This window comes from Mycobacterium sp. IDUB_24, assembly GCF_055419385.1.
This window is the reverse complement of record NZ_JBVAXO010000001.1, coordinates 1,414,753-1,530,095: the sequence shown is the minus strand read 5'-3', so window position 1 is coordinate 1,530,095 and position 115,343 is coordinate 1,414,753. Positions and strand designations below refer to the sequence as shown.

Sequence of the window (115,343 nt, the reverse complement as noted above, 5' to 3'; positions counted from 1 at the left end):
GCCTGCATCGCATCGGGCAACTGCGTGATGGTCTCCGACATCATCTTCGATCAGGACGATGACGGCGTGGTCGAAGTCCTCGTCGATGAGGTGCCCGACGATGAGATCGCGCATGCACGCGAGGCCGTCAAGCTATGCCCGGCATCGGCATTGAAGCTCACCGGGGAGTGACGTCGGGCGTCAGGACGATCACCGGAATCGGCCGCGACGTTCGCTTCTGATATCCGATGTAGCGGTCCTTGTTCCCTGGCATGTCATTGACGATCCCCCACAGCCGCGGATAGTCAGCACCGTCTGGAAACACGGGTTTGGCGGTCGCTTTCAGCCGCTTCGGGCCGATGTTGATCTCCACGCGGGGATTGGCCTTCAAGTTGTGATACCACCCGGGTGCGGCTGGTTCGCCACCCTTTGACGCCACAACCAGATAGTCGTCTCCGTCGCGGGCGTAGGCGAGCGAATTGGCCCGCTGCTGACCGGTCTTGGCTCCGACGGTGTGCAGGATCAGGGTCGGAGGACCTCCGGGGATGTGATGCCCGATCCGTCCGCCTGTGGCCTTGTAGACCTTGTCGTGCAGCATCAGCATCGGCAAGCCGATGTACTTCTCCCACCACGGCATGCTCATGCGCCAATCCTGCTCGGCATTTCGAGGTAACGCCAGTGCTGGCGCTCAGAAGGGTGGTGGCGGTCCGTATTCTTCGGCGATCCAGGCTTGGAAGTCGCGTTCGAATTCGATGTCGCCGTTGAGTTCGGCGCGTAGCCGGCGTTCTTCGGCGATGCGGTCTTGGCGGTCTTGTTCGCGGGTTTGTCGGCGGGTCGGCATCTTCGCGCACCGGTTCGTCTCTGGCGCTTGCGGCTCGGGCTCGGGGAGGTCCAGGTTCCCGGTGAGTTGGCCCAGGGTCGGGAACATCGCGGCGCCGTGGGGTTCGGTGGTGTAGGTGTGTCCGGTGGGTGAGCTGAATTCGATGGTGCCGTCAGGATATTGGCGGTCCGACCAGCCGGGGCAGAACGTTTTGACCAGGTGGTGTGCGCGGCAATAGAGCTTGGTGTTCGACGGGTGGGTCGGGCCCAGGGGGTAGGGCACCGTGTGGTCGATATCGGAAACCACTGCCGGCGCGTCACAGCCGGGGAACCGGCAGGTCAGATCCCGGAACCGAATGAACTCACCCAACGCCGCCGACGGCCGGTACTGCGGCTCAGCCGCGCCGGCGTTCTCGGTGTCGGTGTGCTCGGTGTCGGTGTGCTCGGCGCGTGCCGCGTCATCGACAGGTTCGCAATCGGGCGGATCAGCTGTGTCGGCGGTGTTCTCGGCGTAGGTGTCGGTGCTGGTGTGGGTGCTGGGTACCACCACCGGTTTGTGTTTGGCGTTGGCGGCCAGGTCACGCACCGACTCGGCGGGCAGGATCCCATAGCCGGGCAGATACCCCGGATCATCAGAGGTGCCCTCCAGGGTCGACTCGGTGGCCAACACATGGACCACCGCGGCGGTAGCGGCGGCCCGCTGCTGGCTGGCCGGGCAGTCCGGTAACCCGCACAGGCATTGCAGCTGGGACTGCAGGCGGGCCAGCGGACCGATCGCATCAGCCCGGCGCTGGGCATGGGTGCGCGGATCATGCTCACACACCGTGTCAGCCAAAGCGTCCAGCCGTTGATCCAGTGCGGCGCCGTCGGTGACGTCCACATTGGCCCACACCGTGGCCTTGCCCGGGCTGCCCACCTCGACCTGAACAAACCGCTCCTCAGCCACATTGGGTGGCACCCTCACTCCGTTGGGGTCGAGTTTGGCGATCCACTGATCGATCCGGTCGCGGAGCTGGTTTTCAGACAGTCGCATCCACCGGTGTGCGCGGGTGGCCAGTTCCTCATCCAACCCCGCCCACACCGAGGGGTCCACGGTGCCGGTGCGGGCGATGATCATCTGCACCACCCGATAGTCGATGTCCCCGGCCGCGAACCTGGCTGCGACCAGGGGCAGTTTGTCGCGCAACACCCGGGCGTGGTGGATCTGGGTGCCGGCCCGGTGCCGGCTGATCCGCAGGGCAGCCGAGATTTCAGCGGCCACCTCGGCGAAGGGGTCGGTGGTCCAAAAGATCGATTCGGCCAGTTCGTGTGCGCGGCGGGTGTCGAGTTCCCCGATCGCCGCCAGGCGGCCCGCGATCGCCGCCGATTCGGCCCGCGCCCCGACACTGACCCGGTCGATCAGGTCAGCAGCAGAATCGGTATCGAACACATGTTCGATTATGCCACAGCGGGCAGACAAACGATGGTGTCTCAGGACATCGGTGACAGTTGCGGGCGCTTGGAGCCGGCCGGTGATGAGAGCTACGCGGATTCCTCGCGTTCGCCCGGCAGGTCGATCACCCCGGCCCGGATCAGGATCAGGAGACTGACCGCAAACACCCAGAGTGGGAACGCCAGCACGATCCACATGCTGACATTGCCCGCGACCAGAAGCGCCACGGCAACAAGGTAAGTCGCGTATACGAGCGGGCGCGGCATCAGGCCGGTCTTCAACCAGATCGTCGCCAACGACATCATGAACACCGCCGCCATCCGGACGCCGTAGGTCTTACTCAACGCCATCAACACCATTTGCCCGAACGTGGCGACGTGACTGTAGGCGGTGGTGTCGGCAATGCCCGCCCGGCTGGCGATCAGCCCGGCACCCACGGCCGAGGACACGAACATCGTCGCCAGGAAGAGGATTCCGCTGCCGAGGAACACCGACGAGAAGAACCGGTCCTCATAGCGGCCGAAGCCGTCACGGACTACTCCGATGAACCACAGGAACGCGATACCTGCGAACGGCATCAACACCGACGCGACCCGCAAGCGGGTAGTCGCGCCGTCGACCCATTGCGAGCCCGGCTCCGCGCCCTCGGGCAACGCAGTACGGATCATCACGAGGGCCACCCCGAACAGCACTGCGAACAGTACGCCGGCCAATGCCGCCGCCCGCGGCGTCGACAAGCGGTGCAAATGTTGTTGAACCACGGCGTCATAGTGACACTCCGAGCCCCAAACTGCGATGAGATCGGCCCCTTTAATATGACCAGGTGCCACTCGATGGAAGAACCGCATTGGTCACCGGTGCGACGAGCGGTATCGGCTATGCCACCGCAATACATCTCGCTGAGCGAGGCGCTCATGTCCTGGCGAGCGGTCGGGACGCGGACCGCGGAGCTGCGGTGGTGACCGCGATCCGCAACGCCGGCGGCACCGCCGACTTTCTCGGCGCCACGTTGACCGATGCGGCCAGCGCGCACGAATTGGTGGACAGCGCAACCAATATCACCGGTCAGATCGACATCCTGGTCAACAACGCCGCCATAGCGGTCTTCGGACCTACCGCAGCGATCGCCGAACAGGACTTCGACGCCTGCTTCGACCTCAATGTGAAGGTTCCGTTCTTCCTCGTGGGAGCGGTGGCACCGGCCATGGCTGCGCGCGGAGACGGCGCGATCGTCAACGTCAGCACCATGGTCTCCATGTTCGGCACCGCCGGCTCGGCGGTCTACGCGTCATCGAAGGCCGCGCTGAATCTGCTGACCAAGTCGTGGGCCGCCGAATACGGACCCAAGGGCGTCCGGATCAACGCCGTCGCTCCGGGACCGACACTCACCGAAGGGACCGCGGCTCAGTACGACACTGACCGCCTGGCTGCGCTCGCGGCACAAGCCCCGGCACGCCGCTACGCCGATCCCGCCGAAATCGCCAGAACCATCGGCTTTTTGGTGAGCGACGACGCCAGTTTCATCCACGGTGCGGTGCTGCCTGCAGACGGCGGCCGCACCGCGATCTAAGGCTGTCCCGGCAACAGTCTGATCATCAGACCGTTAGCCTCGGCGAGCAGGTTCTCGTCGGGGTCACGGAGTTCGGCGTTCACAAATGCCTTGCGCCCTTCGGCTTCCCGCACCCAGCCGCGCGCGGTGAGCTTGGTGTCGATGGGAGTCACCTTGCGGTAGTCCACGTGCAGGAAAGCGGTACGGCTGATCGGTCGGCCCGCAGCATGGATCACCATGCCGAACACCGAGTCGAACAGCAGCGGCAGCACACCGCCGTGCACCGCATAGTTGCCGCCGACGTGAAACCGGCTGAACTGCACGTGCAATTCGACGCCTTCGGGCTCGAACTTCGACATGGTCCACGGCGGCATCAGGAGGCTGCCCGCGCCCGGCAACGAGGGCACCCGGTTGGCCGGCCCCACACCCTCGGCAGCTTGGTACGGGTCGAGCAGCTTGATGAGTTCCTCGACGCGGTCGGCCGCGTCATCCCAGGTGTCGCTGTCGGGGTCGGCCGAGACGGCAAGGTCCTGGGCCCGGCGCATGGCCGTCAGAAACCGCTCGAAACCCGGCCCGGGATCGGCCGGCTCGAAAACCGGGAATCCACCGTGCTGATCGACGTAAGGATTCCCGTCACTCATGAAGGCGCCAGGATGTCGCGCCGCACGATCGTCTGTTCGCGGCCCGGACCCACACCGATGCAGGAAACATGAGCGCCCGCAAGCTCTTCCAGGCGCAGCACGTAGTCCTGGGCCTTGGCGGGCAGATCGGAGAACTCACGGGCGGTGGAGATGTCCTCCCACCAGCCAGGCAGCTCCTCATAGATCGGCTCGGCGCGGTGGATGTCGGACTGCGTCATGGGCATCTCGTTGGTGCGCTTGCCGTCGACCTTGTAGCCGACGCACACCGGGACCGTCTCCAGGCTGGACAGCACGTCCAGCTTGGTCAGGAAGTAGTCGGTGATGCCGTTGACCCGGGTGGCGTACCGCGCGATCACGGCGTCGAACCAGCCACAGCGCCGGGCCCGGCCCGTGGTCACGCCGACCTCGCCGCCGGTCTTGGCCAGGTAGGCGCCGTGCTCGTCGAACAGTTCGGTCGGGAACGGGCCCGACCCCACCCGGGTGGTGTAGGCCTTCAGGATTCCGAGCACGGTGGTGATCTGCGTCGGCCCGATCCCGGAACCGACCGCGGCGCCGCCGGCCGTCGGATTCGACGAGGTGACGAACGGGTAGGTGCCGTGGTCGACGTCGAGCAGGGTGCCCTGCGATCCCTCCAGCAGGACGGTCTCGCCCTTTTCCAGCGCCTGGTTGAGCAGCAGCCGGGAATCGGCGATGCGGTGCTTGAAGCCTTCGGCCTGAGTGAGCAGGTTCTCCACCACCTCGGCCGGCTCGAGCGCCTTGCGGTTGTAGATCTTGACCAGCACCTGGTTCTTGAATTCCAGTGCGCCCTCGATCTTTTCGGCCAGCTGCTGCTCGTCGAGCACATCGGCGACCCGAATGCCGATGCGGGCGATCTTGTCCTGATAGCAGGGACCGATGCCGCGGCCGGTGGTGCCGATCTTCTTGCTACCCGCGTAGCGCTCCACCACCTTGTCGATGGCGACGTGATACGGCATCAGCAGATGCGCGTCCGCCGAGATCAGCAGGCCCGAGGTGTCGACACCGCGCTCTTCCAGGCCCTGGAGCTCGGTGAGCAGCACACCGGGATCGACCACCACACCGTTACCGATGACGTTGGTGACCCCCGGCGTCAATATGCCCGAGGGGATGAGGTGCAACGCGAAGTTCTCGCCGGTGGGCAGGACGACGGTATGCCCGGCGTTGTTGCCCCCCTGGTAGCGAACAACCCATTGCACACGACCACCGAGCAGATCGGTGGCTTTACCTTTGCCCTCGTCGCCCCATTGGGCGCCGATGAGGACGATTGCCGGCATGGCGTAGTCTCCCGCTCAATCTTCCGCACTAGTGTGGTGCAGCCGGTAGGTCACCTTATCCCAGCACACGCTGCGAACACATTTTCTTGACCGCGAGGAGCAGTTTTGTCCGCCTCACATGGGGTCGCGGTGGTCGGTACAGGCCGTGTTCCGCGCCCGCTCCAGGGCCTGCCGAGGGTCGGCGTCGATGACCTCGGCACCCACCGCAGAGTGGTCGTGACCGGCGGTGAAGCCGAGCTTTCCGCCGTACTCACCGCGTTGCTGCGCACCGATCGGCTCGATGTCGAGGTCGCTGCGGCAGCCGGTATCTGGTCGGCCCGACGCGCGCTCCGTGCCACCGCCCGGCGTGTCCCGCTGATCCGCGATGAGACGGGAACGGTGCTCGTCAGCGCGGCGCACTGGCAGGGAGTCGACGGCGCGCCGCTACAAGGCGAGGCCATCGTCGACGATTGCGTGCTGTTCGACGGTGAGGCACCCGGTGTCCGCGTCGAGCCGACGGCGAACATGCCCGGGCTGCGCGCGAGCGTGGTCTCCGACCGTGGCCGCACGCGCGGCTGGGTCGTCGGCCGCGCCGCGCAGCTGGGCACCCCGGGCGCCCAGGTGATCCGTGATGGGGTGGCCGCGCCCAGGACGGTCCGGCGCTCGACGTTCTACCGGCACACCGAAGGCTGGCTGAGAGTCGGCTGATCTACCAACACTGCAGGTAGCGTCGAATCGTGAACATCCGCCCGCTGCATCAGTCGGTACGGCCCAGCCCGGTCTTTTTGGCCGTCGTCGCGATCACCGTGGCCGGCGGGGTGCTGGCCTGGCTGTCCGCCGACAACGTGAAGCCCTTGTCATATGTGGGCGTCTTCATCCTGGTGATCGCCGGCTGGCTGGTGTCGCTGTGCCTCCACGAGTTCGGCCACGCCTACACCGCGTGGCGATTCGGTGATCATGACGTCGCGGTCCGCGGCTACCTCACACTCAACCCGTTCAAGTACTCACACCCCCTGTTGTCACTGGGGTTGCCAGTGCTGTTCATCGCCCTCGGCGGCATCGGCCTGCCCGGCGGGGCCGTCTACGTCCGCACCTCGTGGATGACTGCGCGGCAGAAGACCTTGGTCAGCCTCGCCGGCCCGGCCGCCAACCTGGTGTTGGGCGCGCTACTGCTGGGCATCACCCGGATCTTCTTCGACCCGGCCCACGGGGTGTTCTGGTCCGGGCTGGCCTTCCTGGGCTTCCTTCAGGTCACTGCGGTCCTGCTGAACCTGCTGCCGATCCCCGGGCTGGACGGATACGGCGCATTGGAACCACACCTGAGCCCCGACACCCAGCGGGCGCTGGAGCCGGCCAAGCAGTGGGGTTTCTTCATCCTGTTGATCCTGCTGATCACACCCACGCTCAACCGGTGGTTCTTCTCGGTCGTCTTCTGGTTCGTCGACCTCTCCGGAGTGCCGAGTGTGCTGGTCTCGCTCGGCAGCCGGCTGACCCGCTTCTGGTCCGGCTGGCTCTGACACTTGCGACATATGCGTACTTCCGCATATATTTCGGGGCATGGGTGCCGGCCACGATCACAGTCACAGCAGCGATACCCGCGTCAGCAGGATGATCATCGCCGCGGCGATCCTCAGCGCATTCTTCGTCCTTGAACTGGTCACCGCGCTACTGATCAACTCGATCGCCCTGCTCGCCGACGCCGGCCACATGCTCACCGATCTGGTCGCCATGTTCATGGGTTTGACCGCGGTGTTGTTGGCCAAGCGCGGCAGCTCCTCCCCCGCCCGCACCTACGGCTGGCACCGGGCCGAGGTCTTCACCGCCGTGGCCAACGCCGCCCTGCTCCTGGGCGTGGCGGGCTTCATCCTGTACGAGGCCATCGAACGCTTCGGCAATGCGCCCGACGTCCCAGGTGTGCCCATGATCGTCGTGGCCCTGGCCGGACTGGCCGCCAACGCCGTCGTGGTGATGATGCTCCGGTCGCACTCCAAGGACAGCCTGGCCGTCAAAGGCGCCTACATGGAGGTCGTGGCCGACACCGTCGGCAGCATCGGCGTCCTGATTGCCGGCATCGTCACCGTCACCACCGGCTGGCCCTACGCCGACGTCGTGGTCGCAGTCCTCGTCGCCCTGTGGGTGCTCCCGCGGGCCATCGCGTTGGCTCGGGCAGCGCTGCGGATCCTGAGTGAATCCTCCCCGCAGCACATCGACGTCGAGGAGCTGCGTACCGCGCTCGGGGCGGTGGAAGGCGTGACCGGCGTGCACGATCTGCACGTGTGGACGCTGGTCCCCGGGAAAGACATGGTCACCGCGCACCTGACCAGCAATGCCGACACCGTCCGCGTGCTCGACGACGCGCGCGCAGTACTGAACGCCCGAGGTCTGGCCCACGCCACCGTGCAGGTGGAGCCGCCCGAATCAGCGGACGACTGCTCCTGCGAGGCGAAAGACTAGGCCAGGCCGAGTTCGGCCCGGGCCGACGGATCGCAGTCGTCGAGCAGATCGAGGCACCGCTGGAGTTCGTCGGTCTCACCGATGTCGTCGGCCGCCCGGGCCAGCGAGGCCACACACCGCAGGAATCCCTGGTTCGGCTCGTGGGCGAACGGCACCGGGCCGAAACCCTTCCAGCCGTTCCGCCGCAACTGATCCAACCCACGGTGATACCCGGTGCGGGCATACGCATATGCGGTGACGGCCTTGTCGTCGGCGAGCGCCCGCTCGGCCAACACCGCCCATGCGATCGACGCCGACGGGTGGGCGGCCGCCACGACGGCAGCCTTTTCACCCGCAGCCAATTCGTCCTCGGCCTCGGGGTCCCCGGGAAGGAGGACCGGATCCGGCCCCAACAAATCACCCATCCGTGTCATGGGCCTATTGTGCACCGACCGATAAGCTCCACCGGTACCGACGTACGGGAGGACCGCAGCAGGGATGTCTAACCCAACGGGACCTGACGAAAATCGCACCGACCATAGCGACACACCGACCGAGAAGGTGGAGTTGCCTTCCGCTGCCGACCTGTCCGCCCTGTCCGAGCCGGCCACCGAGATCTTCGGCTCGGCCGACGAAGTCACAGGGGAAGTGCACCTCAACGAAGAACGACGCTTCACCGCACCGTCCGGGTTCGACGGATCGACCCAGAAGATCGACACTCCACCCGACCCGGAGACCGAGGTGTTCGCGCCGCCCACCGAGGGCGACACGGTCACCGAGGAAGTACCGAAAGGCGCTGCTCCGCAAGTTATCCCGCCGCGCGAGGAATCGGATCAGCCACCGGCGCCCGCTGCCCGCCGCAGCTGGGGATGGGTGGTCGCAGTCGTACTGGTGATCGCGGCCCTGGTGGCGATCGCAGTGCTCGGGACCGTCCTGCTGACCCGCAAATCGTCGTCGCCGTCCTCCCAGGAAGACGACGTCCGCACGACGATCCAGGACTTCGACTCGGCAATCCAGCGTGGCGACTTGGCCGCCCTGCGATCGATGACCTGCGGCTCCACCCGCGACAACTACGTCAAATACGACCAGAAGGCCTGGGACGAAACTCACGCCCGGGTGGAGGGCGCCAAGCAGTACCCAGTGGTGGCCAGCATCGACCAGGTGGTCGTCAGCGGCGACCACGCCGAGGCCAACGTCACCAGCTTCATGGCTTTTGCCCCGCAAACCCGGTCCACCCGCAGCTTCGACCTCCAGTTCCGCGACAATCAGTGGAAGATCTGCCAGACACCCACCGGCTAATCTGGTCCGGTGACCCTGCGCGGCCCCAAACTGTGGTTGACACTGTGCACATTCGGCGCGGTCATCGTGGTGGGCCTGACCACCCTGTTGGTCCGGCACCCCGGCACCTTCCCCGAGATCGACCGCACCGCACTCGATCCGGCGCAGGCGCGCATCGTCGATGTGCTGCAGTCGCAGTACGACGCTCAGCCCGGTGGCAGCCACTTCTCCGAAGGCGTCGAGGAGCCGTGGTGCGCCGACTTCGTCAGCTGGGTGCTCAACGAGGCGGGCCAACCGCTGGCCAACCCGAACTCGGGGAGCTGGCGCATCCCGGGCGTGTACACGCTGCAGGAGTACTACCAGGCCGCGGGCCGGTTCACCGATCCGGCGGGATACCGACCGCGCACCGGTGACGTAGTGATGTACGCCGATGGCAGCCCGCTCGGGCTGCACACGAATTTCGTTGTCACCGTGGATGACAACGCGATCACCACCATCGGCGGCAACGAGGAGGGCGGCATCCGGGTGCACACCCTCGATGACGCCGAGATCGCGGGGATCATCGGCTACGGCCGGTTGACCGCCTAACCGGCGGTGACGCTGCGTCCCGCGCTGTGCAGGTCGTTGCAGGCCTCGATGACGCGCTCGGTCATCGACGCCTCGGCCTTCTTGAGGTAGCTCCGCGGGTCGTACACCTTCTTGTTGCCGACCTCGCCGTCGATCTTGAGCACACCGTCGTAGTTGGTGAACATGTGCGCGGCCAGCGGACGGGTGAAGGCGTACTGGGTGTCGGTGTCGACGTTCATCTTCACCACGCCGTACTTGAGGGAATCCTCGATCTCGGACTTCAGCGAACCCGACCCGCCGTGGAAGACGAAATCGAAAGGCTTTGCGTCACCGGGCAACCCGAGCTTCGCGGCGGCCACCCGCTGCCCCTCGGCGAGCACCTCGGGCTTGAGCACCACGTTGCCGGGCTTGTAGACGCCGTGCACGTTGCCGAACGTCGCGGCCAGCAGGTAAGCGCCATGTTCGCCGGCGCCCAGCGCGTCGATGGTCTTCTCGAAGTCCTCCGACGAGGTGTAGAGCTTCTCGTTGATCTCGGCCTCGACGCCATCCTCTTCACCGCCGACCACGCCGATCTCGACCTCGAGCACGATCTTGGCCGCGGCCGCGATTTTCAGCAGTTCCTGCGCGACGGCCAGGTTCTCGTCGATCGGGATTGCCGAGCCGTCCCACATGTGCGACTGGAACAGCGGATTGCGGCCCGCGGCAACGCGCTCGCCGGAAATCGCCAGCAGCGGACGCACATAGGTGTCCAGCTTGTCCTTCGGACAGTGGTCGGTGTGCAGGGCCACCGTGATCGGGTACTTCTCGGCGACCACGTGCGCGAACTCGGCCAGCGCGACGGCACCGGTCACCATGTCCTTGACGCCGAGCCCCGAAGCGAACTCGGCCCCGCCGGTCGAGAACTGGATGATGCCGTCGCTTCCCGCGTCGGCGAAACCCTTGATGGCGGCGTTGACGCTCTCGGAGCCGACGCAGTTGATGGCCGGGAACGCGAAGGAATGCTCCTTGGCCCGGGCCAGCATCTCGGCATAGACCTCAGGAGTGGCGATCGGCATGGCATGTCCTTCCATCTGGACGCGAGTTATCGCAGGTGAAGACCGCTGGTGGGGCCCAGGTACCCTAGGGAGTCGTGATCGACATCGCCCTCCCTGAGGCTACGACCAATCTGGCGCTCATGCCGGATTTCATGGATCCGCTGCACCTCATCGGATCCTTCGGCACCTGGGCCCTGGTGGGCATCCTCGTCGTCGTCTTCGTCGAGTCCGGGGTACTGTTCCCGGTCCTGCCCGGTGACTCGTTGTTGTTCGTCGCGGGCATGCTCGCCGCGGGCACCGCCGCGCAGGGAACGTCGGTGGACGCGAACTTCGCACTCTGGCAGCTGCTGGTCTTCATCCCCGTCGCGGCGATTCTCGGCGGCCAGGTCGGCTACCTCATCGGCCGGTTCATCGGTGTCGAGATGTTCAAGCCCGACGCCCGGATCCTCAAGCAGAAGTACCTCGACGAGGCCCACGGATTCTTCGAGCAGCGCGGCCCGTTCGCAATCGTCATCGCCCGCTTCGTGCCGATCGTGCGGACGCTGGCACCGCTCGTCGCCGGCGCCGCGAAGATGCGTTATTCGGTGTTCACGACGTTCAACGTCCTCGGAGCGGTGGTGTGGGGTGTCGGCCTCGTGCTCCTGGGCTACTGGCTGGGTCAGTTCGAGATCATCCAGAAGCTGCTCGAGCCGATCTTCATCCTGATCGTCGTGGCGTCGGTGGCACCGATGTTCATCGAGTGGCTCAGGCGCCGCCGCGCCGCCAAGAAGGCCGCCGAGCAGGTCTAGCCGCCCCGGCTACGTAAGATTCAGCGCGGCCGCGAGCTCGCGCAGCGCCGGGCGCGGGTCGGCCGTCGGGTTCTCTCCCAGTGCCTGCACGACGACGTGATCGGCGCCGGCATCCAGGTGCGCGGTGATCGCCGCTGCCGCCTGACCGACCGAACCCATGCCGACGAGCTTGCGGGCCAGTCGGTCCGATCCGCCGCGAACCAGGTCGGTGTCGTCGAAACCCTGCCGTAGCCACGAGTTCCGGTAGTTGGGCAGACCGCTGTAGACGTCAAGGTGCTTGTGCGCCCGTGCCAGTTGGTCGGCGTCGTCTCCGCCGATGGCGACGGCTTGTTCAGACACCACCCAGGGATCGGTGCCCAGGATCTCGCGCGTCGTCGCGGTGTGCTCCGGTGTGACCAGGTAGGGGTGTGCGCCATCGGCGTGGGTGCCGGACAGCTCGATCATCTTCGGGCCGAGCGCGGCCACCAGCCGCGGTGGACGTCCGACCCCGGGTTCGATCTGTTCGGGCACCGCCGCCATGCGCTCCAGGTAGGTGCGCATCGTGGCCAGCGGCTTCGCATAGGTGCCGCCCAGGCCGTGCTCGACGAGCGGTCCGTGGCTGACACCCAGCCCGAGCACGAACCGGCCCGGGTAGAGCGCCGTGAGGGTGCGGGCTCCAGATTCAGCGGCCGACGGCACCCGCACGTGAATGTTGGCGATACCGGTCCCCACTACGAGCCGTTCGGTGGCAGCCAGGAACGCTGCCGACTGGGTGAGCGCCTCCTTTCCGACCACCTCGGGCAGGAACAACGAGCCGAAGCCCAGAGCTTCGATCTCCCGCGCAACCTGCTGCGCCTCGGGCATGGCCCAGGTGTCACTGGCCCACCACACGCCGATCCGGCTGGGGAAATCGATCCTGGCTCGGGTCACTGACCACTCCTCAATTCACTCGGGTCGTTGTGTTCATGATGACTGTGCTCGTGATGAATGCGGCCGCCGGTGCCGGTCAGCGGCGTGCCGGTGCCGCCCCAACGTTGCGCGATGATCTCGGCCGCGATCGAGACCGCGGTCTCTTCGGGCGTTCTGGCACCGAGGTCCAGCCCGATGGGGCTGGACAGCCTCGCGAGTTCTTCGCCGGTCAGGCCGGCCTCGCGTAGCCGGACCATGCGGTCATCGTGCGTGCGCCGCGAACCCATCGCACCGATGTAGCCGATCTCGGGCAACCGCAGCGCCACCTCGAGCAGTGGCACGTCGAACTTCGGATCGTGGGTGAGCAGGCAGATGACGGTGCGGCCGTCGATCGCGCCGGCAGCGGCCTGCGCGGCCAGGTATCGGTTGGGCCAGTCGACGACAACCTCGTCAGCGGTCGGGAAGCGGGCTGGGGTGGCGAAGACCGGGCGCGCATCGCACACCGTGACGCGATAGCCGAGCAGCGAGCCCTGACGGGCGACGGCGGCCGCGAAGTCGATCGCTCCGAACACCAGCATCCGCGGAGGTGGCGCGAAGCTCGCGACGAACACCTCCATGCCTTCACCCCGGCGTTCACCGTCGGGTCCGAATGTCAGGACCGCGCTGCGGCCGGTGTCGAGCAGACCGCGGGCGTCATCGGTGACCGCGCTGTCGGCACGGGCCGAACCGAGTGTGCCGGTCACCTCATCGGTGCGGATGACCAGTCGCCGGCCCACCCAGGCGGGGTCAGGGTGGGCGATGACGGTGGCGGTCGCGGCAGACCGGTGCCCTTCGATGTCGTCGACCAGAGCTTCCAGTTCCGGGAACGTCCGCTTCGACACGGGCTCGACGAACACATCGAGGATGCCGCCGCAGGTCAGCCCCACGGCGAAGGCGTCGTCGTCGCTCACCCCGTACCGCTGCAGCGCCGGCGTGCCCCCGGCGACCACCTCGCCGGCCAGCTCGTACACCGCTCCTTCGACGCAGCCTCCGGATACCGAACCCGTCACGGTGCCGTCGGGCGCGACCACCATCGAGGCCCCGGCAGCCCGCGGTGCGGAACGGAACGTCCGTACCACTGTGGCCAGGCCCGCGGTTCCGCCGGCACGCCAGACTGCCAGCAGTCCGGCGAGCACATCTCTCACGATGCTTAACCTAGTCCCAGCTGAGCGCACGCTCAGTTTCGGGCCGCCCCAAGTGACGACGCGGGGACTACTCGGACAGGGTGTGCGCTGCTTCCATCAACATCCAGCCGGAAACCTGAACTGACAGATCACGTTCGGGGATCGCCGACGCGTTGACCGCGCCGTCGACGAACTCGGCTTGTTTACCTTCGGCAACCGGCACCTCGGCGGTCCGGTCCCAAAATGCCGCGAACAACGGCAACCCGTCCACGGTCTGGCGGCCGTTCCACGCCGCCTCGGCGGACTTGAGCACGATCGACCGGGCCGCCTCGCGAGCGGCCTCATCTTGCGCGCTGTCCCCCGGCAACGTGGTGGCCACCAGCGCCAGGTACCGCGCCAGGATGCCGTTGAACAACCCGCCGTCGCCGCCGCCGGCCCCCTTGATGACACCGTCGGTGGTCATCTCCTTGTCCACCGCGGTCACCAGACGGCGGACCCGTTCGGCGTGCCGGGCGTCACCGGTCCGCACCGCGAGTTCGACCTCAAGACCGAGCACCACGCCCTGGCAGTAGGTGTACTGCGCCCGCACCATCGAGCCGGCCTTGATGCCGTCGAACACCAGGTGGGTTTCCGGATCGATGAGGGTGTCGTCGATCCAGTCGGACATCTGCTGGGCGCGGCGCAACCGGTCGTCGTAGCGGGCCAGGAAGATCCCGGCGGGACCGTTGGCCGGGGCGTTGAAGAACTGGTCTTGTTTGCGCCACGGTATGCCGCCACCGTCCTCGGGCACCCAGGCGTCGACGAACTGCGAACACAGCTTTCTGAGCGCATGGGCTTTTTCCACCCCGACCAGGCGTCCGGCCCGCTCGAGGGACAGTGCCAGCCAGGCCATGTCGTCGTAGTAGTTGTTGGTCCAGGACAGGTTGTTGCGCAGCCAGTGTCCACGGATCTGGCGCTCGATCTGGGTTCTGCGCTCCGGCTGCGGATTACGCACCTGCGCGTCGACCAGACAGTCGAGCAGGTGTGCCTGCCACCAGTAGTGCCAGGTTCCGAACTTGCGGTACTTCTTGGTCGCCGGCCAAGCCACCACACCGAGCTGAGTACCCGGCAGACCCCAGAGTTTTGTCAGGTGCCGTTGGGTTATCGCAGCTTCGGCGCTGGCCGCACGGTTAGCCCATAGCTGATCCATACTCACGATCCTGCCCTACCGGGCCGCCGAATTGGCGGCATGTGGGGCAGTTTTCCGCATGTATCGCGCGTGAGGGTGGGCGCTACCAGGCCGCAGAAAAATCCGCGTGGCGAGTGATCCACGCGTGCATGGCAATTCCGGCGGCGACTCCGGCGTTGATGCTGCGGGTCGATCCGAACTGCGCGATGGACACGGTGACGGCTGCCCCGGCCTGCGCCTCCGGGGTGATGCCCGGGCCTTCCTGACCGAAGATCAGCAGGCAGTCGCGGGGTAGTTCGGTCTGCTCCAGCCGCACGGCGCCGGGCACGTTGTCCACCGCGACGACGGTCAGCCCCGCGTCGGCGGCGAACGACAGCAGTTCGGCGGTGGTGTCGTGGTGGCACAACCGCTGATACCGGTCGGTCACCATGGCGCCGCGCCGGTTCCAGCGGCGCTTGCCCACGATGTGCACGGTGTCTACTGCGAAGGCGTTGGCGGTGCGTACCACCGCACCGATATTGGCGTCGTTGCCGAAGTTCTCGATCGCGATGTGCAGCCGGTGCCGCCGCCGGTCGATGTCGGCGATGATCGCCTCCCGGGTCCAATACCGGTAGGCGTCAACGACATTGCGGGTATCCCCGTCGCGCAACAGCTCAGGATCGTAGCGCGCGTCCCCGACGGGTAGCGGCCCCTCCCACGGGCCCACCCCCGGGGCCTCGCCCCACTCCGTCGGGCCGGCGCTCTCAGCCACCGGTGGTCCACAGGGCGGCGTGGGTGCCGATCACCGACACCGACGCGTACAGCAGCGCGGCGTTGATCTCTCCCTGCGTGCACAGCGACGCCCGGACGTTGACCGCCTCACGCGAGGCCTCCGGCAGGAGCAGCACCGACGAGCCGTACACCGAGCAGAGGTGGCTGAGCCCCGGCGGCGGCAGCGTCGGGCCGGTCACCACCATCAACGGCCCGCCGCGGGCGGCCGCGTCTTCTCCGTAACGCTTTGCGGCACCGTCGATTTCGAGTCCGAGCAGCATGTACCCCTGGCCGGCGAAGGCGGTGGGATCGCCGATCGCCGTCGGCGCCAGTTGACCGCCGTCGGCACTGAACGCATCGACGCTGGAGGTCTTGACGGTGACGCCGGTGTCATTGACGCTGGTGGGCATCATCCCCACCGGAAACGCCGCCGGGTAGGCCACCGTGGTTCCCGGGATGCGCTCGCGTGGCGAGTACACATAGACTCCGCGCACCTGGTTCTGTTCACGTTGCGGCCCCAAACATACTGTGCCGCTGAGCTTGTCAGGCGACGGCGCCGACAGCGGCCGGATCCCCAGGTTGGTCATCGCATCGCAGCCATGGAGTGCATCGGCCTCGATCGGATGCGCCAGCGCGCCGTACAGACCGAACCGGATGTCCTCTGGTTTGGCACGGGCATCGCCCGAGGCCGAGCCCTCGACATCGACCAGTACGTGTTCGGCGTCGAACCGCAGATTCGACACCGTCAGATGCCAGCCGAGAATGTCGAGGGAGTCCCCGATCGCTGCGGTGGACGCTTCATACGTGCGTTGCGGCTGATCGGATGTGCAGCCCGCGGTGACGACGAGAAATACCGCCATCACCGCCGCGATCAGCGCCCGCACTGCCACGTCAGTTCTGTCCTAAGTTCAGCGCGAGGGGGCGAGACACGACCTAGAGGGTACTCAACTGCTCTGGCTGTGCCGCCTACCGCTGGTAGTGCGGTGCGTGACGTCCGTTGCGGGCCGGCGGCGGGGTGCGACGAATCACATCCGGGCGGCCCGGCTCCTGGCGCGGCTGGGTGTAACGACTGACATCACCACGTCCGGGTGCCGCATCGGCCCGGCCCGGCGGCAGCTCCCGACGCCCGGCGGGGGTCGGCGCCAACGGGCGACTGGGCGAGCTTGCGCGACGGGCCAGCGCAGCCTGGCTGCCCTGACCGGACTGCGGTGCCACGCCGTTCTGCGGAAGCGGGGGCAGTACCCGCAGCAGGTCGTTGAACTGGCGAACGGTGCGCAGTCCCTCGTCCCACTGGGCGCGAGTGCTCGTGACCGGCATGCTGACGAGCGTCCAGTTCTGCTCGTTCCACATGATCTCGGCGCAGTCGGGAGCGGTGTGGGCGAACGTGACCATCCGGCGGTCGCACGCGCGGCGAGCGGCGTCGAGGTTGGTGGAGTACACCATCCGCGGACCGATCGCGCCGAGCAGCCAGATGTCGCTCTCCCGGGGCTCCTTGATGCCTTTGAGCCGCAGATCGACGACGACGTTCGTGCCGACCTTGCGGTGCAGCGCGATCACTGTCGCGACCTCTTCGATGTCAAAGATGAACACCGCCTCGCCACGAATCTGGCCGAGGACGACGTTCTTGGCCGTGACGTCACCGACGGTCGACATCACCCCGCGCTTCCAGCGCTTGAGGATCTCGTGCGACTCATGCTCGTAATCGAAGCCATGCGACTTCGCCCACGACTTACGGCGCCGTCCCAACCCACGCCGACGGTCGATGTCGACGTACAGCAATACGGCCGCACCCACGAAACAGAGTGCGGACAGCGTGAACCAGAGCGGGACCATCGGGCCTAGCCTACTTGTTGACGGCGGAAATGCCCCCACCTTGTGAGGTCACAACCCGGTTACTGGTGATCAGAGCGCTGTAACCGAGACTCTTCGAGGTAGGTGACGATCGCGTTCGTGAGGCCCTGCCGGGCCACATCGAGGTCGGTATAGGTGCCGAGCTGACGCTCGGAGGTGATGCCGCGCATCGCGCCGGGGATGAACGAGGCGACCTCGCGGACCCGCTCGGGGTCCACGTCGAGATCGGCGAAGGCCTGCTGACAGGTTTGCAGCCAACCCTGCCCCCACGACGAGAGTTCGGCCGCCGTCTTCGGGTAGAGCCGTTCCAGTTCGGCGCGGTCCCGTGGCAGTGCGGCACGCAGATTCTCGATCGCGCGCGAATCGCTGGCCGTCAGCCCGTCATAGAGCAGGTCGATGATGCCGGCGACGCGCTGGCGTAGCGGCGCACCATCGTCCCGGTGGCTCAGCATGCCCGCGCGGCGTTCGGCGGTGCACTGCAGGACCGCCGCCCAGAATCCGTCGATGTCGCCGAACTGGTATTTCACCGCGCCCCAGGTGGCACCGATCTCTTTGGCGATCCGGTTGGCCGACACCGCTCCGGGATCACCGGTGGCCAGCGCCTTGCGCGCGGCTTCCAGCATGCTCTCCCGCGTGGCTTCACCGCGCCGGTTGGTGCGGCGCGCACCCGCCTCGGTCTCGGCCATCTCGAGAGATTACCCCGTTTTCACAGAACCCTCTTCCAAAGTTTCACAGAAGCTCCTACGATTCCCGTCATGGCCAAACCACCGTTGTCGATGAAACCGACAGGATGGTTCCAGGTCGCCTGGTCGGACCAGGTCGACGTCGGGGCCGTACACGCCATGAAGTACTTCGGCGAGGAGATGGTGGCCTGGCGCTCGGAGTCCGGGCAGGTGACCGTGATGAACGCCTTCTGCGAGCACCTGGGCGCCCACCTGGGATTCGGTGGCCATGTCGTCGGCGAGGCCATCCAGTGCCCATTTCACGGCTGGCAGTGGAACACCGAGGGCCGCAACGTCTGTATCCCCTACCAGGACCGGCCCAACCGCGGCCGCCGGATACGCACCTACCCCGTCGTCGAACGCAACGAGATCATCTACATCTGGCACGACATCGAAGGGCGTGAGCCGTTTTTCGACGCGCCGGACGTATTCGCGTCCTTCGCCGACGGCAGCAGCGCGGCCGACTACTACCCCCAGCAGCGGCTGTTTCGCGAGGGGCTCGAACTCCATCCGCAGTACGTCCTGGAGAACGGCGTCGACTTCGCGCATTTCAAGTACGTCCACCAGACCCCGATCGTGCCGGTGTTCACCCGCCACGACTTCGCCGCACCGGTCTCCTACGTCGACTTCACGATCACGTTCGAGGGTGACGATCAACAGTCGATCGACGACGTGCGCAGCGGTGTCGAGGCGATCAACGGCGGTCTGGGCATCGCGGTGACCAAGAGCTGGGGCATGATCGACAACCGCACCATCTCGGCGGTCACCCCCGTCGACGAGTCCACCTCCGACGTGCGGTTCATGGTCTACATCGGCCGCACACCCGGAAAAGATTCCGAGCGAGCGGCGACCAAGGCCGCCGAGTTCGGCGACGAGGTGATCCGCCAGTTCACCCAGGACATCCACATCTGGTCACACCAGCGCTACTCCGATCCCCCGGCGCTGGCCACCGCTGAGTACGAGGGCTTCACCGCAATCCGCAAGTGGGCCATGCAGTTCTATCCCGACGGTCGCGGTGGCAGTGCCGCAGACCTGGCGCGCATACGAAAGGTAGACACCCTATGACCGAGAAGATCCGCGTATTCCAGGTGGCGACCGGCAACGTCGGCACCGAGATGATCAAGCGCATCGGCAAGCGCCCGGACCTCGAGCTGGTCGGATTGCATTGCTACACACCGGAAAAGGTCGGCCGCGATGCGGGTGAGATCGCCGGGATCGATCCCATCGGGGTGACCGCGACAGGTTCGATCGATGAGATCATCGCCGCGCGTCCCGACGTACTCACCTTTCACGGCGTCTTCCCCGACGAGGATCTGTACGTGAAAGTCCTTGAGGCCGGCATCAATATCGTCACCACCGCCGACTGGATCACCGGCTGGCACCGCGACACCAACCACCCGCATCCCTCCGGGAGACCGGTCACCCAGGTCCTGGCGGAAGCGGCCGCACGTGGTAGTTCTACGTTCTACGGCACCGGCATGAACCCCGGCGTGAATCAGATCCTGGGCGTGGTGTGTTCGGCCGATGTCGCCGAGATCGAGAACGTCACCACCATCGAATCCGTCGACGTGTCATGCCATCACAGCAAGGACACCTGGATCGAGGTCGGCTACGGCCTGCCGGTCGACGACCCGTCGATCCCCGGCAAGCTGGAGAAATACACCCGGGTCTTCGCCGACAGTGTGCTGATGATGGCCGACTGCTTCGGGCTGGAGCTCGACGAGGTCAAGTTCACCTACGAACTCGGTGCGTGCACAAAGGACGTCGATCTGGGCTGGTACACGCTGCCCAAGGGATCGCTGGGCGGCAACTACATCAAATACCAGGGCATGGTCGACGGCGTGCCGCGGGTGGAGACCCATCTCGAATGGCAGATGACCCCGCACACCGATCCCAGCTGGGACATCAAGGGCTGCTACATCACGCAGATCAAGGGCGACCCATGTGTCTACAACAAGCACATGATCTTCCCGAAACCCGGTGTGGACCTGTCCGATCCGGACTCGTTCGCCTCGATCGGCATGACCGTGACGGGGCTTCCCGCACTCAATGCGATCGCGTCGGTGGTTGCCGCGCCGCCAGGGTTGTTGACGAGTGCCGACGTGCCGCTGCGTGGGTTCGCGGGGAGGTTCAGTCTGTAGCGTTTCCCAGGCGAGCAGACATAAACTGCCCAATTCCACTTGCAAAAGGGCAGGTTTACGTCTGCTCGGCGGAAAAATTCAGCCGGGAAACATCACCGCGGCGAGCTCCAGGATTTCTGAACGATCTTGCGGCAGCAGGAATCCTGCTTCGACAGCCGCGTCCAATGACTCGGTGAACCGGGCCAGATACTCGGCCGGGCCGCCGGGGTACAGCGCCCGCAGCGTGCCGGAGTCGAACGGTTCCCCCGATCCGAAGAGAAACGACATGGGGCTCTCGTTGGCGGCGAGCCCCGACGTGCGGGCCGTCGGCACGTCGACCCATGGCGTGCGAACTCCGCCCTTGGCAAGGCCGTTCGCGTCGAGCACCAGCTGGTCGCCGTCCGATAGTTCTATCGGCGCGGCCACTGGCGCCTGCTCACCTGTGCGCACCCAATTGTCAAGCGCATCAACCGCAGCCTGCAGGACGTAGTGGTGTTGCGGGGCGAAATTGATGAAGTACGACAGCTTCGTTCCCATCAGCTCGTCGATGGGCGCGTAGGCCGCCGCGAGTTGTTCGGCCGGGACGGCTCCGCTGTCGATGAACCCGACACGGATCGTGTAGTTGTCGGCGTGCGCACTGCCGGGCAGCTCCCACGCCCGGAACAGCGCGCCATCCGGCCGTCGAGCTCGGTGATACCCGGGCAGATGCCCATCGACCACATCAGTTTCGGTGAGCACTGTGAGGACCGGGACCCGGAGGTGGTCCCGGAACGGTACGGGGTCCGACGCACGTATCGCGCTGGTTCCGTCGAGGGGAGCGGCCGGGCCGAACCGTGAGTGGACGAGGAAGCCATCGAAGACTGAGACGACGGGATCGACATCGTTGACATAAGTGGTCAGGAACATCGCTGATTGCGACTCCCCGACCGCGAGAACGGTTTCTGGTTCGAGACCGTCGATGGTGCCATCGCGCACAAGGCGCCCGACCTGGGTGAAGATGTCGTAGGCAAATGCGTCACCCGGGTGGTGCAGGATCGAATAACGTTCGGGGTCTTGCGCCTTCAGAGACATGTTGGCGCCGACAAGACTGTCCCCGCCTTCCACGCCGACCTGTTGTGCCGACACCGCCACATATGCGTAACCCGACCGCGCGATTTCACGGTGCGCCATGAACCACACGGCAGGAGCGTCGATACCGCCGCTGACGTTGAGCCACTCCACGAGGATGGTGCCGTTGAACTTGGCTTCGTCAGTCGGTCGAACAACCACGATGCGCGTCGTGTAATCCGCCGAACCCTCCGGCGCATACGACCGAGCCGTCCCCGAGACGAAGAACTCCTCGGCGCGGTAACCCAGGGTGTCCAGGTCGTAGGAGCCGAGGAGCAGTTTGGGCTTGCCGGGGAGCGGCGTGACGGAGGGGATCACCCGTTCATCTCAGCGCGAGCAGACGCAAATGTCCCCCAGAACCGCGATTCTGGGGGACATTCGCGTCTTTTCGGCGGGCTAAATCAGCCCAGGACCAGGCCTTCTCCGTCGGGGGTGACGTTGACCGGCACCACGTCGCCGTCGTGCACCTCGCCGGCCAGCAGCATCTTGGCCAACTGGTCGCCGATGGCCTGCTGCACCAGGCGGCGCAGCGGGCGGGCACCGTAGAGCGGGTCGAAACCACGCTCGGCCAACCATGTCTTGGCGGGCAGCGACACCTCTAGGGTGAGCCTGCGCTGCGACAGCCGCTTCTGCAGCTGCTGCAACTGGATGTCGACGATCGACACGAGCTCCTCGGGATTCAGTGCGTCGAACAGGATCACGTCGTCGAGCCGGTTGATGAACTCCGGCTTGAACGCCGCCCGCACCGCCGCCATCACCTGCTCCTCGGTGCCACCGGCACCCAGGTTGGAAGTCAGGATCAGGATCGTGTTGCGGAAGTCGACCGTCCGGCCCTGACCGTCGGTCAACCGGCCCTCGTCGAGCACCTGCAGCAGCACGTCGAACACGTCCGGGTGTGCCTTTTCGATCTCGTCGAACAGCACCACCGTGTACGGACGCCGCCGTACCGCCTCGGTCAGCTGACCGCCCTGGTCGTAGCCGATGTATCCGGGAGGTGCACCGACCAGCCGAGCCACCGAGTGCTTCTCGCCGTACTCACTCATGTCGATGCGGACCATGGCACGCTCGTCGTCGAACAGGAACTCCGCCAACGCTTTTGCCAGCTCGGTCTTACCGACGCCGGTCGGGCCCAGGAACATGAATGAACCTGTCGGCCGGTTGGGATCGGCCACCCCGGCCCGGGTGCGTCGCACCGCATCCGACACTGCGGTCACCGCGGCTTTCTGACCGATGACGCGCTTGCCGAGCTCCTCCTCCATCCGCAGCAGCTTGGCGCTCTCGCCTTCGAGCATCCGGCCGGCCGGAATACCGGTCCACGCCTCGACCACCTCGGCGATGTCGTCGGGGCCGACCTCTTCTTTGAGCATCACATTCTCGCGAGCCTCGGCCACCGGCAGCGCGGCGTCGAGCTTCTTCTCGACCTCGGGAATGCGGCCGTAGCGCAGCTCGGAAGCCTTGGCCAGGTCACCGTCGCGCTCGGCCCGGTCGGCCTCGCCACGCAGCGTGTCCAACTGCTCCTTGAGCTCGCGGACGATGTCGATGGCGCCCTTCTCGTTCTGCCACCTGGTCGTCAGCTCGGCCAGCTTCTCCTTGTAATCAGCCAACTCGGCGCGCAGCTTCTCCAGCCGTTCCTTGGAGGCGTCGTCTTCCTCCTTCTGCAGCGCCATCTCCTCGATCTCGAGGCGACGGACGAGCCGCTCGACCTCGTCGATTTCGACGGGCCGGGAGTCGATCTCCATACGCAGCCGGGATCCGGCCTCGTCGACCAGGTCGATCGCCTTGTCCGGCAGGAACCGCGAGGTGATGTAGCGATCCGAGAGGGTTGCGGCGGCCACCAGCGCGGAGTCGGTGATGCGGACACCGTGGTGCACCTCGTAGCGGTCCTTGAGTCCGCGCAGGATGCCGACGGTGTCCTCGACGGACGGCTCGCCGACCAGCACCTGCTGGAACCGGCGCTCCAGCGCGGCGTCCTTCTCGATGTACTTGCGGTACTCGTCGAGCGTGGTGGCACCGACCAGACGCAGCTCGCCACGGGCGAGCATGGGCTTGATCATGTTGCCCGCGTCCATCGCGGACTCACCGGTGGCACCGGCGCCGACGATGGTGTGCAGCTCATCGATGAACGTGATGACCTGGCCCGCCGAATTCTTGATGTCGTCGAGGACGGCCTTGAGGCGTTCCTCGAATTCGCCGCGGTACTTCGCGCCGGCCACCATGGACCCGAGGTCCAAGGAGATGACGGTCTTGTCCCGCAGGCTTTCCGGAACGTCGCCGGCCACGATGCGCTGGGCCAGGCCCTCGACGATCGCGGTCTTTCCCACGCCGGGCTCACCGATGAGCACGGGGTTGTTCTTGGTACGACGACTCAGCACCTGTACGACGCGACGAATCTCGTTGTCGCGCCCGATAACCGGGTCGAGCTTGCCTTCGCGGGCGGCGGCGGTCAGGTCGGTGGAGTACTTCTCCAGCGCCTGGTAGCTGCCCTCCGGATCAGGGCTGGTGACGCGGGCACTACCGCGCACCTTGGTGAAGGCCTCGCGAAGCGCCTCGGGTGAGGCACCGTGTCCGGTCAGCAGTTTGGCAACTTCGGAGTCGCCGGTGGCCAGGCCGACCATCAGATGTTCGGTGGAGACGTACTCGTCGTCCATCTCGGTGGCCAGGCCCTGGGCCGTGGTGATCGCAGCGAGCGATTCCCGGCTCAGCTGGGGTTGGCTGCTGGCGCCGCTGGCGCTGGGCAGTTGGTCGAGCAGTCGTTGCGCCCCTGCGCGAATCGTCGCGGGGTCCACGCCGACGGCCTCGAGCAGTGGTGCGGCAATGCCCTCGTTCTGAGTGAGCAGTGCCATCAAAAGATGGGCGGGCCGGATCTCCGGATTGCCGGCGGAACTGGCCGCCTGCAACGCTGAGGTCAGCGCCGCCTGAGTCTTGGTCGTCGGGTTGAACGAGTCCACGACACCTCCCTTTTTCGATAAAGAAAATGCTTGTCGCGATGTACAACGTAGTCAAGGTTGAGTCTGTTCCGCTCAACTTTAGAAATTTTCGGCGGGCAGACTCAGCGACGTGCACATCGCCGTCATCGCCGCATCCGCTCCCAGCCATATGTACCCACATTTGGCGGTCGTCCACGAGTTGGCACGCCGCGGTCATCGGGTGAGTTACCTGGTCGGTGGCCACCTGAGCTGGCTGGTCCGCCCGACCGGCGCCGACGTCGTGGAGTGCACGTCCGTACTCCCGGGGGCACCCGGCGCACCGGAATCGTTCGACGACTCCGACCCGGCGGCCGGCATGCGGATGTTCCTCGACGAGGCCATCCACGTATTGCCCCAGGTTCACGCCGCCCTCGATGACGACCGGCCCGACCTCGTGCTCTACGACATCGGCGGCATGGCCGGTCCGGTGGCGGCGGAGCAATGGGGTGTGCCGTCAGCTCAGCTTTCCCCGAGCGAGGTGGCCTGGGAGGGCTACCACGACGACATGGCCGAGACACTCGGTCCCATCCTCGGCAGCCCCAGCGGGCTGGCCTACCGCCAGGCGTTCGATGACTGGCTGACCGATTCGCGATCAGGGTTGACGTTCGATGACGTGATCGGGGCGCCTCGCCGCTGCCTGGTGCTGATCCCCCGGGCCATGCAACGGAACGCCGACCGGGTCGGTGACCGCTACCGGTTCGTGGGGCCGTGCATCGATCCACGTCGCGAAGATCCCCGCGACTGGACCCCGCCCGACGGCGACGGCCCGCTGGCCCTCCTGGCCTTCGGCACCGCCTACACCGACCGAGCCGACGTGTACCGCAACGTGATCGAAGCACTCGACGGACAGGACTGGCGCCTGGTGCTGGCCACGGGACGCGCCGACGTCGACGGCTTGGGCGCGGTCCCGCCGTGGGTCCAGCTGCGCAAGACCGTCCCCCAGCCCGCGGTGCTGCGGCGGGCCGACTGCTTCATCACCCACGCCGGCATGGGCTCGTGCACCGAGGGTCTGTGGTTCGGGGTGCCGATGGTGGCGATCCCGCAAGCCGTCGATCAGCCCGCCAATGCCGCCCGCCTGGAGACCATCGGCGTCGGCCGACACCTCGTCGACCATCTCCCCGATGCCGCCCAGATCCGCGACGCGGTGCTCGACGTCGCCGCCGATCAGCGGATCCGAGCGAACCTCGACACCATCAGCGACGAGGTCCATACCCACGGCGGCCCGGCACACGCCGCCGATGCGGTCGAGGACGTTGCGACCGGGCGTTGGTGAGCACTTACCTCCAGGGCGACTCGATGCTTGCTAGGTTTTGCTCGGGCACTGCGTCGAGAGGGCGGCCATGACGGAAAGTTGGGGTTCGGTTCTTGCCGAACTCATCCCGTTGGCGTTGGTGGTGGCTCTGTCACCCTTGTCGATCATTCCGGCGGTGCTGGTGCTGCACACCCCGCGCCCCCGGCCGACCGGCCTGGCGTTCCTCGCCGGCTGGTTGCTCGGTCTCGCGGCGCTGACCGCAATATTCGTCGGCGTCTCGGGCCTGCTCGGCGGGCTCGACAAACCCCCGGCGTGGGCGTCGTGGCTGCGCATCGTGGTGGGCGCCGCGCTGATCGTCTTCGGTGCCTACCGTTTTCTCACCCGGGCCAAGTCAGAACACATGCCGGGTTGGATGGCCGGCCTGAGCAAGCTCACCCCCGCCCGGGCGGGCGCCGCCGGGGTAGGGCTCACGGTGGTGAACCCCAAGGTGCTGTTCATCTCCGCGGCAGCCGGATTGGCCATCGGCAGCTCCGGCCTCGGCCAGCCCGGCGTCTGGGCAGCCGGGCTCTACTACGTGCTGGCAGCGGGATCGACCGTGGCGCTGCCGATCCTCGCGTACGCGGCGTCCGGCGACCGTTTGGACCCGGCGCTCACCCGGCTCAAGGAATGGATGGAGCGCAACCATGCCATCTTGGTCGCCGCGATTCTTGTGGTGATCGGCCTGCTCGTGCTCTACAAGGGAATTCACGCGTTATAGGCGACGCATTCGGCGCAGATCGGGCTACGGTGTGCGCATGTCCGAATCCGGTTTCGGTGATTTCGAATTCGAGCGGAAGTTCTTTGTCCGCGAATTGCCCGCAGTGGCAGCATCGGATCCCGCACCAGCCCTGATCGTCCAGGCCTACCTTTTCGCGTCCGACGGATACGCGGTGCGCGTACGCGTGCAGGGGCCGGCACCCGCCGAATTGGATGCGACTCCCGCCGAACTCGTAGCGACACTGGGGGATGAATCGCTCGGGACCATGACCGCCAAAGGTCCCGCCATCGGGGGAACCCGCTACGAAGCCGAACGCGAGCTCGATCCATTGATCGCGGCACAGATCGTCGGTCGGTCCGAACACGTCGTCGCGAAGGTTCGCTATTCGATGTGGCTCGGCGAGGATGGCTGGATCATCGACCAGTTCCTCGGCCGGAACGCACCGCTACTGCTTTCCGAAGTCGAGCGCGGCGGGCCAGTGGTCGATCTCGCCATTCCCTCTTTCTGCGTTTCCGAGGTGTCCGAGGACGACCGGTTCCGCAATGAATACCTGGCACACAAGCCATTTGGTACCTGGGCTGACGAGTACCGGGGCGAACTCGAGCGCCGGGGGCCGTCTTTCGTCGAGACCTTGGGCCAGAATCAGTTCGAAGGCAGCTGAGCGACGGGCCTGCTCCGTCTGCGGCAGATCCTGGCAGACATGAAGGGCACGAATCATCGACAACGAAGTTCCACAAGCCGGGCCGGCCGGCTGGTTTACCGATCCTTGGAGTCCCCAGCAACTGCGCTACTTTGACGGCCAAAAATGGACCAGCCACACCGCTCCTGCCCCGGTGGCCGCCGCCGACTATGCCTGGGACACCGGTTACCCGTTCGGGGAGCGGGTTCTGATCCTTCGCGCCATCGCGACCCCAAATGACGCCAGCATCACGTGCGGGGTAGAGAACGTGCGCGGCGAGCAGATCGGGTTTATTCAACCGCGAGCGAGCATTCCGTGGACTACCCGCGCGACCGCTGACCTGCATTTCGTCATGGTTCGTCCTGACGGAGCACCGTTGCTGTACTTGACGCGTTACGGAGGCTACAGCGGACATGTCATCCAAGTGCATGATGCCGCTGGACACGACTTCGGCTGTTTGCGTCAAGCGGGCTCACGCTGGCGGGTTCTCCGCCTGACAATGGCGTTGGAGTTCAACGGACAGCGTCTTGGGCAGTCCGACATCGCCACCAGCGTTCTGCAGATGAACAAGAAGGTCCACGAACCCATCTACGATGCGGCTGACGCGGTGCTCGGCCACGTCGATCGTCGATGTCTGCCGAACTTCGGATCACGCAACCCGCACTACGACTACACCCTCGACTGCTCGGCGCCAACACCACATCCACTCCCTGCGCTGATGCTGGCTACCGCCTTCGCGCACTACATGTATGACCGAATCCAGATGGGCGGCCCACTCGGCGCTGGGGGCCGCACTGGCCGCAATCAAACAACCAAGCGGCGGACGACTACAGGTGGCCGCGTACCGAAATTGGTGCGACGAGGTGCCTCAGCGCGCTGTTAGGGTCTCCTCCAAGACGGGAGTGAATGCCTGCAGATGTGGCACTGGGACCGCGGTCGCCACCAACTGCGAACACGCACAAGGAGAAAAGCATGTCCGGCGAACTGCGCGTGATTACCTCACACGTGCTCGAACTTGCGCAAATGCAGGCCACCGCCGCGGAACAGATTCTCGCGGCGGCCACAGCGTCGCATGGTGTCAGCACGTCCATGGTGGTAAATCACGGCGTCATCTGCTCAACATCCAACGCGGCCGTCGCAGCGGCAGAAGCAGCACGCGCTGCCGCCTGCGCCGGTTTGAACTCCGTCTCGACCAGCCTGTCGAGCAGGCTGGGGGTGGCAGCGTCACGTTACGACCAGTCCGATGCACAAGGGGCTGGCAAACTCGGTAAAGAGATGCATCCACGCTGAGACCACTACCAGCCGGCAACTTCGTCAGCGGTAACGTACGGATCAAAGCCATTTGTCTCGGCTCGCGCCGGCCGCCGATCAGAATCGGGACTTCAGATACGTGACCACACACGATCCGGACGATGAGTTCTTCCACTCCGACGACACGGGTTTGGACGCGCTCGACTTCGACACACCACCCCAACCCGACGATGGCGGGTCGGGAATTGACGCACTGCCGGACTACTCCGTAGGTGAAATCGACGAGGGAACCAGCCTCGATGGTGTCGATGACTTCACCAGCACTGACGTCGAAGACGATGAGGACGACGTTTTCGGCGCGGTCGAGGCCGACGCGGCTACCGCGGACGAGGCACAGGGCCCCGTGGTCCAGGCGATCAACCCGCCGGGCACCGTCTCGGTGACGGCCTACCTCGGCGGGTCGGTCGCCCAGGTCGATCTGGATCCAAAGGTAACCACCTTGACCGAATCCCAACTGGCTGAAGAGATCCGGTTCGTGGCAGGCGTGGCGGCCAAGAAAGCTACGGCTGCCGTGCACGTCGGCGTGGTGAACATGCTCGTCGAGCAGGGCATGGATCTGCGCGACGCGCGGGATTTCGTGGAGACCAACATGCCGTTCGCCACACCGGAACAGGCCCACGAGGCCGACGTCGCGCTCATCGCACGCCACACCGAGCGCGAAGACTGACCGAGGGGCGACCATCAGCGAAAGCGTGCCACCACCGCCGCAGGCGGGATGGTTTACCGACCCTTGGAACACTCAGCAGATCCGGTACTTCGACGGCAGGCAGTGGTCAGCCCACGTAGCATCTGGTCCGCCGATGCAACCGCCGACCGCGGCCAAGGTCCCTGCCCCGCCGCTGACTTCAGGCGGGTACCCGTTCGGGGAGCCCACTCTGTTCCTCCAACCAATCCGCGGTGGGGCGGGCTCCGATATCCGTTGCTCGATTACGAACCCGCGTGGGCAAATACTCGCGTTGATCCAACTACTGAAAGCACCCCCCTGGGGGGCTGAGGCAATCAGCGAACTCGTATTCGAGGTCGTTCGGCCCGACGGAACACAACTGCTGCAGTTCGTCCGATCCGTTGGATTCCGGGGTCATGGCAAACATGGTCTGCACGTTCACGACCCCGACGGCCGTGAACTCGGTTGCCTTCGGCAGACCAGCTCGTATTGGCAATTCTTCCGAACCCCAAAAATTTCGTTCGAGCTCGAGTATCAGGGCCAATCGCTAGGCGCCACCAAAATACGTTCCTACATCCCCAAGTTCACCAAGTTGGAACTCGACGAACCGATTTACGACACCACTACAGAGATCGGACGGGTACATAGTCAACGGAACCAATCCAAGCTCGAAGCCATGTTCATGTACGCGACTTTCGATTACCGGCTCGACTGTGCGCATCCCACGTCCCCACCAATGCCTACGCTGCTGCTGGCCACCACTTTTGCACACTTTCTGTATGACCATCTCGATTCGCTAGCGCCGTTCTCGCGGTGGGCCCGATGAGAGTGCCGTCAGTCTAGACACCAACCGTCAGTGCATTCAGGGTTGCCCCAGAGAACGCCAAAGCCGCGTTTTGAACACCCAAAATTGGTGCATAGCAACATGTTGGCGTGCTGTTAGGCTCACCCCAGCGAAGGAAGGACCAGACAAGAATGAGCTTTTGGGATGCCGCGGAGAAGGTCAGCAAGACTCTCGGCAAGAGCGACGAGTTGAGCGATCTCGGGGATGCCAACACTCTGTGGTCCACGAAGTCTCATAACGATGCCGGGGACAAGCTCGGGCTGGGTTCCGACGCAATTGGGCTCGTGCAGATGCTCATCGGGAAGTCTGTCGCAACTCCCATCATCAACGTCGGCCTGTTGGGCATCCAGGGTATGACTCTCACTTGCGGAATCGGCAATCCGGATACTGGCGACAGGTTCGGGCAGGGCGCAGAGCAGTTGGGCCAAGTCCATGACACCCTGGAATCGGCGAAGCCGACATCCGGGTGGCAAGGCGACGCCTCGCAGGCCTACACGGGTCAAGACGCTAAACAGCAGGACCGCGCACGCTCGATTGCGGAAGCCGACAAGGCCATGGCAGCAATCGTGAGCAAACAGGCGAGTCAAGTCGATCAGACGCGCTCGTTCCTCGGCACATGCGCGACCGTCCTCGGCTATGCGATCCTGCCCGCCATGATTGCGAAGGTCTCCGGTCCGCAAGGTCCTGCCGTCGCATTGGCAATTGAGGTCGGGGCTGTCGCCGGCTCAGTACCTCTTGCTGCCGGACAGATGTCGGTTATGTCCGCCAAGTCAGCAGCCAATGCTGTCGAGGTAGGGAAGGTCGTCGGACAATACACCAAGGTGGCATCAAGCGCGACGTTCGGCCAGTAGGAACCGACCACCTACAACTCCGGCAATCCCAACTCTGCCGCATCCGCGGTGAGGTAGCGGGTCACCGTCGGCGCGAGCAACCGCACGATGTCTTCGCCGGCGAGCGTCGCCAACGGCGGTACCTCCATCACGTAGCGCAGCATCGCGGTACCGACCAGGCTCGATGCGGCGAGCATCGCCCGGAGCCGGGCCTGCTCGCCGCCACCCAGTACACCTGATACCGCGGCGAGCACGTAATCCTGCATGAACGTCCGAAATGCCACGTGCGCATCGGAATTCGATGTCGCGGACTGCAGCATGACCCGCATACTCGCTGCGGTGTCAGGGGCCTCCCACATCTTCAGATAGACGCGGACCATGCGCTCGCCGATGTCGCCGTCTGGCCCTTCCAGGGCGGCCACCAGCACGTCGGGATCGAGGATCAGCCGAAGGGACTCCCGGAACAGGTCGGCCTTCGACCCGAACAGGTACAGCACCATCGACGCGTCGACGTGCGCATCCGACGCGATCCCGCGCAGCGTCGTCTTTTCGTAGCCCTCGGCCGCGAAGCGCTGCTTGGCTGCAGCCAGCACTGCGTCCCGAGACACCGGGTCACCCTGGCGGCGGCCTCGGCGCGGAGCGGTTTTGCCAGGTGAAGCCATACGTCGACATTATCATTTCAACGTCTATTGAAATATCGCCCCCGCAAGGCTTACCCTCATCTCAACCGATTATTTCAACAGTTGATGAAAAGAGGGAGACGATGCTCTCGCTACCGACACCCACGCCGGTCCATCACGCAGCACCCGAGCACGAGCCGCCCGCAGCATTGCGTGCGGCGGGCATCGTGGCCGTATTGACCATCGCGATCGCGATCGTGGCCATCGCCTTCGCCCTGCCGGCGTCGCGTTCCAAGCCTCACGACATCCCGATCGGCGCCGCCGGCCCCCAGGTCGCCACGAGCCAGATCGCCGAGCGCCTCGAACAGCAGGCACCCGGCGCGTTCAAGGTCACCTACTACCCCGGCGAGAACACCCTGCGTGAGGCGATACTCGACCGAAACGTGTACGGCGGCATCGCATTCGGCCCGCAAGGCCCCACCCTGCTGACCGCCACCGGCGGCAGCCCGGCCGTCGCGCAGCTGCTCACCCAGATCGGTGACGGCATCGCCACACACTCCGGCGTGACCCTGCACACCGAGGACCTCGCCCCGCTCAGCAGTCAGGATCCACGCGGCACCGGAGTGGCTGCCGCTGCCCTGCCGATCACGCTGGCCGGGATGCTGCCCGCCGCCGCGCTGGTGCTTTTGCTGCGGCGTGAGGTGTGGACCCGCCTGACCGCCACCATCGTGTTCTCCGCGGTCGCCGGCGTCACGGTGGCGGCCCTGCTCCAATACGTGCTCGGCTCGATCGACTCGAATCTCTGGGGAGTGGCTGCCGGCCTGACGCTCGGAATCGCGGCGGCCGGCCTGGTCGTACTCGGGCTGGGCTCGTTGTTCGGCAAAGTCGGCCTGGCGGTGGGTGCCGCGCTGGCGCTGCTGTTGGGCAACCCGCTGTCCGGACTGACAGCCGCACCGGAGATGCTGCCGTCAGGCTGGGGCCAGCTCGGCCAACTGCTACCCCAGGGAGCGACCGCCACCCTGCTGCGGTCCGCTGCCTACTTCGGCGGTGCCGGCGCCGACACCGCCATCATCGTGCTCAGTTGCTGGGCGATCGTCGGGCTGATGTTGGTGATCAGCGCCGCTTTGCGGCGGCCCGGGCGTACCGCGCCTAAGATGCAGCTCCGTGGGACTCGATGACCGCGACGCGTTGCAGACACTGCAGAACGCCGTCGACCCGGAGCAGGGCGCGGCGCCACTGATCCGCGATTTCTACACCCGGTGGTTCGCCACCGACCTCTCCGCCCGCGATCTGTTCCCCCCCGACATGGACCACCAGCGCGATGTCTTCGCGCGCGCCCTGACCTGGCTGTTCGGGGAGCTGATCGCCCAGCGCGCCGAGGAGCCGGTGGCGTTCCTGGCCCAGCTCGGCAGAGACCACCGCAAATACGGTGTGACGCAGGGGCATTACGACTCGATGCATGATGCGCTGTACAACGCGCTGCATGACCACCTCGAGTCCGACTGGGATGACAGCCTGGCCGAAGCCACCCGCGATGCCGTGGCCCTGATCATCGGCGTGATGCGCGGCGCAGCCGACGCCGAGGAAGCCCCGGCCTACTGCGACGGCACCGTCATCGAACACCACCGGGTCACCCGCGACGTCTCGGTGATCCGACTGCAGCTCGACGAGGCGCTGTTCTACCACCCCGGTCAGTACGTCACCGTCCAGGTGCCCCAATGGCCGCGACGGTGGCGCTACCTGAGCCCGGCCATTCCCTCCGACCGCTCCGGGGCCATCGAGTTCCACGTCCGGTCCGTCCCCGGCGGCATGGTGAGCACCGCGGTCGTCGCCGAGACCAAGATCGGGGACCGTTGGCGGCTGTCCAGCCCACACGGCGGCCTGCACGTCGACCGCGACGGCGAAGATGTGCTGATGGTGGCCGGCAGCACGGGCCTGGCCCCGCTGCGCAACATCATCATGGACATGACGTTGCACGGTGAGAATCCTCGCGTGCACCTGTTCTTCGGTGGCCGCTATCCGTGCGACCTGTACGACCTGAAAACGCTGTGGCACATCGCCTCGACCAACCCGTGGCTTTCGGTGACCCCGGTGTCGGAGTACAGCACCGATCCCCCGTGGGCCGGCCAGTACCCCGACGTCCGGCCCCCGCGAGGGCTACACGTGCGCCAGACCGGCACGCTCGCAGAAGTGGTGACGAAATTCGGCAATTGGGGCGATCGGCAGATCCTCGTCTGCGGCGGACCCGACATGGTGACCGCCACCAAGGCCGCCCTGGTCGAGCGTGGCGCCCCCGCCGACCGCATTCAGCACGACCCGCTGACGCGCTGAGAGTGCCAGACTGGCGCCATGTCCGAGGTTCAACCAGTCACCCTGTCTGACCCGTCGTCGTCGGTGACGGCCACGTATGTTCCCGACGCGGGGATGATCTGTACGTCATTGGCCGACGGCGGCGTCGAATACCTCGGCCAGCGGCGCGGGTTGCAGGCCTATTTGACCGACGGCAAGACGATGGGCATTCCGATCCTCTACCCGTGGGCAAACCGGTTGGGCGCCAACCAATACCGGGTCGAGGACGCGGTGGTGGATGTGACCCCCGGGGCGAACGGGGTGCGTGGCGACGCGCACGGGGCGCCGATCCACGGTGTGCTCGCCGCCAACCCGGACTGGCAGGTGAGCACACGGTCCGAGAACACGGTCGTGGCATCGCTGGACTGGGATACCGACCGACGGCTGATCGCGACGTTCCCGTTCCCCCACCGCCTCACGATGGCCGTGACGCTCGCCGACCGGACCCTCACTGTGTCCACCACCGTGACGCCAACCGCCCAGCAACACGTCCCGCTGTGCTATGGCTACCACCCCTACGTGACGATTCCCGGTGTGCCGCGCGAGGATTGGCATTTGCAGACCCCATCGATGCGACATCTGCTCGTGGATGACCGGGGCCTTCCCACCGAAGCATCCGAGCGGTGGCCGGCCGGGATGAGACGTCTGGGCAGCACCGAGCTGGATGACGGATTCGACGACGTCGACGAAGGTGCGGTGTTCACCCTGACCGGCGGGGCGCAGCGGGTGGAGGTCAATTTCGACCGGGGCTATCGCGCTGCGCAACTCTTCGCGCCGCTCAGCGACAGCGTGGTGGGCATCGAGCCGATGGCCGCACCGACCGACGCGCTACGCCGCGGAAATTACAAAATGGCCGCCCCCGGAAGTCCGGAGACGGCCACCTTTTCGATCAGGATCGGCTGAAGCCAACCTCGCTACTGCGAATGTCGCCGCCGAGCGGCTCTACGGCCTATGTCGCCGACGAGCGGCTCTACGGCCTATGTCGCCGCCGAGCGGCTCCGGGCTGCCACAGGACCACAGCTTTGGACGCCACCGACACCTCATGGCGCTGGTTGGCACTGAGTTGTTCGACCTGTTGGGTCAACTCGGACAGCCGGGTCCGCAGTGCATCAACCTGATTGGTCAGTTCGATGATGCGCTTGATACCGGCCAGGTTGACGCCCTCGTCCTGCGACAGCCGCTGCACCTCGCGGAGCAGGTCGACGTCGCGCTCGGAGTATCGGCGCCCGCCACCGGAACTGCGCTGCGGGCTGACCAGCCCGAGCCGGTCGTATGTACGCAGAGTCTGCGCGTGCATACCGGCCAGCTCGGCGGCCACCGAGATCAAGAACGTGTGAGCTTCCTCTTTCCGCTGGCTCATATGTTGCCTGCCCATCCGGCCCGCGGATCGAAACCACTGGCCCGTTCGGCTTTCGCATACGTCTCCAGCGCCTCTGCCGCTTCACCTTCCAGGTTCGGCGGCACTGCGACCTTCACCGTGACCAGCAGGTCACCGTGGCCGCCGGAGCGCTTGGGTACCCCGCGCCCGCGCACCCGCAGGATCCGGCCGTCGGAGGTGCCCTTGGGCACCCGAACACCGACCTTGCCGTCCAGGGTGGGTACGGAAAGCGTTGTCCCCAGAGCCAATTCATGGAAGCTGACCGGAACACTGACGGTCAGGTCGTCGCCGTCACGTCCGAACACCTTGTCGGGCCGCACGTGCACGGTGACATAGAGGTCACCCGAGGGTGCACCTCGTAGCCCGGCCTCACCCTGGCCGGCCAGCCGGATGCGCTGACCGTCCTCGACACCCGGAGGGATCCGCACGTTGATCGTGCGGGTCCGGGTGGTGACGCCGGTGCCCTGACATTCGGCACACGGGTGCTCGATGATCGAACCGCTGCCCCGGCATTCGGTGCAGGGCTCGGAGAACCCGAACGCCCCCTGGTTGCGGTTGACCACCCCAGAGCCGTTGCAGTTCGGGCACACCTTGGGGCTGGTTCCCGGTCGCGCACCACTGCCGTGGCAGTTGGTACACGGTGCCGGGCTGGTCAGCCGCAGCGGCATGGCCACGCCCTTGGTGGCTTCCAAGAAGGACAGCTCGGTTTCGGTTTCCAGGTCGTTACCCCGGCGGGGCCGGCTCGGGCGTGGTTGCCCACCGCGCCCGAACAGCCCGCCGAAGAGGTCACCGATGTTGGCGCCGCCACTCTGCCCGGCAGCGTCGAACAGGTCTCCCAGGTTGAATTCGGCCCCATCGGAACCGAATCCACCACTGAAGTTCCCGCCGGTGTTGAACCTACGGCCACCGCCGGCGAACAACCGACGGGTCTCGTCATACTCCTTGCGCTTCGCGGGGTCCGACAGAACACTGTTCGCCTCGGAAACCGCCTTGAACCGCTCGGCCGCTCCCGCATCGGGATTACGGTCGGGATGCAGCTCGGAGGCCAGTTTCCGGTAGGCCTTCTTGATCTCGTCGGCGCTGGCGTCAGAGGAGACGCCGAGTTCCTTATAGAAGTCCTTCTCGACCCACTCGCGTTGGGCCATGCGTCACCTCCTTACCTCTTCTCTCTAGTCGGAATATCTAATTGTCTGATTCTGCGGCCTGATCGCCGGCGGCGTCAGCGTTATCCGCTGTCCCCGACGGGGAATCAGCCCCGGCTTCGTCCTCGGGCACCGTGTCGACCACACCGACGAGGGCGTGTCTGACCACCTGGTCACCGATCCGGTAGCCCCGGCGCATCACGGTCCCCACGACGGGGTGGGTGCCCTCGCCCTCGTGCTGCACGGCTTCGTGCAGTGACGGGTCGAACTCGTCGCCCTCGGCGCCGAACCCGGAAAGACCCTGCCCCTCAAGGGCACCGACGAGCTTGTCGGCAACCGACTTGAGCGGCCCGGATTCCAGGTCACCGTGGCTACGGGCCCGGTCCAAATCGTCGAGCACACCCAGTAACTGGGTGATGACGGTGGTCTTGGCCCGGTCTGCGGTGACCTGCTGATCGCGCAGTGACCGCTTGCGGTAGTTGTCGTATTCGGCCTTCACGCGTTGCAGCGTGGCCTTGAGCTCGGCAACCTCGTCGCTGTCGTTCGCCGGCGCACCGGCATCGGAGGCGGCGGGCGCCGACCCACCAGGGGCCGGCGCCTGCTCACGAACCTCACCGGTGTCGGGATCGATGCGCCGTTTGTCGGTGATGGTCACCGGCTCGTGCGAATCGTTCTCGGTCACTTGGTCTCCTGATCATCGTCGACAACCTCGGCGTCCACCACGTTGTCGTCCGCGGCACTCGAGGAGCCTCCACCGTCAGCACCCGAGGCCTGCTCGGCCTGGGTGGCCTCGTAGATCGCCTGACCCAGCCCCTGCGACTCGACGCCGAGCTTCTCCATGGCGTCCTTGATCGCGGAGATGTCGGAGCCTTCCAGCGCCGACTTCGCCTCGGCGATCGCGCCGTCGACCTTGGTCAGCGTCTCCTCGGGAACCTTGGAGCCACCCTCGGCCTCACGCTGTTCCTTGACGAACTTCTCCGTCTGGTAAACCAGCGACTCGGCCTGGTTGCGGACGTCGGCCTCTTCGCGACGCTTCTTGTCCTCGTCGGCGTGCGCCTCGGCATCCTTGATCATCCGGTCGATCTCTTCCTTGGACAGGCCGGAGCCTTCCTGGATCTTGATCGTGTTTTCCTTGCCGGTGCCCTTGTCCTTGGCCGTGACGTGCACGATGCCGTTGGCGTCGATGTCGAAGGTGACCTCGATCTGCGGCACGCCGCGGGGGGCCGGCGGGATACCGGTCAGCTCGAAGGAGCCGAGCAGCTTGTTGTGCGCAGCGATTTCACGCTCACCCTGGAAGACCTGGATTTGCACCGACGGCTGGTTGTCGTCAGCGGTGGTGAAGGTCTCCGACCGCTTGGTCGGGATGGTGGTGTTGCGCTCGATCAGCTTGGTCATCACGCCACCCTTGGTTTCGATACCGAGGGACAGCGGGGTGACGTCAAGCAGCAGAACGTCTTTCACCTCGCCCTTGAGCACGCCGGCCTGCAGCGCAGCGCCCACTGCGACGACCTCGTCGGGGTTGACGCCCTTGTTGGGCTCCTTGCCGCCGGTCATTTCCTTGACCAGGTCGGTGACGGCGGGCATACGAGTCGAGCCACCCACCAGCACCACGTGGTCGATCTCGCCGACCGAGATGCCGGCGTCCTTGATCACGGACTGGAACGGCTGACGGGTGCGGTCCAGCAGATCCTGCGTGATCTTCTGGAACTCGGCGCGGGTCAGCTGCTCGTCGAGGAACAGCGGGTTCTTGTCGGCGTCGACGGTGATGTAGGGCAGGTTGATCGAGGTGCTCTGCGAGGAGCTGAGTTCGATCTTGGCCTTCTCGGCGGCTTCACGCAGCCGCTGCATGGCCATCTTGTCCTTGGTCAGGTCGATGCCACTGGTGGCCTTGAACTTGTCGACCAGCCATTCGACGATCCGGTCGTCCCAGTCGTCTCCACCGAGGTGGTTGTCGCCGGAGGTGGCACGGACCTCGACGACACCGTCGCCGATCTCCAGCAGCGAGACGTCGAACGTGCCGCCACCGAGGTCGAAGACCAGGATGGTCTGTTCCTTGCTGCCCTTGTCCAGGCCGTAGGCCAGGGCGGCCGCAGTCGGCTCGTTGACGATGCGCAGCACGTTCATGCCGGCGATCTGTCCGGCTTCCTTCGTGGCCTGACGCTGAGCGTCGTTGAAGTACGCCGGCACGGTGATGACCGCGTCGGTGATGTCCTCACCGAGGTAGGCCTCGGCATCGCGCTTGAGCTTCATCAGCACACGCGCGCTGATCTCCTGCGCTGTGTAGTTCTTGCCGTCGATCTCGACGGTCCAATCGGTGCCCATATGGCGCTTGACCGAACGGATGGTCCTGTCGACGTTGGTGACTGCCTGGTTCTTGGCGGGCTGGCCGACCAGCACCTCACCGTTACGCGCGAACGCGACGACGGACGGGGTGGTCCGGGAGCCCTCAGAGTTTGCGACGACGACGGGGTCGCCGCCTTCCAGGACCGCCACGCATGAGTTGGTGGTCCCGAGGTCGATACCGACCGCACGAGCCATGGTGTTGCCTCCTGATAGAGATATAGGGTCTGAGCGGACTGCGCTCAAGCTTGCTCCGGGCGAGCATAGATTGTCAACCCAGACTTGAGTCACCCTCACTCAACTTGCTGTCGAAGACGTCAACGGCGTTTTCGGCGGATTTGTTCCCGGGTGGCGCTCAGCATTCGACGACGTTGACGGCGACGTTGACCGCCAGCCCACCCATGGACGTCTCCTTGTACTTGGCACTCATGTCCATTCCGGTGGCGCGCATCGTCTCGATCACCTGATCCAGGCTCACCCGGTGGGTGCCGTCGCCCCGCAGTGCCATGCGGGCCGCGTTGATCGCCTTACCCGCCGAGATGGCATTGCGTTCGATGCACGGGATCTGCACCAGGCCGCCGATCGGATCACAGGTCAGGCCGAGGCTGTGTTCCATGGCGATCTCGGCGGCGTTCTCGACCTGTTGCGGTGTGCCGCCCAGGATTTCGGCCAGACCTCCGGCAGCCATGGATGCCGCGGAGCCGACCTCACCTTGACACCCGACCTCAGCCCCCGAAATCGAGGCTCGCTCCTTGTACAGCGAACCGATGGCACCGGCGGTGAGAAGGAAGCGCACGGTCGCGTCGTCCGGATCCGCGAATCCTGCCGGGGTGTAGCGCAACGCATAGTGCAGGACCGCCGGAATGATCCCGGCCGCACCGTTGGTGGGCGCAGTCACGATCCGGCCGCCCGATGCGTTCTCCTCATTGACCGCGAGCGCGACCAGGTTCACCCAGTCCTCGGCGAAGGCCGGATCACGCTGCGGGTCTTCGGCATTGAGCCGGACGTACCAGTCCTTGGCGCGACGGCGGACCATCAGGTTGCCCGGCAGGTAGCCGTCCCTGGACATCCCGTTGGCCTGACACGAGTCCATGACCTCACGGATGCGCAGGAGACGGTCCCGCACCTCGGCTTCGCTTCGGGCCATGCATTCGTGGCGCATCATCGCCTGGCTCACCGACAGTCCGTCGCGCTCGGTCAGGGCGAGCAACTCGGCGGCGGTGTGGAAGGACCCGTCGGCGTCGCGTTCCGTCTCGCAGCGGTCCGCCTCGGATTCGGCGACCTCGGATTCGGAGACGACGAAACCGCCGCCGACCGAGAAGTAGGTCTCGCGGTGGACCGTGTCACCACCGGACGAGAGCGCCGTCAATGTCATCGCGTTCGGGTGCTGGGCGAGCCGGCGGCCCGGGTGCAGGTGCATGTCGGGTTCGGTCAGCGCGATGGCGGTCCGGCCCGCCAACAGGATCGTGCCCTGGCTGCGAATGGTCGCAAGGCGCCGTTCCATCTCGTCGGTCTCGATCGTCTCGGGCCGGTAACCCTCCAGACCCAGCAGAATCGCCTGCATCGTGCCGTGCCCGGCACCCGTCGCCGCCAGCGAGCCGAACAGGTCCACCGTGACCTCGGCGACCTGCTCGACCACATCGCGACCGACGAGTTCGTCGACGAACAAACCGGCTGCCCGCATCGGGCCGACCGTGTGTGAGCTCGACGGACCGATCCCGATCGAGAACAGATCGAACACACTGACCGCCATGAGATGACTCCAATTTCGGGCATCGCGGCTACGCGATGCATCGTGTGGTGACACCTCCCCGCTCTGTCCTGAAACCTGAGAGCTTCGGCGCATGGCGCCGTTTCCCCTTCGGTAAGCGCGGCGGATACGCACGCTGTTCTCCAGAGTTGCCTCGGCACTGCGGTATTGGGCCTGAGAGATTCCCGGAGAGGACTTGCACCTACGGCACCTCCGGACTCGGAGGTTCTCCCACAATGCGTCATCGACGTTTTGAATTGTGTAACGGATGCTACTCCCGGCCATGAGCGGCGCCTGTCGATCTGACTGGGTGCATTTTCCTGCGATCTGGATCCTTTGGAATACCTGCGCCCGGCGCGCGGTTACACCGTCCGTCCAACAAAACTAAACTGATCGTACAGTTCAGTTAGACACCGGAACAGGTGGTCAAAAACATGAGCGTTTGGTTCATCACCGGAGCATCCCGCGGATTCGGACTGCAGATCGCCCTCGACGCATTGGAGCGCGGTCATCAAGTAGTAGCGACCGCACGCGACGCGGCTGCCGTCACCGCAGCCCTCGGAGAGAACGACAGCGTGCTCGCAGTGGCCCTGGATGTCACCAACGAGGAGCAGGCGCAACAGGCGGCAAAGGCCGCCGTGGATCGTTTCGGCCGCATCGACGTCCTGATCAACAACGCGGGGCGCGGGCTGCTGGGCGCTGTCGAGGAGGCCACCGACGCCGAGGTACGGGCCGTCTACGAAACCAACGTGTTCGGGCTACTGACCGTCACCCGCGCGGTCATGCCGGTGCTGCGGGCACAACGGTCGGGCACCATCGTCAACATCTCCTCGGTCGGCGGATTCGTCGGCTCGCCGGGCTGGGGTGTGTATGCGTCCACCAAGTTCGCAGTCGAGGCCATCTCTGAGGCCCTCAACGCCGAACTGAAGCCGCTCGGCGTGCACGCCATGGTGGTCGAGCCCGGCTACTTCCGGACCGACTTCCTCGACTCTTCGAGCCTGCAGACCCAGCGCCACGTCATCGACGACTACGCCGACGGTCCCGCCGGACAGATGCGCGCCGCCGCCTCCGACCGCAACCACGATCAGCCGGGCGATCCGGTGAAGGCGGCCAGGGCCATCATCGATGTCGTCGAATCCGCACAGCCGCCGCTGCGTCTACTGCTGGGCAACGACACCATCGCGGCAGTCGAGGCCAAGATCGCCTATGTTCAAGCTGAGCTGGCCCAGTGGCGAAGTGTCTCGGAATCAACAGATTTCGACGATGTCGCCCAGGTCTGACGCGCCGACCGTCGGGACGGGCGATTTCGTCCGCCCCACCGGCGCGCGCAGCGACCGGATCCACGAGGCCATCCTGGTCGCGACTGCCGAACTGCTCGACGCGGGCGGATTTCCGGCAGCCACGATGGACGCGATCGCAGCGCGGTCCGGCGCCAGCAAGGCCACCCTCTACAAACACTGGCCATCGCGGACCGCCGTCGCGGCCGAGGCATTCGGAACCATGATGGCCGAAGCGCTGCCGTTACCCGACACCGGTAGCACTGCAGGGGATCTCACCGAGCAGATGGTTCGGGTCTCGGCGTTCTACGCGAGTTCGCGCGGTGACGTGTTCGCCCAATTGCTCGCCGCCTGCGTCGAGGATGCAACGGGCGCAACGTATTTCCGCGAGTACTTCCTGAGCGGCCGGCGTGCGGCCATCACCGAGTTGTGGCGGCGCGGGGTGGACCGCGGCAATGCAGACGCAGGTACCGCGATCGACGATGTGATCGACATTCTGTTCGGTCCGCTCATCTTCCGTCGGATGACCGGCCACTACTCGCTGACCGAGGAGCATGCCCGGCAACTGGCCGCGACCGCGTTGCGCGGATTGCTCCCCAACACCACCTCCTAGCTCACAAACCCCACCAACCACCTGCGACTTCGGCACCTCACCAGGTGACCAGGTACGGTGCCCACAGCTCGGGGACAGCGGTAGGTGGGGAGGCGATCGATCAGTGATGTCAGAGGAACTGTCGAAGAGGGGTCCGGACGACACGGTGTCCGATGACGTCCCGGTACGCCGCAAGAACATGCAGCGGCGGGCGTTCAGGTTCGCCACACCCGTCGGCGAGATCGCCATCGCGATCCGCACCCCGCGCAACGAGCGCCCGCTGCTGCCGAAGCGGTACGACCCCTTCGGCATCGCCGATCGCGCGCTCGACGCCGCCAAGACAAGCATGAAGCTGGCCGCCTGGGGCGAGGAACAACTGGCCACACTGGTGAAGAACCGGCTGGAGGCCATCGATTCGGCCGCCGCCCGACCGGTCACCGTCGCCACGCCGGAGGAGCCGACGCCCGAATCGCTCAACACCAAGATGGACCGCCTGCTCGACCGGGCCCTGGATCAGAGCACAGCGGGCAGTCAGGTGGAGTTGTACCACCGGCTGCTCGACCAGCTGGTGGCCGACGAAGCGCGGATCCTCGGCGCGCTCTCCGAAGGTGATGCCTCGCCGCTGGTCAACATCCACACCTGGACCCGATCGCGCACCCCCGGTCAAGCGGTGTTGGAGAACGCCTGCCTGATCGGCCGCACCGCCAATGTGGCGTTGCCCGCCATGGTCCCGCAGTACGTCGGTCATCTGCTGTCGCTGGGTCTGGTCGAGACGGGTCCGGAGGATCCCTCCCAGAAATCCGAGTACGAGGTGCTCCTGGCCGAGCCGATGGTGTTGCAGGCGGTCAAGAGCGGATCCCGCGGGCCGCTGGCCGCACGGGTGGAGAAGCTGACCCTGTCCCTGTCGGGGCTCGGGCGCGGTTTGTGGGAGTCCGCGGTGCTCCGGGACGGTTCGTGACCACGGTCCTTGCGATCCAGACGTGGCAGGAGATCAAGGCCGATTTCAACGTCAACTGGCTGATCTACCTGTCCATGCCGTTCGTCGCCGCGTTCGTCGGCTGGAGCACCAAGATCGTCGCGCTGGAGATGATCTACCGGCCGATGGAGTTCAAGGGCATCGGGCCGTTCGGCTGGCAGGGCATCGTGCCACGCCGGGCGGGAAAGGTGGGCTCGAAGACCATCGAGCTGCTCACCCAGAACCTCCTCAAGCCGGAAGAACTGCTCGAACGGGTCGACGCGAAGGAAGCCGTCAATGCGCTGCGTGAGCCGCTGACCCAGGTGGTCGACGAGATCTCCCGCGACCTCGCCGAGCAGATCCGACCCGGCCTGTGGGACTCGTTGCCCGATGCTGCGCGCAATGCCATTCAGGCCCGCATCCACGACCAGACCCCCAAGGTCGTGGAGAAGATGCTCAACGAGATGCGGGCGGACCTCAACCGGTTCGTCGACATCCAGTACCTGGCCGTCACGACACTGGTCCGCAACAAGGACAAGCTGAACAAGCTGATGCGCGGGCTCGGCGACAACGCCATGGCGTTCGTCCGGCGCAGCGGCATCTACTTCGGGCTCGTCATCGGTGTGGTCCAGATGATCGCGTGGGCGTTGTTCCAGAACCCTTGGATCATGCCGGCATTCGGCTTCGGCGTCGGTTTCATCAGCGACTACATCGCGCTGAACATGTTGTTCCGGCCCGTCCACCCGACGAAGTACCTCGGTTTCATCCCGTTCCAGGGGTTGCTGCACGCCCAGCGCGACATCATCACCAAGGACTACGCGCGGATCCTTGCCGAGGACCTATTCTCCCCCGAGATCCTGTTCGACGGTGTACTCCGCGGACCGGGTGCCGACAAATTGTTCTCGCTCGTCGGCAAGGAGGTCGAAGCCGCCATCGACGCACAGACCGGCATCGCGACCCCGCTCGTCAAGTTCGCGGTCGGCACGCAGCGCTACAACGCGTTCAAGGACAACCTGGTGCAGATGGTGCTCGAACGGCTCCCCACCACATTGGTCGACGCACAGGACTACGCCATGGGCGCCCTCGATCTCGAACAGACCATCATCGACAAGATGGGTCTGCTCACCCATGAGGAGTACGAGTCGATTCTGCGGCCGGTGTTCAAGGACGACGAGCCGACGATGATCGCCGTCGGTGCCGTTCTCGGTGGTGTGGTCGGCGAGATCCAGGTGCAGGTCATCGAACATTTCGGGCACGATCCCGAGGCCATCGCGCTGCGCACCTTCCTGCATCACTAGCCGTATGTACAGCACTCCGAATAATATGTACTCATGCCGGTGAAGAGAACAACGATCGAGCTTGACGAGGATCTCGTGAAGGCCGCGCAACGTGTGACGGGACAGACGGTCCGATCGACTGTCGAGGAAGGTCTGCGGAGATTGGTCGCGACTGCCGAGGAGGAACGCGAAGCGAGGCGCGCCCGGGTTACGACGCACCTGGACATCGCCCACAACGCGGTGGACGTAGACGTGCTGCAGACAGATGAGGCTTGGCGATGACGCTGTGGGTGCTGGACAAGAGTGCCCACGTTCGGCTCATGAACGGCACTTCACCGCCCCCGGAGATTGACCTGGCCGACCTCGCCATGTGCGCGATCGGCGAGTTGGAGTGGCTGCACTCGGCGAGGTCCGCGGCCGACTACGACCGGGAGTGGTCGTCGATACGAGAGATCTTTCCGGTGTTGTCGGCGCCGGCAGACATCTTCGACCGAGTGCGGCGGTTACAACGCGACCTTGCACACCATCACGGCATGTGGCATCGGACGGCACTTCCGGACCTGTTCATCGCCGAAACTGCGCTGTCACACAACGCAGGCGTTCTCCACCAGGACCGCGACTATGCGCGGATCTCCGAGGTTCGCCCCGAACTGTTGGAGCGCCAGCTCACCTGATACCTGAGCCGCACCCGCAGGTCTCGCCCACCCTCAGAGTCGGCACGAAACCATCGTCGACGCGCGGTGTATCGCCCAGTAGCCGGCCGAGAGCCTGACGGGCCAGCGCATCGACCGGCTGTTGCACTGTGGTGAGTCGCAGCCGTCCATAGTCGGCCGCGGCGCCGTCGAAGCCGACGACCCGGATGTCGTCGGGGATCCGCAGGCCCGCATCGGCGACCGCCCGGATCGTGGCCGCTGTCTGCCCGTAGGTCCCGACCACGAACGCCCCCGGCAGGGCGCCACCACGCAGAAACCTTGTGACCGCACGGTAGGCGCCGGACGGCGTGAGATCGGTGCGGACGTGCGGGAGGCTCTGGCCGACGACGGAGGCGACGCCCTCGAACCGCTGCTGCACGGTTTCCCGGTCGCCGTGACGAACATCGTCCGCAGTGACACCGCCGACGAACGCGACGTCGCGACAATCGTGGATGTCGAGCAGGTGTCGGGCGAGGAGTTCGCCGGCCTGGACGTGATCCACCCCGATGATGTCGGTGTCGATCGCGCCGCGGATGTTGTGCATCCACACCACGGGAATGCGTTCTCGCCGACAGAGATTCGCTGTGTGCGGGGCGTTCGCCGCGCCGACCACCAGCAGCCCGTCGACACCGACCTCAGCGAACGCGGTGGCGAACTCGAGCTCACGCTCGGGGTCGTATCCGGTGTTGCCGATGAGGGTCAGGTGATCGCGCGCCCGCGCTTCCACTTCGATCCGCCCCACGAACTCACCGAACAGGGGCAGCGTGAGGTCGGGAACCAGCAGTCCGATCTGCCGCCAGCGCCGCGGCCGACGCAACGCCCTGGCGCGGCCGTCCGGGCGGTAGTTCAGATCGTCGATCGCACGGATAACCTTGGCCCGCAATAACTCTGATACCGGCCGCGGCCCGTTGTTCAGAACGTAGCTCACCACCGCCGTCGAGGTGCCGGCGCGATTGGCCACATCGGCCAGGGTCGGACGTTTACCACTCACAACGGCTGGACCTTCCGCTCGTCGGTGACCACTCGAAAGAGTTTGAATCACCTCGATTGTGACGGTTCCGTCCAGGATTCGCCCGCCTACGCTAATCGATTAGAACCGTAACGAGGAGGACCCATGGTTGTAACCGGGCGTTGGTGGAGTAGCTGACATGGCATTCGTACGACTCAACGGAGTCAGCTACCTCGACCCCGAACTCGCCTACGACAGCTACGTCCTGTTCACCGGCGCCGACGGGGTCACCCGACTGATCGATCTCAATGGCACCGCGGTGCACGAGTGGCCGTATGCCGGTGTGCCACCGCGCATCCTGGACCCGGCGCTCAACGGCGGGCGTATCGGCGATGTCGGGGTGCAACTGTCCGACAGTGACGATGCCCGCGGCGGCATCTACGCCAACGGGACAGTCGGCCAACTCGACTGGGCCGGCGAGATCGTCTGGGAATGGGGTGCTCAGGCACCTGGCGGCGCTGCGCGACAGAACCACGACTGGGAGCTGCTGCCGAACGGCAATCGACTGATCCTGACGACGGTTCCCCGTGTCGTGCAAGGCCTCGGTGACCACACAGTGGGTGACCAGGGGCTCTACGAGGTGACACCTGAAGGCGAGCTCGTCTGGCAGTGGCTGGCCGGCGACCATCTCGACGAGTTCGGATTCTCCGATGCCGGCTGGGATGCCCTTCGGCAGACCGTCGCTCGCGACCCCGACGACCCCTGGGGCTATCTGGAAATGAACAGCGCCAAAACCCTTGGGCCAAACCGGTGGTACGTCGATGATCCGGACTCCGTCTTCCACCCCGACAACATCCTGATCAGCTTCCGCAAGGCCAACATCATCGCGTTGATCGACAAGTCGTCGGGATCGTTCGCCTGGAAGTTGGGTCCCTACCACGACGCCGAGTTCGGCGCCCAGCATCAGCGCATCAATGTGCACAAGGTGCCGCGACCGGTGGATCAGACCTCCGGTCAGCACAACCCGCACATGATCGCCGCGGGCCTTCCCGGCGCAGGCAACATCCTGGTGTTCGACAACCAGGGCGGGGCCGGATATCCCCCGGCGCCGCTGGGCATCTACGCGGGATCGCGGGTGCTCGAAATCGACCCCGCCACCAAGGAAATCGTGTGGCAGTACACCGCGGAGGACTCCGGCCTGCCGTCGTGGACCTTCTTCAGTTCGTTTGTCAGCAATGCGCAGCGCCTACCCAACGGCAACACCCTGATCACCGAGGGGATGCAGGGCCGGTTGTTCCAGGTCACCCCGGACGGAGATGTGGTGTGGGAGTACCACAGCCCCTACCAGGGTTACGGCGTGGCCGGCGAGCCCGAGGTCAAGCAGACCAGGGTGCCCGGGGTCGACCGGCTCACGCGGACGGCACTGGTATACCGGTCGCAGTCCGTCCCGTTCGACTGGATTCCCGAGGGCACGTTGCGCGCTCCGCTGGACGCCGTGGGACTTGAGCCGGGACGCGTTCCGTGACAGCCGGTTTGGCGGTGCGCGGAACCGCGGCGCGCGCGCCGCGGCACCCGTCCCCTGCCCGGCTGCGGTCGGCGTTCGCCCGGCTGGGCGTCCTCGGTTGGACACTCGCGGGGCTGGGGATCGCCGCGGCCCTGTGGTCGTTGATCGTGGCAATCGGAGGGTTCCCACGACAGCTGTTCCCGAGCGTGCCCGAGATCCTCACCGCCGGGCACACCCTGTGGGCCGAGGGCCTGCTGCTCGATGACATCGTCGCCAGTTTGCAAAGAGCAGCAGTCGGTTTCGCAATCGGCGCCGGCATCGGGATCATCGTGGCGGTGTTCACCGCCACCACCGCCGCGGGCCGCAACCTGCTGCAGCCGGTGCTGCGGGTGTTCTCACCGATCCCGACGATCGGTCTCGTGCCGCTGGCCATCCTGTGGTTCGGGCTGGGTGAGAACAGCAAGCTCCTGGTCATCGCCCTCGGAGTGTTCGTGCCGGTGTGGATCAACAGCCACTCCGGGTTGGCAAGCACCCCGGTCGACTATCTGAAGGCCGCCCGCTGCCTGGGTGCCGGCCGTTGGCAGACCCTTGCGCGAGTGGTGCTGCCCGAGGCCGCACCCGACATCGCGTCAGGTCTGCGGGTGGGTGCAGCGATGGCGTTTGTGCTCATCGTCGTGGCCGAGATGACCGGCACCACATCGGGTATCGGATACCGGATCTCGCAGGCGCAGCTGTTCTCACAGGCCGATCGGCTGATCTTCTGTCTGATCGTCCTCGGCATCGTCGGCGCCCTGTGTGACCTGCTGGTCGCCTCGGTGACGTCCCCGTTCACCCGCTGGGCCCACGAGGAGCGCTGAGATGGCCATCCAGACCCACGACCTCGTGGTGAGGTTCCCCGGCAAGCAGGAGCCGACCCTCAAAGGCATCTCCCTGACCATTCCCGAGGGATCCTTCTCCGTACTCGTCGGCGCCTCCGGCAGCGGCAAATCAACTCTGCTGCACTGCCTTGCCGGTCTCATCACGGCCACCACAGGCTCGGTGACCGACAACGGCGAGTCAGTCACCGCACCGCATCCCCGCCGCGGCGTCGCCTTCCAGCGCGACGTGCTGTTCCCGTGGATGACGGTCGCCGACAACATCGACTTCGCCCTGGCGGCCCGGCGGCTGTCAAAACGCGAGCGCCGGGGCAAGATTCACGAGCTTCTCGACTTGGTGGGCCTGCGTGACGAGGTGGCCGCACAACATCCCGGTGAGTTGTCCGGCGGCATGCGGCAGCGCGTCAGTATCGCCCGCGTGCTGGCCGGAGAGCCGACGGTGATGTTGATGGACGAACCGTTCGCGGCGCTCGACGCGCTGACCCGCCTACGCATGCAGGATCTGCTGATCGATCTGTGGACGCGGCTGAACCGCACGATCGTGTTCGTCACGCACGACATCGACGAGGCGATCCGGCTCGGCGACACCGTCAGCGTGTTACGCGACGGGCAGATCGTCGACCAGATCACCAACCCGCTGAGCCGTCCCCGCCCAGCCGATGCGCTCGCAGATCAGCCGGGCTACAGCGAGATCCGCAAAACCCTGCACCACCGGCTCGGCATCGACCACGTCGTGCACTGACCCTCTACCCCACAAAGGAACCCATCCGTGAAGACCCCTCTTCGGCGCATCGTCGCCGCAGCAGTTGCCGCTGCCGCGCTCTCCGTGGCAGGCACCGCCTGCAGCGACTCCGGTACCGCGAACGCCGATCAGCTCACCGTCGGGTTCGTCGTCGATCCGTCCTGGGCGCAGGTCCCGGTTGCCGCCGACACCGGCCTGTTCGGCAAGCACAACGTCAACGTCAAGGTGGTGAACTTTCAATCCGGTGTCGAGGCGCTGCAGGCCGCGGCGGCCGGGCAGGTCGACATCACCACTGCCGCCGACGTACCGACCTCGGCCGCACTGACCCGCACCCCTTCCCTGCGCGTGATCGCCGACGGATCTCGCTGGGAGGGCTCGCGTATCGTCGCCCGGCGCAGCGCCGGTATCAACACCGTTGCCGACCTGGCCGGCAAGTCCATCGGCACTCCGCTGGGCACCAGCGCTGCCTACTATGTGTCGAATGCCCTGGCGCAGAACAACATCAAGGCCGAGCTGGTCCAGGTCGCGCCGTCGGCGATCGTCACCGCCGCCACCCAACGCAACGTCGACGCGGTATCGATCTTCCAGCCCTACCAGGCGCAGACGATCAAGGCACTCGGGGACGACGCGGTGGCGCTGAGTGGTGGCACCTACAACCAGCACAGCCTGTTCGTCGCCACCGAATCCGCCGTCGCCACCAAGGGCAAGGCGATCACCGCCTTCCTGGCCGCACTCGGGGACGCCGGCACTGCCCTGTCCCAGCACGACAAGGCCGCCACCGACGCCGTGGCCAAAGCCACCCAACTGGACCCCGAGCTACTGGGCACCGTGCTCGACGAGTTCGACTTCACGCTCCAGCTGAATCCGGACCTGGCCGAGAAGCTGGCCGAACTCGGGACGTGGGCCAAAACTCAGAAGTCCATCGCTCCCGACACGCAACTGCCCAACTACGCAGAGTTACTCGACAACCAGTTCCTGCCGAAGCCTGCCTCGTAAGCGGCGGTACCCACACAATGGGAGCCATGTCGAGGAACCGCAGCCTACTTGGCGCAGTTGCCGTTGCCGCGATGGTGACCGGCTGTTCGCCGGCCACCGACCCCGGGCTGAAGTCCGGAGAGCTGCTCACCGCACGGCCGCTGACCACCGTCGCCGCGCTGCCAAGTGCTGAGACTCGGCTGATCACCTATGCCTCCGACGATTCGCACGGCCAGCCGATCGTGGTGTCGGGCACCGTGGCGGTCCCGAAGTCACCGCCGCCCGAGGGCGGCTGGCCGGTGATCAGCTGGGCCCACGGAACCACCGGCTACGCCGACACCTGTGCCCCGTCGGTGGACACCGCCGACGGCCTCGCCCACGATTACCTCGGACCGGTGACCACGATGCTGGACACCTGGGTGGCCCGCGGCTACGCCGTCGTCCAAACCGACTACCAGGGGCTGGGCACCCCCGGCGGGCATCCCTACATCGACGGCACCAGCGAGGCGAACGCGGTGACCGACATCGTCCGGGCCGCCCGCAAGCTCGACTCCCGCATCGGCACCGACTGGGTCACCATCGGCCACAGCCAGGGTGGACAGGCCGCGCTGTTCACCGCGCAGGACGGTGGACAGCGCGCACCCGAGCTCAAGCTGAGGGGGGCGGTGGCGATCGCCCCCGGCGGGGTGGGAATTGCCCAGGCGATCGACTTCGTGCGTTCCGGCCGACCCGAAGCCGATGCGGCACAAGCGTTTCTGCCGCTCCTGGTGCTCGGCGCCGCCGTGGTCGATCCGGCCGTCAAGCCGGATGAGGTCATCACCCCACAAGCACAGCAGTTGCTGACCGCGGGCCGCACCGCGTGCATAGCCCAGATCCGCGCCATTCCGCCGGTGCCGTCGGCACAGGTCTTCACGCCGGGTGCGGATGTCGGCCCGCTGCGGGATTACCTCGACCACCAGGACCCAACCCACCTCACCCCGCAGGTACCGATCATGATCGCGCAGGGCACCGCCGACACAGCGGTGACCCAACCCGGCGTCGACGCGCTCGCGAAGGCCATGTGCGGCAAGAACGTCGAAGTCGATTACCGGGTGTACGCCGGCCAGGACCACCGCGGGACGATCCCCGCTTCACTACGCGATGCGCAGGATTTCGTGGACGCGGTGATGTCCGGGAAACCGGCCAACGCCTGCCCACACTGACCCGAACGCCGCCTACGCCACCTGTGCCCGACGGTCGCGCCGTCGCAGCAGTGCCGTGCCGAACGCGCCGACCACCACCAGATCAGCAGCCACCCCGCTGCTGACCGTGGCCAGCAGCCAGCCGGCGACACCGGTCGCCAGTACGAACGGTGGCAGCCACTCGAATATCCGCGACCATGACGGCACCGGGTGCAACGCGTGGGCCGCGTCCTTGGCCCGGGCGTACTCGGGATAGAACTCGGTGACGGCCACCGCGAAGAACAGCGCGGCCAACTGCAGAATCCAGCCGGTCCAGAAATTGTCGGTACTGCCGTACAGCACGTCCCCGAGGCAGCCGACCGACGCCGAGAAGCCGAATGCCGCCGCCCACACCGCGGTCACCACCATGTGGGTGCGCTTGAACAGCGGCGTATCCCAAAGATCCGGCGGGGTGACGTCGCGCGCGTACGCCGTCGTGTACGGCCGGCCGATCATCAGGCTGACCAGGGCGAAAATCGCCAACGAGGCATTCGTGACCTCCCCCGACCACAGTTCCAGCCACGTCTTCTGCCCTCGGGAAGCCACCAGGCCGACAGCGGCCAGCACCACGAAGAAGGCCACTCCGAGCATCTCCAACACGTGGACCGGAATGTTGCGGCGACGGTCCAGTGCCAGCACCAGCAGCGAGAAACCGAGCGCGCCCCATACCGCGATCTCGTATCGCCCGGGACCGGCCAGAATCGCCATCAGCGCCCACGGCACGATCCCGGACAACGGAGAGTCCAGAAACGCGTCGAGGGCTTTGCCGAGCACGCGACGACGGTAGGTGACGCAGCTGGGAGATTCCCAAGACAGCAAAAGCCGGCCATCGGGAATCGTTGGGCGGACCATGGTCGCATGGCCTCCGACCTGGAAACCCGCGTCGACGAGATCGCTCCGGACATCTACCGGCTGTCCACCTGGATACCGGGGATCACCGAGCATGGCTTCACCTTCAATCAGTTCCTGCTGACCGGTTACGAACCGTTCCTGTTCCACACCGGTCAAAGGTTCCTGTTCCCCCAGGTGTCGGCGGCCATCGAGCGGGTCCTGCCGTTGACCCACTTGCGCTGGATCTCGTTCGGTCACCTGGAAGCCGACGAGTGCGGCGCGATGAATCTCTTCCTGGACGCCGCACCCCACGCCGAGGTGATTCACGGCCCGCTGGCCATCATGCTGTCGCTGACCGACATGTGTGATCGGCCGCCGGTAGCAGCGCCTTTGGACGGTCTGCACGACATCGGTGGGCACCGCCTGCGGTTCATCGCCACACCGCATGTGCCGCACAACTGGGAAGCCGGGCTGTGGTTCGACGAGACCACGTCGACACTGCTCGCCGGCGACTTGTTCACCCACACCGGACAATGTCCGGCGACCACCGAATCAGATTGCGTGGCACCCGCATTGGAGGCCGAAGGGCTCTTTCACGCCACCGGCCTGACCACGAATCTGACGCCCACGTTGATGCAGCTCGCCGAGCTGAACCCCACCACCTTGGCCCTGATGCACGGCTCGTCGTTCCGCGGTGACGGCGCCGGACAATTGCGGGCGCTCTCCGACGGTTACGCGGGGTTGTTCGGCGCGTCATAGCCCGTCGTCATCACGAGCGATGCGTAGCCTTGGCGGCGTGAAGGCGTGGCAGTCACTGAGCGCCCTGCTGGCCGCGGGTGTGCTGTTGTCGGGTTGCCAATCGAGCATCGAAGGCACTCCGGCCACCAGCCCGCAATCACCGACCGAACCGAGTTTCCCGACCGCACGCCCCACCCGGTCCAGCCCGGCGCCTCCGTCGAGCACCCCGGCCCCGTCGAGCACCTCGGCGTCCGCCCCACCGTCCGGCACCGAAACACTGCAGCCGCAGAACGGGTACGTGTTCATCGAGACCAAGTCCGGTAAGACCCGTTGCCAACTGTCCAAGCAGGAGGTCGGGTGCGAATCGGATTTCGCCGATACACCGGTGGTCGATGGGGACCACGCAAACGGGGTCAGGCTGACCGCCGACGGCAAGATCAAATGGGTGCTGGGCAATCTTGGCGACATTCCGGTGGTCACCCTCGACTACCGCAAATACAGCGCGGTGGGCTGGACCATCGATGCGGGTGAGGATGGCACGCGCATCAGCAACGACAGCACCGGGCACGGGATGACCATCGCTGTCCAGGGAGTGAAAACGTTCTAGAGCTTCTAGAGTCGTTTCATGAGTATCGCTCAGCGGGAACGTGCCGCACTGGTCGAATCCATGCGTGCCGCAGGCCCCGATGCGCCCACCCTGTGTGAGGGCTGGACCACCCGTGACCTGGCCGCGCATCTCGTGGTGCGGGAGCGTCGCCTCGACGCCGCGCCCGGCATCCTGGTGCCCCAGCTCGCCGGCTATACCGAGCGGGTTCAGCGCAAGGTGGCCGCAAACGACTGGGCAGACCTGGTCGACCAGATCGCCGCGGGCCCTCCCCTGTACTCCCCCTTCAAACTGCTCGATCCACTGGTCAACGTGGCCGAGATGTTCATCCACAACGAGGACGTCCGCCGCGCCCAACCAGGCTGGGAGCCAAGACCTCTCGATGACGCGACGGTATCCGCGCTGTCCCGCGGCATCGGCGCGATGGCCCGGATGACGATGGGTAAATCCCCCGCCCGGGTGAGCCTGACGACACCGCGAGGCAAGACGCTGGCCACCGTCGGCTCTGGCCCGGAAGTAACGGTGACCGGTGAGCCGGGCGAGTTGTTGATGTTCGCTGCCGGCCGCGAGCCGGCCCGGGTGGAGTTCTCCGGCGACGACGCTGCCGTGGCCGCGCTGCGTGCCGCCCGTCGCGGGCTGTAAAGCAGGCGCTCAGCAGCCGCACACTTGAGATCGCCGATAGGCTGGCGTCGTGGATTTCCGAGTGTTCGTCGAACCCCAGCAAGGCGCTACCTACTCCGATCAGCTCGCGGTGGCCCGCGCCGCCGAAGCGCTCGGTTACTCCGCATTTTTCCGATCCGACCACTACCTGGCGATGAGCGGTGACGGCCTGCCCGGGCCGACCGACTCGTGGGTGACGTTGGCCGGCATAGCGCGCGAGACCTCGACGATCCGGCTGGGCACCATGGTCACCTCGGCCACCTTCCGCCACCCAGGACCGCTGGCCATCTCGGTGGCACAGGTCGACGAGATGAGTGGTGGCCGTGTCGAATTGGGCCTGGGCGCGGGCTGGTTCGAAGCCGAGCACCAGGCGTACGCCATCCCGTTCCCGCCACTGGGCGAGCGTTTCGACCGGCTCGAAGAGCAGCTGCGCATCCTCACCGGAATGTGGAACACGCCCGTCGGCGAGACCTTCGATTTCGCGGGCAAGCACTACACCGTCGTCGACTCCCCTGCGCTGCCCAAGCCCGCGCAAGGCGCGAACCTGCCGATCGTCATCGGCGGGATGGGCGCCAAGCGCACGCCTTCGTTGGCCGCCGAGTTCGCCTCGGAGTTCAACATCCCGTTCGTGCCGCTGGACACCCTCAAAACCCAGTTCGCGCGGGTGGCCACTGCCGTCGCAGCGGCGGGGCGTCCGGCCGACGCATTGACCTACTCGGCGGCCTTCGTGCTGTGCGCCGGCAGCGACGAGTCGCAGCTCGCCACACGCGCCGCGGCGATCAACCGCGAGGTGGACGAGCTGCGCAGCAATTCGCCGCTGGTCGGCACGCCCGCCGAGATCGTCGACAAGCTGGGCCCGTTCCTGGAGGCCGGTGTACAGCGGGTCTACCTGCAAATGCTCGACCAGTCCGATCTGGATCACCTCGAGCTGTTCGCCGGCGATGTCATCCGTCAGCTGAGCTGACCGAAGCCCGGTCCGAGGCCGGGCATAGTATCGGTGCCCGTGACCGGTGACGACGATCAGGGGCAGCCTGCCGAGGCGCCCTGGCATCACTCGACGCCGGCTGTCGCAGGGGCCAGCGCGGCGGCCCTCGCCGTGATCGGCCTGGTGCTGTGGGCCGCGATCTCGCTGACGAGCTCCGGAGGGCCGGAGGACGCGCCGATCGATTTCGTGCCACCTACCTACACGTCGACGACGATGAAGACCTCCAAGTCCACCACGACCCGGACCACCACCAGCCGCCTTCCGGTGACCACCGAATTCGGTGTGCCTGGCGAGTCGGACACGACGACGACGTCGCCCTCGGAGACCTCCGAGACCTCGCCCACCACGTCGTCCGAGACCACCACCACGACGACAACAACGACCACGACGACGACGACGACCACCTCGTCAGGCGCCGGCTACGGCGAGTACCCCACGACGCACTATCGACCGCGCACCAACGTGACACGCACGCTGTATCCGCCGCCGGGCGGCTGAGCGCGCCTACCATCGGCGCGTGTCGAACTATTACGACGACGAGGAGCCGACGCAGTACGCGCCCAGCTACGGCGAGTACTCCGAGCCGCCCGCGCCGCCCACTCCCGAGGCCGTCCCCTGGTACCGCAAGCCCGCCGCACTGATCGGCATGGGCGCCACGGGCACAGTCATCGCAGCGCTGGTCATCTATGCCCTGGTGCAGCTGTTCTCGTCCGACTCCCCATCGACGACCACGACCACCACCACATCGACCACCACCACATCGGTCGCAACCACGGCGCCGGTGGTTCCGGCGCCGACGCACACCGTCACCGAGACGGTCGCGCCGACGACTACGGCCGAGGAAACCACCGCCACGACCACGACCACCGAGCCCACTACGACGACCGAGACCACGACCACCACCACTGCGCCGCCGACGACTACGACAACGGCCCCGCCGACGACGACAGGTCCGGCGCCCGCTGCCGGCGGGTAACACTCACTCCGCAGTTATCCACAGATCCTCGAAGTGCTCCTGGTCGCAGACGCGCCAGTCCACGAGTATCGAAACGTGGACGTCGACGATGTGCTCCGTCAACAGGACGGGGTGATTTCACGCCGGCAGGCTTTGGACGCGGGCCTGCGGGAGCACGAGATCCGGCGACTGCTCAGACGCAATGAGTGGGCGCGGGTCCACGTGGGCGTGTACGTCAACCACACCGGACCGCTGACGTGGTCGCAACGCGCTTGGGCCGCAGTTCTTTACGCTGCTCCGGCCGCGCTGTGCTTCGATTCTGCCCTTGGAGCCGACGCGTTGCCCATCCATGTCGCGGTCGCGCAACAGCGGGCGATATTGGCCGAACCGGCGGGGGTCCGCATTCACCACCTCGTGGACCTTCAGGAGCGGGTCCTTTGGAACGTCAGCCCACCGCGGATGCGTTACGACGAAGCCGCGCTCGACGTCGCGTGCCGCGCCGCGTCCGAACTCGATGCCATCGCGGTCCTCGCCAACGCCTGCCAATCGCGTCGAACCACCGCGCATCGGCTCCTGCAAGTGCTTGATTCTCGGGCACGGGTCCGCCGTCGCCGATGGTTACGCGCGGTGTTGGTCGATATCGCCGACGGCACATGTTCAGTTCTCGAGCATGGCTATCTCGTTCGCGTCGAGCGCCCGCATGGTCTGCCCAGGGCAACCCGGCAGAAGCGGGCCGCGTCATCCGTCGGGGTCTGCTATCGCGATGCCGAGTACGGAGAACAGCTCATCGTCGAGCTCGACGGCCGGATGTACCACGACTCGGCGACCAGGCGGGATGCGGACTTCGAGCGGGATCTCGACGCCGCCGTCGACGGCCGTTCGACGGTCAGGCTCTCCTACGGGCAGATCTTTGACCGGCCATGCCAGACCGCCGGCAAGATCGCTCAGGTGCTGCAGCGGCACGGGATCGCGGTGGCCGGCCACCCGTGTGGCCCGGGGTGTGGGTTCATTCGACTCGACCGGGCCGCATAGTCATCAAGATCGAGGATTCCAGTCACTATCAAGCAGTAAACCTCGGTTCAAGCGCGATTCAGGGTGCCGGCGCCTCGGAAGTGGGCGTGGGCTCAGGAGCATGCGTGGGCTCCGGCGTGGCAGTCGGCGACGGGCTTGGCTCCACAGTGGGCGAAGGCGTCGGCGACGGGCTCGGACTAGGCGAGGGCGAGGGCGAAGGCGATGGCTCAGATACCGGCGGCTTGAACGTCGGGATCGGCAACTGTGGCACCGGCAATTGCGGGATGGTCACAGGTGGAAACACCAACGGCGGCACCGGAATCGGTGGGAGCGCTGCAGGAGGCGCAGGCAGAGGCGCAGGAGCGGCCGGCCGCGGGAGGGGCGCCTGCGGCGCGGGAGCCACCCGTTGCGGGGCCGGACCCATCGGTGCGCTCTGCCGGCTCTGCACGAGCCGCGGCGCAGCCGCCGGCCGTGGCGAAGCGGCCTGCGCGGGTCCCGCCGACGCCGCGGGCCCTGGCCACGATGGATCGCGCACCACGACGGTCCGCGTGGGCGGTGCCGGTGCGGTTTGGGCCAACGGGGACTCGGCGGGAACAGTTTGGGGCGCCAACAACCCGGAGACCGCGGCGTCGAGCCGATCGGCCCGCGCCGACAGCACCATGCCGACCGTGCCGACGACGGCCAGGAACACCCCCGCGTAGGCCACCACTCCCCCGCGCCGGTACCAGGCAACGCGCGCCGGAGCGGGCGGTAACGGCGGCTCGGAGAACGCGAATTCCGGCCGGGCCGAATCCTCGGTCACCGATGCAGGAATGAACTCGGCGACTTCGGCGGCATCGTCAGACACCGACCAGGCCAGAGCGGACGCGGCGAGGGTGCCGGTGCCCGTGAGAGGAACCAATGCAGGAGCAACCGCCACCTGCGTGGAGGTCTCGTCGGCACCCCGACGCCCCAGCAGCGCGGCCCCGACGGCGGCGATCACCTGAGCTTGCGGCACGGTGGTGACGGGAAGGCGGAATGCCGATGAAAGCCGTTGGGTGACAAGTGGTATCCGTGCACCGCCGCCGACAGTGACCAACGCCGCCAGCTGCGCTGGATGAATACCGTTGCGGCGCAGCAGGTCCAGCAGGGCCTCGATCAATCCACCGAGCGGCTGGTCGACCACCGCGTCCAGTTCGGCGCGGGTGAGCCTGATCGCACCGCGGGGCCCGACGAGACTCGTTGCCCCCTCGTCGCTCAGCCGCTCCTTGGCGGCCCGACATTCGTCGCGCAGCCGGCCCAGTGCGGCCACCGCCGCGGTACCGGCGGGCTCGGCCTCCAGATTGCTCAGGACGCCGCGCAGCAATTCCTGATCGATCAGGTCACCGGAGAACTCGTCGTAGCGGATGCTCTGGCCGATGGTCCCGAACCCGGCGGCAGCGTCGGCCAAGGTCAGGCTGGTGCCGGAACCGCCGAAGTCGCAGAGGGCGACGACGCCTCGGGCGGGCAGGCCGGGATACGACTGGATGGCCGTCAACGCCGCGACCGAATCGGGAACCACCCGGACGCCGGGCAACGCGCCACGCACAGCCTCCAGAGCTCCGGCATTCCAGTGCGCGGGCACCGCGACCACCGTCGTGTCCGGACGATGCGCCGGGCTGACCTCACGGGTCAATGCCTCGACTGCGCCCGCCAAGAGTTGATCTGCACGATGCGTCGACCCGTCGGCGGCGACCAGCGGCACCGGGTCACCCACCCGTCCCACGAAATCGGTGAACACCAACCCGCCGCCGGCCGAAGGGGTGCCGACCACCGGCCCGCGATGCCCGGAGACGGTGAGCATCGCCCGCCGCACCAACGGCGTCTGGTCGGCGATCGCCACCAGATTGGTCGCCCCCACAGACAACCCCAGGCAATCACGCATACCTGTATGTCGACGGAGAGCCCGAATTCGTTAGTGGCGCGACGAGTACTCGGCGACCAATGCCTCGGCACTGCGCACTGCGGCCCGGCAGGCCCGCGTAGTAAATGGATCGTTGAGCGGGTGATCGGCCCGCCGCCGCCAGCGTTGCGCGGCTGCGAATGCGGCGCGAGGACCGTCGAACGGCGCGTCGGGTTGGAGTCCGAGCCGGCTGGCCGCGTCGGTGCCCGAGCCGCCGATGATGCGGCGCAGCGAGGCCATCTCGTCCTCGTTGAGCGTGGTGGGCCGGGAACGGAGCAGGCTGAGCAGCCGCAGCTCCTCGAACGCATGCGTGTCCGCCAGCAGTGGGTCGATGTCGGCGAGGATGTAGGGCGTCGCGTAGATCGGGTTTTGCTGCACGAACTGGCGTAGCGACAGCAGCGCCGTGTGCGCCTTGAGCAGCTCCGAGCGTTGGGCGAACTGCTGGTCGATGACATCGCGCAGGGCGACCAGACCACTGCGTTCCAGCAGCTCGTCGGCCAGGGCGACGGAGTCGGACACCCCCGCATGCATCACCGCGATCGAGATCCGGATACCGAACATGCCGAACCGGTCCAGCAGGGCCGCGCGGGTGGCCGCGTCCACCGGCAGTGAGCTGTCCTCGCGGACGAAGCGGTCCACCGAGAGCATGGCCTTCGTCAGTTGGGCGGGCTCGATGCCGGCGAGCTTCTGCAGCGCCACGAACTCGCTCTGCCGCAGGGTGCGGGCGGTCAGGGCGAGGAGTCCCGACACCGGGACGACGGCCTGACAGATCCCGGTCTTGTCCATCTCCTCGGTGAACCGCTTGGCGACATCCTTGGCCGACATCATGGCGTCGATGCGCCCGGCACCGATCTCGTCGGCCCGCGAGGCCACCCCGATGACGCCGAGTGCGCCTGAGGACCCGCCGACGAGCTCACCGATCTGCTTGAGCAGGGCGATGTCGGCGGCGTTGAGGGTGCGCAGCAGGAACACCACCGCGTCGACGCGCGGAACCCCGTCCTCGGGGACCAACAGCCGGTGGGTTCGCTGGGAGACGTCGCGCGACAACGATGAGGTGCCCGGGGTGTCGATGATCGTGGTGTCGATGAGCTCGGCAGCCGGCCACTCGACGTCGAGGTCGACGACGTCCTCGGGATTCAGCCCGGCGAAGCTGAAGGTGAGGCCCCGGTCATGCGGATCGCGCGCGATCGGCACATTGGCCCGCCGCCCGCCACGGTGGTTGGCGGTCACCTTCGGTGTGGGGCCGTGCCGGAACCACGTGACGATGCGGGTCGCCTCGGTGGCGTCGGTGGGCGCGATGTCCTCCCCGACCAGTGCGTTGACGAGCGTCGACTTGCCCGCCTTGAGCGTGCCGGCGAGCGCGATGCGGATCGGCTGGTTGAGCCGGCGCCCGATGCGGTCCAGCTCGTTGTGCACGTCGGGCCGATTTCGGTACGCCGGATCGCCCCGGTACGCCTTGATGGTGCCGCCCAGAATCGAGCGCACCTGATCGGCCGTGCTCACGCTGCGGAATCCAACCCTTCCAACCCGAAAACCACATCGAAACTAACTGTTGGAGCCTAGTGGGGCCTCTCTGGCCAAATTCTGTGCGTGCTGGACCACCTGGGTCAGGATGTTCTTCTGGCGCTCCAACTCCGTGACCCGGGCGTTGCGCTCGTTCTCCTCAACCTTGGCCGCCATCAGGGTGGCCTGCAGCGACTCGTTGAGCGAGCGGGTGGTCTGGTTGGCGATGCCGCGGTAGTGGTCGCGCAGTTGCCGTTGAATGCCCTTGAGCCGGTCCCGCGATTCCTTGCCGACGACGAAGGCGACGTCGTCGATGAACTTGCGCATGTTGGCCTTGGCCTCACCTCGGACCCGGAGCATGCGGTTCTCCATGTCCTCCTTGTACGCCTTGCGGCCCAGCACCAGACCGGCGCCCAGCGACAGCGGGTTGAACATGCCCAGCCCGGCGAACGAGGTGAGCATGCCGAACATCAGCACGCCGCCGTAGGAGCCGCGCATGCCGGTGATGACCTTGTGCCCGGCCTTGATCGGTTTTGCCTCCAGCCGGGCCAGCGATTTCATCTCGCCGAATCCGGCGCCCATGTCACGGGCGTCGATCTGTGGCAGCTGCACGGCCTCCAGACCGGCTTCGGTGAAGGTGCGGGCCACCTCCGCGGCCAGCGCCTCGGCACGCTGATAGGCCCAGACGAAGTTGTCGCCGACGGCGGTGGCGACCGCCTCCTCCAGCTCCGAGCCGATCTCGGCCCAGTGCAGGGTGGGGTCGCCGGTGTCGATCTCCTTCTCGGCGTGCTGGGTGATGTTGCGGAACCGGTGGCGCAGATCGTGGTCGACATCGGCAGTCAAGTCCGAGATGCCGTCGTTGAGCACCTGCTGCCACAACGCGGTCTGCTGCAGAGCATCCTGGGCTTCCTGCTTGCGCCGTTCCAGCTCGGCCGTCAGCCGCTCACGTTCGCCCGGATCGGTGAACGCGGCCAGCTCGGAATTCACCGCCAGCAGTAGATGCTCTGCAGCTGAATGAATTTCATCCACCACCTGATCGCGGATGCGGTCGCTCTCGCGCGTCAGCACCCGGTCGGACAGGAATTTCACGATGGCCGGGAAGTTCGATTCCTCGTTGAGTTCCTTGTCGTTGAGCTGGATCGCATGGCTGCGCAGCACACTGGAGACGGGAGTAACGGGGGTCGAAATACCAGCCCGTTGCAGGTGGGCGGTATTGGCACCGACGATCTCGCGCCAGTGCGGGTACAGGTCGGTCTTGGTCGCGACAATCGTTGCCACCGGGCAGATTTCGAGCGCCTGGCGGATGAAGGTCATTTCCGGTTCGGTGAATTCCTGGCTGGTGTCGCTGACCATCAGCAGCGCATCGGCGTCGGGCAGCAGGCCCAGGGTCGCCGAAAGGTGCGGCTGCCCAAGGCCTCCGACGCCCGGGGTGTCGACGAATGCCAACCCGCCTTTGAGCAAGGGGCTCGGGGCGGTCACCTCGACCCGTAAGACCTCACGGCCGCCGGCCTGCGGGGCGCGACGGAGGTCGTTGGTCACCTCGGAGGGCAGGATGTCGATCAGTTCGGGTTCGGCCCCGTCGGGCCGGGCCACCACCAGGCGCGCCGACGGCTGCTCACCGTAGGCGACGACGGTGGCCAGCACAGTGGACTCGTCGTCGCCGACGCGGGCCACCGGAATGTTGAGCAGCGAGTTCAGCAATTGGCTCTTGCCCTGCTTGAGCTGGCCCGCGATGACCACGCGGATCTGCGGGTCGCTGATGCGCATCTTCGCCAACCGCAGCCGCTCCACCAGGTCGCCGCGGTCATAGGTGGCAGCGATCGTGCTGGTGTGGTCGATGAGTTCGACGATCACCTTGACCGGTCGGACCGGCGTGCCCGCCGCCACCCCTGGCCTGGGGTCGTTGGGTTGCGTCATGGAAGTCCCTCCTGCATGCCGGGCTCAACGGTAGGCGTGCGAACGGGACGGGGGCCACCCGCGTAACGGATGGCCCCCGCCCCTGTGGGATCGGATCAGAAAGCGTCGAACCCGGTCTCGATCGGGTTGTGCGACGCGACATCGGTGTGGGACTGCGAGTCGTAGCTGTTGCCCGAGCCCAGCGCCGAGCTGGTGTCGTTGTGCGACCCGAAGGACGTGTCGTTGTGTGCCGCCGTGTCGTTGTTCGACGCGAACGCGGTGTCGTTGCCCGACCCGATGTTCGAGGTGTAGCTCGACGAGTTGTCTTCGACGCTGTGCGTCGATTCGGTCTGCACCGAGGTGTGCGTCGAGTTGTCCTGGGTGTTGCGGCTGCCGTAATCACCGTCGACCGTGGTCTGGTTGCCGCCGACCGCGTGGGTCGAGGCATCGGTCAGGATGATCGAGCCGGCGTTGCCGCCGTCGCCACCGGACGCACCGCCGCTGCCGATACCGATCAGGCTGTCGCCGCCGGACGCGCCGCCGCCGTGGCCGCCGCTCATGTCGACGTCCTTGATCACCGGACCGTCGTTACCGGACACCACGTCGCCGCCGGCGTGCTGCGAGCTGTCCTCGATGGCGTTGTCCTTGCCGACCGCGACGTGTGAGCCGGAGCCGGCCAAGATATCGCCGTTGTTCATGGTGTTGCCGTCGCCGAGTACGGCACCGTCACCGCTGACGATGTCGCCCTTGTTCTCGCCGTCGACCACCACGCCGCCGTTGGTGGCGGTGTTGGTGCTCTTGTCGCCGAGAGTGATGTCACCGAAGCCCAGGTTGAATGCACCCTGCTGGGCGTTGGCGCCGGCGTCCTGATTCGGGCTCATGATCGGCGTGTGGTTGTTGCTGGCGAAATCGGTGTCGTTGTGGCTCGCGAAGTCGGTGTTGTTGCGGCTGGCCACCTCCGGCGCGAACTGCGTCTGCGGGGAGAACGGCGAGGCGACCTGGTTCGCGAACTGGGCCGGCAGGCTGTGGTGGTCGGCGACCGCGCGCTGCAGGCCGAGCACCGGGTTTCCGCCACCGAGCAGGACGCCGGCCGGGGCGGCAGTGGCCGCCACGGCATGCAGCTGGGCTGCGGTCACGTTCGGGAGGCCGGCGTCGCGCAGGCTGCCGTCCGGATCGGCGATGAACGAAGCTGCCGAGGCGGGGCTACGGAACAGGTCCAGGATGAAGTCGATCAGAGAGGTCATTTCTCCAACCTTTCGAATGTTTCTGGGAGTCTCTGGTGAGTTCCCCCGCCGGGCTCTCCGGCGATCTGGAGACAACGTTATGGGTGCGCCGCGGCACCGGAAACGGGGTCGATTCCCCTCCCCGCAACACCCCCACCCGGGGTACAGGGGGCTGCCCCACTAGGGGCATAGGGGATATGTAGGGGCATGGGTGGGCATCCCCAACTCTATTGACGTTTGCGCAGCTAAACGCAATAAGCGCGCGACCACATGGGTCGCGCGCTTATCGGAGAGCTGGGTGCTTCAGTCGAAGATATCGAATCCGCCGGCCCCGTCGATGTGGTGCTGGTCATCGACGATCGGCTGCCCCCAATCGGGCGCCAGGGCCGGGTCGGTGACAGGCGCATCGTCGATCACGGGCTCGTTGAGCTGCAGTGATATGTCGTCGAGCGGCTGGTCGAGAAGCCCGGAGTCGCCGATGGCCGGTCCGGAGGCCACCACATGGTCCAGGGAGTCCGACTGGTCGATCACCTGGCTCGCCGTCGCATCCCAGGCATGGTTGGGCGCATCGACCGGCACGTGATCGCCGAAGGCGTCGAATGCCGCAGTGGCCGCGCCACTGGCCCAGACGTTGCCGCCCGGATCGGTGGCACCGAGGTCGCCGAACGAGCCGCCGGTGCCGGCCGTCGAGAGCGACTCCGACACGACCGGAATCAGATTGTTCACGTCCGCGCTGGTCACATCGGTCAAATGCGCATCGGCGATGGCCTGCGCCGGGTCGGCGGCATAGTGGGCAGCAGCGTCGGGGTCGCGTACGAGCGACATCACAAAGTCCAGCAATGTGTTCGCCATGCTCCACCTCCTCAACAGTTCGCTTCGAATGCTAGCCAGCTGTGAGGGCGCTGGGATCGGTGCCGAACCCACCCCTACCCACCCGCCATTAGGGGGGCGGGCATTAGGGGATTGACGCCACTAGGGGAACAATGCCGGGCCCTTGACGCCTCAGCAGTTAGGGTGAGGGTCGGCCGAGACAACAGGAGTGACGCCTGATGACTGACTCACTGGGGTTGTCGATCGGGATGACCAACCTGGTGGCAGCCCACGAAGGCCGCCAACCGGTGATCCGCCGATCGATCTTCACGTTGCACAACGACCGCGCACCGGACGTGGGCGAGTACACGGGCAGCGGACTGCCGCTGGCCGGCTTCGTGGAACGTGTCGGCGACCCCGTACCTCTCGTCGCTGCCGATGGATCCCAGCACCGCGGGGAACTGGTGCTGGCCGAGGCGCTGGACGTGATGGCCCGCACTGCCGGCGGCGGTGCGCCCGTGGTGATCGCGGTACCGGCGCACTGGGGCCCGAGCACCGTCGGCGCGTTGCGCGGCGCACTACGCAACAAGGCCGCGCTGTCGCCCGACGGCGTTCCGCCGGGCCTGGTGCCCGACTCGTTGACCGCGCTGGCGGCGCTGCAGGCCGATCCCGGGTTACCCGCCGACGGCGTCGTGGTGTTGTGCGATTTCGGTGGCAGCGGGACGAGCGTGACACTGGCCGACGCCGGTGCCGATTTCGCCACCATCGGACCGACTGTTCGCTATCCCGATTTCTCCGGCGACCAGATCGACCAGGCGTTGCTCAACCATGTGCTCAGCGGAGTGGCGACGGCCAACGATGCCGATCCGGCGGGTACCGCGGCGGTCGGTTCGCTGGCGAGACTGCGGGCCGAATGCCGGCAGGCCAAGGAGCGGTTGTCCGCCGACACCGCGACGGCGATTCCCACCGAACTGCCCGGGTTCAACTCCGATGTCAGGGTGACCCGCCCCGAACTAGAGCAACTCATGTCCGCGGCCCTGGCCGGTCTGTTGGATGCCGTTGAAGACACGTTGCAGCGCAACAACATTGCGCTGTCGAGTGTGAACGCGGTCGCCACCGTCGGCGGCGGAGCGGCGATCCCCCTGGTCACCCAGCGACTGTCCGAGCGGTTGCGAGCCCCGGTGGTGACCACCCAGCGACCCCAGCTCGATGCGGCGCTGGGCGCCGCTCTCGTCGCCGAACGAGTCATCGACGCCGCTGCGGCGACCGGCATGGCCCCAGAGGTGGCGGCCGCCGACGCTCCGACCGGGATGGCCCCGACCAGCCTCGGTCCGGCGGCCTGGGCGGCGGGAGCCACTGCGGCGCACCCGTCGGCCAACGGCGCCGACGGGGCGAACGTCGGTGCCCTGGCCTGGTCGCAGGATGATGCGCCCGGAAACGAACCGGTGCCCTATGCCGGCGGCGAATACGAAACAGCGCCGGGCACGACCGCGGCGCGGCCACCCGTCGAGTTCAGCCACGAAGAGGAGATGTTCGACGCCGGACCGGCGCCGCTGCCCTGGTACAAGCGCCCGGGGATCCTGTTCGGGGCGGCAGCCGCGGCCGTGCTGCTGGCCGCAGGCGGCCTCGCGGTGACGTTGACCAGCTCCGAGGGGGATTCCACCCCGGTCACCGAGACCAGCACCACCTATTCGATGGGGCCGTCCCCCGAGGGGCCGCCGCCCGAGCCGGTCACCACCGTGACCGAAGGGCCCGACGGAGTCAGAACCACCACGGTCATCGCGCCGCCACCCCCGCCGCCGGAGACGACGACGTCCGCGCCGGAGACCACCACCACGACGAGCCCGACCACGACCACCACAACAACGACGACCACCACGACAACGACGCCGCCGACCACGACAACGACCACCACGACGCAACCGCCGACGACCACAACGCAGCCCCCGACGACAACGAAGCCTCCGACCACCACCCAGCCGCCGGTGACCACCACTGCGGCGGCGGAGGCCCCAGGCGGCGGAGCCTAGGGCGACGCTGATGACCGCCCCGGCACCGGAACCCGTTCCGGAGCTCCCGTCGGCTGCCCGATCGGCGGTCGGTGCGGTACTGGCCAATCCCGCCGCGCCGGTCAAGCTGCTGCTGTCCGGCGGCATCGGAACCGGGAAGAGCACGGTGCTCGCCGAGATCCGCAGCGCATTGCGCGAGGCCGGCCGCACTGTGCTGACCCGTGCACCTCGTCCGGGCGATGCAGCCGAGGCGGCGTTCGTCATCGACGACGCAGACCAGCTGGGCGACACCGAGATCGACTGTCTTGCAGAGAAAGTCGCGGACCCTTCGGCGACTGTGGTGGTGGCCTGTGAACCGCTGACCCACCGCCCGCCGCTGCAGGCGTTGGCCACCGCGCTCGAGCGGGAAAACCCGGTGCTGCGGCTCGGGCCCATGACCGCAGACGAGGTGGGCCGGGTGCTGACCACGGCGCTGGGGTCGCCGGCCACGGTGGAAACCGTGCGATCGGTGCTCACTGCAACCGCGGGCCTGCCGTTTCTGTTGCGCGCAGCGGCGGACGCGGTCGAGGCGCCGGCCGAAGCGGCTCGGTTCGCTCTGCTGCAACGGTTGCGCCGGGTCGACGACGCCACTCGCGATGCGCTGCTGATCCTTTCGCTGAGCCACGATCTCGGCCCCGACGACGTGGCGGCGGCGCTGCGCCTGAGCGGCGCTGACGCGTCGGCACTGGTGGATCGGGCCCGCGCCGGCGGGTTGGTGGAACCGTCCCACGACCGGCGGTTCGTGCGGCTGGTGCATGAATCGCTCGCCCAGATCGCCGGTGCCGCCCGCCATCATGAGATCGAAACCTCCCTGCTCACTTCGCAAATCGAGCTGTCGACCTTGTCTGCCGACCTCGCGGTGCGCCTGGCCGAACACGGACTGCGTGATGACCGGCTGGCCGAGGCACTGGCCGAGCACGCCGCCCACAATCGCACCCGGCCGGCGCGGGCGGCCCGGCTCTACCGCGCCGCGGTCACGGCCGGGGCCGCCGCGGTGAGCACCCGGCTGGCCGACGCACTGGCGCTGGCCGGGGACTGCACCACCGCGGCGCGCATGGCCGATGAGCTGCTCGGCTCCGAGGACCCGTCCGAACGGGCCACCGCGGTCCGGGTGGCGGCCAGCGTCGCCATGCACGACGGCGGCGCAGCACAGGCCGCGGACCTCTTCCGCTGGCTCGGCCCGTACCCGGACACCTTGATCAGCTCAGCCGCCGCGACGTCCTTTCTCGCCGCCGGTGACGTCGATGCGGCGCGGGCGTCCTCGAGCACCGAGGTGGCCGGACCACCCACCTCGACGGCGAGGGCGGCACGCAGCCTGGCCGAAGGCCTGGTGCTGTCGCTGGATCAGCCGTTCGCGGTGACGGTGGCCCGGCTGGGGCAGGCTGTCACATCCGAATATCAGGCCGGCGGCGTCGCCCCCGACACCCCGGCGGCGCTGGTGACCCTGGCGGCGCTGCACGGCGGCGACTCGGTGCGGGCACGCAGTGTGATCAGCCGTGCGGTGCGGGCAGGCAGCGCCGGCGAGGAGGCGTTCAGCGCGGCCCGCCACCGCCTGCTGTTGGGGTGGGTGAAGATGCAGGACGGCCAGCTCGGCGCGGCCGGCGCGGACGCCGCCGAAGCTGGTGACGATCTGCACCGGAGAGACGCGTTGTGGGCCGCGGCGCTGCGTACCGCGATCGCCCGGCGCAGTGGGGACAGCGGCGCCGTCCAGAAGCACTGGTATGCCGCGGTGGAGGTGCTCGCCGAGTATTCGATCGACCTGTTCTCGCTGCTGCCGCTGGGTGAGTTGTGGGTGGCCGGCGCCAGGATGCGTCAGGTCGACCGACTGGAACACACGCTGTCGGAGGCGTGGGGCCTGCTTGAGGCGCTGGGCAATCCGGTGTTGTGGTCGGTGCCGCTGCACTGGGCCGGTGTGCACGCCGGAATCCTCGCCAACTCGCCCGGAGCCGTCGCCCCGCACGGGCAGGCGCTGACCGCAGCGGCCGCTCAGAGCGCCTTCGCCCGGGCGTTGGCCAATGCCGGGCGCACCTGGCTGCGGGTGCTGGCCAATCACGTCGACACCGACGAGGTCACCACTGCGGCCCGGGCCCTGTCTCAGTTCGGTCTGACGTGGGACGGCACCCGGCTGGCCAGCCAGGCCGCGTTGCAGACGCCGGATGCCCGGGTGTCCCAGGCGATGTTGCAACTGGCCCGCGACCTCAAGCAGGCCAGCGCGGTCGAGGACGTCGAAGTTGCTCCGGTAACCCCTCTAGGTGCCGCCCCTCAGGCGCCGGCTCCGTCGTCCACCAAATTGTCCGACCGCGAGCGCGAGGTGGCCGAACTGCTGCTGCTCGGAATGCCCTACCGCGATATCGGGAGTCAGTTGTTCATCTCGGCGAAGACAGTCGAGCATCACGTCGCCCGGATCCGGCGCCGTCTCGGTGCCGAGTCACGCACCGAAATGCTGTCGATGTTGCGGGCGATGCTGGCGCCCCAGGGCTGAGAGCTATACCACAGTGATCTCAAAGTTAGGCAAGCCTCGGTAGCGGTGAGAAACACCGAAATGTCACTATGAGCAGAAGGAAGCTAAGTTACCGACGGGTAACTATGCCCAAGTTACCCGTGGGTAACATCCGAATGGAGGCGTTTCTGTGGAGAGTCTCGAACACACCCTGGTTGTGTCGCGGCTGATTCTCGGTGTGCTCGCCACGCTCGTCGTGCTGGCGTTCGCCGGCAAGCGCGTGCTGTGGCTGACCAAGCTGATCAGCTCGGGGCAGAAGGTCGGTGACGAGCGTGGCCGCAAGGACCATCTCGTCCAGCGTTTCCTGAACCAGAACAAGGAAGTCTTCGCCCAGTCGAAGCTCCTGAAATGGTCGATCCCCGGCCTCGCGCACTTCTTCACCATGTGGGGCTTCTTCGTCCTCGCCACGGTGTACCTCGAGGCCTACGGGGTGCTGTTCAACCCTGAGTTCCACATCCCGCTGGTCGGCCGCTGGGCGGTGCTGGGCTTCCTGCAGGACTTCTTCGCCGTCGCCGTGCTGGCCGGCATCATCGTCTTCGCGATCATCCGCATCCGGAAGAACCCCGAGCAGCTGGGCCGCGAGTCCCGCTTCTACGGCTCGCACAACGGCGGCGCCTGGACGATCCTGATCATGATCTTCCTGGTCATCGCCACCTACGCGGTCTTCCGCGGCGCGGCCGTCAACGTGCTGGGCGAGAACTTCCCCTACCAGACGGGCGCTTTCTTCTCCGACGGCATGGCCGCCCTGCTGGCTCCGCTGGGCCACACCGCCAACGTCTGGCTGGAGACCATCGCATTGATGGCCCACCTGGGCGTCATGCTGGCCTTCCTGCTGATCGTGCTGCACTCCAAGCACCTGCACATCGGCCTTGCCCCGATCAACGTCACCTTCAAGCGTCTGCCCGACGGCCTCGGCCCGCTGCTGCCGATGGAATACAAGGGCGAGCAGATCGACTTCGAGGATCCCGCCGAGGATGCGGTGTTCGGCAAGGGCCGCATCGAGGACTTCAGCTGGAAAGCCAACCTCGACATGGCCACCTGTACCGAGTGCGGTCGCTGCCAGTCGCAGTGTCCGGCCTGGAACACAGGTAAGCCGCTGTCACCCAAGCTCGTGATCATGAACCTGCGCGACCACCTGTTCGCCAAGGCTCCCTACATCATCGAGGGCAAGCCGATGCCCGAAGAGGGCTCGGTCGATTTCGCCAAGCTGGGCGACAGTCTGCACGGGCACGGTGTGCCCGAAGACGGCTTCGCACGCATCGAAGGTTCCGGCCCCGAGCAGGCGCTGCGCCCGCTCGTCGGTACCGCCGAGCAGGGCGGCGTCATCGACCCGGATGTGCTGTGGTCCTGCACCAACTGTGGTGCGTGCGTCGAGCAGTGCCCGGTGGACATCGAGCACATCGACCACATCGTCGACATGCGTCGCTACCAGGTCATGGTCGAGTCGGAGTTCCCCGGCGAGCTCGGTGTGCTGTTCAAGAACCTGGAGACCAAGGGCAACCCCTGGGGCCAGAACGCCAAGGACCGCACCAACTGGATCGACGAGGTCGACTTCGACGTCCCGGTCTACGGACAGGATGTCGAAAGCTTCGACGGCTTCGAGTACCTGTTCTGGGTCGGCTGCGCCGGCGCCTACGAGGACCGGGCCAAGAAGACCACCAAGGCCGTCGCCGAGCTGCTGGCCGCCTCGGGCGTCAAGTTCCTGGTGCTGGGTACCGGTGAGACCTGTACCGGTGACTCGGCCCGCCGCTCCGGCAACGAGTTCCTGTTCCAGCAGCTGGCCGGGCAGAACGTCGAGACCATCAACGAGCTGTTCGAGGGCGTCGAGACCGTCGACCGCAAGATCATCGTGACCTGCCCGCACTGCTTCAACACGATCGGTCGCGAGTACCCGCAACTGGGTGCCAACTACACCGTCGTGCACCACACCCAGCTGCTCAACCGGCTGGTGCGGGACAAGAAGCTGGTGCCGGTCAAGTCCACCGGTGGGCCCGAGGTCACCTACCACGACCCGTGCTTCCTGGGTCGTCACAACAAGGTCTACGAGGCTCCGCGTGAGCTGGTAGAGGCCTCCGGCGTGACGCTGAAGGAAATGCCCCGCCACGCCGACCGCGGCCTGTGCTGTGGTGCCGGTGGCGCGCGGATGTGGATGGAAGAGCACATCGGAAAGCGCGTGAACGTGGAGCGCACCGAAGAGGCGATGGACACCGCCTCGACCATCGCGACCGGCTGCCCGTTCTGCCGCGTGATGATCACCGACGGTGTCGACGACGTGGCCGCTGCGCGCAACGTCGAAAAGGCCGAAGTGCTCGACGTGGCTCAGCTGCTGCTGAACTCGCTGGACACGAGCACCGTCACGCTGCCCGAAAAGGGCACGGCGGCAAAGGAATCCGAGAAGCGGGCCGAGGCTCGTGCCGCTGCCGAGGCCAAGGCCGAGGCCGCAGCACCGGTTGTCACCGAGGAAGCGCCCGCTGCCGAGGCTCCCACCGCGGAGGCACCTGCTGCACCCGCCGCGCCGGCGGCGCCGGTCAAGGGCCTGGGCATGGCCGGAGGCGCCAAGCGTCCCGGCGCCAAGAAGGCTGCAGCCCCGGCTGCGTCGGCAGCTCCCGCGGAGGCGCCCGCCGCCCCGGCGGCGCCGGTGAAGGGTCTGGGTATCGCCGGAGGCGCGAAGCGTCCGGGTGCCAAGAAGACTGCAGCTCCGGCAGCTCCGGCCGCCGAGGCTCCCGCTTCGGAAGCTCCGGCCGCTCCCGCGGCGCCGGTGAAGGGTCTGGGCATGGCGGCCGGCGCGAAGCGTCCGGGTGCCAAGAAGGCTGCGGCCCCGGCCGCAGCGGCTCCCGCGGCAGAGGCACCGGCTGCCGCTCCTGCGGCCGCCGAACCGGCCAAGCCGGAACCGCCGGTCGTGGGTCTGGGCATCGCCTCAGGTGCGCGCCGCCCGGGTGCCAAGAAGGCCGCTCCGGCGGCTCCCGCCCAGGCTGCACCTGCCGCCGCCGAACCGGCACCGGAACCGGCAGCCGAGAAGGCCGAAACGCCTTCCGAGCCCGCCAAGCCGGAACCCCCGGTGGTCGGGCTCGGCATGAAGGCGGGCGTCAAACGCCCCGGTAAGCGCTGAGCACGTCCCTGACGTACCGAACGGCCATCTCCGCAAGGAGGTGGCCGTTCGGCGTATCGGGGAGCGCGACGCGTGTCTCCGCCGGCATGTCCCTGCCCGACCACTGTGACGAGCGTGCAGCATATTGCGCCGTCCAGCGCGGATCAGTGAAAAATCCTGCACGCTCGTCACAGTGGACCTCAGGCAACATCGGGCCCGAAGCAGCTTCCGGCAGCGGTGCCGGTGGGCGTCAGCCTCCGCTGCCGCCGTAAGGCGGGGCCTTGACCGCAGGCGCCGCGACCGCGGGAGCGATCGTGCCGGTGTAGGTGACGGTCGTGGTTTCACCGAGGGTCATCGCTCCGCCCGAGACGACGGTCGCCGGGCCCTCCTGCTGCGCCCCGCCGAGGGTCGCAACGACGACGCCCATTGCGACGACGGCGCTCCCGCCGAGGACCGGGGCCAGGGTGCTGACCCGGAACATGCTGGTAATTCGTGCCATGTGATTGCCCATCGTGTCGAATGGTTGCCGACGCAAATACCCTTTGACCTGGGGAAATCGTCGGCCATTTGCGTTCCAGCCATGGTTGCGCAGGTTTTTGGCCGGCACGCGGCCACCCAAGCGGATCCACAGCGGTCTCGCATACGAATCCCAGGGACGCCCACATATGCCAGGTACCGGCAAATCGGCGGACTGTGGCGGTGGCCACCCACAAGATCGGCAAATTCCAAATTCGGTGGACGGTGATGAGACCATGGTGAGCGTGACTACCCATCAGTTGCCGTGGCAGACCGGTCAGCACCCGAAGCCGCGTACGTTTACCCAGTCCACGAAGCTGCAGGACGTCCTGTACGAGATCCGTGGACCGGTACACGAGCACGCCTCACGGCTGGAAGCTGAAGGGCACCGCATCCTCAAGCTCAACATCGGCAACCCCGCGCCGTTCGGCTTCGAGGCACCCGATGTGATCATGCGCGACATGATCCAAGCACTGCCGTATGCGCAGGGCTACTCCGATTCCAAGGGCATCGCCAGCGCCCGCCGCGCGGTGTTCACCAGGTACGAGCTGGTCGAGGGCTTCCCCAAGTTCGACATCGAAGACGTCTACCTGGGCAACGGTGTCTCCGAGCTCATCACGATGACGCTGCAGGCCCTGTTGGACAACGGCGACCAGGTGCTCATCCCGGCGCCCGACTACCCGTTGTGGACGGCATCGACCGCGCTGGCGGGCGGCACCCCGGTGCACTACATGTGCGACGAGACCCAGGGCTGGAATCCCGATGTCGCCGACATCGAGTCGAAGATCACCGAGCGCACCAAGGCGCTCGTGGTGATCAACCCGAACAACCCCACGGGTGCGGTGTACAGCCGCGAAACCCTGGAGCAGATGGTGGAGTTGGCGCGCAAGCATCAGCTCTTGCTGTTGGCCGACGAGATCTACGACAAGATCCTCTACGACGACGCCGAACACATCTCGCTGGCGACCCTGGCGCCCGACCTGCTGACCCTGACGTTCAACGGGCTGTCCAAGGCCTACCGGGTGGCGGGTTACCGCTCAGGCTGGCTGGTCATCACCGGGCCCAAGGAGCACGCGACCAGCTTCATCGAGGGCATCAGCCTGCTGTCGAATATGCGGCTGTGCCCGAATGTGCCTGCGCAGCATGCGATTCAGGTGGCCCTCGGTGGCCATCAGAGCATCGATGACCTGGTTCTGCCGGGCGGCCGGCTACTCGAGCAGCGCGACACCGCGTGGACCAAGCTCAACGAGATCCCCGGGGTGTCCTGTGTGAAGCCCTCCGGTGCGCTGTACGCGTTCCCCCGCCTGGATCCCGAGGTGCACGACATCCACGATGACGAGCAGCTGGTGCTCGATCTGTTGTTGCAGGAGAAGATCCTGCTGACCCAGGGCACGGGATTCAACTGGCCCACACCGGATCACCTGCGCATCGTCACCCTGCCGTGGGCCCGGGACCTGGCCCAGGCCATCGAGCGGCTCGGCAACTTCCTGGTGAGCTACCGCCAGTAGGCGCCAGGAACCCGACAGCCGCTCGCTCTACTCTGTCGGGGTGGCGCACACGCATTCCCACTCCCACTCGTTGGCCGGCCCGTCTCCGCTGGGTCCGCTGGCCGCCCGCATCGTCGTCGGCCTGTTGATCGCCATCGGGCTGGCGGTCATCGTCGGCGCCGGCGTGCTCTGGCCCAGCCATCAGAAGGTGGACATCCCGCTGCCCTTCCAGAACGCCGCGGGCGGGGCCGTCACCACCGAGGCCGGCCATGTCACATCCAGCACCCTGGCCGACTGCGGCAGCCCATCGGCGGGCGGCGTGTTGACGTCTGCACCGAGGCCTGCCGAGCCGGGCGGCGGCACGTGTGTGCAGAACCTGGTGGCCATCGATTCCGGCCCGAACCAGGGGGCCAAGACGCTGCTGGAGTTCACCACAGGTCCCGGGCAGCCGAATCTTGCTGCCGGGGACAGCATCCGGGTGAGCCGACAGGTCGACGAGGCCGGCACGACGACCTATGCGTTTTTCGACTACGAGCGCACCTGGCCCCTGATCGCCCTGGCCGCGGCGTTCACGGTGGTGATCGTGGCGGTGGCGCGGTGGCGCGGATTGCGCGCCATCGTCGGCATCGTGGTGGCCTTCGCGGTCCTGATGATCTTCCTGTTGCCCGCGCTGCGCGACGGCGCCCCCGCGATCCCGGTGTCACTGGTGGCCTCGGCAGCAATTCTGTACGCGGTGATCTATCTGGCCCACGGCGTGAGTCTGCGTACCAGCGCGGCCCTGCTCGGCACCCTGACCTCGCTACTGCTGGCGGCGATACTGTCCTGGGCGGCAATCGAATTGGCCCATCTGACGGGCTTGTCCGAAGACCAGAACAACGAGGTCGCGGCGTACATGGGCAACGTGTCCATCACCGGCTTGCTGCTGGCCGGGTTCATCATCGGCTCGCTCGGTGTGCTGAACGACGTGACCATCACCCAGGCCTCGGCGGTGTTCGAGCTCGCCGAGCACGGTGGGTCTCGGAGGTCGATCTTCGTCGGTGCGATGCGGGTGGGCAGTGACCACATCGCCAGCACGGTCTACACCCTGGTGCTGGCCTATGCCGGCAGTGCGATGCCGCTGCTGCTTTTGTTCAGCGTGGCCAACCGCTCACTGGGTGATGTGCTGACGGGTGAGAGCGTGGCGATCGAGATCGCCCGCTCCGCGGTGGGCGGCATCGCCTTGGCGCTGTCGGTCCCGTTGACGACGGGCATCGCCGCGGTGCTGGCGACACCGCGGGCCGGCAGGCAGACCAGCAGGCACTGACCCGACACGTTTGACTACCGTCGGCCGGGGTATTCGGCGACGGTGAGTCAGCCCAATCGTCACAGCAGTGTGGTCACGCTCGAAGTCGACGGAACCCGGCGCAGTCTGACCGTCGACAACCGCATGACGCTGCTCGACGCCCTGCGTGAGCGGCTCGGCGTCACAGCCCCGAAGAAGGGCTGCGACCACGGCCAGTGCGGCTCGTGCACCATCCTGCTCGACGGTCGCCGGGTGACCACCTGCCTGCTGCTGGCGGCAGCCGCCGACGGCGCGTCGGTCACCACGGCCGCCGGGCTCGAGCACGACGGTGAACTGCATCCGGTGGCCCAGGCGTTCTACGACGAAGACGGGTTCCAGTGCGGCTATTGCACACCAGGCCAGATATGTTCTGCGGTAGGCATGTTGGACGAAGCCAAGGCGGGTGCCCCGAGCTTCGTCACCGATGATCTCGAACTCCCACCGGCGCTGACCGATGACGAGATCCGCGAACGGATGAGTGGCAATCTGTGCCGGTGTGCGGCGTATCCGAACATCGTCGCGGCGATCGGGCTGGCGTCCACGCAATGAAACCGTTCGACTACCACCGCGCCACCAGCCCCGCCGAGGCGGTGGCGATGCTGACGGAGCACCCGCACGCCGCGTATCTCGCCGGTGGCACCAATCTGGTCGATCACATGAAGCTCGGCGTTGCGGAACCGGACCTGCTGGTCGATGTCAGCCGGCTCGATCTGGCGGAGACGGTGACCACGCCAGACGGCGGCGTGCGCATCGGTGCGAACGTCCGAAACAGCGATCTGGCCGCCAACCCGGTGATCCGCTCGCACTATCCGATGCTGGCGCGGGCCCTGCTGTCCGGTGCGTCAGGTCAATTGCGCAACGCTGCCACCACGGCCGGAAACCTGCTGCAGCGCACCCGGTGTGCCTACTTCCAAGATGTCACCACACCCTGCAACAAGCGGGTTCCCGGCAGCGGCTGCTCGGCGTTGGGCGGCTACGTCCGCTACCACGCGATCCTCGGGGCGTCCCCGCACTGCATCGCCGTGCACCCGTCGGACATGGCGGTGGCGATGTGCGCGCTGGACACGCAGGTGGTGATCGAGACCGGCGACGGGGAACGCCGGATACCGGTCGACGAGTTCTATCGCCTTCCGGGCGACCAACCGGACCGTGACACCGTGTTGGGGCACGGCGAGCTGATCACAGCGGTCGAGCTGCCCGCCGCGCCGGAAGGGGCGGCCTCGGATTACCGCAAGGTCCGTGATCGGGCGTCCTACGCGTTCGCGCTGGTGTCAGTAGCCGCCGAGCTGACTTTCACCTCGACGTTCCAGATCGGCTCGGCCCGCATCGCCTTGGGCGGTGTGGCGCACAAGCCGTGGCGGGCGCGGCGCGCCGAGCAGGTTCTCACCGGCGATCAACCCTCGGCGGAGACGTTCGCCGCGGCGGCCGACGCGGAGCTCAAGCAGGCCGAGCCGTTACCGGGCAACGAGTTCAAGGTTGCCCTGGCTCGCCGTACCTTGATCGCCCAGTTACGCATGCTGACCGAGCGGAGGCGGCCATGACCCTCGTCGAACCCCATGCCATCGGTCAGCCGCTGGCCCGCACCGATGGCCGGGCCAAGGTCACCGGAACCGCGCGCTACGCCTTCGAGCAGCAGGTCGAGCATCCGGCCTACCTGCATCCCATCCAGGCCACCATCGCACGTGGCCGCGTCGCGGCGATGGACACCACCGGAGCCCTCGCTCTCGACGGCGTACTCGACGTGTTGACCGTGTTCGACGCTCCCAGGCTCGCCGATACATCCGATGGCGAATTGGCGATCCTGCAGGACAACCAGGTGCACTTCCGCGGGCAGCTCATCGGTGGCGTCCTCGCCGAGACGGCCGAAATTGCCCGGGAGGCAAGCGCTCTGGTGCGAGTGGACTACGACGAGGAGTCGCACGACACGCAACTGTCCGCCGATCACCCCGGCCTGTACACCCCTGAGTCGGTCAATCCGTCGTTTCCTCCCGACACCGAACAGGGTGACGTCGACACGGCGCTGGCCACCGCCGAGGTGTCCGTCGATCAGACCTACCGCACGCCGATCGAGCACAACAATCCCATGGAGCCACACGCCTGTATCGCGCAGTGGGCGATACGCGACGGTCAACCCGCGGTGACTCTGTACGACTCCACCCAAGGTGTTCACGTCGTGCGCAAGACGCTGGCCCCACTGTTCGACCTGCAGCCCGAACAGCTGCGAGTGGTCGCCCCGCATGTGGGCGGCGGCTTCGGGTCCAAGGGAGCACCCCACGCCCACGATGTGCTGGCCGTGCTGGCTGCTCAGCGCTGCGACGGCCGCCCGGTGAAACTCGCATTGACCCGACAGCAGATGTTCTCACTCGTCGGCTACCGAACCCCCACCATTCAGCGGGTACGGCTGGGCGCCGACAAAGACGGCCGGCTCGTCGCCCTCGCCCACGAGGTGGTCGAACAGACCTCGGCGGTCAAGGAATTCGCCGAGCAGACGGGCGTGACGTCCCGCAAGATGTACGCCTGCCCGAACCGGCGCACGTCGCACCGGCTGGCCACGCTCGACGTTCCCGTTCCGTTCTGGATGCGGGCGCCGGGTGAGTGCCCGGGCACCTTCGCCGCCGAGGTGGCGATGGACGAACTCGCGGTGGCCTGCCATCTCGACCCGATCGAGCTGCGTGTCCGCAATGAACCCAAGGTGGATCCCGAAACGGGCAAGCCCTGGTCGGGGCGCCACCTGATCGAGTGCCTACGCGTCGGGGCTCAGCGCTTCGACTGGTCGCCGCGTGACCCGCGGCCTGCGAAATATCTTGCCGGCCATTGGTTTATCGGTACCGGGGTAGCCGCCGCGACCTATCCGGGCATGGCGATGGAGGGCAACACGGCCCGCATCACCCACATCGAGCAGGGCCGCTACACCGTGCAGATCGGTGCGGCCGACATCGGCACGGGCACCTGGACGGCGTTGACTCAGATCGCCGCCGATGCCCTGGATTGCGATGTTGCGGCGGTGGACCTGCAGATCGGGGACACGGATCTGCCGCAGGCTTCGGTGGCGGGCGGCTCGTCCGGCATCACCTCCTGGGGTTCGGCAATCGTGGCTGCCGCCAAGCAGTTTCGCCGCGAACACGGGGACCATCCACATATCGGTGTGACGGCTGAGGCGGAGGCACCGCAGAACCCCGACGCCGAGAAATTCACCGTGCAGTCGTTCGGCGCCCACTTCGTCGAGGCACACGTCAACTGCGACACCGGTGAGATCCGGATACCGCGGATGCTCGGGGTGTTCTCGGTGGGGCGTGCCATCAACGCGCGCACGCTGCGTTCCCAACTGATCGGCGGCATGTCCATGGGCTTGTCCATGGCGCTGCACGAGGAGAGCGTCCGTGACCCGCGCTTCGGGCATGTCGTCACGCAGGACCTCGCGTCGTACCACATCAGTGCGCACGCGGATGTTCCCGATGTCGACGCGATCTGGCTCGACGAGGTCGAGGAGCACCTGAATCCGATGGGCTCCCGCGGTGCGGGCGAGATCGGCATCGTCGGCGCCGCCGCGGCAGTGGTCAACGCCGTCTACCACGCCACCGGGGTGCGCGTCCGGGATCTGCCGGTCACTCTCGACAAGGTGCTCGCCGGCCTGCCCTGACGGCGTGTCAGCCCGCGAGGTCTTTTTCGGTGAGCTCGGTGGCCGCCAGGGCTGCGGCCAGGGTGTCGTGACGGAACGCCGACGTGACGTGGTCGTGCACCACCCGGAACGCCGCCGCGCCGGTGCGGGTGGTTCCGTCGGCCGCCATGATGGTCTGTTCGACGACGACCACGCCGTCGTGCACGAACATCCGCCCGGGCGTCACGGTGTCCCCGCCGGACGCGGCCCACTCACGCAGGGCGGCGTGCCCTTGGGCGGCACCGTTGGCGTCGCCCACCTCGATGTCATCGCTGGACAGCGCTATCAGGGTGTCGATGTCGTCCTCGTCCAGCGCGTCATGCCAGGCCAGAACCGTCGCGATCTCGGATGTGGTCATGAACGAAACCTACGCCTCTCAGAACGGTGTGCGGTCGAGCCAGGCGTCCCAGGTTGCGGTGTCGCCGAACACTTCCAGACCGAGGTCGGCAGCCGTGCCCCGGCGGGTGACCGCCATCAGTAGCTTGTGAGCCGGGCCCTTCAGCGCGACCGTGCCCTTGCCGTGACTGTGAGACCACCCGAGCCCGTCCTCGTCGTGCTCTACCGTCCACTCCCCCGTCGGCCCCAGGCCGTCGTCGGTCGCGTGCAGGTGGATGCTGGTGCCCAAAGCGAGCGGTACTCCGTGCCGTTTCTTGGCCATGCCGGTGGCGATCTCGAGCCATTCACTGACCGCGTCGGCGGCGAGATCGGCGGGTGGCACGAACTCGGTTCCCACGGCCAGTGCGGCGTCGGCGTGGTGTACCGCCGCCTCGTGAACGCGTCGCCGTACCCACCAACCCGCGGGTTTGGGGCCCAGGAAGGTCCACACCCTGGCGTCGGTGCCGATCTGGTCCACCGACTTGAGGACCTGGGCCGCACCCGCGTTGAGCCAGTCGATCGCGGCGTCCGGATCGTCGGGCGGCTTCCCTTCGTGGACCTCGCGGGGGTCGAGAGGTGAGACCCGGCGCTCGGAGATAATCTGTGCCGCCCAACGGTTTCCGCGCCCGACATGTCGGAACAGTTGCTTGAGCGTCCAGTCCGGGCACGTCGGCACCAGCGTCTCGGGATCGCTGGCGGCGATCAGTTCCCCGAAGCTCCGGGTCTGGTCGAGCAGAGCAGCTCGGAAGTCCACGTCACGAACCTACCGCTGTGCGTGCCTTTCCGAGTGTTATCGGCAGAGTCGACCAGCCGCGCAGGATCCGGGTGTCGCGGCGACTGCCTTCGCCGGCGGCCCGGGCGTCGGGGAAGCGATCGAAGAAGGTTTGCAGGCCTACCTGTCCTTCCGCCCTGGCCAGTGCCGCGCCGAGGCAGAAGTGCCGGCCGCCGGAGAACGACAGGTGCCGGCCCGCGTTGTCACGTTCGACGTCGAAACGGTGTGGGTCGGTGAAGACCGCGGGGTCGCGGTTGGCGCCCGCGAGATGCACGATGACGAGTTCCCCGGCCTGCACCGCGGTGCCGGCGACTTCGGTGTCGCGGAGGGCCACCCGCGCGCTCATCAGTACCGGGGAGTCGAGCCGCAGGATTTCCTCCACCGCGTTCGGCCACAGCTCGGGGCGGGCCGCCAGGGTCTGCAGGTGCTCAGGTTGGTCGAGCAGCATGCGGATTCCGTTGCCCAGCAGGTTGACCGTGGTCTCGAAGCCGGCCGCCAGCACCAGCCCGGCCAGCGCCCGCAGTTCCGACTCGTTGAGCGGTTCCCCGGCCGCTCCGGCATCGGAGGCCTGGATGATCTGGCTGAGCAGGTCATCGCCGGGATTGCGCCGCAGCCGGCGCAGGTGATCGGTCAGCCAGGTCTCGAATCCGTGGATGCCGGAGTTCACCTTCTGGTACTGCCGCCAGGTCAACCCGATGTCCAGGCTCGGGGCGCCTAGCTCACCGAAGCGCAGGATCTGGGGCCGGTCGGCGTCCGGTACGCCCAGGATGTCGCTGATCACCGCGACCGGCAGTTGGGCGCAGTACCGGTCCACGATGTCGACCACACCGCTGTCCATCGAGTCCAGCAGCTCGTTCGCGGTTTCCTCGACGCGTTCCCGGAGCCGGGCGACCGCGCGGGTGGTAAATACCGAGGAGACCAGCTTGCGGTAGCGGGTGTGATCTGGGGGTTCTGTCGCCAGCAGTGACGGCGGCAGCAGCGGGTGCAGCATCCCGGTGTCGGTCTTGTCGGCCACCCAGCGCAACGGTTTTGGCAGGTTGCCGCCCAGCCGCGACACCCGGAAGTCGTCGGAGCGCAGCAGGTCGGTGGCCACGTCGTGGTCGAACGTCATCAGGAGGGCGCGGCCACGCACCAGCGGTCCGCGACGGCGCATTTCGTCGGCGAACGGCGCCGGGTCGGCGCGCACCGCCGGGTCGGCGATCAACCGAGCCTGCGGATCGCCCCGACGCATGCCGACCGCAGAGATACCTCGTACCACCCCGTGCAGGGCCATCCACCGGATTCGTTCCCGCATGGCCCGAGCCTACGACCGCGGAATTTGTTCTACAAGTGTCAAACAGTGGCGACGGGGCGTCCCAGTGCGTACACCCGCCATCCGGCGTCCCGCCACCGCTCCGCATCCAGGCAATTGCGGCCGTCCACAACGACTTTGACCCGCACCGTGTCGGCCAGCTCGGCCGGGTCCAGGTCGACGAATTCGGCCCACTCGGTGAGCACCAGCACCGCGTCGGCCCGGTCGCAGGCTTCGATCACCGAGGTGGAGTAGTTCAGCGTCGGGAAAACCCGCTGTGAGTTGTCCATCGCCTTGGGGTCGTACACGTTTACCGCAGCCCCGTTCAGTTGCAGCATGCCGGCGACGTTGAGGGCAGGTGAATCGCGCACGTCGTCGGACTCGGGTTTGAATGCCGCGCCGAGGACGGCGATGTTGGCACCCAGCAGGGATCCACCGCAGGCCCGGGTGGTCAGTTCCACCATCGCGGTGCGACGACGCATGTTGATGCTGTCGACCTCGCGCAGGAAGGTCAGCGCGTGGTTTGCGCCGAGTTCGCCTGCACGGGCCATGAAAGCGCGGATGTCCTTCGGGAGGCAGCCACCGCCGAAACCCAGGCCCGCATTGAGGAACCGGCGCCCGATGCGTGGGTCGTAGCCCAGTGCGTCGGCCAGGAGGGTGACGTCAGCGCCGGCTGCTTCACACACTTCGGAGATCGCGTTGATGAACGAGATCTTGGTCGCCAGGAACGCGTTGGCCGACACCTTGACCAGTTCGGCAGTCTGCAGATCGGTGACGAGAAACGGCACGCCGTCCTCCATCAACGGGGCGTAGAGTTCGCGGACCGCTGCCTCCGCCCGAAGCGAATCGTGCTGCACCCCAACCACGATGCGGTCGGGGTGCAGGGTGTCGTGCACCGCGTAGCCTTCGCGGAGGAACTCCGGGTTCCAGGCCACCTCGACGTCGACCTCCGCGGGAGCCAGTGCCCGGGCCCGCTCAGCCAGGTCAGCGGCCGTGCCGACCGGAACGGTCGACTTGCCGACGATCACCGCGGACCGGCGCAGCCGCGGCACCAGGGTGTCGATGACGGCGTGCACGTGGCGTAGATCGGCGCTGTATTCGCCCTTCTTCTGCGGCGTACCGACGCCGAGAAAGTGCACATCGGCGAAATCGGCGGCCTCGTCATAGTCGGTGGTGAACCGCAGCCGCCCGGCAGAAAGGTTGTCGTTCAACACCTTGCGCAGGCCAGGTTCGTAGAACGGGATGTCACCGGCGGCCAGCTTGGCCACCTTGCCCGGGTCGATGTCGACCCCGATCACCTCGTGGCCGAGCTCGGCCATCCCCGCGGCATGTGTCGCGCCCAGATAGCCGGTACCGAATACGGTGCATCGCATACTGCCTGGATAGGCCGCAAGTATGAGCTAGCCGCTACGTGACACTGAGCGGCAGGCCAACGTCAGGTGACGGTTTCAGTGCCCGCCAAATGACGGGAAGGGCCACAGCCCACCGCCGTCACTGCCACCGCGCGAACCCCCGGACCGACCGGGGTTCCAATCGCCGGATCCCGAACCACCCGGGTTCCAGTCACCCGAGCCACTTGAACGACCGGGATTCCAGTCGCCCGAGCCCCGGCCGGGATTCCAATCGCCCGACCCGCGGCCCGGGTTCCAGCCTGAGCTCGGACCCGAGTCATCCGAACCTGAGCCCGGCCACTGCGGGGTTTCGGGTTCGTGGCGCGACGGGGGCTCCCACGGCCGCTGACGCTGCGGCGGATCCCACGGGGGACGGAAGATGTTCGGCAGTCGCGGTGCAGGCGGCAGCACGACCAGCGGCGGGATGTAGGGCGCCGGCGGGTTGTAGATCGGCGCCGGTGGGGGCGGTGCCACGGGAATCGGAGCGGGTGCTTCGGGGGCCGGAGCCGGAGCCTCGGGCGCCGGCGGCGGGGCCGCGGCGGGCTGCTCGACGTAGACCGTGCGCGGCGGTGCCTGCGGTGCGGGCGCCGGGGCCTCCTGGACCACCGGGATCGGCGCCTTGATGGTCTCTGGCGGCGGGGCTGGTGGCGGCGGTACCTGCGCTTGGGGCGGCGGCGCCGGGGCGGGGAGCTTGGCCGGGGCGCTGGGCGCCACGGCGCCCTGCGCCGGAGACGGGCGTTGATCGACCGTCGGCCGGATGCTCACGGCCAGCGAAATAACCAGCGCCACAACGCCAACCACGAACACCGACGTCAACGCGGAACCGACGAGCAGGAACGGTTTGCGCTCCTCTTCCATCGGCATCTCGTCGCCGACGAGTTCCACGCCGTCGAGCGGCGCATCGCCCAGCGGTGCCATCGCGGTGGCCAGACCGGCCAATGCGTAGGCGCTGCCCGCGGTGGTGCCGTCGGGATCCTGCGAATAAGCCAGCCCGACCGTGGTCGCTTCGAACGCGGGCGCGGTGGCCGAGGCCAGCGCTGCGCCGCGGGCCAGCGCCATCTCCGGCTCGTCTGGTGCGCTGACCGGCAGTGACACCAGGTTCTCCAGATGCGCCTTCACCGAGGCGACGTCCACACCGGAGCCCAGGACGAACATGCCGTCAGGCGCGGAATCGGAAGCTTCGACCGCCGCAGCCATATCGGTGAGCACGGCCATGGCGTCGGTGGTGTGCAGAGACTGCGCCAGCACCTTGACCACCGAACCGTCGTCGGTCTTCACCACCGACAGCGTCGCCGCATCACGGTCGATGAACAGCAGCGCCGTGGTGTCGTAGCCGACCGCGCGACCGACCGCCTGGGCCAGTGCCGCGGCGGCGTGGCTTTCGGAGACCAGCATGACGTCGTCGATGCCGTGCGCGGACAGTGCGTCGCGCAGAGCGGCCGCGTCCGAATGGTCCGTCCAGGTGACGCCGATCGACTTCAGATGATGCCCACCCGTGGTGGCGCTCTCCTGGGTTCCGAGGATGGCCGCGACCACCTGATCGGACGTACTGATGGTTGCCGAATCATCACCGGCGGTGACATCGAAGACGTCGTGATCGACGGTAACTCCGTCTGCCTTCTCCCCCTCGACCAGCACCATGCGGACTGTCGTAGGTGCCATCGCCACACCCAATACGATGTCCACCGAGCCCTCCAATGTGTTTGCTGCACTGCCTTTGTCGCCATTGCGCACACATTCCGCACGAACCGACAACTAGAACCTTTTTCGGTGTAACCAGCTTGATCGTTACACCCGTGCGCATTAGCTACAGCGCTGAGATTCTGGTCGGACCGCGACGGTGTGGTGCACGCCGGCGCCGGTTAGTTAGACCCTACTCGGCATTACGACAAAGAGCGCCGCCCGGTTCATCCCGCGCTGTCTTCCTCGGCCGGATCCGGGCGCTGCGTCAGGCTCCCGGGCTGGCCCAGCTGCCCGAGCGTCCCGCCGAACAATCCAGGTCGGCGGGCAGGCAGATGGCCGTGCACACCCTCGGCGTACGCGGTTTCGGCGTGCTGGGTGAAGTCGACGCCGGTGGTCTCATCCTCGGGGCTGAGGCGGAATCCCATGAACCGGTCGATGGCCTTGGCGAGCAGGTAGGACATCGTGAAGGCGTAGGCCGCCACCACGACCGCACCGAGCAGCTGCTTGCCCAGCTGCGTCAGCCCGCCGCCATAGAAGAGGCCCTGCGGACCTTGGGTCATGACCTCGGTGGCCAGGAATCCGATCAGCAGGACGCCGACCACGCCGCCGACGAAGTGCACGCCGACCACGTCGAGCGAGTCGTCGTAGCCGAACCGGAACTTCAGGCCGATCGCAAAGGAACACACCACACCGGCGGCCAGGCCCACCACGACCGCGCCAAGGGTGTTGACGGTGCCGCACGACGGGGTGATCGCCACCAGACCGGCCACGACACCGGAGGCCGCGCCGAACGTGGTCGGCTTGCCGTCGCGGACCTGCTCGACCGTCAGCCAGCCGAGCATGCCCAGGCAACCGGCCACCAGGGTGTTGAGGAAGATCGCGGCAGCGGTGCCGTTGGCGGCCAGCGCCGAGCCGGCGTTGAACCCGAACCAGCCGAACCACAGCAGACCGACACCGAGCAGCACGAAGGGCAGGTTGTGCGGGCGCATCGCGTCCTGTTTGAAGCCGATGCGGGGGCCGAGCACCAGGGCCAGTGCCAGGGCCGACGAGCCGGAGACGATTTCGACGACGAGGCCGCCGGCGTAGTCCAGCACGCCGAGCCCGGCCAGCCAGCCGCCCGGGCCCCAGACCCAGTGGGCGACGACGGCGTACACCGCGACCGCCCAGAGCGGGACGAACACCATCCAGGCGGCGAACTTCGCCCGGTCCGCGATGGCCCCGCTGACCAGGGCGGCAGTGATGATGGCGAAGGTCAGCTGGAACGTGGCGAACAGCAGTTCGGGTACCGAGCCGTGGGCGGTGCTGGGCGTGATGCCGAGCATGCCGAAGTGCTGCAGGCCGCCGATCAGGCCGCCGCCCGCGTCGTCGGAGAACGCCAGGGTGTAGCCGACCAGCAGCCAGGCCACCGTGACCAGCGGGATCGAGATGAAGCTCATCATGATCATGTTGAGCACGCCGGTGGTGCGGACCATGCCGCCGTAGAAGATGGCGAGGCCGGGGGTCATCAACAGGACCAGCGCGGTGCTGGCGAGCAGCCAGGCAGTGGCGGCCGGATCGATCTCGTGCACGTCGGGCTCCTTCGGTCCCGACGAGAATCTCCGGCGCGCGTTTCAGGTGCGCGGCGGGCGTGTTTCAGCCGTGTTTCGTGTTGCGGTGTGGTTACTGAAAGTTCACCGGATTTGCGCGGATGACGCTGGTGTCGCCGCTGGTGTCGCCGCTGGTGTCGCCGCTTTCTGCACCAGGGCTATTGATCGACAATTTCCACAGCCCAGGCGTAGAAATCGGTGCAGGCGTGGCTCGTCACCCCTCGCCCACTTCTACGCCAGGGCTGCGATCGGCGATTTCCGCAACCCACACGTAGAAATCGGTGCAGGCGCGCTGCCTAGGACTTGATGAAGTTCAAATGTGAGCGCGACGGCGTCGGGCCACGCTGACCCTGATATTTCGAGCCGACCTTGTCGCTGCCGTACGGGTGCTCGGCCGGACTGGTCAGCCGCAGCAGGCACAGCTGGCCGATCTTCATGCCGGGCCACAGCGTGATCGGCAGGTTGGCGACGTTGGACAGCTCCAGGGTGATGTGGCCAGAGAAGCCGGGGTCGATGAACCCCGCCGTCGAGTGCGTCAACAATCCGAGGCGCCCCAGCGAGGACTTTCCTTCGAGACGTCCGGCCAGGTCGTCGGGCAGCGTGCACACCTCGAGCGTGGAGCCGAGCACGAACTCGCCGGGGTGCAGCACGAACGGCTCCCCCTCGGTCGGTTCGACCAGCGTGGTCAGCTCGTCCTGCTGTTTGGCCGGGTCGATATGCGTGTAGCGGGTGTTGTTGAACACCCGGAACAGGCTGTCCAGGCGGACATCGACGCTCGACGGCTGCACCAGGGCATCGTCGAACGGCTCGATGGCCAGGCGTTTCGCGGTGATCTCGGCCCGGATGTCCCTATCGGAGAGCAGCACCCGACGAGCGTATCGGTTACCGACGGACCACCTGCGGCAACGGTGGCGCGACGCCGTCGTCATACGGCGTCGCCAAGGTTTTCTGAGCCGCCCGCCCAGCCAGAGGCTCCACCTTGCGTACCACGGCGTGGATCGGCGGCTCTGGCGGCGAGACCGGCGCAGTGTGTTCGGCCGGGGTCGACGCCTGCGACGGGTGGCTGCCGTCGTGCCCATTAACAGTGATCGCCAGGAACACCGACCCCGCCACAATCAGCACCGCTGTCGTCACGATCATGGCCAAGGTGCGCATCAGTGGGTCGCGCTTGGGCGCCGACGCCGCCTCGTCCCGAACGTCGGCGCTGGCAAGCAGCGCACCACGCGCCAGGAGGAGGGCTGCATCGTCACCGAGCACGACGGGGCGCGCCATCACTGAATTCGTTTCCTCGACAAGGCTTTCCGCGTTCGGGGCCGATCCCGCGATGGCAACTTCGGCGATCGGCTCGGGGAAGCTCTCGCACATGCCACGCAGCGCCAGCAGCGCGGTGGGCTGATCGGGTCCGTCCAAGCGGCGGCTACGGAATCGGCGTGTGCCGTCCTCACCTTCGGCCCCGATCACCGCAAGCATGGTCGCGTCGGGTTCCACCACGCACATCGCGATGGAATCGCAGTCAGCGATCTGGACGGTGTATTCGGCGGCGGCTTCGAATGCGTCGGCCGTGGAGACCGCCACCACCTTGGCGATACCCAGCTCCTCAAGGTCACCCAGGACCAGTTTGGCCTCACCGGCCACCGCATCGGTCCAGGTCAGCGCGACGCGCGTGACGGTGTGCCCATTGGCCGGCGCGGCGGCGCGGCTGTCGATCACCGCGTTGACGACGTGCTCGCGGAAGGTCGGATGCTCGACGCCGATGTGAGCTTCCGTGTCGAACGAGTCGTGGTCGATTACCGCGCCGTCGCCGTGGCTGCCCTCCACCAGGAGCAGCTGGGCGTCGCGCGAGGTCATGGCAATACCGATAGCAACATCCATGGGTAAAACCCCTCGGTTGGTTCGGTCCGATCTGCGGGCCTGTTCGCTCCATTCAGCGCCGGATGGAGCCCGTGACACCCACGGTAGAGCGGGCGCCTGAGAACGACAGCCCGATGTTTTACGTGACTCTCAGGGTCGGGCGTGAACAGCAATCATGTTCTGGGGTCATATGTTTCGCCACACGCTCCGTGGCCTCGGGTCCGCACTGGGCAGCCGTGCGTCGGGCGTGTCACCAACCTTCGCCAGTTCTCGACCATCACTCGGTGGACACCGGCGTCAATTTCTTAGACTCGCCGAGACGATATCCGCCCGGCTTACCCACGACCCGGGCCGTATTGCTATCCTTCGTCAGCACCATGCCGATGTAGTTCAATGGCAGAACATCAGCTTCCCAAGCTGAATACGCGGGTTCGATTCCCGTCATCGGCTCCATACATTCAGGTCAGCGCCGTATAGCGATTTGCCGGCTAACTCGAATCGGCGGACCAGTGATCACCCGCTGCACATAGTGGCATTCGGTGCTCCGAGCTGCGCGTGACCGAGCTGGTGTCGCGCGGCCTCGACGCCGAGCCATGCCCGACAACAGTTCCGGTAGACGTCGGAAGCTGTGCGGTGTCACCCATTTGAGGCGTTCGCGACGGGCGAGTGCTTCCCGCAGCGACGACCGGTCACTCCTCCAGCTCACCTGGCAAATCTGGCGCGCGATCATCGGAAACGACGTCGACCACACGAGTAGCATTACTACTTGTCGGGGACCATCAGCCGGAGGTACCGATCATGTTCGACTCGAAACGCTCGCTCGTCGTTACTGCCGCAGCAATACTGACGCTGGGCTTCAGCACCGCCGTCGCCAATGCCGACCCGCCAGCACCCGGCTCCGCCTGCGGCCCCGGCAAGGTGATCACGTCCGTCAACACCTGCGAGCCGCTCAACTCACCGTGCACGGGGTACGACGGCATGGTGATTGGGCGGGTGGCTGCTGACGGCCGGTGCGTGATTCCTGGGCTCGACGGCACCCGGTGGTAGGCCGGACCGGTAGCGGGCGAGTCGTCACCGACCGTCGATGATTGCCGCTGCTCCAGCACCAGAAACCCACGAAAGTGGTTGCAGCGCAATACTTCAGCGAACGATGGCGGACGGCATTCTTCACCGTCGTGCACGCGCTTGATCTTGCCAGCGCCCGGCTCACGCCGCCAGATCCTCCCATTCATTGAGAACCCTCATTGACAATTGTGCTCTCGGCAGCCGACAGTGCTAGGCATCCACGCGACGAGAGGCACGGAATTGAGCACGAACCACCCCGACGGCCAGCTCAACGAGCTCGGCTATTACGCCGTGACCCGCCACCCCGCGGATGTCCGGGTGGTCTTGCCCGAAGCCCGTACGGCGGACACGCTCGGCCTGGGCTCCTGCCACATCGGTGAACGCTTCACGGTGAAAGACCCGGCGGTCCTCTCGGGTGCGGTCGCGGGTGCCAGCACCACTCTGGGTATCGCGCCGTCGACGAACTACCACACGCGGCATCCCACGGTCACCGCGACGATCGGCTCGACGATGCACGCGCTCACCGAAGGCCGCTTCGCGATGGCGTTCGGGCGTGGGATGGCGGCGTACTGGCAGGCGATCGGCCTGCCGGTGGTGACCGAGGCCCGGCTGCGCGATTTTTTCGGCATCCTGCGCCGGCTCTGGGCCGGCGAGATGATCCTGGATCACGACGGTCCGGCCGGGAAGTGGCCGTTCCTGCGTCACGCCAGCGGCCTGCCCGACGGACCTCCGATCGGCCTGGTGGCGGTCGGCCCCAAGACGATGGAACTCGCCGGCGAGATCGCAGATTTCGTTGTGCTCCATACCTTTTTCTCCGATGAGGCGACGACGTCGTCGGTCGCGGCGGTACGCCGGGGTGCGGAACGCGCAGGCCGGGATCCCGACAGCGTCCGCATCTGGGCGTGCCTGGCGACAGTCCCCGACGCGTTGTCGCCGGAGGATCAGATGCGTCGCGGGGTCGGGCGGCTGGCCACCTACCTGCAGGCATACGCGGACGTGTTGGTGTCGGCCAACGGCTGGGATCCCGCGGTGTGGGAGCGGATCAAGCAGACCGAGCTGTTCGCCGATGCGGCCACTGCGGGGCCGATCGACGCCAGTGCCTCATTCGAGACGCTGCAGCGCATCGCCGAGTTGATCCCCACCGAATGGCTGGACTCGGTAGCCAAGGGATCACCACAGGACTGCGCGAAAACCATTGCCCGGCAGTATGACCTGGGCACTCATTCGGTCATCATGCATGGCGCGAGTCCGAACGAGCTCGCGCCCGTCGTGCAGGCATACCGGGACAACCGGCCGACCCTGCGCCGAGCGGTCGCGGCGAACCCTGGACGGTTCGCCTGAACACCCGCGAATCCCCGCAGGCCACCCGCGCTCGGGAACAGTGGGTGGCGGCGGTCCCGTCTGCCGACATTCAGTCGGCCGCGGGCACCCGGCTGAACAAGCGCGGGTTGGAGACCCGGGCACGCCTGCTCGACGTCGCCATCCACTGTCTGGCCGACAGCGGTGGCGAGCCGGTGTCGGCGAATCGCGTCGCCAAGGATGCGGGTGTCACTTGGGGCACGGTGCAGCATCAGTTCGGCGATCTGGACGGCCTGTGGGTGGCGGTGATCACCGAGATTCATTCCCGCAGTTGGTCATCCAATTCCGAGCCGTCGGTGCGCAATGGAACCCTGCGGGAACGGGTGACCGCAGCCATCGACTCGGTCTGGACGTACCTGGACACCACCGAGGGGCGGGCACTGACGGCGTTGCGCACCTCATTGCCCGCGCGTCGTTCCGACATCGCCGCCGAGTATCCGCTGACGGCTGCGGCTTTCGCGGCACGAGAACTCGATTGGATTCAAGGCTTCGACTACCTGATGGAGGGCCTCGACCTCGACCCGGACCAGCTGTACCGGGTGCGGTGCCTGTTGCCCGCCGCGATCCGGGGCCTGAGCAACGAACGTCAGATCGGTTTCACCTCGGACCTGGCGATCGCCCGCGCGACGTTGACCGACGCCGTGGTGGCGTTGCTATCCGAGCCGCGCTCGTAAACCTCCCCAGCCCGCCGCGATTTCTACGCCAGGGCAGTTGAGCGGCGGTAGTTACGACCCTGCGGTGGAAAGCGGCGCTGCTGCCCGCCGATCCCGCTGCCGCGTGAGCGGATAACAGCACAGCCCGATCAGCAGCGCCGCTACATGGCCGATCGCAGTGAAGTTGACATCGGTGACCAGCGCGGCACCGAAGTACACAAACACCACGCCGAGATACACCCACCGCCATGGGCGCACGATGCGGTAGGCCAGCACCGCGCCCACCCCGAGCAGAAAGTAGCTGACCCCCACGTCGCGGACGTGCACGAGGCGTTCGGGTGCGACGTGATCGTGGATCGCCACATACAGCAGGCCTTCGCTGATGTAGGTGGCCAGCACGTGGGCGATCAAACCTACTGCCAACCAACGAATCTGGCCGATCCAGCGCTCTGCCGGCGCGAGAATCAAGGTGAACAACACCAGGTACGGCGTCCAGTAACGGCCGTCGATCCAGAACAAGCTGGTGACCAACACGTAGAGCGGGTCCGTCCCCAGGTGATGGATGTTGGTCGATCTCTCGACCAATAGGGCATGCAGCTCCCGCCCGGGCATTTGGTGCTGAATGATCGTGGTGACCAGCAGCGCGGCCAGCCAGGCATAGGTCAGCGGGGCGCTGCGCACATATCTCCACACCGCCGACGGCCATGACCTCGGATGCACAGCATTCAGTATGTGCTCGACAGCTGGACGCCCGCCGGGATAGTGCTGACGTGACGCAAAGTTCCCCGTCAACCCCAAGTCGTCCTGGGTTGAAATATATTGCCTACCAATATATTTAGCCACTAATACTGTCGCTCGACAGGTAATCAACTCCAACGCACAGACCACCACAGCAGACTCACAACCACCGATCCCGTCGGCATGGGATACTCCCTGGATGGGTAGCGCGCAGCAGCACGAGATGACCCGAACTCCGGTCGACGAACTGTCGGCATTCGAGGTCGCAACCCGAGATCTGGTGGGCGTAGCGCTGCGCAGCGTGGAGCAACTGGAGATCTCGCTGCCGCAGTTCCGACTGTTGCGCGTGCTGCAGGAGCGCGGGAAGTCGGCGTCGACGGAGTGCGCCCAGGCCCTCGGGGTGGTCGGGTCGACGGTGACGCGGTTGGCCGACCGACTGGATGCCTCCGGCCATCTGACGCGCGGTTCCGACCCGAGCAACCGCAGTGTCGTCACCCTCGAGCTGACCGAGCGTGGCCGGAAACTGGTCCGGCAGGTGAACTCCCGGCGGCGGCGGGAACTGAGCAAGGTGCTGGACCGGCTCGATCCGGCCGAGCGGGCGGCGTGTGCGTCGGTGTTGCGGAATTTCCATGACCTGCTCGCAGATGATGACGCCGACGATCTGAACCGTCCGATTCCCTTGTAGGAATATCACCCTTAACGGGTGAGCACAGGGCGCCTTTCTCAAAGGTAAATACCTTGGCCCACAATGAATTTCAACTTTTATTTGCTCGTGCGGTGATTTATCCGGACAATGTGCCCAATCGGGCATAGTGTCAAACAACATGGAATCGAACAACGATGACATGGCCCAGACCGATGGCAACAAGCGCGGCAAACTGTCGAGACGTTCGATGCTGGGGGGCATCGCCGCTACCGGAGTCGGAGTAGCCGCAGCCGGCGCGTTCGTCGCCGGATGTGAAGACAACTCGGGAAAGCCGGGCCCTAGCGGAAAAGCCGGCCCGCCCGATTACGGGACCGGCATCAACGAAGGCTTCGACGGGAAGATCGAACTGGATGTTCGTGACTCGAAGCCGGATTGGAAGCCCTTCGAGCTCAAGCATGCTCCGGAGGGTGCGCCGAATGTCCTGGTGGTGCTCTTCGACGACACCGGCATGGCGTCCTGGTCGCCGTATGGCGGACGGATCAACATGCCGACGCTGCAAAAGCTGGCCGACAACGGGCTCACCTATTCGCAGTGGCACACCACGGCATTGTGTTCGCCCACCCGGTCCTGTTTGTTGACCGGCCGCAACCACCACGTGAATCGGTTCGCGAGCATCACCGAGGGGTCCGACGGCTTCCCGGGCGCGGCGGCCCGACTGCCCGCCCAGTGCGCGACCGTCGGACAAGTGTTGCAGGACAACGGCTACAGCACGTTCTGGGTCGGTAAGGACCACAACGTGCCGGAAGAGGATGTTTCCAGCGGTGGCAGCAAATCGGAGTGGCCGCTGCAGAAAGGCTTCGACCGGTTCTACGGCTACCTGGGCGGCGAAACCAACCAGTGGTACCCGGACCTGACGGAGGACAACCGGTTCATCGAGCAGCCGTACGCCCCCGAACAGGGATATCACCTGTCGAAGGACCTTGCCGATCAAGCGATCCGGATGTTGCGCGATCAGCGTTCCAGCAACCCGTCCAAGCCCTGGTACATGTGGTTCTGCCCGGGCGCGAACCACGCCCCGCATCACAGCCCCGAGGAGTACTCGGCGAAATACAAGGGCAAGTTCGACGACGGCTACGAGGCCTACCGCGAGTGGGTGCTGGGCCGGATGATCGACAAGGGCATCATGCCGAAGGGTACTGAGCTGACCCCCATCAATCCGCTGCCCGAGGACGTCGCGTCGGAGGCCGATGCGGTACGTCCGTGGGATTCACTGAACCCCGACGAGAAGAAGCTGTTCAGCCGGATGGCCGAGGTGTTCGCCGGTTTCTCCGAGTACACCGACGCCCAGGTGGGCCGTGTCGTCGACTATCTGGAGCAGACCGGGCAGTTGGACAACACCGTCATCTTCTATTGCGCCGACAACGGCGCGTCCGGTGAGGGATCTCCGAACGGTTCGGTCAACGAAAACAAGTTCTTCAACGGCTACCCGGACGACCTCGCCGAGAACATGAAGATGCTCGACGTGATCGGCACCCCCGACACCTACAACCACTATCCGACCGGCTGGGCGGTCGCGTTCTCCACGCCGTTCCAGATGTTCAAGCGCTACTCGCAGTTCTCCGGCGGCACGTGCGATCCGATGGTCATCCACTGGCCCAAGGGCATCAAGGCCAAGGGCGAGGTGCGCCACCAATATCACCACGCCACGGACGTTGTCCCGACGATCCTCGACGTCGCGGGAATCAAGATGCCGGAGGAGTACCGCGGCATCAAGCAGTATCCGGTCAACGGGGTGTCGATGCGGTACAGCTTCGACGGTGCGGATACCCCCACCGCCAAAAAGCGGCAGTACTACGCGATGCTGGGCACCCGCGGTATCTGGGCCGACGGCTGGAAGGCGTCGGCACTACACGCGCCCATCAGCGGAAAGGGCCATTTCGATCAGGACAAGTGGGAGCTCTTCCACGTCGACGAGGATCGCTCCGAGGCCAAGAACGTCGCCGATCAGAATCCGGAGAAGCTCAAGGAGCTGATCGACGCGTGGAACGAAGAGGCCAAGAACAATTACGTCCTGCCCCTCGACGATCGCGTTGCCGTCGAAATGACCACCATCGAGCGGCCGCAGTTCGAACCGCCACGCAATCGCTACCTGTACTACCCGGATACCGCGCCGGTGCCTGAAGGCGTGGCGGTCAACATCCGCGGCCGGTCCTACAAGGTCATCGCCGATGTGGATATGACCAAGGATGCCCAGGGCGTGTTGTTCGCCCATGGTTCGCGCTTCGGTGGGCACGCACTGTTCATCAAGGACAACAAGCTGCACTACGTCTACAACTTTCTGGGCATCAAGCCCGAGCAGGTGTTCGTCTCCGGTCCGTTACCGGAGGGCAAGCACGCGCTGGGCATGGAGTTCATCTGGGAAAAGAAGGGCGAGCACGGCGAATCCCTGGGAACCACAATCCTTTACGTAGACGGCAAGGAGGCCGCGAAGGGGCCGATGCGGGCCCAGATCGGCAAGTTCACTCTCGCCGGTGACGGGTTGTGCGTGGGTTTCGACAGCGGCGACAGGGTGTCCGAGCTCTACGAGACGCCGGGTCGGTTCACCGGCGGCACCATCAGGGGCGTCGCGGTCGACGTGAGCGAGGAGAAGTACGTCGACCTCAACCGGGAGGCGCAGGCCGCGTTCGCGACCGACTGATCAGGCGGCGACGGCGACTCTCTGGCCCAGCAGCGGGTGCTGGGCCAGAGTGCTGTATGGACACCCTGTGGCGAACGTGCAGGCTGTTGAGGCGAAACTGCGAATCCCGGGGGCAAAAGCCTGCACGTTCGTCACAGCGCCCCTCGCGACTAGTTTGATCAGAGAACCCTGACGATTGGAACAGCCGTGGACTCCGACACCATCTGGCGCAATGTCGATGAACAGCGCGGACAGCTCGCTGATCTCCTCGACACCCTCCGACCCCAACAATGGGCCACGCCGTCACTGTGCGCGGGCTGGACGGTGCGCGAGGTCGCCATCCACATCACGCAGTCCCACGCGAGCGTCGGCGAGATGTTGCCGGCAGCGCTCAAGTCAGGCTTCCGGTTCGACGCCATGGTCCGCCGGGCGGCGCTGGAGGACCCGTCCGACCCGGCCGCCGTCACGGCGCGGCTGCGCGCGATGGCGGGGTCGCGTAAACGCCCGCCGCTGACCAAAGAGGTCGATCCGCTGCTGGATATCCTGATCCATACACAGGACATCTGCATCCCGCTCGGGATCGACCGGCCGATGCCTACTGCTGCCGCCGTCGCCGTCGCGGACCGCTTGTGGCACATGAAGTTTCCGTTCGCCCCGCAGCGGGACCTGCCGGGCTACCGGTTCGTCGCCACCGATGCCGACTACGCCGTCGGCCCGGAGTGGGGTGGGCGGCGCGAGGCGCCGATCCGTGACATCGTGCTGATGTTCTCGCGACGACGCGACGTGCCCGACGCGGAACCCGAGCCCGAGCCCGAGTAGCCGGCCAAGAATCGAGTAGTCCGCTACTCATGTAATCCGGCCACCGCGATGTGACGCTCTGTGCATGGGGACATCAGTCGGCTGGGACCGGCAACAGGTGGCTGGACCGGGGTCCGCCTCACCGGACAGCGATATCACCGCAGTATCCCGATTCCGCGACAACCTGGAAGTCTGGTGGACCGGGCCGGATAACGTTGTGCACGGCGGCTTCTGGTACGACGATGGCCAAGGCTGGAAAGGCCCATACGTCGTGCCCGGGCCGGTCGGGTCGACGCCGGCCGGCGGCCTGACCGCCGCCTCGCGGATCAACACCAGCATGGAGGCGTGGTGGATCGGCGCGGAAACCTCGGTGCGCGGTGCGTTCTGGTACGACGACAGCAAGGGTTGGCGCGCGTATCACGACCCGGTGGCGCTCCCGACGGCCGCAGCCCCCACGAGCGGCGTGGCCTCCTTGTCACGCATCGACACCAGCATGGAGATCTGGTGGGTCGGCTTGAACGGGTCGGTGCAGGGCGCTTTCTGGTACAAGGGCCAGCATCACGATGCGTGGCAGCGGTACGAACTCGCGCCGCTCGGCCAGGCCTCCCCGACCAGCGGCATCGCCGCGGTCTCACGGATCGACACGGCGATGGAGATCTGGTGGGTGGGCCCGCAGGGCTCGGTGGAGGGCGGCTACTACTACGCCACTGACACCAAGCCGTGGCAGACCTACACGGTCGCGCCCAATGGCAGTGCCTCTCAGACACACAGCATCGCGGGGGTGTCCCGCAGGCCCAAGAGTATGGACGTCGTCTGGATCACCCCGGACGGCGGTGTCGAGGGCGCCTTCTGGAATGAGGGTGACGACTGGGCCCGCTACCCCGACGCGCTGGCACCTGCCGGCAGCGCGTCGAAGACCGGCGGTCTGGCCGCCGTAGCCCGTTCCGACGCCAGCATCGATGTGTGGTGGATCGGTACCGACGGCTCGGTGCAGGGGGCGACCTGGAACGAGGGTGTGGGCTGGCGTCGCTACGACGACCCGGTCTCAGGGCCCGGTACGGCCTCGAAAACCGGTGGTCTGGCGGCGATGTCACGAACCGAAACCACGACCGAGGTGTGGTGGATCTCCGACGACGGTTCCGTGCAGCTCGCCATCCGCGACGAAGCCAGCGGCCCGTTCTCGTTCCGCATCCTGCGCCCGGACGACCTGGTGCACCTGGAGATCGACGTCGTCGGCTGTCGGCTGAGTTCCAGTTCGGGGATTGTCCCGACGCCGACGCCGGTGGCCGACACCCATGTGGTGCAGGCCGGAGACACGTTGTGGGACATAGCCAAACACTTCTACCACGATCCGTTCAAGTACCACCTGATCGCCAACGCCAACCACCTGGCCAACCCGAACCTGATCGTTGTCGGGCAGCGGCTGACCATCCCCCGGCTGACCCCGCCGCCACCGCCGCGGTCGCAGATCGTCGCGGTCGACGACGGCGCACACATGATCGTGCACTTCGGGGTACAGCACATCTTCGAGCAGAGCTATCCGGAGCCGCCCGGCAATGCGTCGGGCATTGCAGCAGCGCGGGCAGCCAACCCGTCGCGAGTGGTGTTCGAACTACCTCCGACCACCCGCATCGACTTCACTGCATCTGGCGTATTGGCTGCGCTCACCACACTCGGACTCCGTGTCGCGCCTCTTGCGATACCACGCGTGACTGCCGGGGATCCGCGACCCGACTCTGCCAAGGGAGTACCAGAGGAGCCTAAACCGGACCAGACGGCGATCGAAGCACCGTACCGACTTGTAGTGTCGCCGAACCAGAAGTACGGCGGGTTCACGCATTCCGCGGAAGCGCACACGGCCAACAATGACGCGTCGCGAGTCGAGCTCTGGCACACCCGCTTGGGCGTGCGGGTTCTGAAGGACGGCGCGTTCGTAGGAATCGACGAGAACGATACCGACCATCGGACCGTCCGGCCGGTGTGGGCCCGTGACAGGGGACTGCAGGAGCCCGCGCCGCCTGATACCGGGTTCACCGGATCACTGTCGGCCGAAGACCGTACGGTTTTCGTCAGACAGAGCGCCGACCCGAGGATCACAGAGCCCGAGCCGCTGACTGTGGACCGCCTGTATCTCAGTGCGCTCGGTGCCTGGATCGATTGGCGTGCGAACTGGAAGGCCGAGCTTTACCCCCAGCCCCGGCGCAGCGCCTACCGTCATCAGGCCAGGTTGGGGCGCGACCAGTACGTGCGTGTCGAGACACCCGTCTATCTGTTCCCGTTCGGTCACCTCGGCACGCTGGTGAAGATAACTGAGCGAAAGATCAAGTTGGAGAACGATCCCGCCGCGTATCTGTACACCCGCAACTTCATCGTGCTCCGCGAACACACCCGCCGCTATGGGGCCGAACGGGGGCCGACCGACCTCCCGTTCGTGTCGGTGGCGATCGATCCTGTGGTCTCACCTGATCTGGACGTCTTGCCCGATCAGCCGGGCGACGTACCCTTTGTGCCCAAGGTCGGCGGAAAACCGTTCGGCTGGAAGATCACCGGCGTTGACCATGCCGGCCGTCTGGCCACGATGATGACGGCGCTGGTCGCGGTTCCCACGGGTGGCAATGCCTGGAAGGCGACGCTCGCCGAGTGGCAGAACAACGTCGTCAAGGCGACGCAGCAGCCCGAGTTGGTCCATCCGATCGACGTGGGCGGGGCGGAAGTCGCGTTTGCTCCGGAGGCCAACCGGGGTGACACCACCTCGCGGGTGCAATACATCGAGTTCACGGGCGTCGCGGGTCCGGAAACAAGTACACCTTCGATGCTCAAGGCTCACATCGAGATTCCGGCGCTCACCGCCCTCAACGGCGGTCGTAAACCGACCGGCGTGACGTATCGCGACAAGTACATCGCCGGCGGCTTCTCGGCCAACCAATCAGAGATTTTCCTGACGCTCGATCCCGCGGACACCACCAAGCTGGACTTCTCCGGCGGCAGCGACAAGGGCGGCGGGTTCATCGAACCCAGCACCGCCATCACCGCGCTGTCGCGCAAGCACGGCGCGGTCGGCGACGCCGGCGGGGGCGCAGCGGGAGGCATCGACGACGGCAAGTTCGACCCGACACGGTTCCTCGGCAGCGCAGGGCCGAAACTGTTCGGCTTGCTCAGTCTGGCGGACATCCTGGAACTCGATACTCCGCTGACGCAGGCACCCAAGCTCATCGCCAACCAGCTGGGCTTCGTCGCCTCGGTGCCCGCTGAATACACGAACCTGAAACTCGCACTGGAGAAATCCGTCACGACCCTCCAGTCCGACGTCGGTAATCCGGGCACCCCGGATGCCCTCAAGCAACGGTCCCAGGCCTTGCTGACGCAGGCCAACGACGCACTTCAGGCGCTGAGCGGACACGGGCCGGATCAGCTGGTGCAGGCTCTAGCCCAACTGGACATCGGCACGGCCGCCGCGGAGGCCAACGCGATCCTCGGCACGCTCGGCAAGACCAAACAGCTGGCGAGCAGTCCGGATTTCGCTGCCTTCCTCCGTTCGATGGTCCAACGGTCGCTGCAGTCACTGGAATCGGTGCTCGCCACTGCGAAGAAGAGCACAGACCTGCTGGCCGCTCTCCGCGCACCCAGCGCGGGCAACGTCGTCCGCTACGACTGGTTCCCCACAATCAAAGGCTGGCCGGCCGGCGCCGACGTCAAGCACATCTTCCACCCCAACGCTCCGGACGGCCTGGCGATCTCGGTGGAGGTGCGCACCCCCAAAGACGGCAAGCCGCAATCGGATATCAGTGCACAGCTTCGCGATTTCGAACTGAGACTGCTCCCTGCCACAGATCCCCTGATCACGATGAGATTCGCCCGGCTGGGATTCCGGATATCGACCGGCGGCAAGCCGGAGGTCGACGTCCTCTTCAGCAACATGGTCTTCGGTGGTGTGTTGTCCTTCATCGAGAAGCTGCGTCAGGTCATCCCGTTCGACGGGTTCTCCGATCCGCCCTATGTCGACGTCACCCCCGAAGCCGCCCGGGCCGGATTCGACCTGGCGCTGCCGAGCCTGGCGATCGGTGTGTTCAGCCTGGAGAACATCCGCCTGGGCGCCGATTGCCGGGTGCCGTTCCTCGGCGAGGCCGTCACCGTCGGCTTCTTCTTCTGCACCAAGGAGGCGCCGTTCCGGCTCACCGTGCTGGCGATCGGTGGCGGTGGCTGGGTCGGACTCCGGTTGGCCCCAAAGGGTCTGGTGCTGCTGGAGATGGGCTTGGAGGCCGGGGCCTCGCTGAGCGTCGACCTGGGCGTCGCCTCGGGATCGGTGTCGGTGATGGTCGGTGTCTACCTGCGTCTGGAAGATGACGAAGGGAAGCTAACCGCGTACTTCCGGATTCGAGGCGAGGTGGAGGTACTGGGCATCGCCTCGGCATCCATCACGCTCGAGCTGTCCATGACGTACGACACCAAGACCGGCAAGTTGACCGGGCGGGCCAGCTTGGTCGTCGAGATCGAGGTGGCGTTCTTCTCCGCGTCGGTGGAGATCACCTGCGAACGCAAGATCGCGACTCGCGACGGTGATCCGTCCCTCAAAGACATCATGCCGCCCGATGAGGGCGGACAGGACATGTGGAAGAACTACTACACCTCGTTCGCGATCGGAGCGTAGACCATGGCGACCACCACCCGCGTGATGACCACGGTGCTGCCGTACTCGGTCGACCCGGACGGCACCTTCCATGTGTCCCTGTTGTTCTCGCATCGGCTTACCGGCAGCGCAAAGCTGTCCGATTATCCGGCGGTGGTCAACTGGGTGAAGTCGCTCAAGGCGGCCACGTTCACTCTGCACACCGATGCCCTGGACCCGGTTCGGTGCACACCGCTACTCGGAGTGACAGATGAAAGTGTGTGGCTGAAGGCGTTTCCCGCGGACACCACCACGGTTGCCGACTTTCCGAATCCCGATGTTACTCAGAATGACTGGAAGAGCTACCCGGCCCACCGCACGCCCGATCACGCCTTCGACGCCCACAACGCGTCGGCATGCGCCTCCCCGGTCAGCCGTCCGGCGGTCACCACGGCCCCGCTGGCAGCGGAGCTGTTCACCACACTCGGTGACATCGAGGGACTCCGGGAATTGATCGCCGGGCTGCTGAACTACCGCGCGCGCCGCGACCGCGACCTCGACAACTTGGAGGCAGCGCGGACCCGAACCGTGCAGGGAGCCCTGACGCCGACCAAGCCTGCGCCCGATGCCGGGCCACCCGCCGGCGGCGGCGGGGGCGGCGGACCGCACCTCGGCATTCAGGAAGAGGGAGGACAAGAGGCTTCGATCGTCCTTCCCAAGTCCCCGATCGACCTCCTGCTCTCAGCAGAGAATGTCGACAATCATGTCAGCAATTACATTGCGCAGCTTGATGACAGCACCGCCAATACGCCTGTCAAGAAGATGCTGCGCGATGTGCACGCCGCCGTCGGCTACTACCACCGTCCCGAAGAGCAGCCACACGACACCGACAACCTGGCGGACGAAGCTCCTCCCCGCACACCACATCCCGATCCGGATTTTCATGAGCGGGCGGCTGCAGCCGGCAGTGTGAAGACCTTGGCCCGAGCACTCGGCCTGGTGGTCGACGTGAAGGTCCACAAGGACGATCTGGCGAAACTGGCCACCGCTAACCGGATCTGGTGCGACGTCACGATCGCGCAGACCGAGAAGTACGTCTCCCCGGTCACGCTGTGCACCACCTCGGGCACACAATTGCTGGCACAGGCCAGGGAACCCGACCGTTGGACCGGCGGGAGGCTGCGCCTGGGTGACGAGGACCGCTACCGGGTACTGGAGCTGGATCCCGACGCGGGCGGCATGTCCGTGGAGCAGATGCTGCGGAGCGTGCTGCGGGCCCTGGCGATCGAAGTCAACGGCGACGGCGGATCTTTCGCGCCGCCGAGTGTGCGCGCCACAGGATTCGCCGTCGCCGAGATCGATCGCCCGGACCGGCTCAAGGATCAACTCGACACCAGCCCGAAGGGTGAACCCGCCGTCGATCAGGGCGGCGCCCAGCCGGGTCCCGACCTCAAATTCGAGCACCTGCTGCGCGGCACCCGGCTCGAGGTGTGGGACGACCTCACCAACAGCTGGCACAGTCTGCATGAGCGGTCGGTGGTCGCATCGTTCGGCAAAGACGAGATCTTCAAAGCCAACGACGACGCCGGGCATCTGCAGAACCCGCCGATGAGCCAGGTACCGGGCGATCCGACCAACAACCCCTTCTATGTGCACGAAGTGCTGGCCGGTTGGGATGGTTGGAGCCTTTCGGCGCCCCGTCCGGGAAAGCTGATCATTCACAACCCGTCCGACGCCCCGGACGCCGGTAAGGAACGAATCACCGACAAGCAGGAAGCCACCACGAATCCGGGGCTCGGGGTGCGGTCGACCGCCAAGCACGGTTCGCTGCCGGCACTGCGGTACGGCTGCAGGTACTCGTTCCGGATCGCCGGGGTGGACCTGGCCGGCAACAGCGTGCCGATGAGCACGGACCTGCCGCCCGAGGTATCAGAAGCCCAGATCCAGTCTGCGACGGCATATCTGGACGGTATCCGCGCAAAGACAACGTCCCGCGACAACGCGAGTGTGACAGCAGACCTGCGGACGCGGGGCAAGCTGCAGGCTCCGACGTTGGGCACCGGCAACGGGGTGCGCGCCGAGGCCGAACGTGCGATGGCCTCGGTGATCAGCACCGCGTCGTCGGTGCGGACCCGCCCGGAGCTGGACACCCCGCCCGAGGACCTGGCCCGGTTGATCGCCGATGCTGACGCCGCGACCATCACGGTGCCCAAACCGTTCCTGCGCTGGGATCCGATCACCGCGCCCACCCTCGTACCTCGCGCGGCGTACGTGACCGGTGAGTCCCTACAGCGCATGGTGATCCGCACCGGATTGACGGGAACACCGGGCGCGACCGAACGCCACATCGTGCCACCGAAGGGCAGCGAACTCGAAGCCGAGCAGGACGGCCGTCTCGATGAGCTGATGCGGGAACACAAGGTAGCGCGGGCTTATGCGATCGCCCTCAAGGAGCGCGGCAGCCTGTTCTACAAGGAGGTCCAGGACCTCGACAATCCGAAGGGCACCATCGTTCAGCCCGGCATCAAGCTGCTTTCGATGCCCAATGTCACCAAACCCCGGACGTTGGAAGAGATCCAGGACCCCGAGGTGCAGCCCGCGGCGGGACAGTACATCGTGCACGACGTCGACAACCTGTTGATCCCGTATCTGCCGGATCCCATGGCCGACGGCGTGGCGCTGGTGTTCTACGAGGCCGGGGCCGATCACAAGTTCACCAACCCTCGTGTGCTGCAGTCGGTCACGCTCAGGTACGCCGGAGAATGGCCGCTGCTGCAGCCGCTGCGCCTGGTGCTACACAACGCCCCGCGGTTGGACGCCGAGCAGGTCGGCAGCGTCATCCACGTCGGGCTGCCACCCGGTGAGCAGGTCGCGGTCAAGGTGTCCTCCACACTCGATGACGCCCATCTGAACAAGATGGGCCTGTGGGTGACCAGCCCGATCAACAATCCCAATGTGCCGGAGGCCGACCGTGAGGTGCTGGCCGCGGCGGCCCGCGACGGTTGGTTGTGGTGGCTCACCCCGGATGAAGACCTGCGCCTGGTCCACGCCACGGCGCGGCCGGCGATACGGCCGAAGATTTCCAGGCTCATCGCCGAACCTCGCTCGGCCAACGTCGTCGCAGCCAATCTGGACGGCGTGCTCGACGTCCACGGGGCGAGTACCGACAAGGTCGAGTTGCGCGCGGAATGGACTGAGCGCGTCGATGATCCGAATGCACCCGAGTGGACGTCCCGCACCACGCGGGAAGTCGTCGTCAGTCATCGGATCGAGGAGAATGAACGCTTCTCGCTGCTCACCCTCGACCCGGGCGCGAAACACGTCGGCTCCCGCGACGCCGAGGTGCCGGTCAGGCGTGCCGTTCACACGCTGCCGGATACCAAGGCACGCACGGTGACCTACCAGTTGTACGGATCGTCGCGGTATCGGGAGTTCTTCGTCCCCGATGAACTGCCGGCCGTCGACGACGCTGAGTCGATGGGCAACAAAGTCGAGGTCAGCATCCCGAACTCGGCTGTTCCCGCGCCGCCGGTGGTCCATGATGTGATTCCGATGTTCCTGTGGGAACAGACAACTGAACCCGAACACCCGTTCGCGATCCGGCGCAGCCGTCGCAGTGGGGTCCGGATCTGGCTGGACCGGCCGTGGTTCTCCAGTGGGGATGGCGAGATGCTGGCGATCATCGCCACCGGTGATCCAGCGTTGGCGAAAGACAAGACCGACAGCGTCAGCCTGTGGGCTCGCGACCCGATCCTGGCCGGGGCCAAGATTCCCGATTCCTACGAGGTGCCGGTGCTCACGGCGTGGCAGCAACGGGCGGTGCAGTTGAACCTCGAACCGGAGAGCCTCCCGGGTCGGCCCGAGCTGCACGTGGTCAAACCCGGCAGTCCGACCGCAGGCGACAAGGTGATGAACGCCTACGCCTACACCCCAGATTTCGACAAGGACCGTAAGCGCTGGTACGTCGACGCGGTCTTCGAATCAGCCGGGGTCAACTGGCCCTTCCTGCGACTCGCCGTCGCGCGCTATCAGCCGAATTCGATTGCCGGGATGGAGTTCTCCCAAGTAGTGGCCACCGATTTCGTCCAGTTGCCGCCGGAACGCATCGGTACCCTCAGCCGTCCCGACGCCGATCATGTCCGCATCAGTGTCACCGGCACCACTTCGGTGACCAACGCACCGGGCATCACGCTGCCCAACCAGCCGGCCACCCTCACCGAGCGGTTGACCACGTCGCATCGGGTGGTCGCGACACTGCAGGTCCGTAGCAAGACCTCAGGATCGGACCTGGAGTGGAAGAGCGGCAACGAGGTGCCGTGTGCGCTGGACGGCGTCGACGCAACCACGTACAAGGCAACGTGGACAGCGGAATTGGCGTTGGAGCCACCCGAACAGTTGCAGACCCCGGGCACGGCCGACGACCTGCGCGTGCAGATCGAGGAGTACGAAATCCTCTCGGCCGACGAAACCGCCGGCACGCCAGGTCTCACGCCCGTCGAGCGGTTGGTGTACGCCGACCACTTCTACCTGTAGCCGCGGCGACCATCAGCTCCCGTTCTGCACCTCGTGCAGTCGCCTATATAGGCCGTCCTGCGTCATCAGGGTCTGATGATCACCGCTCTGCGAAATGCGCCCGTCCTCGAGCACCAGGATCCGGTCGGCCACCGCGGCAATGAAATCGAGATCATGGCTGACCACCACGCACGTGCGGTCCTCGGCGTAGCCACGGATCACCCCGATCATCCGGGCTCGCTCGTCGGCGTCGAGATTCTCGGTCGGCTCGTCGAGCAGCAGCACCTCGGGTCGGCGCAACAGGCAGCGCGCCAGCGCGATCAGGCGTTTCTGCCCGCCGGAGGGTATCTGGACGTCCACCACCGTGTCGTAGCCATCGTGCATCTTGGTCGTGATGACCGAGTGGATGTGTGCCTCGGCGCAGGCTTCCTCGATGTCCGCATCTGTGGCGGGCGGCCGGGCCAACCGGATGTTCTCCCGGATCGTGTCCTTGGTGAAGAAGGGGAACTGGGCGAGTTTGGACACCTGATCGCGCAGTGACTCTATAGTGACGGTCGAAATATCGTTCCCGTCCAACAGGATCCGCCCGTTCTGCGGGTCCCGGAATCGCAGCATCAGGTTGAACACCGTCGACTTGCCCGAGCCGATACCACCGACCAGTCCGACTGTCTCCCCCTCGGCGACCGAGAACGACAGCCCTTCGACGATGTTCCGGCCGGGGGTGTAGCCGAAAGTCACGTTCTCGAAAGCCAGGTTGCCGTGCACCTCGCCCAGCGCTACGGCATCCTCGGCCTCGCGCACGGAAGGCGCAGTGTCCAGCAGCTCGTAGGTCGAATTCACGTTCGGCGCCAGGGACTGGTATGTGGTGTACGCCCCTAGAACCCGTTGAGCCGCGCTGAACATCACCGGAACCACACCTGCGAAGACCAAAAGACCCGCGAATGTCAGTCCGAAGTGTCCACTGAACCCGACCCCGACTAACAGAACGATGACCGTGCTGAGGGCCACAAAGATCTGCGATCCGTTGACGGTGGCCTGCATCCAGACAACTGAGGCCGCCGATCCCTTCGCGGCTTCCTCGGACACCTCGTGAAATCGCTTGCTGCGGACCGGTTGCGCGTTGAACATCTGGATTTCGGCGATCCCGCTGATCGTCTGCTCCACCTCGGTGGCCATCGCTCGTTCCGCATTCATCACGCGCCTCATCACCGCCTGCACATGGCGGCCGACGAATCTGAGGGTGATCAGAGCCAGCGGCGTGAGCACCAACGCGGCCACCGTCATCTGCCACGAGATGGCCAACAGGTAGCTGATCACCACCACCAAGACGACGATGTCGATCAGCGGCGGCAGCAGGCAGTCGGTCAAGAGCCGTTGCACACCAGCAGATTCCGTCATCACCCGGTGCATCAACTCGCCACTGCGCGAGGTGAGGAAGAAGTCGAGGGACAGCGACTGCAGGTGGTCGTGGACGCGCTGGCGGATATCGACCAACAGGACCCGTTCGACCTTCGCCCCGATCCAGGCGTTGACGAAGTACATGAGCTGAGTCAGGATCAGCGAGCCGGCCCAGACCACCAGAAGCACCACGAACGGCACCGGCCCGGCCAGCGATTTCAGCAGGCCGTCCTGACGGGCCACCAGCGGGCCACTCAGATCCCATACGCTGCTGAGGTTTCCGCTGTTCCCGGCCTCGGAGATGACCTGCACCATCGGCCCGAAGGCGGCCACCGTGACGTAAGGCAACGCCGAGGCGACCACCCCGATCGGCAGCAGCAGTACCAGCCCGCCCCGCACAGCCCGAAGCATGCCGAGACTGCGCCACACCAGATTCAGCGACGATGCTACGTCGGCCACGTGCACCCCCTCCGTCCCGCGAAGGCTAACCTGCGGCGTCGTTGCTGTCGCGCGAAGCCTCCGCCGGCACCGGCGCGTCGTCGTCGAAGAACTCGCGGATCGCGAGGAACCCGCCGCGGCGGTATGCCTCGTAGGCCCAGATCGCAGCGATGATCGGCAACGGGCCGAACGCCACCCACCACCGCGCCGAGGGCGGCACCAGTTCAGCGATCACCTGAGAGCTGGGTTGATCGTCGACGACGGCCGGCAGCCATTCGTGCAACAGGATGGTCAGCATCCGGGTGGCCTCGAACGGGCCCGCCACGGTGGACAGCACCCAACTCAGGCACGCGATGATCAGCGCCCACGGCCAGGCCAGCAGGAGCGACTGGTCGTCGACGATGTCGGCGGCCGATCGGATCGATTCGGCGATGAACGCAAAACCCAACGCCACCAATAGCACACCGATCTGCGCCGCCAGCAGATCGTCGAGCACCGAGTTCGCCAGCTCGTCACCGCTGCGGGTCGGCAGCCCGAACGCCAGGGACAGCAGGCCGGCCAATAGGGCCAGCAGCATCAGCGCCGAGGTGGAGTCGTCGACGCGCATGAACGAATCGGTCAGGATGCGCATCACCAGACGCGACGAGGACGACGGCCGCGTCCGGTACAGGATCATCACCACCAGCCCGGAGATGACGATCGAGAGCAGCCAGGCCACCACGGCCGCACAGATGATCACCAGCGCGAGGGATCCGATGACGGGAACCAATTGCTCGTTCGCGGTCTCCCCGTTGCGGACCACCAGCAGCGGCACCAGCCCGATGGCCACCACACCCAGGGCACGCACCAGGATCGGCAGGGTGAATCCGGCGATGTCGCCGGCATCAAGGTCGGGATCGGTGCGGCGGATCGAGGCGATCTCGGCGCTCATCACGGAGCGCGCCCGGCGGAACGACATTCTTCGCGCCATCACGCGAATCTAAGCGGCCCAGGGCTCCCTGGTCTTGGGACACGCCACGCTCAGCGCAGGTAGAGCTCGCCGCCGGTCGGGTATCCGCCACCCTTGGTGGTCAGGTGAACGTGGTCGTAATGACCGTAGCCGCCGGCTTTCGCGCCTCCGTCGGGCGTGTAATAGGTGCCGCGCCAGATAGCATCCTGCAGCGCGAACCGATCAGCGTTCTTCAGGGCATATGCCACGATCCGGTTACCGAGCGCGATGCCCTCAGAACTGCTCGGGTTGGGGATCATCACGTCGAGTGCCAGGCCGTTGGGGTGCCAGCGCAGCGCGTCGGGACGGACGCCGCCGATCTCGTGGATCTGCGGGAAGTCGGCGTGGACGCTGCGGGCGGCCAGGATCGTCTTGACCTGCAGGCCCCGCTCGGGTGCGATGCCCACGGGCAACAGCTGGGGAATGTTGATGACGCGCCAACGCGAGGCCGTGCCGGGCTGCGCCTGCGCCGCGCTCAACGAGAGGGTCTGTACCGAGGGAGCCGACGCGGCCGCGGCCGGTGCGGCCACGATCTCCATGCAGCACGGGGCAGCTTCGGGAGCCGCGACGGGCTGGGCGACTTCCTTGACGGGATAGGGGTGGGCGTCGCCGCCTGCGGCGAAGAACGCAGCGACCGGCGCAAGGATTGCAGCCGCTACCGCCGGGAGTTTGCGCTGGCGGGGGCTGGCTAATGCGTGTCGGCCCACACGGGCACCATACGGGCACTTCCGGAGTAACGCAGCAACCCCTCCCCCGATCTACGAGTTTCCTCAGAAACGTGTCAAGCATCTCCGCGGCGTGTTTTCGCAGGTCATTGGTTACAAATTGGTCACGAAAATAAGAGCAGCCTAAGAGGGTTTTGGGCGCCACACCGGAGCCGCTCGGCCGGTATTCAAAACGGAAACACCATCCCGTGCACCTCCCTATCGCTACGCTCCGATCCGGATTGACGCAGCCGCAGATCGCGAGGAGGTCTCCGTGTGGCACTGAAGCCGTGGAACGGCGAACGGCCTCAGACCCGACGGATCGTGCTGGGCGAGCGCGCCGTCGGGACCCGTGGCCTGACGCTGCGATACGCCACCGAACAGATCCACGCCTCGACCGATTGGTGCTGTTACGACAACGCCCGGCACCTGGTCTACGTCCACCGCGCCGGGCAACTGCGCTCGATGGAGACGGACCTGGACTGGGGCCCGTCAGGGCGGGCCCTTCCCAGCGTCGGCGACATCTGGGTGGTGCCGGCCGGCGACAAGTGCGCGTCCCTGGTCGAGGGCGACACCGCGGAGTACTGCGAGATCGCCATCCCCAACCATGTGCTGGGCGCTACGACGCTGATGCCGCGGGTCAAACACCGCGATCCGCTGATCCATCAGATGGTGGAGCGCATCCTCGAAGTCTCCGATCGCGACGACGCGCTCGCACGACTCCTCGGCGATTCGATCGGCGAAACGCTGCGGTTACTGATCACCGACACCTACACCGTCAACCCACCGCCTCCGGTCCGCCACGTGCCCGACGCGCTGGATTCGGCAACCCGCACGATGCTCATCGAGTTCCTCGAGGACAGCTTGGATTCCGAGATCAGTCTGGAAACCCTTGCGCGGCGGGCGAAGATGCCGGTGGGCGTGTTCATCAAGGCATTCCGGGCCGCGTTCCACACGACGCCATACCAGTTCTTGCTCGGCCGGCGGATCGAGCGCGCCAAGTCCCTACTCCTGAACACGACGACCTCCATCACCGAAATCAGTGCGATGGTGGGGTTCTCGACGCCGAACCACTTCGCGACCGCGTTTCGGCATCGGGTAGGAGTGTCGCCCCGCAACTATCGCGGGCGCCGCTGAGCAATTACTGCGCCGGTGCGCACTGGCGCGACCCAATGCATCATTTGAATTCAATCCCTTCGAGGTGGCGCCCCACGGCGAGCGGGCCCACTCCATGAAAGGGTCGTTACACGACGGCATCGTCGAGAAGTCACCCAGAGCACGGGCGATTGGCCGCGGTCTCGCGGTCGCATTTTGAATCGAAATGACCCGCAGTGCCGTCTGTCCTCGATACTGTGCAGCCCAGGTTTACGCAGCCGTTGATAATTCAGGAGGTTCGCGTATGACGAAGAAACCCGGGAACGACGATCGGCCTCAGACACAACGCATCGTGTTGGGCGAGACGCAGGTCGCCGCGCGTGGCATGTACGTCAGGTTCGCCACCGAGCAGATCTACTCCGCGGCCGAATGGTGTTGCCTCGACGAGGATCGCCACCTGCTGTTCGTGCACCGCGCCGGGAAAGTGCGCTCCATGGAGACCGACTTGGATTGGGGTCCCTCGGGCCGGGTACTGCCCAAGGTCGGCGACATCTGGGTGGTGCCTGCCGGCGACAAGTGCGCGGCTCTGGTCGAGGGCGATACCGTCGACACCTGCGAGATCGCCATCCCCGATCACCTGCTTGACGCACCGGCGATGGTTCCCCGCATCAAACACCGCAATCCGCTGATCCATCAGATGGTGGAGCGCATCTACGCCGTCGCCGACCGCGACGACGCTATCGCCCGACTACTCACCGACTCGCTGAGCGAAACCCTGCGACTGGTGATCTCCAGGACGTGTGCAGAGAACCCGCCACCCCCGATTGAGCGCAAGCCCGACACCCTGGACGCGGCCACCCGCTCCATGGTCATCGAATTTCTCGAGGACAGCATCGATTCGACGATCACCCTCGAAACGCTTGCCCGCCATGCGAACATGCCCGTAGCCGTGTTCATCACAGCTTTCCGCGCTGCGTTTCACACCACGCCGTATCAATACCTGCTCGATCTACGGTTCGAACGGGCCAAGTCCCTACTCAGGCACACTTCGCGCACCGTCGCCGAAATCAGTGCGATGGTGGGCTTCTCGCGGCCGAGCCACTTCTCCTCCGCCTTCCGGCGCCGCGTCGGAGTCTCGCCCCGCGTCTACCGCGAGCGCCGCTGAACGCACAGCGACCCGCTACGGCGCCGTCATCACCGCGGTGAATGTCATCCGGTCACCCCGATACAGGGAGCGCCGTTGCTCGATCGGGATCCCGTCCTGGTCGTAGGACACTCGATTGAGCAGGAACATCGGCGTGCGACTGTCCACAGTGAGCAGTGCGGATTCCCGCGAGTCTGGCAGCGCGGTATCGATGGTGTCGACAGTCCGCGCGAAATGAACGCCACGGCTGCGGATCTCGGCATAGAGCGAGTTGCGGTAGTCGAAAGCTTCCCGCAGACCCGGATATCGCGCGGCCGGCAGCTTGGTGGTCTCCAGCCCGACCCGGATGCCATCGGTAGTCAGGACCCGCTCCAATTGCAGGATGGGTGCGCCGATTTCGATGGCAAGCTGCCCGGCCAGGATGTCTTCGGCGACCAGATCGCTCCAGCCGACCAGGATGCGCCCACCGCTGCGGCCCTGCTCCTTGGCGGCCTCGGTGTAGGACCCCATGGACAGAGGCTGCAGGATCTTGGGCCGCGCGACGACGGTGGTGCGGCCGCGTCGTTCGATGCGACCGGCCAACAACAACTCTCGCAACGCCTGACGGACTGTCTCGCGGGCGACGTCGAATCGCTCGGCGATCTCGCGCTCGGCCGGGAACGAGTCTCCGACCTCCAGGTCGTCGAGCAATCGCTCCAGCTGCGCGCGCACTACCTGGTGCTTGAGAACCCGAGGTTCGGCACTTGTCGCCACCCGCTCACCGTAGCAAGTTTTGGTATAGACCAAGACTTGCCGTGTTGTTAACCTCCTCGCCAACTTCGATGCACCCGTTGGTATAGACCAACCCACAGGGTGTGGGGCAGGGCAGTTCTCCGCTCCCGCAAGCGCACTGCCCGTCAAACGTCCCCGCCCCGAAAGGTCCCGCGCGCCATGAAGTTCCGTACCTCTCGTACGTCAGCCCGGATCGCGACCGTGGCAGCCGCCTGTACGGCGGTCCTATTGTCGGGCTGCTCCAGTTCCGACAACTCCGACGCCAAGACCGCCCAGGGCTTCCCGGAAACCCTCACCCTGGCCGCGATTCCGGCTGAGAACTCGACCGACCTCAAGGCCAGCTACCAGCCGCTGATCAAGCTGCTGGAGAAGGAGACCGGCGCCAAGGTCGAGTTCGTACAGGCCTCCGACTACGCCGGGGTGGTCGAGGGCATCATCGCCAACAACGTCGACCTGGCCTTCTTCGGCCCCTTCGCCTATGTGGTCGCCGGTGTCAACGGGGCAAAGACGACTCCGGTCGGCGCGGTGATCCAGGAGCAGGGTGCAAAGCCCGGCTACCAGTCCTATGGTCTGACCCGCGCGGACGAGGCGAACATCAACGGCCTCAAGGACTTTGCCGGCAAGAAGGTCTGCTTCGTGGACCCCAGTTCGACGTCGGGATTCCTCTATCCGACCGCCGGGCTGATCGAGGCGGGAGTGATCAAATCCGGTTCCGAGGGCGACTTGTCAAAGGCGATGTCCCCGATCTTCGCCGGTGGCCACGACTCCTCGGCCCTGGCTATCGCCAACGGTGACTGCGACGCCGGCTTCGCGTTCGACACCATGGTCGACAAGACGATGATCGCCAAGGGCGATCTCAAACCCGGCCAGCTCAAGACGGTGTGGAAGTCGGAGATGATCGCCGGGTCGGTGTTCGCCGCCAATGACTCCCTGGGCAGCGAGGCCATCGGCAAGCTCAAGACTCTCTTCGCCGACAAGGTCAACGTGCCCAACCTCGAGGCAGACGGCTTCTGCCAGGGCGACGCCTGCCGGATCACCGACGAGCGCGCCTGGGGATTCGTCCCGGTCGAGGACTCGGACTACAGCGGCGTGCGCCACGTCTGCGATGTCACCGGCTCCGAGAAGTGCAAGGGCTGAAAACCCATGAGCGCCCGAGGACCCCACCATCCCGTCGCGGGCGACGATCTCGTCGTCATCGCCAAAGACGTCACGAAACGTTTCGGTGACACCATGGCCCTGGACCAGGTCAGCCTTGAGGTCCGGCGTAGCGAGATGCTGGTGCTGCTCGGTCTGTCCGGATCGGGCAAATCCACCTTGCTGCGTTGCCTCAACGGGCTGCAACCCGTCACCTCGGGCAGTGTCGAGGTGGGCGGCACCCATGTCGACACGGCTTCGGGTAAGCAGTTGCGGGCACTGCGCCGCAATGTGGGGTTCGTGTTTCAACACTTCAACCTTGTCGGGCGGTTGAGCTGCCTGGAGAACGTCCTGATCGGCGGCCTCGGCCAGCTGCGGCTCCCCCGCTACGGAGCGCTGACCTATCCCAAGACGATGCGCGCCGAAGCCCTGGCCTATCTGGACCGGGTCGGTCTGGCCGACTACGCCGACCGCCGTGCCGACACCCTCTCCGGCGGGCAACAGCAGCGCGTCGCGATCGCCCGCACGCTGATGCAGAAACCCGGCCTGCTGCTGGCCGATGAGCCCGTCGCCTCACTCGATCCCGAAAATGCCGGTGTGGTCATGGATCTGCTGTTCCGGGTGTGCATCGAGGAGAAGCTGACCGTGGTGTGCACGCTGCACCAGGTGGACCTCGCCTTGGGCTGGGCGCATCGCCTGGTTGGCCTGCGCAATGGCCAGAAGATCCTGGACCGGCCCGCGGTCGGCATGAGCCGCGAGGACATCATGGAGATCTACCAACGCGTCGACCCCGCTGCCCGTTCGGCGGCCCGTCCATCGTGAGCACCGAACTCGCCGAACGGCCCACCCCGTCGGCCCCGACGCCCGAGCGCCGGCCGCTGCCCGGCCTCCTGCACCTGGTCGCCGTCGCCGCGCTGCTCGCCACCATCGCCGCCGCCTGGTACATCGACTTCGCCCCCGGCACGCTGCTGGACGGTGTCGACGAAGTGATGGCCCTGCTGGAGCGCATGATTCCGCCCCGGCTGGACGATCCGGGGCGCATCGGCGGCCTGGCCATCGAGACCCTGTTGATGGCCGTGCTGGGAACCGTGCTCGCAGCGATCGCCTCGGTGCCGCTGGCCTTCCTGGCCGCCCGCAACACCACCCCGCACCCGGCCGTCCAGGCGGTCGCCCGGGCGATCATCACATTCTGCCGCGCCATGCCCGACCTGCTGTTCGCCGTGCTGTTCGTCCGGGCCCTCGGAATCGGGGTACTGCCCGGCATTCTCGCGCTGGCCATCCATTCCATCGGCATGCTCGGCAAGGTATTCGCAGACGCCATCGAGCAGACCGATCCGGGTCCGCGGGAGGCGGTGCGCAGCACCGGCGTCGGCTACCTCCGCGAGATGCTCAACGCGGTCGTTCCTCAGGTGGTGCCCTCCTGGATCGCCACCTTCATCTACCGCATCGACATCAACCTCCGGATGTCGGTGGTGCTGGGCTTCGTCGGCGCCGGCGGAATCGGTTTCGCACTGCAGGATGCGTTGCGCGGCTTGATCTATCCGCGCGCCCTCGGAATCGCCTGCGTCATCCTGGCGATCATCGCCGCCATGGAGCTGCTGTCCATCCTGATCCGGCGGATGCTGTTGGATTCGGCGCAGTCGAATCCCGCCCGCGAGCGCGCCGCCCGGTTCGTGTTCGGCGGTGCCCTGGCCGGTGTCTGTGTGGCCGCGTTGGTGATGTTGAAGATCAACCCGGTGTCCCTGGTGACGTGGGTGGCGCCGGCCGTCGAGGTGTTCGCCCGGATGATTCCGCCCAACTTTTCAGCGCTGGGTGGCGAACTGTTCACGGCTGCAGGACAAACCGTCGCGATCGGCGTGGTGTCCACCGCCATCGGTGTGGTGCTGTCGATTCCGGTCGGAATCCTGGCCGCCCGCAATGTCACGCCCCACCCGGTGGTCTACTGGCTGGCCCGGGCGTGGATTCTGGTGGTGCGGGCAGTACCCGAACTGATCCTGGCCGTGGTGTTCGTCGCCGCATTGGGACTGGGCCCGATCGCCGGTACCTGTGCGCTGGCCATCGGCTCGATCGGATTCCTGGGCAAATTGGTCGCCGACGCCGTCGAGGAGATCGATCCCGGGCCGCTGGAAGCCGTTCGGTCCGTGGGTGGCGGCTGGTGGAAGACGTTGTTCTCCGCGGTGATTCCGCAAGCCATGCCGGCGATGGTCGGTTCCAGCCTGTACATGTTCGACGTGAATGTGCGGACCTCGACGATCCTGGGCATCGTCGGTGCGGGCGGCGTCGGCTACCTGCTGTTCGAGTCGATCCGCACACTGAACTTCGATGTCGCCGGCGCGATCGTCATCGTCATCTTCGTCATCGTCTACGCCATCGAAAGGTTGTCCGGATGGATCCGATCCCGCCTCGTGTGACG

Annotated in this window: 104 protein-coding genes, 1 tRNA gene, 1 pseudogene and 1 riboswitch (2 of these 107 only partly in view); of the genes and pseudogenes, 62 read left to right on the top strand and 44 right to left on the bottom strand. The window is 66.4% G+C overall.

Annotated elements, in window-relative coordinates:
• Window positions 1-171 carry the 3' portion of a ferredoxin gene (locus tag ACZYZF_RS07390; RefSeq protein ID WP_463742833.1) on the top strand. Its footprint begins 24 nt before the window's first position, so only the last 171 of its 195 coding nucleotides appear in the window; its start codon lies beyond the left edge, outside the window; the stop codon is at window positions 169-171.
• On the opposite strand, the gene ACZYZF_RS07385 is transcribed toward ACZYZF_RS07390, so the two are convergent.
• The 3 genes from ACZYZF_RS07385 to ACZYZF_RS07375 all read right to left on the bottom strand — a co-directional run bounded on the left by ACZYZF_RS07385 (window position 158) and on the right by ACZYZF_RS07375 (window position 2,991).
• Window positions 158-616, bottom strand: coding sequence for a nitroreductase family deazaflavin-dependent oxidoreductase (locus ACZYZF_RS07385; protein WP_463835158.1), 459 nt, complete (start codon window positions 614-616; stop codon window positions 158-160). The two genes, ACZYZF_RS07390 and ACZYZF_RS07385, sit on opposite strands and share 14 nt — an antisense overlap.
• Before the next feature lie 51 nt (window positions 617-667).
• Window positions 668-2,227, bottom strand: a complete 1,560-nt coding sequence (locus tag ACZYZF_RS07380) for an HNH endonuclease signature motif containing protein (protein ID WP_463835063.1) — start codon at window positions 2,225-2,227, stop codon at window positions 668-670.
• 92 nt (window positions 2,228-2,319) lie between these two features.
• Complete coding sequence (locus tag ACZYZF_RS07375) at window positions 2,320-2,991, bottom strand: hypothetical protein (RefSeq protein WP_463835062.1); 672 nt, start codon at window positions 2,989-2,991, stop codon at window positions 2,320-2,322.
• A 62-nt stretch (window positions 2,992-3,053) separates the two neighbouring features.
• On the opposite strand from ACZYZF_RS07375, the gene ACZYZF_RS07370 reads away from it, so the two are divergent.
• Complete coding sequence (locus ACZYZF_RS07370) at window positions 3,054-3,800, top strand: SDR family NAD(P)-dependent oxidoreductase (protein ID WP_463835060.1); 747 nt, start codon at window positions 3,054-3,056, stop codon at window positions 3,798-3,800.
• On the opposite strand, the gene ACZYZF_RS07365 is transcribed toward ACZYZF_RS07370, so the two are convergent.
• Both ACZYZF_RS07365 and ACZYZF_RS07360 read right to left on the bottom strand, forming a co-directional pair.
• The gene (locus tag ACZYZF_RS07365) at window positions 3,797-4,420 is read right to left on the bottom strand and encodes a PaaI family thioesterase (protein WP_463742837.1); all 624 of its coding nucleotides are present in this window, start codon (window positions 4,418-4,420) and stop codon (window positions 3,797-3,799) included. The genes ACZYZF_RS07370 and ACZYZF_RS07365 overlap by 4 nt on opposite strands.
• Entirely contained in the window at window positions 4,417-5,712 is a 1,296-nt protein-coding gene (locus ACZYZF_RS07360) for an adenylosuccinate synthase (protein WP_463742838.1), read from the bottom strand. Before ACZYZF_RS07360 ends, ACZYZF_RS07365 begins: the two co-directional genes overlap by 4 nt.
• A gap of 105 nt (window positions 5,713-5,817) precedes the next feature.
• Here ACZYZF_RS07360 and ACZYZF_RS07355 point away from each other — a divergent pair, with 105 nt between their 5' ends.
• The 3 genes from ACZYZF_RS07355 to ACZYZF_RS07345 are packed head-to-tail and all read left to right on the top strand — an operon-like array spanning window position 5,818 to window position 8,145.
• Entirely contained in the window at window positions 5,818-6,399 is a 582-nt protein-coding gene (locus tag ACZYZF_RS07355; RefSeq protein ID WP_463835058.1) for a hypothetical protein, read from the top strand.
• Window positions 6,400-6,428: 29 nt separating this feature from the next.
• Window positions 6,429-7,208: a site-2 protease family protein gene (locus tag ACZYZF_RS07350; protein WP_463742840.1), complete on the top strand. Its 780-nt coding sequence runs from the start codon at window positions 6,429-6,431 to the stop codon at window positions 7,206-7,208.
• A 40-nt stretch (window positions 7,209-7,248) separates the two neighbouring features.
• Complete coding sequence (locus ACZYZF_RS07345) at window positions 7,249-8,145, top strand: cation diffusion facilitator family transporter (RefSeq protein ID WP_463835056.1); 897 nt, start codon at window positions 7,249-7,251, stop codon at window positions 8,143-8,145.
• Here ACZYZF_RS07345 and ACZYZF_RS07340 read toward each other — a convergent pair.
• On the bottom strand, window positions 8,142-8,558 hold the full coding sequence (locus tag ACZYZF_RS07340) for a DUF3151 domain-containing protein (protein ID WP_463742842.1): 417 nt from the start codon (window positions 8,556-8,558) through the stop codon (window positions 8,142-8,144). The two genes, ACZYZF_RS07345 and ACZYZF_RS07340, sit on opposite strands and share 4 nt — an antisense overlap.
• 64 nt (window positions 8,559-8,622) lie before the next feature.
• Between ACZYZF_RS07340 and ACZYZF_RS07335 the strand changes: the two genes are divergently transcribed.
• Window positions 8,623-9,423, top strand: a complete 801-nt coding sequence (locus tag ACZYZF_RS07335) for an Rv0361 family membrane protein (protein ID WP_463835054.1) — start codon at window positions 8,623-8,625, stop codon at window positions 9,421-9,423.
• Between the two features lie 9 nt (window positions 9,424-9,432).
• Complete coding sequence (locus tag ACZYZF_RS07330; RefSeq protein ID WP_463742844.1) at window positions 9,433-9,990, top strand: CHAP domain-containing protein; 558 nt, start codon at window positions 9,433-9,435, stop codon at window positions 9,988-9,990.
• Here the strand turns inward: ACZYZF_RS07330 and fbaA are convergent.
• Window positions 9,987-11,024, bottom strand: a complete 1,038-nt coding sequence (fbaA, locus tag ACZYZF_RS07325; RefSeq protein WP_463742845.1) for a class II fructose-bisphosphate aldolase — start codon at window positions 11,022-11,024, stop codon at window positions 9,987-9,989. The genes ACZYZF_RS07330 and fbaA overlap by 4 nt on opposite strands.
• 119 nt (window positions 11,025-11,143) lie before the next feature.
• Here fbaA and ACZYZF_RS07320 point away from each other — a divergent pair, with 119 nt between their 5' ends.
• Complete coding sequence (locus tag ACZYZF_RS07320) at window positions 11,144-11,791, top strand: VTT domain-containing protein (RefSeq protein ID WP_463744103.1); 648 nt, start codon at window positions 11,144-11,146, stop codon at window positions 11,789-11,791.
• A gap of 9 nt (window positions 11,792-11,800) precedes the next feature.
• Here ACZYZF_RS07320 and ACZYZF_RS07315 read toward each other — a convergent pair whose 3' ends face one another.
• The 7 genes from ACZYZF_RS07315 to ACZYZF_RS07285 all read right to left on the bottom strand — a co-directional run bounded on the left by ACZYZF_RS07315 (window position 11,801) and on the right by ACZYZF_RS07285 (window position 18,297).
• Window positions 11,801-12,700 (bottom strand): LLM class F420-dependent oxidoreductase, encoded by a 900-nt coding sequence (locus tag ACZYZF_RS07315; protein ID WP_463835052.1) that lies wholly within the window; start codon window positions 12,698-12,700, stop codon window positions 11,801-11,803.
• On the bottom strand, window positions 12,697-13,863 hold the full coding sequence (locus ACZYZF_RS07310; RefSeq protein WP_463835050.1) for an XdhC family protein: 1,167 nt from the start codon (window positions 13,861-13,863) through the stop codon (window positions 12,697-12,699). Before ACZYZF_RS07310 ends, ACZYZF_RS07315 begins: the two co-directional genes overlap by 4 nt.
• A gap of 67 nt (window positions 13,864-13,930) precedes the next feature.
• Window positions 13,931-15,031, bottom strand: a complete 1,101-nt coding sequence (locus tag ACZYZF_RS07305) for a glycoside hydrolase family 76 protein (protein WP_463835048.1) — start codon at window positions 15,029-15,031, stop codon at window positions 13,931-13,933.
• An 82-nt stretch (window positions 15,032-15,113) separates the two neighbouring features.
• Window positions 15,114-15,761, bottom strand: coding sequence for a TrmH family RNA methyltransferase (locus ACZYZF_RS07300; RefSeq protein WP_463742849.1), 648 nt, complete (start codon window positions 15,759-15,761; stop codon window positions 15,114-15,116).
• Complete coding sequence (locus tag ACZYZF_RS07295; protein ID WP_463744104.1) at window positions 15,754-16,644, bottom strand: hypothetical protein; 891 nt, start codon at window positions 16,642-16,644, stop codon at window positions 15,754-15,756. The genes ACZYZF_RS07300 and ACZYZF_RS07295 overlap by 8 nt, the downstream gene beginning before the upstream one ends.
• 82 nt (window positions 16,645-16,726) lie before the next feature.
• The gene (ttfA, locus tag ACZYZF_RS07290; protein ID WP_463742850.1) at window positions 16,727-17,593 is read right to left on the bottom strand and encodes a trehalose monomycolate transport factor TtfA; all 867 of its coding nucleotides are present in this window, start codon (window positions 17,591-17,593) and stop codon (window positions 16,727-16,729) included.
• 59 nt (window positions 17,594-17,652) lie between these two features.
• The gene (locus tag ACZYZF_RS07285; RefSeq protein ID WP_463835046.1) at window positions 17,653-18,297 is read right to left on the bottom strand and encodes a TetR/AcrR family transcriptional regulator; all 645 of its coding nucleotides are present in this window, start codon (window positions 18,295-18,297) and stop codon (window positions 17,653-17,655) included.
• A gap of 69 nt (window positions 18,298-18,366) precedes the next feature.
• On the opposite strand from ACZYZF_RS07285, the gene ACZYZF_RS07280 reads away from it, so the two are divergent.
• Window positions 18,367-19,398, top strand: a complete 1,032-nt coding sequence (locus tag ACZYZF_RS07280) for a Rieske 2Fe-2S domain-containing protein (protein ID WP_463742852.1) — start codon at window positions 18,367-18,369, stop codon at window positions 19,396-19,398.
• Window positions 19,395-20,474 (top strand): NAD(P)H-dependent amine dehydrogenase family protein, encoded by a 1,080-nt coding sequence (locus ACZYZF_RS07275; RefSeq protein WP_463742853.1) that lies wholly within the window; start codon window positions 19,395-19,397, stop codon window positions 20,472-20,474. The genes ACZYZF_RS07280 and ACZYZF_RS07275 overlap by 4 nt, the downstream gene beginning before the upstream one ends.
• A 78-nt stretch (window positions 20,475-20,552) precedes the next feature.
• Here ACZYZF_RS07275 and ACZYZF_RS07270 read toward each other — a convergent pair whose 3' ends face one another.
• Both ACZYZF_RS07270 and clpB read right to left on the bottom strand, forming a co-directional pair.
• A complete protein-coding gene (locus tag ACZYZF_RS07270) occupies window positions 20,553-21,875 on the bottom strand; it encodes an alpha/beta hydrolase domain-containing protein (protein WP_463835157.1) in 1,323 nt (440 codons plus the stop codon).
• 86 nt (window positions 21,876-21,961) lie between these two features.
• On the bottom strand, window positions 21,962-24,508 hold the full coding sequence (clpB, locus tag ACZYZF_RS07265; RefSeq protein WP_463835045.1) for an ATP-dependent chaperone ClpB: 2,547 nt from the start codon (window positions 24,506-24,508) through the stop codon (window positions 21,962-21,964).
• A 109-nt stretch (window positions 24,509-24,617) separates the two neighbouring features.
• On the opposite strand from clpB, the gene ACZYZF_RS07260 reads away from it, so the two are divergent.
• The 9 genes and pseudogenes from ACZYZF_RS07260 (at window position 24,618) to ACZYZF_RS07220 (ending at window position 30,884) form a co-directional block, all read left to right on the top strand.
• Window positions 24,618-25,799: a macrolide family glycosyltransferase gene (locus ACZYZF_RS07260; protein WP_463835044.1), complete on the top strand. Its 1,182-nt coding sequence runs from the start codon at window positions 24,618-24,620 to the stop codon at window positions 25,797-25,799.
• Between the two features lie 67 nt (window positions 25,800-25,866).
• Window positions 25,867-26,535 carry a GAP family protein gene (locus ACZYZF_RS07255; RefSeq protein ID WP_463835043.1) on the top strand — a complete coding sequence of 223 codons (669 nt, stop codon included), beginning with the start codon at window positions 25,867-25,869 and terminating at the stop codon, window positions 26,533-26,535.
• 37 nt (window positions 26,536-26,572) lie between these two features.
• The gene (locus ACZYZF_RS07250) at window positions 26,573-27,196 is read left to right on the top strand and encodes a CYTH domain-containing protein (protein WP_463742857.1); all 624 of its coding nucleotides are present in this window, start codon (window positions 26,573-26,575) and stop codon (window positions 27,194-27,196) included.
• A 52-nt stretch (window positions 27,197-27,248) separates the two neighbouring features.
• Window positions 27,249-27,368 (top strand): annotated as a pseudogene (locus ACZYZF_RS07245) (DUF2510 domain-containing protein); the annotation flags it as partial.
• The gene (locus tag ACZYZF_RS07240; RefSeq protein ID WP_463835042.1) at window positions 27,369-28,097 is read left to right on the top strand and encodes a DUF2510 domain-containing protein; all 729 of its coding nucleotides are present in this window, start codon (window positions 27,369-27,371) and stop codon (window positions 28,095-28,097) included.
• Window positions 28,098-28,186: 89 nt separating this feature from the next.
• The gene (locus ACZYZF_RS07235; protein WP_463742859.1) at window positions 28,187-28,504 is read left to right on the top strand and encodes an ESX-1 secretion-associated protein; all 318 of its coding nucleotides are present in this window, start codon (window positions 28,187-28,189) and stop codon (window positions 28,502-28,504) included.
• 100 nt (window positions 28,505-28,604) lie between these two features.
• Window positions 28,605-29,192 carry a hypothetical protein gene (locus ACZYZF_RS07230; RefSeq protein ID WP_463742860.1) on the top strand — a complete coding sequence of 196 codons (588 nt, stop codon included), beginning with the start codon at window positions 28,605-28,607 and terminating at the stop codon, window positions 29,190-29,192.
• A 25-nt stretch (window positions 29,193-29,217) separates the two neighbouring features.
• Window positions 29,218-30,015 carry a DUF2510 domain-containing protein gene (locus ACZYZF_RS07225; protein WP_463742861.1) on the top strand — a complete coding sequence of 266 codons (798 nt, stop codon included), beginning with the start codon at window positions 29,218-29,220 and terminating at the stop codon, window positions 30,013-30,015.
• A 149-nt stretch (window positions 30,016-30,164) separates the two neighbouring features.
• On the top strand, window positions 30,165-30,884 hold the full coding sequence (locus ACZYZF_RS07220; RefSeq protein ID WP_463742862.1) for an EspA/EspE family type VII secretion system effector: 720 nt from the start codon (window positions 30,165-30,167) through the stop codon (window positions 30,882-30,884).
• A gap of 11 nt (window positions 30,885-30,895) precedes the next feature.
• Here ACZYZF_RS07220 and ACZYZF_RS07215 read toward each other — a convergent pair whose 3' ends face one another.
• The gene (locus tag ACZYZF_RS07215) at window positions 30,896-31,525 is read right to left on the bottom strand and encodes a TetR/AcrR family transcriptional regulator (RefSeq protein ID WP_463835041.1); all 630 of its coding nucleotides are present in this window, start codon (window positions 31,523-31,525) and stop codon (window positions 30,896-30,898) included.
• Between the two features lie 101 nt (window positions 31,526-31,626).
• Between ACZYZF_RS07215 and ACZYZF_RS07210 the strand changes: the two genes are divergently transcribed.
• The 3 genes from ACZYZF_RS07210 to ACZYZF_RS07200 are packed head-to-tail and all read left to right on the top strand — an operon-like array spanning window position 31,627 to window position 34,735.
• The gene (locus ACZYZF_RS07210; RefSeq protein WP_463835039.1) at window positions 31,627-32,661 is read left to right on the top strand and encodes an ABC transporter permease; all 1,035 of its coding nucleotides are present in this window, start codon (window positions 31,627-31,629) and stop codon (window positions 32,659-32,661) included.
• On the top strand, window positions 32,648-33,814 hold the full coding sequence (locus ACZYZF_RS07205; protein WP_463835038.1) for an FAD-binding oxidoreductase: 1,167 nt from the start codon (window positions 32,648-32,650) through the stop codon (window positions 33,812-33,814). Before ACZYZF_RS07210 ends, ACZYZF_RS07205 begins: the two co-directional genes overlap by 14 nt.
• A gap of 18 nt (window positions 33,815-33,832) precedes the next feature.
• Window positions 33,833-34,735, top strand: a complete 903-nt coding sequence (locus tag ACZYZF_RS07200) for an aldose 1-epimerase (RefSeq protein WP_463835036.1) — start codon at window positions 33,833-33,835, stop codon at window positions 34,733-34,735.
• A 67-nt stretch (window positions 34,736-34,802) separates the two neighbouring features.
• Here the strand turns inward: ACZYZF_RS07200 and ACZYZF_RS07195 are convergent, their stop codons facing one another.
• The 5 genes from ACZYZF_RS07195 to ACZYZF_RS07175 all read right to left on the bottom strand — a co-directional run bounded on the left by ACZYZF_RS07195 (window position 34,803) and on the right by ACZYZF_RS07175 (window position 40,445).
• Window positions 34,803-35,192: a heat shock protein transcriptional repressor HspR gene (locus ACZYZF_RS07195; protein WP_463742867.1), complete on the bottom strand. Its 390-nt coding sequence runs from the start codon at window positions 35,190-35,192 to the stop codon at window positions 34,803-34,805.
• The gene (gene dnaJ, locus ACZYZF_RS07190) at window positions 35,189-36,355 is read right to left on the bottom strand and encodes a molecular chaperone DnaJ (RefSeq protein ID WP_463742868.1); all 1,167 of its coding nucleotides are present in this window, start codon (window positions 36,353-36,355) and stop codon (window positions 35,189-35,191) included. Before dnaJ ends, ACZYZF_RS07195 begins: the two co-directional genes overlap by 4 nt.
• Before the next feature lie 37 nt (window positions 36,356-36,392).
• A complete protein-coding gene (gene grpE, locus ACZYZF_RS07185) occupies window positions 36,393-37,034 on the bottom strand; it encodes a nucleotide exchange factor GrpE (RefSeq protein ID WP_463835035.1) in 642 nt (213 codons plus the stop codon).
• On the bottom strand, window positions 37,031-38,890 hold the full coding sequence (dnaK, locus tag ACZYZF_RS07180; protein ID WP_463835034.1) for a molecular chaperone DnaK: 1,860 nt from the start codon (window positions 38,888-38,890) through the stop codon (window positions 37,031-37,033). Before dnaK ends, grpE begins: the two co-directional genes overlap by 4 nt.
• Window positions 38,891-39,047: 157 nt before the next feature.
• On the bottom strand, window positions 39,048-40,445 hold the full coding sequence (locus tag ACZYZF_RS07175; protein ID WP_463835032.1) for an L-serine ammonia-lyase: 1,398 nt from the start codon (window positions 40,443-40,445) through the stop codon (window positions 39,048-39,050).
• A 53-nt stretch (window positions 40,446-40,498) separates the two neighbouring features.
• A riboswitch (glycine riboswitch) is annotated at window positions 40,499-40,599 on the bottom strand.
• Between the two features lie 277 nt (window positions 40,600-40,876).
• On the opposite strand from ACZYZF_RS07175, the gene ACZYZF_RS07170 reads away from it, so the two are divergent.
• The 6 genes from ACZYZF_RS07170 to ACZYZF_RS07145 all read left to right on the top strand — a co-directional run bounded on the left by ACZYZF_RS07170 (window position 40,877) and on the right by ACZYZF_RS07145 (window position 45,217).
• Entirely contained in the window at window positions 40,877-41,722 is an 846-nt protein-coding gene (locus ACZYZF_RS07170; RefSeq protein ID WP_463835031.1) for an oxidoreductase, read from the top strand.
• Entirely contained in the window at window positions 41,706-42,332 is a 627-nt protein-coding gene (locus tag ACZYZF_RS07165; RefSeq protein WP_463742873.1) for a TetR/AcrR family transcriptional regulator, read from the top strand. Before ACZYZF_RS07170 ends, ACZYZF_RS07165 begins: the two co-directional genes overlap by 17 nt.
• Before the next feature lie 106 nt (window positions 42,333-42,438).
• The gene (locus ACZYZF_RS07160) at window positions 42,439-43,269 is read left to right on the top strand and encodes an Abi-alpha family protein (RefSeq protein WP_463835030.1); all 831 of its coding nucleotides are present in this window, start codon (window positions 42,439-42,441) and stop codon (window positions 43,267-43,269) included.
• Complete coding sequence (locus tag ACZYZF_RS07155) at window positions 43,266-44,564, top strand: DUF445 domain-containing protein (RefSeq protein ID WP_463742875.1); 1,299 nt, start codon at window positions 43,266-43,268, stop codon at window positions 44,562-44,564. Before ACZYZF_RS07160 ends, ACZYZF_RS07155 begins: the two co-directional genes overlap by 4 nt.
• Before the next feature lie 33 nt (window positions 44,565-44,597).
• Window positions 44,598-44,825, top strand: coding sequence for a type II toxin-antitoxin system VapB family antitoxin (locus ACZYZF_RS07150; protein WP_463742876.1), 228 nt, complete (start codon window positions 44,598-44,600; stop codon window positions 44,823-44,825).
• On the top strand, window positions 44,822-45,217 hold the full coding sequence (locus ACZYZF_RS07145; RefSeq protein WP_463835029.1) for a PIN domain-containing protein: 396 nt from the start codon (window positions 44,822-44,824) through the stop codon (window positions 45,215-45,217). The genes ACZYZF_RS07150 and ACZYZF_RS07145 overlap by 4 nt, the downstream gene beginning before the upstream one ends.
• Here ACZYZF_RS07145 and ACZYZF_RS07140 read toward each other — a convergent pair.
• Window positions 45,210-46,226, bottom strand: coding sequence for a LacI family DNA-binding transcriptional regulator (locus ACZYZF_RS07140; RefSeq protein WP_463742878.1), 1,017 nt, complete (start codon window positions 46,224-46,226; stop codon window positions 45,210-45,212). The genes ACZYZF_RS07145 and ACZYZF_RS07140 overlap by 8 nt on opposite strands.
• Window positions 46,227-46,383: 157 nt before the next feature.
• Between ACZYZF_RS07140 and ACZYZF_RS07135 the strand changes: the two genes are divergently transcribed.
• Genes ACZYZF_RS07135 through ACZYZF_RS07115 form a run of 5 tightly spaced genes read left to right on the top strand, consistent with a single transcriptional unit; the run spans window position 46,384 to window position 51,482 of the window.
• Window positions 46,384-47,709 (top strand): aryl-sulfate sulfotransferase, encoded by a 1,326-nt coding sequence (locus ACZYZF_RS07135; RefSeq protein ID WP_463835027.1) that lies wholly within the window; start codon window positions 46,384-46,386, stop codon window positions 47,707-47,709.
• On the top strand, window positions 47,706-48,545 hold the full coding sequence (locus tag ACZYZF_RS07130) for an ABC transporter permease (RefSeq protein WP_463742880.1): 840 nt from the start codon (window positions 47,706-47,708) through the stop codon (window positions 48,543-48,545). Before ACZYZF_RS07135 ends, ACZYZF_RS07130 begins: the two co-directional genes overlap by 4 nt.
• 1 nt (window position 48,546) lies before the next feature.
• A complete protein-coding gene (locus ACZYZF_RS07125) occupies window positions 48,547-49,305 on the top strand; it encodes an ABC transporter ATP-binding protein (protein WP_463742881.1) in 759 nt (252 codons plus the stop codon).
• 27 nt (window positions 49,306-49,332) lie between these two features.
• Window positions 49,333-50,301: an ABC transporter substrate-binding protein gene (locus ACZYZF_RS07120; RefSeq protein WP_463742882.1), complete on the top strand. Its 969-nt coding sequence runs from the start codon at window positions 49,333-49,335 to the stop codon at window positions 50,299-50,301.
• Between the two features lie 26 nt (window positions 50,302-50,327).
• Window positions 50,328-51,482 carry a lipase family protein gene (locus ACZYZF_RS07115; protein ID WP_463742883.1) on the top strand — a complete coding sequence of 385 codons (1,155 nt, stop codon included), beginning with the start codon at window positions 50,328-50,330 and terminating at the stop codon, window positions 51,480-51,482.
• A gap of 12 nt (window positions 51,483-51,494) precedes the next feature.
• On the opposite strand, the gene ACZYZF_RS07110 is transcribed toward ACZYZF_RS07115, so the two are convergent.
• Window positions 51,495-52,274 carry a DUF3159 domain-containing protein gene (locus tag ACZYZF_RS07110; protein ID WP_463742884.1) on the bottom strand — a complete coding sequence of 260 codons (780 nt, stop codon included), beginning with the start codon at window positions 52,272-52,274 and terminating at the stop codon, window positions 51,495-51,497.
• Between the two features lie 96 nt (window positions 52,275-52,370).
• On the opposite strand from ACZYZF_RS07110, the gene ACZYZF_RS07105 reads away from it, so the two are divergent.
• The 7 genes from ACZYZF_RS07105 (at window position 52,371) to ACZYZF_RS07075 (ending at window position 57,305) form a co-directional block, all read left to right on the top strand.
• A complete protein-coding gene (locus ACZYZF_RS07105; protein ID WP_463744106.1) occupies window positions 52,371-53,090 on the top strand; it encodes an oxygen-binding di-iron domain-containing protein in 720 nt (239 codons plus the stop codon).
• A 37-nt stretch (window positions 53,091-53,127) separates the two neighbouring features.
• Window positions 53,128-53,676: a hypothetical protein gene (locus ACZYZF_RS07100; protein ID WP_463835026.1), complete on the top strand. Its 549-nt coding sequence runs from the start codon at window positions 53,128-53,130 to the stop codon at window positions 53,674-53,676.
• A gap of 18 nt (window positions 53,677-53,694) precedes the next feature.
• Window positions 53,695-54,315, top strand: coding sequence for a TIGR03085 family metal-binding protein (locus ACZYZF_RS07095; protein WP_463742886.1), 621 nt, complete (start codon window positions 53,695-53,697; stop codon window positions 54,313-54,315).
• A gap of 49 nt (window positions 54,316-54,364) precedes the next feature.
• Window positions 54,365-55,297, top strand: a complete 933-nt coding sequence (locus ACZYZF_RS07090; protein ID WP_463742887.1) for an LLM class F420-dependent oxidoreductase — start codon at window positions 54,365-54,367, stop codon at window positions 55,295-55,297.
• 39 nt (window positions 55,298-55,336) lie between these two features.
• Window positions 55,337-55,816, top strand: a complete 480-nt coding sequence (locus tag ACZYZF_RS07085; protein WP_463835025.1) for a hypothetical protein — start codon at window positions 55,337-55,339, stop codon at window positions 55,814-55,816.
• A 19-nt stretch (window positions 55,817-55,835) separates the two neighbouring features.
• Complete coding sequence (locus tag ACZYZF_RS07080) at window positions 55,836-56,294, top strand: hypothetical protein (RefSeq protein ID WP_463835023.1); 459 nt, start codon at window positions 55,836-55,838, stop codon at window positions 56,292-56,294.
• Between the two features lie 75 nt (window positions 56,295-56,369).
• A complete protein-coding gene (locus tag ACZYZF_RS07075) occupies window positions 56,370-57,305 on the top strand; it encodes a type IV toxin-antitoxin system AbiEi family antitoxin domain-containing protein (protein WP_463835021.1) in 936 nt (311 codons plus the stop codon).
• A gap of 58 nt (window positions 57,306-57,363) precedes the next feature.
• Here the strand turns inward: ACZYZF_RS07075 and ACZYZF_RS07070 are convergent, their stop codons facing one another.
• The 5 genes from ACZYZF_RS07070 to ACZYZF_RS07050 all read right to left on the bottom strand — a co-directional run bounded on the left by ACZYZF_RS07070 (window position 57,364) and on the right by ACZYZF_RS07050 (window position 64,679).
• Window positions 57,364-59,163 carry an Hsp70 family protein gene (locus tag ACZYZF_RS07070; RefSeq protein ID WP_463835020.1) on the bottom strand — a complete coding sequence of 600 codons (1,800 nt, stop codon included), beginning with the start codon at window positions 59,161-59,163 and terminating at the stop codon, window positions 57,364-57,366.
• Between the two features lie 54 nt (window positions 59,164-59,217).
• The gene (locus ACZYZF_RS07065) at window positions 59,218-60,708 is read right to left on the bottom strand and encodes a dynamin family protein (protein WP_463835018.1); all 1,491 of its coding nucleotides are present in this window, start codon (window positions 60,706-60,708) and stop codon (window positions 59,218-59,220) included.
• A gap of 42 nt (window positions 60,709-60,750) precedes the next feature.
• Window positions 60,751-62,625, bottom strand: a complete 1,875-nt coding sequence (gene iniA, locus ACZYZF_RS07060) for an isoniazid-induced dynamin-like GTPase IniA (RefSeq protein ID WP_463835017.1) — start codon at window positions 62,623-62,625, stop codon at window positions 60,751-60,753.
• Window positions 62,626-62,720: 95 nt separating this feature from the next.
• Window positions 62,721-63,848 carry an IniB N-terminal domain-containing protein gene (locus ACZYZF_RS07055; protein WP_463742894.1) on the bottom strand — a complete coding sequence of 376 codons (1,128 nt, stop codon included), beginning with the start codon at window positions 63,846-63,848 and terminating at the stop codon, window positions 62,721-62,723.
• Between the two features lie 282 nt (window positions 63,849-64,130).
• Window positions 64,131-64,679, bottom strand: coding sequence for an Rv0340 family IniB-related protein (locus ACZYZF_RS07050; protein WP_463835016.1), 549 nt, complete (start codon window positions 64,677-64,679; stop codon window positions 64,131-64,133).
• A gap of 197 nt (window positions 64,680-64,876) precedes the next feature.
• Between ACZYZF_RS07050 and ACZYZF_RS07045 the strand changes: the two genes are divergently transcribed.
• From ACZYZF_RS07045 to ACZYZF_RS07035, 3 genes are all read left to right on the top strand, one after another.
• Entirely contained in the window at window positions 64,877-66,667 is a 1,791-nt protein-coding gene (locus ACZYZF_RS07045) for an Hsp70 family protein (RefSeq protein ID WP_463835015.1), read from the top strand.
• 10 nt (window positions 66,668-66,677) lie between these two features.
• Complete coding sequence (gene iniR / locus ACZYZF_RS07040; protein WP_463835013.1) at window positions 66,678-69,167, top strand: isoniazid response ATPase/transcriptional regulator IniR; 2,490 nt, start codon at window positions 66,678-66,680, stop codon at window positions 69,165-69,167.
• Between the two features lie 148 nt (window positions 69,168-69,315).
• Entirely contained in the window at window positions 69,316-72,294 is a 2,979-nt protein-coding gene (locus ACZYZF_RS07035; RefSeq protein ID WP_463835011.1) for a (Fe-S)-binding protein, read from the top strand.
• Between the two features lie 229 nt (window positions 72,295-72,523).
• Here ACZYZF_RS07035 and ACZYZF_RS07030 read toward each other — a convergent pair whose 3' ends face one another.
• Complete coding sequence (locus ACZYZF_RS07030) at window positions 72,524-72,772, bottom strand: hypothetical protein (protein ID WP_463742899.1); 249 nt, start codon at window positions 72,770-72,772, stop codon at window positions 72,524-72,526.
• Between the two features lie 235 nt (window positions 72,773-73,007).
• Here ACZYZF_RS07030 and ACZYZF_RS07025 point away from each other — a divergent pair, with 235 nt between their 5' ends.
• The 5 genes from ACZYZF_RS07025 to ACZYZF_RS07005 are packed head-to-tail and all read left to right on the top strand — an operon-like array spanning window position 73,008 to window position 79,237.
• Window positions 73,008-74,297, top strand: coding sequence for a pyridoxal phosphate-dependent aminotransferase (locus tag ACZYZF_RS07025; RefSeq protein ID WP_463742900.1), 1,290 nt, complete (start codon window positions 73,008-73,010; stop codon window positions 74,295-74,297).
• 40 nt (window positions 74,298-74,337) lie between these two features.
• The gene (locus ACZYZF_RS07020; protein WP_463835009.1) at window positions 74,338-75,579 is read left to right on the top strand and encodes a YibE/F family protein; all 1,242 of its coding nucleotides are present in this window, start codon (window positions 74,338-74,340) and stop codon (window positions 75,577-75,579) included.
• Window positions 75,580-75,621: 42 nt separating this feature from the next.
• Entirely contained in the window at window positions 75,622-76,146 is a 525-nt protein-coding gene (locus tag ACZYZF_RS07015; protein WP_463835008.1) for a 2Fe-2S iron-sulfur cluster-binding protein, read from the top strand.
• Window positions 76,143-77,138, top strand: a complete 996-nt coding sequence (locus ACZYZF_RS07010) for an FAD binding domain-containing protein (RefSeq protein WP_463835007.1) — start codon at window positions 76,143-76,145, stop codon at window positions 77,136-77,138. The genes ACZYZF_RS07015 and ACZYZF_RS07010 overlap by 4 nt, the downstream gene beginning before the upstream one ends.
• Window positions 77,135-79,237, top strand: coding sequence for a xanthine dehydrogenase family protein molybdopterin-binding subunit (locus ACZYZF_RS07005; RefSeq protein WP_463835005.1), 2,103 nt, complete (start codon window positions 77,135-77,137; stop codon window positions 79,235-79,237). Before ACZYZF_RS07010 ends, ACZYZF_RS07005 begins: the two co-directional genes overlap by 4 nt.
• Window positions 79,238-79,244: 7 nt before the next feature.
• Here ACZYZF_RS07005 and ACZYZF_RS07000 read toward each other — a convergent pair whose 3' ends face one another.
• From ACZYZF_RS07000 to ACZYZF_RS06965, 8 genes are all read right to left on the bottom strand, one after another.
• Complete coding sequence (locus tag ACZYZF_RS07000; RefSeq protein WP_463742905.1) at window positions 79,245-79,613, bottom strand: nuclear transport factor 2 family protein; 369 nt, start codon at window positions 79,611-79,613, stop codon at window positions 79,245-79,247.
• A gap of 18 nt (window positions 79,614-79,631) precedes the next feature.
• Window positions 79,632-80,384: a maleylpyruvate isomerase family mycothiol-dependent enzyme gene (locus ACZYZF_RS06995; RefSeq protein WP_463742906.1), complete on the bottom strand. Its 753-nt coding sequence runs from the start codon at window positions 80,382-80,384 to the stop codon at window positions 79,632-79,634.
• A 1-nt stretch (window position 80,385) separates the two neighbouring features.
• Window positions 80,386-81,696: a cytochrome P450 gene (locus tag ACZYZF_RS06990; RefSeq protein WP_463742907.1), complete on the bottom strand. Its 1,311-nt coding sequence runs from the start codon at window positions 81,694-81,696 to the stop codon at window positions 80,386-80,388.
• A 38-nt stretch (window positions 81,697-81,734) separates the two neighbouring features.
• The gene (locus ACZYZF_RS06985) at window positions 81,735-83,066 is read right to left on the bottom strand and encodes a UDP-glucose dehydrogenase family protein (RefSeq protein ID WP_463742908.1); all 1,332 of its coding nucleotides are present in this window, start codon (window positions 83,064-83,066) and stop codon (window positions 81,735-81,737) included.
• A 75-nt stretch (window positions 83,067-83,141) separates the two neighbouring features.
• Entirely contained in the window at window positions 83,142-84,770 is a 1,629-nt protein-coding gene (locus ACZYZF_RS06980) for a DUF7159 family protein (RefSeq protein WP_463742909.1), read from the bottom strand.
• Between the two features lie 221 nt (window positions 84,771-84,991).
• On the bottom strand, window positions 84,992-86,335 hold the full coding sequence (locus ACZYZF_RS06975) for an ammonium transporter (protein ID WP_463742910.1): 1,344 nt from the start codon (window positions 86,333-86,335) through the stop codon (window positions 84,992-84,994).
• A gap of 314 nt (window positions 86,336-86,649) precedes the next feature.
• On the bottom strand, window positions 86,650-87,219 hold the full coding sequence (gene dcd / locus ACZYZF_RS06970; RefSeq protein ID WP_463742911.1) for a dCTP deaminase: 570 nt from the start codon (window positions 87,217-87,219) through the stop codon (window positions 86,650-86,652).
• 16 nt (window positions 87,220-87,235) lie between these two features.
• A complete protein-coding gene (locus tag ACZYZF_RS06965; protein WP_463835004.1) occupies window positions 87,236-88,225 on the bottom strand; it encodes a DUF7159 family protein in 990 nt (329 codons plus the stop codon).
• Window positions 88,226-88,583: 358 nt separating this feature from the next.
• On the opposite strand from ACZYZF_RS06965, the gene ACZYZF_RS06960 reads away from it, so the two are divergent.
• Window positions 88,584-88,657 (top strand) — tRNA-Gly (locus tag ACZYZF_RS06960).
• Between the two features lie 326 nt (window positions 88,658-88,983).
• On the opposite strand, the gene ACZYZF_RS06955 is transcribed toward ACZYZF_RS06960, so the two are convergent.
• Window positions 88,984-89,436: a hypothetical protein gene (locus ACZYZF_RS06955; RefSeq protein WP_463835003.1), complete on the bottom strand. Its 453-nt coding sequence runs from the start codon at window positions 89,434-89,436 to the stop codon at window positions 88,984-88,986.
• A gap of 73 nt (window positions 89,437-89,509) precedes the next feature.
• On the opposite strand from ACZYZF_RS06955, the gene ACZYZF_RS06950 reads away from it, so the two are divergent.
• Window positions 89,510-90,610 carry a TIGR03857 family LLM class F420-dependent oxidoreductase gene (locus ACZYZF_RS06950; protein ID WP_463742914.1) on the top strand — a complete coding sequence of 367 codons (1,101 nt, stop codon included), beginning with the start codon at window positions 89,510-89,512 and terminating at the stop codon, window positions 90,608-90,610.
• A 44-nt stretch (window positions 90,611-90,654) separates the two neighbouring features.
• Window positions 90,655-91,302: a TetR/AcrR family transcriptional regulator gene (locus ACZYZF_RS06945; RefSeq protein ID WP_463835002.1), complete on the top strand. Its 648-nt coding sequence runs from the start codon at window positions 90,655-90,657 to the stop codon at window positions 91,300-91,302.
• Window positions 91,303-91,353: 51 nt separating this feature from the next.
• Here the strand turns inward: ACZYZF_RS06945 and ACZYZF_RS06940 are convergent, their stop codons facing one another.
• Entirely contained in the window at window positions 91,354-92,001 is a 648-nt protein-coding gene (locus ACZYZF_RS06940) for a rhomboid-like protein (protein ID WP_463835001.1), read from the bottom strand.
• Between the two features lie 217 nt (window positions 92,002-92,218).
• Between ACZYZF_RS06940 and ACZYZF_RS06935 the strand changes: the two genes are divergently transcribed.
• From ACZYZF_RS06935 to ACZYZF_RS06915, 5 genes are all read left to right on the top strand, one after another.
• Entirely contained in the window at window positions 92,219-92,704 is a 486-nt protein-coding gene (locus ACZYZF_RS06935) for a MarR family winged helix-turn-helix transcriptional regulator (protein ID WP_463742917.1), read from the top strand.
• Window positions 92,705-92,843: 139 nt separating this feature from the next.
• Window positions 92,844-95,363, top strand: coding sequence for an arylsulfatase (locus ACZYZF_RS06930; protein WP_463742918.1), 2,520 nt, complete (start codon window positions 92,844-92,846; stop codon window positions 95,361-95,363).
• A 186-nt stretch (window positions 95,364-95,549) separates the two neighbouring features.
• Window positions 95,550-96,161, top strand: coding sequence for a maleylpyruvate isomerase family mycothiol-dependent enzyme (locus ACZYZF_RS06925; protein ID WP_463742919.1), 612 nt, complete (start codon window positions 95,550-95,552; stop codon window positions 96,159-96,161).
• A gap of 64 nt (window positions 96,162-96,225) precedes the next feature.
• Complete coding sequence (locus tag ACZYZF_RS06920; RefSeq protein WP_463835000.1) at window positions 96,226-100,788, top strand: LysM peptidoglycan-binding domain-containing protein; 4,563 nt, start codon at window positions 96,226-96,228, stop codon at window positions 100,786-100,788.
• A 3-nt stretch (window positions 100,789-100,791) separates the two neighbouring features.
• Complete coding sequence (locus tag ACZYZF_RS06915) at window positions 100,792-105,279, top strand: hypothetical protein (protein WP_463834998.1); 4,488 nt, start codon at window positions 100,792-100,794, stop codon at window positions 105,277-105,279.
• Window positions 105,280-105,291: 12 nt separating this feature from the next.
• On the opposite strand, the gene ACZYZF_RS06910 is transcribed toward ACZYZF_RS06915, so the two are convergent.
• From ACZYZF_RS06910 to ACZYZF_RS06900, 3 genes are read right to left on the bottom strand one after another with little or no spacing between them, the layout of a single operon-like run.
• Window positions 105,292-107,115, bottom strand: a complete 1,824-nt coding sequence (locus ACZYZF_RS06910; protein WP_463834997.1) for an ABC transporter ATP-binding protein — start codon at window positions 107,113-107,115, stop codon at window positions 105,292-105,294.
• A gap of 25 nt (window positions 107,116-107,140) precedes the next feature.
• Window positions 107,141-108,064 (bottom strand): hypothetical protein, encoded by a 924-nt coding sequence (locus ACZYZF_RS06905; protein ID WP_463834996.1) that lies wholly within the window; start codon window positions 108,062-108,064, stop codon window positions 107,141-107,143.
• A gap of 50 nt (window positions 108,065-108,114) precedes the next feature.
• On the bottom strand, window positions 108,115-108,789 hold the full coding sequence (locus tag ACZYZF_RS06900) for a hypothetical protein (RefSeq protein ID WP_463834994.1): 675 nt from the start codon (window positions 108,787-108,789) through the stop codon (window positions 108,115-108,117).
• Window positions 108,790-109,062: 273 nt separating this feature from the next.
• Between ACZYZF_RS06900 and ACZYZF_RS06895 the strand changes: the two genes are divergently transcribed.
• Together ACZYZF_RS06895 and ACZYZF_RS06890 are read left to right on the top strand one after the other, a co-directional pair.
• Window positions 109,063-109,923 (top strand): helix-turn-helix transcriptional regulator, encoded by an 861-nt coding sequence (locus ACZYZF_RS06895; RefSeq protein ID WP_463834992.1) that lies wholly within the window; start codon window positions 109,063-109,065, stop codon window positions 109,921-109,923.
• A gap of 262 nt (window positions 109,924-110,185) precedes the next feature.
• Window positions 110,186-111,046, top strand: a complete 861-nt coding sequence (locus tag ACZYZF_RS06890; protein ID WP_463834990.1) for a helix-turn-helix transcriptional regulator — start codon at window positions 110,186-110,188, stop codon at window positions 111,044-111,046.
• 15 nt (window positions 111,047-111,061) lie between these two features.
• On the opposite strand, the gene ACZYZF_RS06885 is transcribed toward ACZYZF_RS06890, so the two are convergent.
• The gene (locus ACZYZF_RS06885) at window positions 111,062-111,778 is read right to left on the bottom strand and encodes a GntR family transcriptional regulator (protein WP_463834988.1); all 717 of its coding nucleotides are present in this window, start codon (window positions 111,776-111,778) and stop codon (window positions 111,062-111,064) included.
• A gap of 177 nt (window positions 111,779-111,955) precedes the next feature.
• On the opposite strand from ACZYZF_RS06885, the gene ACZYZF_RS06880 reads away from it, so the two are divergent.
• The 4 genes in view from ACZYZF_RS06880 to ACZYZF_RS06865 are tightly spaced (at most 6 nt apart) and all read left to right on the top strand, a layout consistent with a single transcriptional unit that may run on beyond the window.
• Window positions 111,956-112,933, top strand: coding sequence for a phosphate/phosphite/phosphonate ABC transporter substrate-binding protein (locus ACZYZF_RS06880; protein ID WP_463834986.1), 978 nt, complete (start codon window positions 111,956-111,958; stop codon window positions 112,931-112,933).
• Window positions 112,934-112,939: 6 nt separating this feature from the next.
• Window positions 112,940-113,752 (top strand): phosphonate ABC transporter ATP-binding protein, encoded by an 813-nt coding sequence (phnC, locus tag ACZYZF_RS06875; RefSeq protein WP_463834984.1) that lies wholly within the window; start codon window positions 112,940-112,942, stop codon window positions 113,750-113,752.
• Complete coding sequence (gene phnE, locus ACZYZF_RS06870; protein WP_463834982.1) at window positions 113,749-115,341, top strand: phosphonate ABC transporter, permease protein PhnE; 1,593 nt, start codon at window positions 113,749-113,751, stop codon at window positions 115,339-115,341. The genes phnC and phnE overlap by 4 nt, the downstream gene beginning before the upstream one ends.
• Window positions 115,317-115,343, top strand: the 5' portion of a protein-coding gene (locus ACZYZF_RS06865) for a zinc-binding dehydrogenase (protein ID WP_463834981.1). It continues 987 nt past the right edge of the window; 27 of the gene's 1,014 nt are visible here — the first part of the coding sequence; its start codon is at window positions 115,317-115,319; its stop codon lies beyond the right edge, outside the window. Before phnE ends, ACZYZF_RS06865 begins: the two co-directional genes overlap by 25 nt.

What these genes read in the sequence shown, in the direction of transcription:
- ACZYZF_RS06915 (WP_463834998.1), top strand. Translation starts at nt 100,792, where the DNA reads ATGGCGACCACCACCCGCGTGATGACCACGGTGCTGCCGTACTCGGTC.
- ACZYZF_RS07340 (WP_463742842.1), bottom strand. Translation starts at nt 8,558, where the DNA reads ATGACACGGATGGGTGATTTGTTGGGGCCGGATCCGGTCCTCCTTCCC.
- ttfA (WP_463742850.1), bottom strand. Translation starts at nt 17,593, where the DNA reads ATGGTCCCGCTCTGGTTCACGCTGTCCGCACTCTGTTTCGTGGGTGCG.
- ACZYZF_RS07135 (WP_463835027.1), top strand. Translation starts at nt 46,384, where the DNA reads ATGGCATTCGTACGACTCAACGGAGTCAGCTACCTCGACCCCGAACTC.
- ACZYZF_RS07165 (WP_463742873.1), top strand. Translation starts at nt 41,706, where the DNA reads ATGTCGCCCAGGTCTGACGCGCCGACCGTCGGGACGGGCGATTTCGTC.
- dnaJ (WP_463742868.1), bottom strand. Translation starts at nt 36,355, where the DNA reads ATGGCCCAACGCGAGTGGGTCGAGAAGGACTTCTATAAGGAACTCGGC.
- ACZYZF_RS06965 (WP_463835004.1), bottom strand. Translation starts at nt 88,225, where the DNA reads ATGGATGTTGCTATCGGTATTGCCATGACCTCGCGCGACGCCCAGCTG.
- ACZYZF_RS07250 (WP_463742857.1), top strand. Translation starts at nt 26,573, where the DNA reads ATGTCCGAATCCGGTTTCGGTGATTTCGAATTCGAGCGGAAGTTCTTT.
- ACZYZF_RS06890 (WP_463834990.1), top strand. Translation starts at nt 110,186, where the DNA reads ATGACGAAGAAACCCGGGAACGACGATCGGCCTCAGACACAACGCATC.
- ACZYZF_RS07160 (WP_463835030.1), top strand. Translation starts at nt 42,439, where the DNA reads ATGTCAGAGGAACTGTCGAAGAGGGGTCCGGACGACACGGTGTCCGAT.
- ACZYZF_RS07045 (WP_463835015.1), top strand. Translation starts at nt 64,877, where the DNA reads ATGACTGACTCACTGGGGTTGTCGATCGGGATGACCAACCTGGTGGCA.
- ACZYZF_RS07345 (WP_463835056.1), top strand. Translation starts at nt 7,249, where the DNA reads ATGGGTGCCGGCCACGATCACAGTCACAGCAGCGATACCCGCGTCAGC.
- ACZYZF_RS07125 (WP_463742881.1), top strand. Translation starts at nt 48,547, where the DNA reads ATGGCCATCCAGACCCACGACCTCGTGGTGAGGTTCCCCGGCAAGCAG.
- fbaA (WP_463742845.1), bottom strand. Translation starts at nt 11,024, where the DNA reads ATGCCGATCGCCACTCCTGAGGTCTATGCCGAGATGCTGGCCCGGGCC.
- ACZYZF_RS07275 (WP_463742853.1), top strand. Translation starts at nt 19,395, where the DNA reads ATGACCGAGAAGATCCGCGTATTCCAGGTGGCGACCGGCAACGTCGGC.
- ACZYZF_RS07170 (WP_463835031.1), top strand. Translation starts at nt 40,877, where the DNA reads ATGAGCGTTTGGTTCATCACCGGAGCATCCCGCGGATTCGGACTGCAG.
- ACZYZF_RS07115 (WP_463742883.1), top strand. Translation starts at nt 50,328, where the DNA reads ATGTCGAGGAACCGCAGCCTACTTGGCGCAGTTGCCGTTGCCGCGATG.
- ACZYZF_RS07215 (WP_463835041.1), bottom strand. Translation starts at nt 31,525, where the DNA reads ATGGCTTCACCTGGCAAAACCGCTCCGCGCCGAGGCCGCCGCCAGGGT.
- ACZYZF_RS07095 (WP_463742886.1), top strand. Translation starts at nt 53,695, where the DNA reads ATGAGTATCGCTCAGCGGGAACGTGCCGCACTGGTCGAATCCATGCGT.
- ACZYZF_RS07030 (WP_463742899.1), bottom strand. Translation starts at nt 72,772, where the DNA reads ATGGCACGAATTACCAGCATGTTCCGGGTCAGCACCCTGGCCCCGGTC.
- ACZYZF_RS07195 (WP_463742867.1), bottom strand. Translation starts at nt 35,192, where the DNA reads ATGAGCCAGCGGAAAGAGGAAGCTCACACGTTCTTGATCTCGGTGGCC.
- ACZYZF_RS07320 (WP_463744103.1), top strand. Translation starts at nt 11,144, where the DNA reads ATGCCGGATTTCATGGATCCGCTGCACCTCATCGGATCCTTCGGCACC.
- ACZYZF_RS07150 (WP_463742876.1), top strand. Translation starts at nt 44,598, where the DNA reads ATGCCGGTGAAGAGAACAACGATCGAGCTTGACGAGGATCTCGTGAAG.
- ACZYZF_RS07000 (WP_463742905.1), bottom strand. Translation starts at nt 79,613, where the DNA reads ATGACCACATCCGAGATCGCGACGGTTCTGGCCTGGCATGACGCGCTG.
- ACZYZF_RS07050 (WP_463835016.1), bottom strand. Translation starts at nt 64,679, where the DNA reads ATGGCGAACACATTGCTGGACTTTGTGATGTCGCTCGTACGCGACCCC.
- iniA (WP_463835017.1), bottom strand. Translation starts at nt 62,625, where the DNA reads ATGACGCAACCCAACGACCCCAGGCCAGGGGTGGCGGCGGGCACGCCG.
- ACZYZF_RS06955 (WP_463835003.1), bottom strand. Translation starts at nt 89,436, where the DNA reads ATGAATGGGAGGATCTGGCGGCGTGAGCCGGGCGCTGGCAAGATCAAG.
- ACZYZF_RS07255 (WP_463835043.1), top strand. Translation starts at nt 25,867, where the DNA reads ATGACGGAAAGTTGGGGTTCGGTTCTTGCCGAACTCATCCCGTTGGCG.
- ACZYZF_RS07055 (WP_463742894.1), bottom strand. Translation starts at nt 63,848, where the DNA reads ATGACCTCTCTGATCGACTTCATCCTGGACCTGTTCCGTAGCCCCGCC.
- ACZYZF_RS07200 (WP_463835036.1), top strand. Translation starts at nt 33,833, where the DNA reads ATGTCCGAGGTTCAACCAGTCACCCTGTCTGACCCGTCGTCGTCGGTG.
- ACZYZF_RS07305 (WP_463835048.1), bottom strand. Translation starts at nt 15,031, where the DNA reads ATGGATCAGCTATGGGCTAACCGTGCGGCCAGCGCCGAAGCTGCGATA.
- ACZYZF_RS07220 (WP_463742862.1), top strand. Translation starts at nt 30,165, where the DNA reads ATGAGCTTTTGGGATGCCGCGGAGAAGGTCAGCAAGACTCTCGGCAAG.
- ACZYZF_RS07005 (WP_463835005.1), top strand. Translation starts at nt 77,135, where the DNA reads ATGACCCTCGTCGAACCCCATGCCATCGGTCAGCCGCTGGCCCGCACC.
- ACZYZF_RS07145 (WP_463835029.1), top strand. Translation starts at nt 44,822, where the DNA reads ATGACGCTGTGGGTGCTGGACAAGAGTGCCCACGTTCGGCTCATGAAC.
- ACZYZF_RS06935 (WP_463742917.1), top strand. Translation starts at nt 92,219, where the DNA reads ATGGGTAGCGCGCAGCAGCACGAGATGACCCGAACTCCGGTCGACGAA.
- ACZYZF_RS06880 (WP_463834986.1), top strand. Translation starts at nt 111,956, where the DNA reads ATGAAGTTCCGTACCTCTCGTACGTCAGCCCGGATCGCGACCGTGGCA.
- ACZYZF_RS06930 (WP_463742918.1), top strand. Translation starts at nt 92,844, where the DNA reads ATGGAATCGAACAACGATGACATGGCCCAGACCGATGGCAACAAGCGC.
- dnaK (WP_463835034.1), bottom strand. Translation starts at nt 38,890, where the DNA reads ATGGCTCGTGCGGTCGGTATCGACCTCGGGACCACCAACTCATGCGTG.
- ACZYZF_RS07280 (WP_463742852.1), top strand. Translation starts at nt 18,367, where the DNA reads ATGGCCAAACCACCGTTGTCGATGAAACCGACAGGATGGTTCCAGGTC.
- ACZYZF_RS07360 (WP_463742838.1), bottom strand. Translation starts at nt 5,712, where the DNA reads ATGCCGGCAATCGTCCTCATCGGCGCCCAATGGGGCGACGAGGGCAAA.
- ACZYZF_RS07335 (WP_463835054.1), top strand. Translation starts at nt 8,623, where the DNA reads ATGTCTAACCCAACGGGACCTGACGAAAATCGCACCGACCATAGCGAC.
- ACZYZF_RS07010 (WP_463835007.1), top strand. Translation starts at nt 76,143, where the DNA reads ATGAAACCGTTCGACTACCACCGCGCCACCAGCCCCGCCGAGGCGGTG.
- ACZYZF_RS07175 (WP_463835032.1), bottom strand. Translation starts at nt 40,445, where the DNA reads ATGGCGGTCAGTGTGTTCGATCTGTTCTCGATCGGGATCGGTCCGTCG.
- iniR (WP_463835013.1), top strand. Translation starts at nt 66,678, where the DNA reads ATGACCGCCCCGGCACCGGAACCCGTTCCGGAGCTCCCGTCGGCTGCC.
- ACZYZF_RS07365 (WP_463742837.1), bottom strand. Translation starts at nt 4,420, where the DNA reads ATGAGTGACGGGAATCCTTACGTCGATCAGCACGGTGGATTCCCGGTT.
- ACZYZF_RS07210 (WP_463835039.1), top strand. Translation starts at nt 31,627, where the DNA reads ATGCTCTCGCTACCGACACCCACGCCGGTCCATCACGCAGCACCCGAG.
- ACZYZF_RS06985 (WP_463742908.1), bottom strand. Translation starts at nt 83,066, where the DNA reads ATGCGATGCACCGTATTCGGTACCGGCTATCTGGGCGCGACACATGCC.
- ACZYZF_RS06905 (WP_463834996.1), bottom strand. Translation starts at nt 108,064, where the DNA reads ATGGCGCGAAGAATGTCGTTCCGCCGGGCGCGCTCCGTGATGAGCGCC.
- ACZYZF_RS07235 (WP_463742859.1), top strand. Translation starts at nt 28,187, where the DNA reads ATGTCCGGCGAACTGCGCGTGATTACCTCACACGTGCTCGAACTTGCG.
- ACZYZF_RS07385 (WP_463835158.1), bottom strand. Translation starts at nt 616, where the DNA reads ATGCCGTGGTGGGAGAAGTACATCGGCTTGCCGATGCTGATGCTGCAC.
- ACZYZF_RS07285 (WP_463835046.1), bottom strand. Translation starts at nt 18,297, where the DNA reads ATGGCCGAGACCGAGGCGGGTGCGCGCCGCACCAACCGGCGCGGTGAA.
- phnC (WP_463834984.1), top strand. Translation starts at nt 112,940, where the DNA reads ATGAGCGCCCGAGGACCCCACCATCCCGTCGCGGGCGACGATCTCGTC.
- ACZYZF_RS06920 (WP_463835000.1), top strand. Translation starts at nt 96,226, where the DNA reads ATGGGGACATCAGTCGGCTGGGACCGGCAACAGGTGGCTGGACCGGGG.
- ACZYZF_RS06990 (WP_463742907.1), bottom strand. Translation starts at nt 81,696, where the DNA reads ATGCGGGAACGAATCCGGTGGATGGCCCTGCACGGGGTGGTACGAGGT.